Annotated in this window: 86 protein-coding genes and 7 pseudogenes; 38 read left to right on the top strand and 55 right to left on the bottom strand. The window is 70.7% G+C overall.

Going from position 1 to position 100,302, the window contains the following annotated elements; genetic code table 11:
* From IH09_RS21340 to IH09_RS21320, 5 genes are all read right to left on the bottom strand, one after another.
* Positions 1-450, bottom strand: a 450-nt coding sequence (locus tag IH09_RS21340; RefSeq protein ID WP_275126156.1) for a GTP-binding protein, incomplete at its 3' end; no start/stop codon positions are given.
* A 44-nt stretch (positions 451-494) separates the two neighbouring features.
* Positions 495-1,169, bottom strand: a complete 675-nt coding sequence (locus IH09_RS21335; protein ID WP_052858755.1) for an urease accessory protein UreF — start codon at positions 1,167-1,169, stop codon at positions 495-497.
* A 33-nt stretch (positions 1,170-1,202) separates the two neighbouring features.
* On the bottom strand, positions 1,203-2,924 hold the full coding sequence (locus IH09_RS21330) for an urease subunit alpha (protein ID WP_052858752.1): 1,722 nt from the start codon (positions 2,922-2,924) through the stop codon (positions 1,203-1,205).
* Entirely contained in the window at positions 2,917-3,228 is a 312-nt protein-coding gene (locus IH09_RS21325; RefSeq protein ID WP_052858749.1) for an urease subunit beta, read from the bottom strand. Before IH09_RS21325 ends, IH09_RS21330 begins: the two co-directional genes overlap by 8 nt.
* Before the next feature lie 17 nt (positions 3,229-3,245).
* Complete coding sequence (locus tag IH09_RS21320; protein WP_052858747.1) at positions 3,246-3,548, bottom strand: urease subunit gamma; 303 nt, start codon at positions 3,546-3,548, stop codon at positions 3,246-3,248.
* Positions 3,549-4,076: 528 nt separating this feature from the next.
* On the opposite strand from IH09_RS21320, the gene IH09_RS21315 reads away from it, so the two are divergent.
* On the top strand, positions 4,077-5,024 hold the full coding sequence (locus IH09_RS21315; RefSeq protein ID WP_052858745.1) for a M28 family metallopeptidase: 948 nt from the start codon (positions 4,077-4,079) through the stop codon (positions 5,022-5,024).
* A 21-nt stretch (positions 5,025-5,045) separates the two neighbouring features.
* Here the strand turns inward: IH09_RS21315 and IH09_RS21310 are convergent, their stop codons facing one another.
* Positions 5,046-5,360, bottom strand: coding sequence for a type II toxin-antitoxin system Phd/YefM family antitoxin (locus IH09_RS21310; RefSeq protein ID WP_052858740.1), 315 nt, complete (start codon positions 5,358-5,360; stop codon positions 5,046-5,048).
* A 56-nt stretch (positions 5,361-5,416) separates the two neighbouring features.
* Between IH09_RS21310 and IH09_RS21305 the strand changes: the two genes are divergently transcribed.
* From IH09_RS21305 to IH09_RS21270, 7 genes are all read left to right on the top strand, one after another.
* Entirely contained in the window at positions 5,417-6,052 is a 636-nt protein-coding gene (locus IH09_RS21305) for an ATP-dependent Clp protease proteolytic subunit (RefSeq protein ID WP_052858736.1), read from the top strand.
* A gap of 6 nt (positions 6,053-6,058) precedes the next feature.
* Positions 6,059-6,367, top strand: a complete 309-nt coding sequence (locus IH09_RS21300; protein WP_052858734.1) for a hypothetical protein — start codon at positions 6,059-6,061, stop codon at positions 6,365-6,367.
* An 848-nt stretch (positions 6,368-7,215) separates the two neighbouring features.
* On the top strand, positions 7,216-7,557 hold the full coding sequence (locus tag IH09_RS21290; protein WP_052858730.1) for an ArsR/SmtB family transcription factor: 342 nt from the start codon (positions 7,216-7,218) through the stop codon (positions 7,555-7,557).
* Positions 7,554-9,293 (top strand): SulP family inorganic anion transporter, encoded by a 1,740-nt coding sequence (locus IH09_RS21285; RefSeq protein ID WP_052858729.1) that lies wholly within the window; start codon positions 7,554-7,556, stop codon positions 9,291-9,293. Before IH09_RS21290 ends, IH09_RS21285 begins: the two co-directional genes overlap by 4 nt.
* On the top strand, positions 9,290-9,736 hold the full coding sequence (locus IH09_RS21280; protein WP_052858727.1) for a pyridoxamine 5'-phosphate oxidase family protein: 447 nt from the start codon (positions 9,290-9,292) through the stop codon (positions 9,734-9,736). Before IH09_RS21285 ends, IH09_RS21280 begins: the two co-directional genes overlap by 4 nt.
* Positions 9,737-9,744: 8 nt before the next feature.
* A complete protein-coding gene (locus tag IH09_RS21275; protein ID WP_404827269.1) occupies positions 9,745-10,149 on the top strand; it encodes an ATP-binding protein in 405 nt (134 codons plus the stop codon).
* A gap of 49 nt (positions 10,150-10,198) precedes the next feature.
* The gene (locus tag IH09_RS21270) at positions 10,199-10,600 is read left to right on the top strand and encodes an STAS domain-containing protein (RefSeq protein ID WP_052858723.1); all 402 of its coding nucleotides are present in this window, start codon (positions 10,199-10,201) and stop codon (positions 10,598-10,600) included.
* Positions 10,601-11,684: 1,084 nt separating this feature from the next.
* On the opposite strand, the gene IH09_RS21265 is transcribed toward IH09_RS21270, so the two are convergent.
* The 6 genes from IH09_RS21265 to IH09_RS37635 form a co-directional block, all read right to left on the bottom strand.
* Entirely contained in the window at positions 11,685-12,488 is an 804-nt protein-coding gene (locus IH09_RS21265; protein WP_052858720.1) for a DAPG hydrolase family protein, read from the bottom strand.
* A 2-nt stretch (positions 12,489-12,490) separates the two neighbouring features.
* Positions 12,491-12,754: a DUF1427 family protein gene (locus tag IH09_RS21260; protein ID WP_052858718.1), complete on the bottom strand. Its 264-nt coding sequence runs from the start codon at positions 12,752-12,754 to the stop codon at positions 12,491-12,493.
* Positions 12,751-12,903, bottom strand: a complete 153-nt coding sequence (locus tag IH09_RS37640) for a DUF1427 family protein (RefSeq protein WP_094790890.1) — start codon at positions 12,901-12,903, stop codon at positions 12,751-12,753. Before IH09_RS37640 ends, IH09_RS21260 begins: the two co-directional genes overlap by 4 nt.
* Before the next feature lie 517 nt (positions 12,904-13,420).
* A complete protein-coding gene (locus IH09_RS21255) occupies positions 13,421-14,104 on the bottom strand; it encodes a DAPG hydrolase family protein (protein WP_052858716.1) in 684 nt (227 codons plus the stop codon).
* Positions 14,105-14,112: 8 nt separating this feature from the next.
* Positions 14,113-14,403: a DUF1427 family protein gene (locus IH09_RS21250; protein ID WP_052858713.1), complete on the bottom strand. Its 291-nt coding sequence runs from the start codon at positions 14,401-14,403 to the stop codon at positions 14,113-14,115.
* Complete coding sequence (locus IH09_RS37635; protein WP_094790893.1) at positions 14,400-14,552, bottom strand: DUF1427 family protein; 153 nt, start codon at positions 14,550-14,552, stop codon at positions 14,400-14,402. The genes IH09_RS21250 and IH09_RS37635 overlap by 4 nt, the downstream gene beginning before the upstream one ends.
* A 106-nt stretch (positions 14,553-14,658) precedes the next feature.
* Between IH09_RS37635 and IH09_RS21245 the strand changes: the two genes are divergently transcribed.
* Positions 14,659-15,288 carry a TetR/AcrR family transcriptional regulator gene (locus IH09_RS21245; protein ID WP_190233362.1) on the top strand — a complete coding sequence of 210 codons (630 nt, stop codon included), beginning with the start codon at positions 14,659-14,661 and terminating at the stop codon, positions 15,286-15,288.
* 104 nt (positions 15,289-15,392) lie between these two features.
* Here IH09_RS21245 and IH09_RS40050 read toward each other — a convergent pair.
* A pseudogene (locus IH09_RS40050) lies at positions 15,393-15,535 on the bottom strand (ribosome small subunit-dependent GTPase A); the annotation flags it as partial.
* 226 nt (positions 15,536-15,761) lie between these two features.
* Between IH09_RS40050 and IH09_RS39215 the strand changes: the two are divergent.
* Together IH09_RS39215 and IH09_RS40045 are read left to right on the top strand one after the other, a co-directional pair.
* Positions 15,762-16,016: a hypothetical protein gene (locus IH09_RS39215; RefSeq protein ID WP_052858709.1), complete on the top strand. Its 255-nt coding sequence runs from the start codon at positions 15,762-15,764 to the stop codon at positions 16,014-16,016.
* A complete protein-coding gene (locus IH09_RS40045) occupies positions 16,013-16,189 on the top strand; it encodes a hypothetical protein (protein WP_240150499.1) in 177 nt (58 codons plus the stop codon). The genes IH09_RS39215 and IH09_RS40045 overlap by 4 nt, the downstream gene beginning before the upstream one ends.
* 121 nt (positions 16,190-16,310) lie before the next feature.
* Here the strand turns inward: IH09_RS40045 and IH09_RS21230 are convergent, their stop codons facing one another.
* Positions 16,311-16,652 (bottom strand): hypothetical protein, encoded by a 342-nt coding sequence (locus IH09_RS21230; RefSeq protein WP_052858707.1) that lies wholly within the window; start codon positions 16,650-16,652, stop codon positions 16,311-16,313.
* Between the two features lie 4 nt (positions 16,653-16,656).
* Here IH09_RS21230 and IH09_RS21225 point away from each other — a divergent pair, with 4 nt between their 5' ends.
* Positions 16,657-16,989, top strand: coding sequence for an NUDIX hydrolase (locus tag IH09_RS21225; protein ID WP_190233361.1), 333 nt, complete (start codon positions 16,657-16,659; stop codon positions 16,987-16,989).
* A 226-nt stretch (positions 16,990-17,215) separates the two neighbouring features.
* On the opposite strand, the gene IH09_RS21220 is transcribed toward IH09_RS21225, so the two are convergent.
* The 4 genes from IH09_RS21220 to IH09_RS21210 all read right to left on the bottom strand — a co-directional run bounded on the left by IH09_RS21220 (position 17,216) and on the right by IH09_RS21210 (position 18,723).
* Positions 17,216-17,431, bottom strand: coding sequence for an alkylphosphonate utilization protein (locus tag IH09_RS21220; protein ID WP_052858704.1), 216 nt, complete (start codon positions 17,429-17,431; stop codon positions 17,216-17,218).
* A gap of 160 nt (positions 17,432-17,591) precedes the next feature.
* On the bottom strand, positions 17,592-17,969 hold the full coding sequence (locus IH09_RS40040) for a 2-phosphosulfolactate phosphatase (protein WP_240150508.1): 378 nt from the start codon (positions 17,967-17,969) through the stop codon (positions 17,592-17,594).
* On the bottom strand, positions 17,894-18,355 hold the full coding sequence (locus IH09_RS40035; RefSeq protein ID WP_240150498.1) for a hypothetical protein: 462 nt from the start codon (positions 18,353-18,355) through the stop codon (positions 17,894-17,896). The genes IH09_RS40040 and IH09_RS40035 overlap by 76 nt, the downstream gene beginning before the upstream one ends.
* Entirely contained in the window at positions 18,346-18,723 is a 378-nt protein-coding gene (locus IH09_RS21210; RefSeq protein ID WP_052858703.1) for an STAS domain-containing protein, read from the bottom strand. Before IH09_RS21210 ends, IH09_RS40035 begins: the two co-directional genes overlap by 10 nt.
* A 271-nt stretch (positions 18,724-18,994) precedes the next feature.
* On the opposite strand from IH09_RS21210, the gene IH09_RS21205 reads away from it, so the two are divergent.
* Both IH09_RS21205 and IH09_RS37615 read left to right on the top strand, forming a co-directional pair.
* The gene (locus IH09_RS21205; RefSeq protein WP_052858775.1) at positions 18,995-19,357 is read left to right on the top strand and encodes an ArsR/SmtB family transcription factor; all 363 of its coding nucleotides are present in this window, start codon (positions 18,995-18,997) and stop codon (positions 19,355-19,357) included.
* Positions 19,358-20,312: 955 nt separating this feature from the next.
* Positions 20,313-20,807 (top strand): NUDIX hydrolase, encoded by a 495-nt coding sequence (locus IH09_RS37615; protein ID WP_110952473.1) that lies wholly within the window; start codon positions 20,313-20,315, stop codon positions 20,805-20,807.
* Between the two features lie 14 nt (positions 20,808-20,821).
* Here IH09_RS37615 and IH09_RS40860 read toward each other — a convergent pair.
* The 3 genes and pseudogenes from IH09_RS40860 to IH09_RS21185 form a co-directional block, all read right to left on the bottom strand.
* Positions 20,822-21,104, bottom strand: a pseudogene (locus tag IH09_RS40860) (ISL3 family transposase); the annotation flags it as partial.
* A gap of 369 nt (positions 21,105-21,473) precedes the next feature.
* Entirely contained in the window at positions 21,474-21,698 is a 225-nt protein-coding gene (locus tag IH09_RS21190) for a hypothetical protein (protein ID WP_052858698.1), read from the bottom strand.
* 16 nt (positions 21,699-21,714) lie between these two features.
* On the bottom strand, positions 21,715-22,002 hold the full coding sequence (locus tag IH09_RS21185) for a hypothetical protein (RefSeq protein ID WP_190233360.1): 288 nt from the start codon (positions 22,000-22,002) through the stop codon (positions 21,715-21,717).
* 839 nt (positions 22,003-22,841) lie between these two features.
* Between IH09_RS21185 and IH09_RS37600 the strand changes: the two are divergent.
* The 5 genes and pseudogenes from IH09_RS37600 to IH09_RS21160 all read left to right on the top strand — a co-directional run.
* A pseudogene (locus IH09_RS37600) lies at positions 22,842-23,344 on the top strand (Tn3 family transposase); the annotation flags it as partial.
* 378 nt (positions 23,345-23,722) lie between these two features.
* Positions 23,723-28,021 carry a DUF6603 domain-containing protein gene (locus IH09_RS21175; RefSeq protein WP_052858694.1) on the top strand — a complete coding sequence of 1,433 codons (4,299 nt, stop codon included), beginning with the start codon at positions 23,723-23,725 and terminating at the stop codon, positions 28,019-28,021.
* A gap of 4 nt (positions 28,022-28,025) precedes the next feature.
* Positions 28,026-30,302 carry a hypothetical protein gene (locus IH09_RS21170; protein WP_052858692.1) on the top strand — a complete coding sequence of 759 codons (2,277 nt, stop codon included), beginning with the start codon at positions 28,026-28,028 and terminating at the stop codon, positions 30,300-30,302.
* A gap of 1 nt (position 30,303) precedes the next feature.
* On the top strand, positions 30,304-34,140 hold the full coding sequence (locus IH09_RS21165; RefSeq protein ID WP_052858689.1) for a hypothetical protein: 3,837 nt from the start codon (positions 30,304-30,306) through the stop codon (positions 34,138-34,140).
* Between the two features lie 14 nt (positions 34,141-34,154).
* A complete protein-coding gene (locus tag IH09_RS21160) occupies positions 34,155-35,330 on the top strand; it encodes a hypothetical protein (RefSeq protein WP_190233359.1) in 1,176 nt (391 codons plus the stop codon).
* A 45-nt stretch (positions 35,331-35,375) separates the two neighbouring features.
* Here IH09_RS21160 and IH09_RS21155 read toward each other — a convergent pair.
* Positions 35,376-35,632 (bottom strand): annotated as a pseudogene (locus IH09_RS21155) (Tn3 family transposase); the annotation flags it as partial.
* Between the two features lie 734 nt (positions 35,633-36,366).
* Here IH09_RS21155 and IH09_RS39205 point away from each other — a divergent pair.
* Entirely contained in the window at positions 36,367-38,625 is a 2,259-nt protein-coding gene (locus tag IH09_RS39205; protein ID WP_190233358.1) for a virginiamycin B lyase family protein, read from the top strand.
* A 296-nt stretch (positions 38,626-38,921) separates the two neighbouring features.
* On the opposite strand, the gene IH09_RS39200 is transcribed toward IH09_RS39205, so the two are convergent.
* The 6 genes from IH09_RS39200 to IH09_RS21120 form a co-directional block, all read right to left on the bottom strand.
* Positions 38,922-39,092: a DUF6126 family protein gene (locus IH09_RS39200; RefSeq protein WP_190233363.1), complete on the bottom strand. Its 171-nt coding sequence runs from the start codon at positions 39,090-39,092 to the stop codon at positions 38,922-38,924.
* 200 nt (positions 39,093-39,292) lie between these two features.
* Positions 39,293-39,691 carry an ATP-binding protein gene (locus IH09_RS21140; RefSeq protein ID WP_240150505.1) on the bottom strand — a complete coding sequence of 133 codons (399 nt, stop codon included), beginning with the start codon at positions 39,689-39,691 and terminating at the stop codon, positions 39,293-39,295.
* Between the two features lie 83 nt (positions 39,692-39,774).
* Positions 39,775-40,140 carry an ArsR/SmtB family transcription factor gene (locus tag IH09_RS21135; protein ID WP_381529100.1) on the bottom strand — a complete coding sequence of 122 codons (366 nt, stop codon included), beginning with the start codon at positions 40,138-40,140 and terminating at the stop codon, positions 39,775-39,777.
* Complete coding sequence (locus IH09_RS39195) at positions 40,137-40,286, bottom strand: hypothetical protein (protein ID WP_205379262.1); 150 nt, start codon at positions 40,284-40,286, stop codon at positions 40,137-40,139. The genes IH09_RS21135 and IH09_RS39195 overlap by 4 nt, the downstream gene beginning before the upstream one ends.
* Before the next feature lie 788 nt (positions 40,287-41,074).
* Positions 41,075-41,422, bottom strand: coding sequence for a transposase (locus tag IH09_RS40020; RefSeq protein WP_318279510.1), 348 nt, complete (start codon positions 41,420-41,422; stop codon positions 41,075-41,077).
* Between the two features lie 141 nt (positions 41,423-41,563).
* A complete protein-coding gene (locus tag IH09_RS21120; protein WP_052858677.1) occupies positions 41,564-41,956 on the bottom strand; it encodes a winged helix-turn-helix transcriptional regulator in 393 nt (130 codons plus the stop codon).
* A gap of 158 nt (positions 41,957-42,114) precedes the next feature.
* On the opposite strand from IH09_RS21120, the gene IH09_RS21115 reads away from it, so the two are divergent.
* On the top strand, positions 42,115-42,834 hold the full coding sequence (locus IH09_RS21115) for an alpha/beta hydrolase family protein (protein WP_052858674.1): 720 nt from the start codon (positions 42,115-42,117) through the stop codon (positions 42,832-42,834).
* A 93-nt stretch (positions 42,835-42,927) separates the two neighbouring features.
* Here IH09_RS21115 and IH09_RS40680 read toward each other — a convergent pair.
* Positions 42,928-43,047: pseudogene (locus IH09_RS40680) on the bottom strand (hypothetical protein); the annotation flags it as partial.
* 286 nt (positions 43,048-43,333) lie between these two features.
* Between IH09_RS40680 and IH09_RS21110 the strand changes: the two are divergent.
* Entirely contained in the window at positions 43,334-44,404 is a 1,071-nt protein-coding gene (locus IH09_RS21110) for a tyrosine-type recombinase/integrase (protein ID WP_190233357.1), read from the top strand.
* Positions 44,405-44,409: 5 nt separating this feature from the next.
* The gene (locus tag IH09_RS21105) at positions 44,410-44,595 is read left to right on the top strand and encodes a hypothetical protein (protein WP_052858670.1); all 186 of its coding nucleotides are present in this window, start codon (positions 44,410-44,412) and stop codon (positions 44,593-44,595) included.
* A gap of 505 nt (positions 44,596-45,100) precedes the next feature.
* Here the strand turns inward: IH09_RS21105 and IH09_RS21100 are convergent.
* A complete protein-coding gene (locus IH09_RS21100) occupies positions 45,101-46,315 on the bottom strand; it encodes an amidohydrolase family protein (RefSeq protein ID WP_052858667.1) in 1,215 nt (404 codons plus the stop codon).
* Between the two features lie 100 nt (positions 46,316-46,415).
* Here IH09_RS21100 and IH09_RS21095 point away from each other — a divergent pair, with 100 nt between their 5' ends.
* Positions 46,416-46,883, top strand: a complete 468-nt coding sequence (locus tag IH09_RS21095; RefSeq protein ID WP_052858665.1) for a MarR family winged helix-turn-helix transcriptional regulator — start codon at positions 46,416-46,418, stop codon at positions 46,881-46,883.
* Between the two features lie 80 nt (positions 46,884-46,963).
* Here IH09_RS21095 and IH09_RS21090 read toward each other — a convergent pair whose 3' ends face one another.
* Positions 46,964-47,668, bottom strand: coding sequence for a TetR/AcrR family transcriptional regulator (locus tag IH09_RS21090; RefSeq protein WP_052858663.1), 705 nt, complete (start codon positions 47,666-47,668; stop codon positions 46,964-46,966).
* 280 nt (positions 47,669-47,948) lie between these two features.
* On the opposite strand from IH09_RS21090, the gene IH09_RS21085 reads away from it, so the two are divergent.
* A complete protein-coding gene (locus IH09_RS21085; protein ID WP_052858661.1) occupies positions 47,949-48,533 on the top strand; it encodes a flavodoxin family protein in 585 nt (194 codons plus the stop codon).
* A 70-nt stretch (positions 48,534-48,603) separates the two neighbouring features.
* Positions 48,604-50,085, top strand: a complete 1,482-nt coding sequence (locus IH09_RS21080; RefSeq protein WP_052858659.1) for an aldehyde dehydrogenase — start codon at positions 48,604-48,606, stop codon at positions 50,083-50,085.
* A gap of 501 nt (positions 50,086-50,586) precedes the next feature.
* Here the strand turns inward: IH09_RS21080 and IH09_RS21075 are convergent.
* From IH09_RS21075 to IH09_RS21045, 7 genes are read right to left on the bottom strand one after another with little or no spacing between them, the layout of a single operon-like run.
* Positions 50,587-51,687 carry a methyltransferase gene (locus IH09_RS21075; protein WP_052858657.1) on the bottom strand — a complete coding sequence of 367 codons (1,101 nt, stop codon included), beginning with the start codon at positions 51,685-51,687 and terminating at the stop codon, positions 50,587-50,589.
* A 58-nt stretch (positions 51,688-51,745) separates the two neighbouring features.
* Positions 51,746-53,368 carry a serine hydrolase gene (locus tag IH09_RS21070; RefSeq protein ID WP_052858654.1) on the bottom strand — a complete coding sequence of 541 codons (1,623 nt, stop codon included), beginning with the start codon at positions 53,366-53,368 and terminating at the stop codon, positions 51,746-51,748.
* Complete coding sequence (locus IH09_RS21065; RefSeq protein WP_052858652.1) at positions 53,365-54,225, bottom strand: class I SAM-dependent methyltransferase; 861 nt, start codon at positions 54,223-54,225, stop codon at positions 53,365-53,367. Before IH09_RS21065 ends, IH09_RS21070 begins: the two co-directional genes overlap by 4 nt.
* The gene (locus tag IH09_RS21060; RefSeq protein WP_052858650.1) at positions 54,222-55,334 is read right to left on the bottom strand and encodes a Gfo/Idh/MocA family protein; all 1,113 of its coding nucleotides are present in this window, start codon (positions 55,332-55,334) and stop codon (positions 54,222-54,224) included. Before IH09_RS21060 ends, IH09_RS21065 begins: the two co-directional genes overlap by 4 nt.
* Positions 55,335-55,343: 9 nt before the next feature.
* Positions 55,344-56,651, bottom strand: a complete 1,308-nt coding sequence (locus tag IH09_RS21055) for a B12-binding domain-containing radical SAM protein (protein WP_052858648.1) — start codon at positions 56,649-56,651, stop codon at positions 55,344-55,346.
* 13 nt (positions 56,652-56,664) lie between these two features.
* Positions 56,665-57,786 (bottom strand): ABC transporter ATP-binding protein, encoded by a 1,122-nt coding sequence (locus IH09_RS21050; protein WP_052858646.1) that lies wholly within the window; start codon positions 57,784-57,786, stop codon positions 56,665-56,667.
* Positions 57,776-59,404, bottom strand: a complete 1,629-nt coding sequence (locus tag IH09_RS21045) for a Rossmann-fold NAD(P)-binding domain-containing protein (RefSeq protein WP_318279509.1) — start codon at positions 59,402-59,404, stop codon at positions 57,776-57,778. The genes IH09_RS21050 and IH09_RS21045 overlap by 11 nt, the downstream gene beginning before the upstream one ends.
* 78 nt (positions 59,405-59,482) lie before the next feature.
* On the opposite strand from IH09_RS21045, the gene IH09_RS39190 reads away from it, so the two are divergent.
* Positions 59,483-59,650, top strand: coding sequence for a hypothetical protein (locus IH09_RS39190; protein WP_165484817.1), 168 nt, complete (start codon positions 59,483-59,485; stop codon positions 59,648-59,650).
* Here IH09_RS39190 and IH09_RS21040 read toward each other — a convergent pair.
* Together IH09_RS21040 and IH09_RS40015 are read right to left on the bottom strand one after the other, a co-directional pair.
* On the bottom strand, positions 59,634-62,396 hold the full coding sequence (locus IH09_RS21040) for a helix-turn-helix transcriptional regulator (RefSeq protein WP_052858642.1): 2,763 nt from the start codon (positions 62,394-62,396) through the stop codon (positions 59,634-59,636). The genes IH09_RS39190 and IH09_RS21040 overlap by 17 nt on opposite strands.
* 88 nt (positions 62,397-62,484) lie before the next feature.
* Positions 62,485-62,946: pseudogene (locus IH09_RS40015) on the bottom strand (hypothetical protein); the annotation flags it as partial.
* A 223-nt stretch (positions 62,947-63,169) separates the two neighbouring features.
* Between IH09_RS40015 and IH09_RS21030 the strand changes: the two are divergent.
* Complete coding sequence (locus tag IH09_RS21030; RefSeq protein ID WP_052858637.1) at positions 63,170-63,988, top strand: isocitrate lyase/PEP mutase family protein; 819 nt, start codon at positions 63,170-63,172, stop codon at positions 63,986-63,988.
* A 100-nt stretch (positions 63,989-64,088) separates the two neighbouring features.
* On the opposite strand, the gene IH09_RS21025 is transcribed toward IH09_RS21030, so the two are convergent.
* Positions 64,089-64,721 carry a UbiX family flavin prenyltransferase gene (locus tag IH09_RS21025; RefSeq protein WP_052858634.1) on the bottom strand — a complete coding sequence of 211 codons (633 nt, stop codon included), beginning with the start codon at positions 64,719-64,721 and terminating at the stop codon, positions 64,089-64,091.
* A gap of 74 nt (positions 64,722-64,795) precedes the next feature.
* The gene (locus IH09_RS21020) at positions 64,796-66,196 is read right to left on the bottom strand and encodes a UbiD family decarboxylase (RefSeq protein ID WP_205379247.1); all 1,401 of its coding nucleotides are present in this window, start codon (positions 66,194-66,196) and stop codon (positions 64,796-64,798) included.
* Positions 66,197-66,440: 244 nt separating this feature from the next.
* Here IH09_RS21020 and IH09_RS21015 point away from each other — a divergent pair, with 244 nt between their 5' ends.
* Positions 66,441-67,430, top strand: a complete 990-nt coding sequence (locus IH09_RS21015; RefSeq protein ID WP_318279508.1) for an Lrp/AsnC family transcriptional regulator — start codon at positions 66,441-66,443, stop codon at positions 67,428-67,430.
* A 78-nt stretch (positions 67,431-67,508) separates the two neighbouring features.
* Positions 67,509-67,715: a hypothetical protein gene (locus tag IH09_RS21010; RefSeq protein ID WP_131124113.1), complete on the top strand. Its 207-nt coding sequence runs from the start codon at positions 67,509-67,511 to the stop codon at positions 67,713-67,715.
* Between the two features lie 59 nt (positions 67,716-67,774).
* Here the strand turns inward: IH09_RS21010 and IH09_RS21005 are convergent, their stop codons facing one another.
* Positions 67,775-68,347: a VOC family protein gene (locus IH09_RS21005; RefSeq protein WP_052858627.1), complete on the bottom strand. Its 573-nt coding sequence runs from the start codon at positions 68,345-68,347 to the stop codon at positions 67,775-67,777.
* Between the two features lie 73 nt (positions 68,348-68,420).
* Between IH09_RS21005 and IH09_RS39185 the strand changes: the two genes are divergently transcribed.
* Both IH09_RS39185 and IH09_RS21000 read left to right on the top strand, forming a co-directional pair.
* On the top strand, positions 68,421-68,564 hold the full coding sequence (locus tag IH09_RS39185; RefSeq protein WP_165484816.1) for a hypothetical protein: 144 nt from the start codon (positions 68,421-68,423) through the stop codon (positions 68,562-68,564).
* A gap of 188 nt (positions 68,565-68,752) precedes the next feature.
* Positions 68,753-70,084: a lanthionine synthetase LanC family protein gene (locus tag IH09_RS21000; RefSeq protein WP_110952467.1), complete on the top strand. Its 1,332-nt coding sequence runs from the start codon at positions 68,753-68,755 to the stop codon at positions 70,082-70,084.
* Between the two features lie 454 nt (positions 70,085-70,538).
* On the opposite strand, the gene IH09_RS20995 is transcribed toward IH09_RS21000, so the two are convergent.
* The gene (locus IH09_RS20995; RefSeq protein ID WP_052858625.1) at positions 70,539-71,273 is read right to left on the bottom strand and encodes a dienelactone hydrolase family protein; all 735 of its coding nucleotides are present in this window, start codon (positions 71,271-71,273) and stop codon (positions 70,539-70,541) included.
* A 414-nt stretch (positions 71,274-71,687) separates the two neighbouring features.
* Here IH09_RS20995 and IH09_RS20990 point away from each other — a divergent pair.
* Both IH09_RS20990 and IH09_RS40675 read left to right on the top strand, forming a co-directional pair.
* Positions 71,688-72,650: pseudogene (locus IH09_RS20990) on the top strand (phosphotransferase family protein); the annotation flags it as partial.
* A gap of 227 nt (positions 72,651-72,877) precedes the next feature.
* Complete coding sequence (locus IH09_RS40675; RefSeq protein ID WP_381529117.1) at positions 72,878-73,093, top strand: hypothetical protein; 216 nt, start codon at positions 72,878-72,880, stop codon at positions 73,091-73,093.
* Between the two features lie 22 nt (positions 73,094-73,115).
* On the opposite strand, the gene IH09_RS20985 is transcribed toward IH09_RS40675, so the two are convergent.
* From IH09_RS20985 to IH09_RS20970, 4 genes are all read right to left on the bottom strand, one after another.
* On the bottom strand, positions 73,116-73,931 hold the full coding sequence (locus IH09_RS20985; protein WP_052858765.1) for an SDR family NAD(P)-dependent oxidoreductase: 816 nt from the start codon (positions 73,929-73,931) through the stop codon (positions 73,116-73,118).
* A 664-nt stretch (positions 73,932-74,595) separates the two neighbouring features.
* On the bottom strand, positions 74,596-75,000 hold the full coding sequence (locus IH09_RS20980) for a nuclear transport factor 2 family protein (RefSeq protein WP_052858623.1): 405 nt from the start codon (positions 74,998-75,000) through the stop codon (positions 74,596-74,598).
* Positions 75,001-75,053: 53 nt separating this feature from the next.
* On the bottom strand, positions 75,054-75,812 hold the full coding sequence (locus tag IH09_RS20975) for an SDR family oxidoreductase (RefSeq protein WP_110952464.1): 759 nt from the start codon (positions 75,810-75,812) through the stop codon (positions 75,054-75,056).
* Positions 75,809-76,504: a type 1 glutamine amidotransferase domain-containing protein gene (locus IH09_RS20970; RefSeq protein WP_052858620.1), complete on the bottom strand. Its 696-nt coding sequence runs from the start codon at positions 76,502-76,504 to the stop codon at positions 75,809-75,811. Before IH09_RS20970 ends, IH09_RS20975 begins: the two co-directional genes overlap by 4 nt.
* 1,143 nt (positions 76,505-77,647) lie before the next feature.
* Here IH09_RS20970 and IH09_RS20965 point away from each other — a divergent pair.
* The 4 genes from IH09_RS20965 to IH09_RS20950 all read left to right on the top strand — a co-directional run bounded on the left by IH09_RS20965 (position 77,648) and on the right by IH09_RS20950 (position 80,160).
* Complete coding sequence (locus tag IH09_RS20965; protein WP_052858617.1) at positions 77,648-77,893, top strand: hypothetical protein; 246 nt, start codon at positions 77,648-77,650, stop codon at positions 77,891-77,893.
* A 480-nt stretch (positions 77,894-78,373) separates the two neighbouring features.
* Positions 78,374-78,847, top strand: coding sequence for a C40 family peptidase (locus IH09_RS20960; RefSeq protein WP_052858615.1), 474 nt, complete (start codon positions 78,374-78,376; stop codon positions 78,845-78,847).
* Between the two features lie 342 nt (positions 78,848-79,189).
* On the top strand, positions 79,190-79,687 hold the full coding sequence (locus IH09_RS20955; RefSeq protein ID WP_240150497.1) for a GNAT family N-acetyltransferase: 498 nt from the start codon (positions 79,190-79,192) through the stop codon (positions 79,685-79,687).
* Between the two features lie 113 nt (positions 79,688-79,800).
* Complete coding sequence (locus tag IH09_RS20950) at positions 79,801-80,160, top strand: hypothetical protein (RefSeq protein ID WP_240150496.1); 360 nt, start codon at positions 79,801-79,803, stop codon at positions 80,158-80,160.
* Between the two features lie 170 nt (positions 80,161-80,330).
* On the opposite strand, the gene IH09_RS20945 is transcribed toward IH09_RS20950, so the two are convergent.
* The 7 genes from IH09_RS20945 to IH09_RS20915 form a co-directional block, all read right to left on the bottom strand.
* Positions 80,331-81,041, bottom strand: a complete 711-nt coding sequence (locus IH09_RS20945) for a 4'-phosphopantetheinyl transferase family protein (protein WP_052858612.1) — start codon at positions 81,039-81,041, stop codon at positions 80,331-80,333.
* 70 nt (positions 81,042-81,111) lie between these two features.
* A complete protein-coding gene (locus IH09_RS20940; protein WP_052858609.1) occupies positions 81,112-81,891 on the bottom strand; it encodes a thioesterase II family protein in 780 nt (259 codons plus the stop codon).
* Between the two features lie 100 nt (positions 81,892-81,991).
* On the bottom strand, positions 81,992-82,567 hold the full coding sequence (locus IH09_RS20935; protein ID WP_052858759.1) for a helix-turn-helix transcriptional regulator: 576 nt from the start codon (positions 82,565-82,567) through the stop codon (positions 81,992-81,994).
* A gap of 485 nt (positions 82,568-83,052) precedes the next feature.
* The gene (locus tag IH09_RS20930) at positions 83,053-85,881 is read right to left on the bottom strand and encodes an ATP-binding protein (RefSeq protein WP_318279507.1); all 2,829 of its coding nucleotides are present in this window, start codon (positions 85,879-85,881) and stop codon (positions 83,053-83,055) included.
* The gene (locus IH09_RS20925) at positions 85,871-88,630 is read right to left on the bottom strand and encodes a helix-turn-helix domain-containing protein (protein ID WP_052858604.1); all 2,760 of its coding nucleotides are present in this window, start codon (positions 88,628-88,630) and stop codon (positions 85,871-85,873) included. The genes IH09_RS20930 and IH09_RS20925 overlap by 11 nt, the downstream gene beginning before the upstream one ends.
* Positions 88,611-91,559 (bottom strand): helix-turn-helix transcriptional regulator, encoded by a 2,949-nt coding sequence (locus tag IH09_RS20920; RefSeq protein ID WP_110952463.1) that lies wholly within the window; start codon positions 91,557-91,559, stop codon positions 88,611-88,613. Before IH09_RS20920 ends, IH09_RS20925 begins: the two co-directional genes overlap by 20 nt.
* 363 nt (positions 91,560-91,922) lie before the next feature.
* Positions 91,923-100,302 (bottom strand): type I polyketide synthase (locus IH09_RS20915; protein ID WP_190233356.1); only part of this gene is annotated, 8,380 nt, incomplete at its 5' end.

Raw genomic sequence — 100,302 nt, 5'->3', positions numbered from 1 at the left:
GATCACGAAGATCTGCGCGTCGACCAGGCCCTTGGAGAAGGTGGCGGTGAGGTTGTCGCCGCCGGACTCGACGAGGATCAGGTCGAGCGGGCCGACCTCTTCCTCCAGGTCCTCGACGGCTTCGAGGTTGGCGGAGATGTCGTCGCGGATCGCGGTGTGCGGGCAGGCGCCGGTCTCCACCGCCTTGATCCGCTCGGCGGGCAGGACGGCCTCGCGGAGCAGGAACTCGGCGTCCTCGCGGGTGTAGATGTCGTTGGTGACGACGGCGAGGGACAGTTCGTCGCGCAGGGTGCGGCACAGGGCCGCGACGGTGGCGGTCTTGCCGGTGCCGACCGGGCCGCCCAGGCCGATCCGGAGGGCGCGGCGGGTGCCGTCGGGGCGGGTCGGCGTCGCGGCGCTGTAACTGTGGCGGTGCGGGAAGATCTTGTCGAGTTCGTGGTCGAGGTGCATGGTCACTCCGGTGGTTCGGGCGGCCGCGGGGTGCGCGGCGGGGGTCAGGAGGCGAAGAGCCGTACCGGCCAGGCGGCGTGCTGTTCGGCGGTGATGTCGAGCAGCGGCGCGGAGGCCGCGGGCAGCACATCGACTCCCTCGGTGGGGACGCGCAGGGCGGCCTCGGTGCCCTGGACGGCGACCTGGTCGAGGTCGGCGGCGAGGTGCGCGAGGACGGCGGTGGCGTCGAAGGGGTCCAGGCTCAGCAGCCGGACGGCCGCGGTGGCCGGGCCGCTGATGTTCTCGTAGGCCACGGCGTACGCGGCGTCGAGGGCGGTCAGGCCCGCGGACCGGGCGGCGAGGCCGAGGACGACGGGCTGGTGGGCGCCGCGCGGACGGGCCGCGGCGAGCGCGTCGAGCGCGTCGCTCGGCCAGGCGGCGCGGGCGGCCCGCATCATCTGCCGGCCGAGCCGTCTGGCCACCTGCCGCAGCGCCGGTACAGGGGTACGGGCGTCGGCGGCGTCGTCCAGGAGCAGCGGATCGCAGCCGGCGGCGGCCGCGGCGGCCAGTCCGGCGGCGACCAGGCCCGCGGTGTGCAGCCGTCCGCGGCAGAAGTTCTCCAGGGTGGCTGCGTCCTTGATGCGTCCCGCGGTGACGGCCGGTTCGGCACCGCCCGAGTGGGCGTGCCCACCGGCGGGGAACCGGCCGTCGGCGAGGACGAGCAACGCTGCGCGGCTCATCGGTGGTACTCCGGGTTGTTCATCGGCGGTGCATCAGAAGAGGAAGTACCGCTGGGCCATGGGCAGTTCGGCGGCGGGCGCGGGTTCGACCACGTCGCCGTCGATGGTCACCGTGAAGGTGTCGGGGTCGACGTGGACCCGCGGCAGCGCGTCGTTGTTGCGCATGTCCGCCTTGGTGACACCGCGGGTGCTGCGGATGGCCTCGAAGGACTTCGCCAGGGGCAGCCGCTCGGGGAGACCGTCCTCCAGGGCCTGCTGGGAGACGAAGTTGACGGAGTTGCTGCCCGGGGCCTTGCCGGTGGCGCCGAACATCGGGCGGGGCAGGATCGGCTGCGGGGTGGGGATGGACGCGTTGGCGTCGCCCACCTGCGCGTACGCGATCTGGCCGCCCTTGATGACGAGCAGCGGCTTGACGCCGAAGAACGCCGGGTCCCACAGGACGAGGTCGGCCAGCTTGCCGTCCTCGACCGAGCCGACGAGGTGGTCGATGCCCTGGGCGACGGCCGGGTTGATGGTGTACTTCGCGACGTACCTGCGGGCCCGGTTGTTGTCCGCGCCGCCGTCGCCGGGGAGGGTGCCGCGGCGGCGCTTCATCACGTGCGCGGTCTGCCACGTACGCATCACGACCTCGCCGATCCGGCCCATGGCCTGGGCGTCGGAGGACATGATCGAGATGGCGCCGAGGTCGTGCAGGATGTCCTCGGCGGCGATGGTGGAGGGCCGGATCCGGGACTCGGCGAAGGCGAGGTCCTCCGGGACGGCGGGGTTGAGGTGGTGGCAGACCATCAGCATGTCGAGGTGTTCCTCGACGGTGTTGACGGTGTGCGGCCGCGTGGGGTTGGTCGACGCGGGCAGCACGTTCGGCTCGGAGACCATCGCGATCATGTCGGGGGCGTGGCCGCCGCCGGCGCCCTCGACGTGGAACGCGTGGATGGAGCGGCCGGCGATGGCGGCGAGGGTGTCGCCGAGGAATCCGGCCTCGTTGAGGGTGTCGGTGTGGATCGCGAGCTGGGCGCCGCTCTCCTCGCAGATGCCCAGGCAGGCGTCGAGTACGGCAGGGGTCGCGCCCCAGTCCTCATGGATCTTGAAGCCGAGGATGCCGGCCCGCAGCTGGTCGCGCATCGACGCGGTCGACATGGTGTTGCCCTTGCCGAGCAGGCCGACGTTGACCGGCAGCGAGTCCATCGACTCGAAGAGCCGGGCGATGTGCCAGGCGCCGGGGGTGATGGTGGTGGCCTTGCTGCCCTCGGCCGGTCCGGTGCCGCCGCCGACGAGTGTGGTGACGCCCGAGGCGAGGGCCTCGTCCACCTGCTGGGGGCAGATGAAGTGGACGTGGGTGTCGATGGCGCCGGCGGTGAGGATCTTGCCGTTGCCGGCGATGACCTCGGTTTCGGGGCCGATGACGAGGTCGGGGTGGACACCGTCCATCGTCTCGGGGTTGCCGGCCTTGCCCAGGGCGGTGATCCGGCCGTCGCGGATCCCCACGTCGGCCTTGACGATGCCCCAGTGGTCGAGCACGACGGCACCGGTGATCACGGTGTCGGGGGCGCCCTCGGCGCGGGTGGTGCGCGACTGGCCCATCGATTCGCGGATCACCTTGCCGCCGCCGAAGACGGCTTCGTCGCCGGCCCGGCCGGGCCCGCCCGAGCGGTCCTCGGTGATCTCGATGACGACATCGGTGTCGGCGAGCCGGATGCGGTCACCGGCGGTCGGGCCGAAGAGGTCGGCGTACTCCTGGCGCGTCAGATCAGCCATCGAGGGGACCTCCGGTCTCGCCACGCAGCCCCGCGACGATGCGCTTGCCGCTGATGGGGACAAGTTCGACCTCGGTGGGGATGCCCGGCTCGAAGCGCACGGCGGAGCCGGCCGCGACGTTGAGCCGCTTGCCGTGCGCGGCCGCGCGGTCGAATTCGAGACCGGGATTGGCCTCGGCGAAGTGGTAGTGCGAGCCGACCTGGACGGGGCGGTCGGCGGCGTTGAGGACTGTCATGCGCGTGACCGGGCTGCCTTCGTTGAGGCGCACCGGCTCGTCGGCGTAGAGGATCTGTCCCGGGATCATCTTCTGCTCTCCCGTGGTCAGTTGATGGGTTCGTGAACGGTGACGAGCTTGGTGCCGTCGGGGAACGTGGCCTCGACCTGCACGTCGTGGATCATCTCGGGGACGCCTTCCATGACGTCGTCACGGCGGAGCACCGTGCGTCCGGAGGACATGAGCTCGGCGACCGTACGGCCGTCCCGTGCGCCTTCGAGGATGTGGGCCGTCAGCAGGGCGATGGATTCGGGATGGTTCAGCTTCAACCCGCGGGACCGACGCTTCTCGGCCACGTCTGCCGCCACATGAATCATCAGGCGTTCCTGTTCATGCGGGGTCAGTTGCATACGTTCCACCTCACAGTCTTCCCGCCTGGACTCATTCGCCCAGGTCACAGGCGTTGACACACCCGCATCGATAGATGTACCACACAGTATTTAAAGAGGGGGCAAACCGACCTCCAGCGCCTGACCGCCAACAGCCCCGCGACGGGAGGCCAGTTCGGCGGAATTTCGTCGGCGTTACCGCGAGGGAAATCCCGCGCCCCCCTTGTCACACCTGAAGCAACGAGACATCCCGCACCTCCCGCGACGGCCCGGCGGCCATCCGGCACCGCACGGGGTGGAGCGCGAATCCCCCGGCCGCACGCGGAGAGCAGTGGCGCATTCCACACGCGACGGATGACCGCACTCCAGCATCACGGCCTCCAACAAACCCGCAATAACGCCCCAAATGCGACAACGCCCGCTCCGCGAACACGCCTGTCCGGTATGCGCTCTTGACGTGACACGGAGCCCTCGCAATCCTCATGCTCGCGTCAAGACAGCACAAAGCCAGCTCCGCACCACCCCCCACACCAGTATCGGAGCCCTACCGTGACCCGCTCCCCCCGCACTCGCCGCGCCCTCCTGGCCGCCGGCGCCTGCACCGCCGTCGCCGCCCTGCTGAGCACCGCGACAGCCACCCAGGCGACGGCCCGCACGCCGCTCGCCGCCCCGGACATCCCGGTCTCGGCCGTCAAGGCGGACCTCGCCCAGCTCCAGTCGATAGCCGACGCCAACGGCGGCAACCGCGCCCACGGCAAGCCCGGCTACAAGGCGTCCGTCGACTACATCAAGGGCAAGCTGGACGCGGCCGGCTTCACCACCGAGCTCCAGGAGTTCAACTACGGCGGCGCCAAGGGCTACAACATCCTCGCCGACTGGCCCGGCGGCAACGAGGACCAGACGGTCATGGCCGGCGCCCACCTCGACTCGGTCGGCCGCGGCCCCGGCATCAACGACAACGGCTCCGGCTCCGCGGGCATCCTGGAGGTCGCGCTCGCCGTCTCCCGGGAGGGCCTCAAGCCCGCCAAGCACCTGCGGTTCGCCTGGTGGGGCGCCGAGGAGTACGGGATGGTCGGCTCCCAGCACTACCTCGACACCCTCGGCACCGGCACGTCGAAGCTCGACTCGTATCTGAACTTCGACATGATCGGTTCACCGAACCCCGGCTACTTCGTCTACGACGACGACACCCGCCTGGAGAAGGTCTTCAAGGACTGGTTCGCGACCAAGAACATCCCCACCGAGATCGAGACCGAGGGCGACGGCCGCTCCGACCACGCCCCCTTCAAGGACGCCGGCGTCCCGGTCGGCGGGCTCTTCTCCGGAGCCGACTACATCAAGACCCCCGATCAGGCGCAGAAGTGGGGCGGCACCGCGGGCCAGGCGTTCGACGCCTGCTACCACGCCGCCTGCGACACGTCCCGCAACATCGACGACACCGCACTGGACAACAACACCGACGCCATCGCCAACGCGCTCTGGCAGCTCACCTCCTGACCCTCCCGCACCACCGCACGGTCAGCTCTCGCGACCCGGCCGCCGATCCCCGGCGGCCGGGTCGCGGTGTTCTGCCGCGATACCGAACCGCTGCCGTTCGCCTTCAGCGGACGACAGCGGCCGCAGCGTGGAGACCGTACTGATCACCTGCGGCTCCTCCGCGGCCGCCGCCCGCTGCCCGAGTTCTTCGAGTCGCTGCAGGTCAGCGGCGGACACCAGCGCGGCCAGCGGCTTGCCGTGGCGCGTGACGACGACCCGTTCACCGCCGTAGACGACGCGGTTGATCAGATCCGCGAGCTCTGCCCGCGCTTGCGTCACCGGAATTTCGTAGGTCATGCTCCCATTCTAACGAGATGTACAACCTGTACATTTTCTGCGTAAGAGGAGCTGCCATGTCGCGACCCACGGCCCGCTATGTGCTTCCGTCGTTCACCGAGCGCACTTCCCACGGGACGCACACCATGGACCCGTATTCCAAGCTGCTCAGCGAGCGCATCATCTTCCTCGGCACCCCGATCGACGACACCTGCGCCAACGATGTGATGGCGCAGTTCATGTATCTCGAACACGCCGCCCCGGAGCAGGACATCTCGCTCTACATCAACTCCCCCGGCGGCTCCTTCACCGCGATGACCGCTCTGTACGACACGATGCGCTACGTGTCCTGCGACGTCGAGACGATCTGCCTGGGACAGGCCGCCTCCGCCGCCGCGGTACTGCTGGCCGCCGGCACCCCCGGCAAGCGCCTCGCCCTGCCCGGCGCCCGGGTCCTGATCCACCAGCCGTCACTGGACGCGCCGGTACACGGCCAGACCACCGACCTCCAGATCCACGCGGACGAACTGCTGCGCACCCGCGCCACGTTGGAGGAGATGCTGGCCCGGCACACCGGACAGCCCCGGGAACGGATCGCCGCCGACATCGAACGCGACAAGATCTTCGACGCCCGCGCCGCACAGGAGTACGGCCTGATCGACGGCCTCACCCGCAGCCGCAAGCGGCCCGCCGCCCCGCACGGCGCACGGTGAGCCGGGGTGCTCCCACCCGAGTTGCCACCGCTACCCGCGCTGACCCGGGCCGAAGGTGAACTCATCGACCGCTACCTGGAGGTACTGGACCTACTGGGCCGGATCAACCCCGCCCGCTGCGGCGACACCTACGGCGGCCTGCGCGCCGCCCAGGCACTGGTCGGCAAGGCCGCCGGACTGCGGGACGCACTGACGCTGATGCACGACCGGGGCGAGGGCGAACTGCACTCCGCGACCTTGACGCGAGCGCTACGCGTCCTGGACGGCGAACGCCGCGCCCGGCTCGTCACGGTGCCACCATCCGGCGAGGCGTGACACCGAGCCGACCCCGGACCGCCGACCAGCGATAACAAGACACCTGACCCATGGCTCGGCCGCGACACCACGTGGCCGGGCCCGGCTTCCCACCAGCGGCCCCACCACTACGTCCGCTGATCATCTGACTTGCAGTGAGTGCCGTCACAGCACCGGGAGAAACAGCGGAGGAGCGGAGCCGGTGGCATTCCTGACCGGCGAACAATGCCTTATCTGGATCTTTCGCGTTTGCAACGCTCGCTGAGCCGGCCGTTTGTGTGGATGACAGTGTCAGTGACATGGGTTGGGATGCCTCGGCGAAAGCCGAGGAGTCGTCCGGGCGCGACCGCGAGTTCATTGCGGAGCCGTTCGTTCCCCTCATGCAGTTTCCGGTTGGCGTCCCGCAGCACTCGCACCACCCGCGGGGATTCGCCGGTGGTCGGGCGGGGCCGGTCGCCCGGTGGCGGGCTGTTCGTTCGCGAGATCCCGCAGCCCGGCAGCAGCGGGACCTGGGCGTTGTCGTAGAGGAAGGCCCGGGAGACACCGGCCCGAGCTCCCACGCCGGCGTCGGTCACGGCTCCGCCGTCGCGCTCCAGGGAATCCGGCACGGCCGGGACGCGCTCGATGCGGTCCAGGCGGCGTTGCTGTGCGGCCTCAGCGCGGACCCCGATGGCTCCGACCGGACCCAGGCAAGGGGACATCTGCGCACCGCACGCCGCAATGGCGGGTTCGGCTCGACGCCCAGGTGAGTGAATTGCGAAATTATGCAATTGCCTACATGCTGTATTGGTCATGCCCGCAGTAGCCAGCGGGCATGACACCAAGCTGTGCGCGGCCAGGGGCCGGGCTGTTGAGCGATCGAGGGTTTCGTGGCGGTTCCGCTGTATCAGGCCAAGGCCGAGTTCTTCCGGATGCTGGGGCATCCCGTGCGTATCCGGGTGCTCGAGCTCTTGCAGAGCGGGCCGATGCCGGTGCGGGATCTGCTGGCGGCCATCGAGGTGGAGCCGTCGGCGTTGTCCCAGCAGCTGGCGGTGCTGCGCCGCTCAGGGATCGTGACCGCCGTCCGTGAGGGGGCGACGGTGGTCTACGCGCTGGCCGGCGGGGACGTGGCGGAGCTGATGCGGGCGGCGCGGCGGATTCTGACCGAGATGCTCGCCGGGCAGCACGAGCTCCTGACGGAGCTGCGGGAAGCCGAGGTCTCTGCCCAGTGAGCACCTTGCTTGCCGGGGCCTGGGGCCGGGTGCGTTCCCTGTTGCCCGCCCGCGCCGACTTCGCCGTCATGAGCCGCAATCCGCGCCGCGATCTGCTCGCCGGGCTCACCGTGGCGATCGTGGCACTGCCGCTCGCGCTCGGGTTCGGCGTCTCCTCCGGGCTCGGCGCCGAAGCCGGCCTCGCGACGGCCGTCGTGGCCGGCGCGCTCGCCGCGCTGTTCGGCGGTTCCAACCTCCAGGTCTCCGGGCCGACGGGGGCCATGACGGTGGTGCTGGTGCCGATCGTCGCCCGTTACGGGCCGGGCGGGGTGCTCACCGTCGGCCTGATCGCCGGGGTGATGCTGATTCTGCTCGCCGTGGCGCGCGCCGGCCGCTACATGCAGTACGTACCCGCGCCAGTGGTGGAGGGCTTCACCCTCGGCATCGCCTGTGTGATCGGGTTGCAGCAGATCCCGAACGCGCTGGGCGTGGCCAAGCCGGAGGGCGACAAGGTCCTGGTGGTCGCGTGGCGTGCCATCGAGGCGTTCGTGGGCCATCCGAACTGGACGGCCGTGGGGCTCGCCGTCGGTGTGGCCGTGGTGATGCTGGCCGGGGCGCGGTGGCGGCCCGGGATCCCGTTCTCGATCGTCGCGGTGATCGCCGCGACCGTCGTGGCACTGGTCTTCTCTTTGGACGCGGCCGCGCCGATCGGCGCGTTGCCCTCCGGGCTGCCCGCGCCCTCCCTCTCCTTCCTCGACCCGGCCGCGCTGGGCTCCCTGATCGCCCCTGCGGTGGCGGTGGCGGCACTCGCGGCGCTGGAGTCGCTGCTGTCCGCGTCGGTGGCGGACGGTATGACGGTGGGGCAGAAACACGATCCGGACAAGGAGCTGTTCGGGCAGGGCCTGGCCAATCTCGCGGCACCGCTGTTCGGCGGCGTCCCGGCGACCGGCGCCATCGCCCGTACGGCGGTCAACGTCCGCTCCGGCGCCGGCTCGCGGCTCGCCGCCCTCGTCCACGCCGCCGTACTCGCGGTGATCGTGTTCGCCGCCGCGCCACTGGTCTCCCGTATCCCGCTGGCCGCGCTGGCCGGGGTCCTGCTGGCCACCGCCATCCGCATGGTCGAGGTCGGATCGCTGCGGGCCATGGCCAGGGCGACGCGCTCCGACGCCGTGGTCCTGGTGCTGACCGCCGTGGCGACGCTGGCGCTGGATCTGGTGTACGCGGTGATCATCGGCCTGTTGGTGGCCGGAGCCCTCGCCCTGCGGGCGGTCGCCAAGCAGGCCCGGATGGACCAGGTGGACTTCCGCCCCGACCTGCCCGGCGAGCACAGCGACGAAGAACATGCGCTGCTGGCCGAGCACATCGTCGCCTACCGCCTGGACGGGCCGCTGTTCTTCGCCGGCGCCCACCGCTTCCTCCTCGAACTCTCCGAGGTCGCCGACGTACGTGTGGTGATCCTGCGCATGTCGCGGGTGACCACGATCGACGCCACCGGCGCCCTGGTCCTGAGGGACGCGGTGGAGAAGCTGAACCGGCGCGGCATCATCGTGCTGGCCTCCGGGATACGGCCCGGTCAGCGGCAAGTCCTGGAATCCGTAGGCGTGTTGGAGTTGTTGCAGCGGGAGGGGCGTGAGTACCCGACCACACCTGAGGCCATCCAGGGCGCCCGTGCGCATGTGCAGCGTGCCGGCCTCCTGCCCGCCCCTGCCCAGCGCCGCACCCTCAACACCGTGATCACCGAGGAGACCTCCCGATGACCACCCCCCGCCGCATGATCGATGTCTCCGGCGAGGAGGCCCTCTACCTTCTGGAAGGCGCCTCGCAGGGGCGGCTGGTGTACGAACAGCGTGACGCCACCGCACTGCGGCCCGCCTCCCACGTCCTGGAGTACGGGCGGCTCATCGTCCGCGCACCGGCCCCGGCCGCCGCCTTCTGCGGCCGGATCACCGTCACCTACCACGCGGACCGGATCCATCCGGTCGCCGGGACCGGCTGGGCGGTGACCGCCGCCGGTCCGGCCGAAGTCGTCACCGACGGGGACGAGGACGCCCACTACCGCCGCACCCTGCCCGGCTGGGTGCACGGCCCGCACGATGCGGTCCTGCGTATTCATCCGCAGACGGTGACCGGCTACCGCTTCGGGCACGGGAGCAGCGCTGCCGTACCGGCCCGCGGGGCAGGCCGGCGGCAGACACGGTGATCCAGCATGTGACGTTGCCCCACCGGCGTGTGCTGACCTGCCCGGCCATTCCCGCTTCGGTGCCGCTCGCGCGCCGGGAGGCGGAGATGACCTATGCGGCGTGGGGCATCAACCCCGGCCACCGGTCGGTGGGGCCGGCCCTGCTGGTGCTGAGCGAGCTGGTCACCAACAGCGTCCAGCACGCCGCTCCGGTCTCGCCCCAGCTCACGGCCATCTACGCCGCGGGCGGCGATACCCTTGCGTTCGCGGTCCACGACCGCCATCCCCGTCAGCTCGACCCGCTCTGCTTCCCGCAAAGCCCCGGCGGACTGGCCACCGTCGCCGAAGTCACCGCCAACTGGGGCGGCACCTGGACCGTGCGGCCCGACGCCGACGGCGGCGGCAAGAGCGTATGGATCACTCTGCCGCTGTGAGCCCCTCACGCGCTCTCCTTGCCCCTGCACCGAGGAAGGCCCCACCGCCATGACACTCCAGTGGCGCTACACCACCCGCGACGGCCTGAGCGTCCTGTCGCTGGCCGGATCGCTCGGCGAGCAGGCCCTGGCCCGCTTCGGCGGCGCTGTCGGCTGGGCACTGGCCCGCGGCACCGGCCCCGTGGTTCTCGACCTGACCGCGCTGAGCGGCTGGTCGGCGGACGGCCAGCGGGCCATCGCCGACGCCGCCCGCCAACTGGCCACCCACCACCGCACCTTGGAGCTCGCCGCGATCCCCGCCGACGGCTCACTCGTCCCCGACGGGAGGTGTCCCCTCGTGCCGGTGCACCCGGACCTCGATGCCGCACTGGCCGCACACGGGGCACAGACGGACGGGACAGAGGCGCGCCAGGAATGGCGGACCACCGCCTGGCCCGGCGGCGCGTCGTAGGCGGGTGGACGAGATACTCGTGGTCGGTCACTGCGGAGAGTTGCCTCCAGAATCTCCTCGGCCGCCTTGCCAGTGCACTCCTTCGCGCAGCCGACCACGGGCAGCGCATGCTGCTGGGCCTCGGGGTACTGGCCTCGGGTCATCAATCGCGGTGCATACAACTCTGCGGGGTGGCGTGGGCAATCAATCATTCACTGCGAACGTAAAGCGTTGCGTCCTCCAGCGGTGGCGACAGGGGGTGCCGTTGCTCTGGAGTCCGAGCGACGAGCGTCGCCTCCTGATGGTTGGTCGTGATGGCGAGCGATCGGCCGTCTTGCCAGGGGCGGCCAGTACGTTCCGTAGCTGTGACGGGTACGAGCGTGACTGCCCAGATCGGCGGCAAGATCCGCCGTGCCCGGTTGGTTCGAGGCAATCTCGGTTTGCGTAGCAGGTCGGACACACGATCGTGGGGCCTTGTGCGGAAGCCCGATGGAGGTCTGCGTCCTGGACCTAGGGCCGCCGGGTCTACTTGTCGTACGAGCGAGATCGCGCGATGCCCGAGCAGATCTGGCACCCCATCAGCAAGCTGGAGTTCTTCGTCGACTACACCCGGCGCTGGGCGATCGACGTACGGGAGCACCTGGAGACACTGGAGGAGGCCCGCACCGAGCCGCACGTCCTTGCCGACAGTGAGGTAGCGCGTCTACATCAAGCAGGCCGACGACCTGGCCCTGCCCAAGGGGCAGCGGTCAAGTGGGGTGAGCTCCCGAACCTCAGCCCGTCCCGTCGGGTGAAGCTCACGACTCTGCATGAGCAACTCGCCGGGCTGCGGGAGCTCGGCAAGAAGGTGCTCGCGCTTGCCGACGAACCGGCGAGGAACACCATCGACACGGTGATGGCCGCTTCGGGCGCGGAGTTCGGCCTGGCGGTGTTGCCCGGGCAGCGGCCCAGCACGCCGTCCGGTCTGCGCCGGACCGGAGACCCGGGCTGGTGGAAATCGGACATGACGTCGGACGTGACGGGACCTCCCCCCGGGGCCTCCGGCCGACGGGTGAGGACGGCGGCACCCTTCGTCCGGCGGGCCGCCCGGACTGTCCCGGGCGACTCATCCCTGGTTGCCGAATTCCTGGTGGATGGACGCCAGGAAGGTGGACAGGTGGGTGAATTCGGTCTGGTCGTGCAAGAGCATCTCGTAGGCGAAGCCGAGCGCCTCGGCACGTTCCTCGTCGGTGCTGTAGGTCTTGCCGCGGTCGAAGATGTATCGGCTGCGCAGTTCGAAACCGTCGGCCGTGGTACGGACGAGGTGGAGCATGACGCCGTTGTTCATGCTGAGCTCGCCGCACGCGTGGGCGCTGACGTCGGACCGGGCGAAGCGGCTGGTGTCGAAGCCCAGTTCGGAAGGGTGGCGGAACTGGATGGTGAGCTCCGAGCGCATGGGGCCGATGTACTCGATGATGTCGTGCGTGTTGCCGATGTAGCGATCGATGTCAGCGACACCGGGGCGGGTGAGGACGTCCTGGTCGCGAGGGATGGCCTGCTGGTGGTTGTAGGGATACCACAGTGAGTAGCGCTCGGGCTCGACGGAATGCCACCAGAACCACCAGGTGAACATCTCCGGTGTGCAGCCGGGGAAGCGGGTGAGGCTGGTGACGTACGGGTGGCCGTCATCGGTCACGCAGAAGCCGGTCTCGACCTGGTGGTAGCCGGTGTCCAGCAGGGTGTTGAGGTCCTCGGGCGAGCTGGTGAGGGCCGCGTCGGAGGGCATGGCGCGCTGGATGAAGGGCATCACGTCGTCGTGAAGCCACAGGTCGCCGTTGAAATACTTGGCGTACGGCTTGCCCTTGATCCGTTCACTGTTGTGCCGGAACAGTTCCTGGGTGGCGACCGGGTAGTAGGTCACGGGAAGCATGACTATGCCCTTCTGCTCTTTCGGTCGTTGACGTGGCGTGCGGACTCGTCGCTGTCCGGAGCAGGGGCGCCGGACGAAGTGGCGGAGCGGCGGCGCAGCCGGGTGAGAAGCAGACGTCCTCCGGATTCGCCGATGACGATGCCGAGCAGTCCGACCAGCGCGATCCACGGCGGGGCCGGGGTGGGCACGCCCATGAGCCAGCACAGGAATCCGGCGAGGATGCCGGCACCGAGGGAGAGCGCGTAGCGGACGACGGCGCGGCTCATGCGAATGCTTCGAGAACGCCGAAGCCGATCAGCATGCCGGCCAGTCCGGTCAGGGCGACCGGAGGGGGCGCCGGGGAGTCCACCCTGATCAGCGCGTACATGATTCCGAGGCCGATTCCGGCGCCCAGCGCCTGGGCGTACGAGAGCACCCTTCACCTCCTGCGATCACGACGCCGTGCACCACCGGCGATGTGGAGGGACCGACCAGCCACAAAGGACAATTTGCGCCTGTTTTCCTACTCTTTGCGCCGATAGTCTCTTCCATGCCCGGTCCAGGCGCATGCCGGCACGGGTGACGGAGTGAAGGGGAGGGCATCTCCTACGAGGCTGCGGCCCCGATCGGATGCCTACGTGCGGGCCGACTCGCCATGTGCGTGCGGGTGGACGCCTGGCGGCTGACGCAGCCTTGCAGATGCTGTGCAGCCCTTGCGGGCCGTCGCCGGCCGGCGCTCGATGGGGGACGTGACACCGGTCGGCGATTCGTAAGGCGCGACAGGCAACATCGTCATGCAGCACCCGGCGATCCGCGACCTGTGGCCGCCGGACCGGTCGGCGACGTGCGGACAAGACCGAGAGCAACGGCGAACCTCCCGGAGACAGCGCATGTCGGACTGTCTCCGGGAGAGATCACCAGGGCCCGGGGTGGGCACCAGGGTCCGGGTCAGGTCACCAGGGTTCGGGGACCGGGATGGTGTCGCGGTGCTCGCCCACGTAGAGGGAGGGCAGGAACCGCGACAGGAAGGTGAACTCGTTGTAGCAGTGCCGCAGCACTTCGCGACCGAACTCGTCCGTGAAGGTCTCGGCCATCTGCTGCGGCGTCAGCTTGCCGACGAGGTCCACGCCGAAGTAGAAGTTGCTGCGCAGAGCGCTGCCCCAAGGCGTGTCGCGGCACAGGTGCATGAGCCGGTTACCCAGGACCCGCCCGTCCTCGTCGCGTTCGGCATCGAAGCCGTTGCCGATGCGGCCGCAGACCGCGCCGGTGATCCGGCCCTCGCTGCGCGCCTGCCGGTAGGCAGCGGGGGTGAAGAACTCCTCCGGGTCACGGAACTGGACGGCGACCTGCTGTGCGGGCAGATTCCCGAAGCGCTCCTCGGCGAGGTGAATCGAGCCGGGCAGCTCTCCCTCGACTCCTTCAACCCAATTGCTGGCGACGTGGTCGATCGGGTGCCACCAGATGTACTGCTGGGTGAGGGGACGGGAGCGGAACCACCACTCGAACATCTCGCCGCTGACGCCGTGCAGGTCGGTACGGCAGGCGATATGGAGGACCCCGTCCGCATCACGTTCGAAACCGGTCTCCAGCGGTAGCGGGGTCGGGTCGAGCAGGGCGTCAAGGCCGGTGAAAGGCATTTCTGTTCTCACTTTCCGTGTGTCATCGCGGGGTCAGGTGCGGCGGCCGGTGCAGCCGGCGTCCCGCGGCCCGCGTGGTCAGGACCGGGGTGGAGCTCTGGCCGGGTGCGTGCAGAGCGCATCCGCGTCAGCAGACCGCGCACCCCGCTCTCGCCCGCCACGATGGCGAGCAGGCCGAGCAGCGCCGGCCACGGCGGGGCCGGTGAGCGCACGCCCATGAGCCAATACAGCAGTCCGGCGGCGATGCCCGCGCCCAGGGACAGGGCGTAGCGCCCGGCTGTCGCGCGGATGCCGGTCATGTCAGGGCTCCCGGGATTCCGTAGCCGATCAGCATTCCCGCCAGCCCGGTCAGAGCGATCAACGGTGGAGCGGGTGAGCGCACGCGCAGCAGCGCGTACATCGCGCCGACGACAAGACCGGCTCCGGCGATAGCGATGTAGGTGAGCACCGCGACCTCCTGGTTCGAGCAGGTGGCGCTGTCATGGCCACCGTCTGGTTCGACCGTAACATGAATATGAATGCATATTCACTTCTGCTTGTGTGAGGATGGCCTCATGACCACGCGCCCCGGCCCTCCCCGGCAAAAACGCAGCCAAGCGGCGATGGAACGGATCCTGGAAGCCGCTCAGCAGCTGATCGCGGAGGAAGGCATCGCCGGATTCACCCTCACCGCGGTGGCCGCGCGCGCCGGCGTGGCCGTGGGCACCGTCTACCAGCGCTTCGCCAACAAGGAGGACCTGCTCGTCTCGGCCCAGCAGCGCTGGCTCGACGAGGTCGTCCGGACCCAGCGGGAGCAGTTCCTGCCCGCCGCGGCGCAGCAGCCGGACTTTTTCCGGGCCGTCTCCCTGTATGCGGAACAACTGGCCGCCCTGTTCCGGGGCCACGCCTGCCTCGTCCGCGAGTTCGTCGTGTACGCGGCCGCCATCCCCGCACTGCGGGAAGCCGCTCAGCAGCGACTCGACCAGCTGGCGCAGGAGCGGTGTGATGTCTTCATGGCGCTTCCCGACCGGCCTCCGCACATCACACGCGGCCACATCCTGCTCGTCCTGCGCGCCGTGCAGTCCCTCCTGGAGTGGCGCGTCGCCACCTCGCCCGACGTGGCGGAGGCAATCGCCATGCCATGGGACACGTTGGCCGACGACATCCCGAAACTGGTCACCGCCTACCTCGGCCACGACACCTGATCACCGGCCGAGGCCCCGGCCGGTGGCCGGCGGACCGTGCCCGGGACGGCCGACCGATGCACGGTGACCGGGACGACCGGCGGCCGGCTGCCCGATGCGCGGGTCTACCGCAGGCACCCCCGCTTCGCCTCCATCGGGGCCTTGCCCTCCGCCCCCTGCGCTTCCACTCCCGCCAGATCTTGGACCGTAGCCGTGCGTCGGTCTCGGCGACGATGCGCTGGTTCTCCCGCATCAGCTTGCGGTAGTTGGGGGCCGGTAGAAACGGACAGAACGGCACGGGACCGTCCGAGTGTCGTCGCGTGGGCGCTGTGGTTCTCGGACCACACCAGGAACCCGATCGACTCCGGCAGGTCCTCCGCGTCGAAGGCGCACACCGGCAGCTCCTCGCCCGTCGTACGGGCCGGCCACGTCATCCGGTCGTCACGAAGAACTGCTCGGCGCCCCGCACGGCCGACTGCATCAGGAACGGATCGGTGAAACCCGCGGACCTGCACGGCTCCCGAGCCGCGCTGACCGCGGACCACGTTCTCGTCGGCCCACCGGAGCAGGTCATCGCCACAGTCCGGCGGGCCGCTGGACCGGTCATGGTCCGCGAGGTCGGCGAGGTGGCGGGGGTGGACATCAGCGCGCGGGCCAAGTTGGACCCGCTACACAGCAAGCTGGTCAGACTCGTCGATCGCCGCTGGGGTCCCGGTGGCGGATCCTGCCGCCGGGGAAGATCGCGGTGATCGTTCTGGCTGTGCTGCGTCACGATCAGCGTCTGGCCGATGTGGCCGGCGGCAACGCGGTGTCCGAGTCCACCGTCCGCCGCTGGCGCGACGAGCTGATCGGATTGCTCGTCGCCCAGGAACCGCGTGGACCGCCCGCGCCACCCAACTCCTGTGCGGCCTGCTCGTCCTGACGAACCTCGAAGTTCCGCTGACGGATGATCTCCTCCGTGGACTCCCGCCCACGACCAGCACGAGTATCCCGAGGATCGATCACACCAGCAGTCTGACCTGGGACTTCAAGGTGGCGAAGGCTCACTCACCCGTCTCCTCAACGAGGGCACCGGAGACGTTGCGCCCGCACTCTTGCCCCTGGTCACGGCCCTGCTGGAGATGGATCGGCCCAGAAGCCGACTTATCCGGCTCCGCAACCCCGACGTCGTCCGTCTCCTTCAGGGCCTGGCCAACGGCGACATCCCGCTCACCCACGAAAGGCTCCACCAGCGGACACCCTGGCGAACGGTCGCCCACCTGCGCGACCTGCTGATGGACAGTGGCGTCCTTCCGCGCGTCGACCGTCAACTCATGCTCTTCCAGCGCTGGTTCAGGGAACGACTCGCCACCATCGAAGACTCCGAGCGCCGTCGGCTTCTGCACCGCTTTGCCACAAGGACTGAAAGAAGCGGTCCTTCGAGAGGTCGCCGAGGAGACCGGTCTGCTGGCAGCCACCGTGGCCCGGAAAATCGCCCTGGAGGACAAGCCCCATCCCGACACGGGTCAGCCACAACGAACCAGCTTCTTCTTCCTCCAGGCATCAGCAGACACCTCCGATGCGTGGGACCACCAGGTCAACGGTGACGGAGACGACGCCGGCCTCACCTTCGCCGGCCGGCTCCTCCCCCTTCCCCTGGAGCAACCACTGGCCGACGATCAGGACGCATGGCTGGGCCACATCGATCCGCGCTGGACCACCGTGACCGTCTGCAGTCAGTAATCAGTAATCAGTAGCCGGACTCATCCGCTGCATACGCGACATCTCAACATACGCGCCTACCAGTCCCACCCCTCTTGTCGAGGCGCTGTGCACCTGGCGGTGGCGGGCGGCCCGCAGGCCGCCCGCCGCGGCGACGCGCGCCTTACGCCTCACCAGGACCCTTCACCGCGCGCCGATGTGGTGCACCGGCTGCCGTTCGTCCTCTGGCTGTTCGCGGCGGGGTCGGTCACGCCTTCTTCAGGAATGCGGTCTTCAGCACCAGGCCCTTGACCTTTTTCGTGTTGCATTCGATCTCGTCGGGCTTGCCGGTAAGGCGGATGTTCTTCACCAGGGTTCCGCGCTTCAGCGTCTCGGAGGTGCCCTTCACCTTCAGGTCCTTGATCAGCGTCACGGAATCTCCGTCCGCCAGCACGGTGCCGTTGCTGTCTTTGGTGTCGCTCATTCCACTTCCTTGATTCATTCGTGTTGGTTCATTCGTGCCGGTCGAATCCCGACGCGAAAGACTGTTCCCGTGCCTGCGCGGGCTCTTGCGTACGCAGGCACTCAGGTTTTCGGTGGCCGGGCCTGGGATGCCGACTGCCTGGCCCCGGCCGGGTGGGCGGTCAGCGTGTTGCGGTGAAGGCGCCGCCGCTGAGCAAGTGCACGACGCGGGAGGTGTCGCGCTCGGCGGCGATAGCGATGCCCTGCGCGAAGCCGGCGGCGGCCAGTCCCCTGCCGGATGAGGAATCCGTGACGGCCTGGGCGACGTCGCGGACTTCCTCGAAGCAGACGCGTGCGGCAGCGGCTTCGGCGGACAGCGGCCGGGCGTCGTGCCAGTGCAGTTCGGAGATGATGGCGTCGGCGCCGAGAAGATCCTCCACCGCCGGGCGCAGGGTGCCGCCGGGCCAGAATTCGCCCGTAGCGATCACGGCGATCGGGCGCTCTGGGGATCCGTAGCCATAGCGGGCGAGCCAGTAGGCGACGACGGTGGCGTTGCGCAGGCACCAGGCGATGACCGGCAGAGCGGCGCCGCCGCCGCGATGGCGGATCCGCCTGGTGAGGGCAGGACAAGGCGGGGTGCGGGCGGCGCTTCGCGCAAGGCTGCGGGGGAAAGCGACCAGGGAGTCTCCTGGGTCACCTCATGGCGCTCGATGGCCAGGCGCGCATCCTTCTGCTCGGTGAAGAGGGCCGCGCTGTCGCCGGGCCGGGGGTGGGGGGTGACGCGTGTGCCTTTCTCGACGGCAACGGTGACCGCTGCGGAGAACGAGAGCACGTCGACCACCACCAGGCAGGCGGCATCGGCGGCGAGGTGGGTGGCCCCTGCGGCGCCCCACTCGAAGCGCACCCCGCTGTCCGCCTGCGAGAAGGCATCACCCTTCACGAGCACCCGTCCGATGTCTTGGGCTGTTCGCCGGGCCGGGCCGCCAGAGCAGACATGGCCGCCTCACGGTCGGCATAGCAGGCCGGCGGGAGGGAGGTGGCGGTGATGAGGGAGGTGGGAAGCTCGCCGATGCCGCACAGTGCGAGGGGCTGCCGGGCGGGGCCCAGGCGCCGCACGGCGTCCATGACCGTGGCTTCACCCTCGGCGCTCCAGGAGAACAGCCTGGTCAGGTCCACCAAGATCGGTCCGGTGCCGTGCCCCAGCAGCCAGCTGACGGCGCCGGTGAAGCGGGCGAGGCTCTCGCCGCCGAGGTGCCCGGTCAGCGTCACGACGGTGACACCGCGTTCGGTGGCGTACTGCCAGTCCAGACTCATGCCGGTACCTGACCTTTGGTGGGTGGCGTGTCGGACCGGGAGCCGGAGCGCGGTCGCGGCGCGGCGGCGGAGCCGCGCAGGGGTGTGATCCGCACAAATCTCCCTCCTTCGGACGTGACGAGTTGCTAATGTTAGCAATTAGGAAGGTCATCACCTTGGATGTGCTGGGTGAGGATGGCCGCATGGCAGACAGAATGGGGCGGATGCGATGCGCGCGGAATCGGCGGACACGGCCGTCGGGGACCGGGCCCGGCAGAGGGAGGCCGGCGAGGTGAGCGCGCCGCTGTATCAGCTCAAGGCGGAGTTCTTCAAGACGCTCGGGCACCCGGTGCGGATCCGGGTGCTGGAACTGCTGAGCGAGCGGGAGCACGCGGTGGCGGAGATGCTGCCGCAGGTGGGCATCGAGCCGGCTCACCTGTCCCAGCAGCTCGCGGTGTTGCGGCGCGCGAATTTGGTCGTGACCCGCAAGGAGGGGTCGACCGTCTATTACTCGTTGACCAGCCCTGAGGTAGCCCAGCTGCTGAGCGTGGCGCGGGCGATTCTCTCCAAGGTGCTGGCCGAGCAGGCCGAGCTGCTGGCGGACCTGCGGGCCAGCACGCCGCAGGGGAAGCCGCCGGGCCGCGCACCGTCGTAGGGCCGCTGTACGGCGGCTGCCTTTCGCCGGGATCCTGCGCTCTGGTCAACGGCGGGAGGCGGCCGCATCCCGCATCGTGCGCTACCGAGTTCGCTGACGCGTAGGAGCCCGTGATGAGTCTGCTGCGCAAGATCCGTGAGACTGAAGAATCGCCGAGCCTCCTGCGCCGCGCCCGCAGGCCGATCCCCCTGCGGGCGCGGCCGAGTTGGGCGGCTCGGCACAGGTGCGGTGCGTGGATGCGGGGTCCTGCAACGGCTGCGAGATCGAGATCGCGGCGGCGTTCGGCCCGGTGTATGACGCGGAGCGTTACGGGGCCCGGATGGTGGCATCGGCGCGGCACGCGGATGTGGCTTTGGTGACCATCTCACCAACGGCCCGCACCCCGGCCTCCACACCACCTGGCCAACACTCCCCCAGCCGCGAACCCGCCCCCCGCCTCCGGCGTCGGCATCGTCGAAGGCTGGCGCGGCACCATCACCACCCGCCTCGAAACCGCCGCCGACCACACTCTGACCCGCGTGAAACCCGTCGCCCCCTCCTTCTTCAACTGACCCGCACTACCCCTCGCCTTCACCGACACCATCGTCCCCGAATTCCCCCTGACCAATGAAAACTTCAACCTCTCCTACGCCGGCAACGACCTCTAACCCAACTTCTCGGACCAGCCAGCAACCGGAGACGGCATCGGGGCCCATGCAGACAACCCGCTCCGGGCAGATGTCGACCCAAGGAACCAACAGGCTCTGGTATCCGTGCAATTGGCTTGTGGCTTTGCTCATGAGTTCGACAGCACTTGATCGCGGGTCTGGGAGGCAGCACCTACGCACTCGGGCGGATCAAAGGGTTCACGAGTTTCGGTTCTGGCTCAACTTCCATGGTCGGTGACGGTGAGCTACTGGGCGTGGGCTGACTCTTCGATCGCACCGGACTTGTCGCGGGCAGCTAGCGTGTCCGAATGCCGTCTGTGAACCTGCGTCATTCAGTCCGCGCGATCATCCTCGACGAAGACGAGCGCATTCTTCTCTGCCGGTTCGCTGTTCCAGAGCCCGCAGGAACGGTGGTGTGGGCAGCTCCCGGCGGAGGGATCGAGCCGGACGAGACACCGCTTGCCGCGCTGCGTCGCGAACTGCTGGAAGAGGTCGGTCTTGCCGTCATCACCGATCCGCCGCACGTCTGGCACCAGAAGGTCGTGGCCCCTGGACATGCCGCGGGCTACGACGGCGTCATCAACGACTACTTCCTCGTACGCACTGCCACATTCACACCGGGCAGGACGTTGTCCGACGACCAGCTTGCCGCAGAGAACATCAGCGGCCTGAAGTGGTGGCACCTGTGTGAGATCGCGTCCTACTCCGGTGCCGACCTGTTTTCACCGCGCGATCTCGCGACTCCTTTGAGGGCACTGCTCACCTCCGGTGTTCCATCCCAGCCGGTCCGGCTCGGCCTATGAAACAGATATTCCCGTCATGGTGCGAGTAGGACTCGTCTCCGCAGGAGGGCGGAGACTGCCCGGCCGAACATCTGGCGCTTTGAGCATCTTGATCCGGTTGACATGGCGTTCGACGGCTCCGGAGTTCCAGTGCAGGGTGAGTCCGGCGATGACGGCGTTGCGGTCTCGGCCGATGCCGGCGGCCAGAGTGTGGAAGCTGGGCAGGTCGTCCTGCCGGACGGCGTCGAGCCAGTCCGGCAGACGCTCACCTTCGCGGCCGGTGAGCACGGTCGCGAAGGACCGGACGTGGCGGGTGAGGAGCTGCGTACCCGCTACGAGATACGTGCATTCCTCCACCAGGGACTTCTCGAACTCGCCTGCTCCATCATCGGCTTGAGACGACTGCGCACCACATTCCGAATCGACCAGTAAGTCACGATTCAACCCCGGGATGGGGCCGCAATGAGTCCTCAGGCCGCGCTGTGAGCGCGTTGACCGGCCGTCGTCCGTGTCCCGCGCGTGTGGAGCAGCTGACAACCCAACTCGCGAAGACCAATCCCACAAGGCCATCCCTACACTTCGCGCATTGAAACACTGCGTCCCGCCACCTAAAGAGCGGCGGGACGCAAGATCAGCGCCCTTTCCCAACAGTGTTACCGGGTCGGGGGCTGTTCATCCTTTCACGCACTATGTGGCGATGAGCAGCACGCCCTCCGACCCCTCTGACACGCGGAGACTACTGAGCAGCTGGGACAGGGGAAGGTCGGTGAATTCCCCGGGCACGTCTGCCTCGGCCACGGTCTGGCCGTCTCCGGGGAGAGGCCGGCAGGCGACACCGCCGGTCGGATTCTCTTCGATTTCCGCGAGCGCGACGATACTGCCGTCCCGCTCGTAGGCTACGTGGACGCGCATCAGCGCCAGCCTTTCATTAGTCGACCTGGATTGAGTTGAAGATAAAGTCGGCCGCACCCGCCGTCACCTGCACCGTCACGTCCCACGAATGCGAAATCCCGTCGGACCGGTCGAGATTGAACGCAGACTTGTGCTCGGAGACTTCGATACGGGTGCCATTGTCACTGAAATTGACGAGGGCGACTTCGAACCGGTTGAAGGTGTTCGCCTGCACGACCGGCTGGTCGGGGTACCACAAGTTCCAGAAGGCGGGCTTACCCGCTTGCTGACTTGCTCTGGGCCCTGAGCGGTGTGTGACTGCCATGAAGAGGAGCATCCCATTTCCGCGGTGGCAGGGAAATCTCCTTCAGTCGAAACGGTGAAACCTATTCCGATCTGACAAATGGCGTCCGAAAGCGCCGCTCGGCATAACGTCCGAAGGCCCCGGCGGCGCCGCCGGGGCCTTCGCCGTATGCGCAGTGCGCCCGGTGGCGGGACTGCAAGCGGCAGCCCAGGGTGGAGAAAGTGACACGTGGAGGACCGCCACACGCCCGGCAGGTTCCGCTGCCCCCGGTACGGGACTAACTCCGTACCGGCACAACGTCCTCGAACCGCACCGCCATCGGGTCCGCCAAAGGGCGTCGCAACTCCGACCCGTCAAGGGCCACGTACACCACCTCGAACCCAGTCGTCGGCGGCTCAGAGGAACCGCCCGGCCTCCAACGCATGCACCGCGTCCGACCAACCCCACCACTCACCGTAAGTCAACTCTTCGATCCGCGAGATCCCCCACAAAGTGAAGCTTCAATCCGGAGCCTATGACATCACTGGGCACCCGATTTCCCGCCGAAGAACCCTCGGAAAACCGAACCCAAGGAAGACCTTCCTTTAAGGGAGTTGTCACCAGGGGCAAGAGAGTCAGCGCGACGTTCAGGCCGCCGGTCGGTGTTCGGCGTTCGGCGTTCGGCGTTCGGTGTTCGGTGTTCGATATTCGGAGGAGAAGATCTCCCGTACTTCGCGGATTGTGCAGCAGACCAGTGGGTAGCCGGCCCCCGGGTCGGCCCACCACCAGCCGAGGACAGTGTTGAGGAGGAGGCCGAGGAGGACGGCGGCGGCCAGCAGCCCGTCGATCAGCGTGACGCGGCCCTCCGTTGTGAGGACCGGGACCTGCTGCGGATGTTCGGCCGCGCGGGCAAGCCGGCCCCGTTGGGGCAGGCGTTCGCCGAATGCGGGCGCATCGCCAAGACCCTGCACCTGCTCCAGGTCGTCGACCCGGTCGATGACACCTACCGGCGGCAGATGGGCAAGCAGCTCAGCGTCCGGGAGCCCCGCCACACCCTTGCCCGGGACATCTGCCACGGCAAGCACGGCACGATCCACCTGGCATACCGGGATGGCATGGAAGATCAACTCGGGTCGTTCGGGCTGGTTTTGAACGCAGTTGCGCTCTGGACGACGAAGTACTCGACGCCGCGGTCGCCCAGCTGCGTGCCGAGGGCCACGAGATCAGCGATGAGGATGTCACCCGCCTCTCCCCGTTGAAGTTCAAGAGCCTCAACGTCCTGGGCCGCTACAGCTTCGCCCCCTCCACCTCGCGCCGGAACCTGCGCCCGCTGCGCGACCCGGCCACCGCCGAGCTCGATGACGATGACGACGGGGACGAGTGAAAGCCCCGGATGCCATATCGGCCCCGGCGCCGTCCCACAGGGAAAGGCAGCGCCAGGGCCGACAGTTCGATCACCGTAGCCGGATTTCCCACCGGTCCTGGGAGAGTTTGTACAGCTCAGCGAAGATAGGCCCCTGCCGGTCATGCGGGGAGAATCGCAGCTCTCATAGAGGGACCCGCTCGGCCGTCGACCCGGTGGACGCGCGTGATATCTCGCGCTACAGACCGCCAACGACGCTTTTGCGCCATGCTGGGAGATTGGCGCCCTCTCATCGAAAGAGCGGCGCTAGGTTCCAGGATCGCACGGTCATCTTTCGATCACACTCCATCACTCCACGGTGATCCCTGCTATCTGCCATGACAAGGGATTGATGCAGTCATGCCGCTTTCCGTCAGCGATCTTCGCAAGGCCCTGGAGATCGCCCAGGGCGAGGGCTCATTCCAGGTCGGGCCGGTCGACCTCGGCATCCCGGACGTCCTCGATCTCTTCCGGCGCTTCCTTCCGGACGGTGTGATCGACCTCGTCAGCGACGTCGCCGCGGACGTGGAACGGCTGTCCGTGGCCGGCACGATCCGGCTGGCCTCGCGGGTGACCTCCGCAGCCACCGTGTGCTTCCTGCCGGACGAAGCGTGGGCGTACGTTGCCGGAGTGCGGGTGGACGTTCGGCTACCCGAGGGCGAGGGGCTGCCGGACGAGGTGAAGGAGATCCCGGCCGCTCTGGAACGCGTCGGGCTCGGCGCACTGCATGTGGTGTTCGGGGCCGAGCCGAAAGCCGGCGGCGGGGCGCAGGGCCGGCTCGGGTTCGGGGTGGACCTGAACTTCCCGGACTCCGGGGCCGATCCGAAGCCCTACGTGTGGGGATACGTGCCGCTGGGCTCGGGCCGGCAGTGGTTCGTCACCGGCACGTTCCCTGACGTGCCGCTGGAGAGCCTGGACGACCTGCTGGACTTCGCGAACCTGCGGCCCGGTGACTTCCAGCTGCCGCCGGATGTGCCCGGTGCCGTCGCGCTCGCCTTGACCGGGCTGGCAATCGCGTTCGTACCGCGGCAGACCGCGCGGTACTCGCGTGGGCAAGCCGTGGAGTACGACTGGCTGGACGCGAGCATGACGGTCTCGCTCGGGACCGAGTGGGATGCGATCCCCGGCGTGCTGAGGATCGAGGACCTGGCTGCGCAGTTCCAGGTCGAGAATCCGCTGAGCGGGTCCCCGGTGCTGGTGGTCGGTGTCGGTGGGCGGGTGCGGCTGGGGGCCGACGTGCTCGTGGAGGTGCACGTCGGCTACCCGGGCAAGGCTCTGAGCGGGACGCTCACCGAGCCTTTCCCGCTGGCCGCGCTGACCGCCTCGCTGCCGCCGGGGATGGGTGTCCCCGCCGACGCGATGGTCAGCGCGCTGACAGTTGAAGGCGACCTGAACCCGTCGCCGGCCCGCGGCTACAGCTTTTCCGCCACGTTGCGGAACGCCTGGCGCGTCGGCGGTGACCGGATCGAGCTGACCGGTGTGACGCTGACCGTCTCGAACTTCGGCGGCGAGACCGCGGGCGAGGTGAGCGCGCAGTGGCGGATCGGCGATACGGGAACACTGGACGTCACCGGAGCCTGGACGGGCGTCGGCTGGTCGTTCCAGGCTCAGGGATCCGGCATCCGGCCCGCGGACGTGTTCGCCGCAGTGGGGATCGCCCCACCGGCGTTCGTCGCGGACCTGGCCATCGAAGAGCTGCTCGTCGAGTTCGATGACCAGGCGAACGTCACCGTGGTGCTGCACAGCACCGTCGTCCTGGGCGAGAAGAGTGCGGCACTGGAGCTGCGGATCGCCTTGAGCAGCGGCGAGACGGCCGTCTCCGGGACGCTGGAGCTGACGCTGCCGACCCGGACGATGAGCTTCACCGTGCAGGCTGCGCGGGACGAGGCCGGGAAGTGGCTGGCGGCGCGGTGGGACGCCGGCAACGAGCCGGTCGAGGGCCTGGACCTGCTGTCGGCACTGGGGCTCAGCGGCCCGGCCGGCACTCCGGCCGCGCTGCTGCCCCGGCTGGACTCCCTGACGCTGTGGTACGAGCCCGGTGCCCGGCGAGCGGCACTCGCGGCGGCGGCCGGATTCACGTCGTGGGCGTTCGCGTCGGTGGACCGTGCGTTCGGCGTGGCGGCCCGGTTGGGGCTCCGCGCCGCGGCCACGCAGCTGCCGATGGTCGGGGACCTGATCCCGGCGGACCGCGACGTGGCGATGGAAGGCGTCGGATTCGCACTCACCTCGGCGGGCTGGGACGGAGCAGTCGCCGTAGCGGCGAACCAACTGCTGGCGGAAGTGGGCGAGTTCAGCGCGGCGGCATACGGGCGGGTCGACACGGTGGCGTTCCCGACCGGCCTGGAAGCCCCGGTCCCGGTGGCCCCGGACGGCGTAGTTTCCGCCGTGATGCCCGCTTTCCCTGAGCAAGCCCCCATCGCAGGGCTCTGCTTGACCCTTGCCTATACCTTCGGCGGGGACGAGCAGCCGCCCCTGGTCCTGGAGATCTGGAACCGCCGGGGCGGCGGCAACCTCCCCGCCCGACGGACCCAGTCGTTCGACGCCGGCCGCGACCTCGATCTCGCCATCGGCCCACTGCGCCTGAAGCGGATCGCCGTCGGCTACACCGATCAGCGTGTTTTCCTCGCCTTCGACGCGACCCTCCGGGTCGGCCCGGTCGAGTTCGCCTTGCTGGGCCTGGGCATCGCCGTCGACGCCGACTTCGCCGCGCCCGAGGCCCGGCCGGTGCTGTCCGGAGCGGCCCTGCGCATGGACAAGCCACCGCTCAGCATCGCCGGCGCGTTCGAGAACCGGCCCGACCCCGGCTTTGCCGTGCTGCTCGGTGGCTCGGCCGCGGTCGAGGGGACGTTCTTCGCCATGGCTGCGCTGGGCACCTACGCCCGCAGCCGTGACGGCTGGTCCTCGGTCTTCCTGTTCGGCGAGGCCGGCGGTGTCGGCGACGTGGCCCTGTTCGGACCGCCGGCGTTCACCGTCACCGGGCTGTCCGGCGGCTTCGGTGTCAACAGTGACGTGCGGCTGCCGGCGGTCGACGAGGTCGGAGAGTTCCCGCTCGTCCGACGCCTGACCGGCTCCGGGTCGCCGTCGCCGCAGGAGATCCTGGAGCTGCTGATGGGCCCGGATGCGTGGGTGCGGCCGGTGTCCGGCAGCTACTGGGGCGCGGTCGGCGTCCAGTTCACCTCGTTCAAGTTCATCCAGTCCCGTGCCCTGGCCGTGGTCGCGTTCGGCAACGAGCTGGCCGTGATGCTGCTGGGCCGCACCACGGTGACGTTCCCCAAGAACGCCCGGCCAGGCCGCAAGGTCCAGGCCCGGCTCAACATCGACCTCCGGCTCGGCTACGAGGGCCGCGAGGGTCTGCTGTCGATGGATATCGCCGTCGCCGACGGCTCGTTCCTCTTCCACGAGTCCGCGCGTCTGACCGGCGGCATCGCCGTCTACGTCTGGACCGGCGGTCCGAGCCGGGGTGATTTCGCCATCACCGCCGGCGGGTACCACCCTTCCTACAAGGTCCCCGCGCACTATCCGCAGCCGGCCCGCATGGGCTTCATCTGGTCGCCGGACAACAACATCCGTGTCAGTTCTCAGGTGTACACCGCGCTCACCCCGAATGCGATCATGGCCGGTGGCCGCTTGGAGGCCCGCTATGAGAAGGGCTTGCTGTCCGCCTGGTTCACCGCGTATGTCGACGCCCTGATCCAGTGGAACCCCTTCTACCTGGAAGTGAACGTCGGCGTCCGCATCGGCGTCGCCTTCACGATCAAGGTCTGGTTCGTGAAGGTCCGGGTCTCCATCGAAGTGGGCGTGGGCATCGACCTGTGGACCCCGCCGCTGGGCGGCCGGGCCGGCGTCAAGGTCTGGTTCGTCAGCTTCAGCTTCGGGTTCGGAGCCTCCCGGCCCGCGCTGCCGCCGCAGGACTGGCGGGAGTTCCGCCAACAGCTGCCCGATCCGCTGGCCATCACCCCGCTCGCCGGGCTGCTGCCGGACCTCGACCCCGCCGAGCTCGCGGCCCGCACCACCGCGCACGCGCCGACCGCCATCACCGCCGCCGGGTTCATCGTGGAGACCACCTCGGCGCTGCCCGCGTCGCAGACCTACGTCAACAACGTCTCGTTCGGTGAAGACGGCGAAACCGTCGACATCCGCCCCATGGGAAAGCGGGACCTGACCTCCGAACACCGGGTCACCATCAAACGCAACGACAGCGAGTTCTCCTGGCAGCAGTACGGCTGGACGATCACCCAGATCAGGCGTGACGTGCCGAGTGCGCTGTGGGGCGCGCCGGGCGAGCCGGGCTTGGACGAGGGCCTGCTCCCCGGCCACCTCGTCGGCCTGCGCATCGAGGTCCCCGATCCCTCGGCCGGGGACGAGATCGGGCCGATCAGCACCGAGGCGCTCGGCGTGGAGGCGCTGCCGGAAGGCCGGATGCCGCTGCGCGAGGCGGCCCCCACCGGGCCGGTCCCCGCCGCCGACCCGGCCAGCCCGCGTCTGATCGCCGACACCCTGGCCACGAGCGGCGTGACGGCCAGACGGACAGCCGTCCACGACGCGTTGGGGCGCTGGGGTTACGCGCAGGCCGACGGCGCGCTCGACACGTACGCGGCCCGCGCGCAGACCACCCTGACCGACGCACCGCTGGTGCTCCCGACGACGATGGCGAGCTGACACCGTGGCCACCCGACCCTTCACCGCCGGCACCCGCGCCTCACAAGAGCTGCTGGACGTCACCTTCATCGACCACATGAGCCCGGCCGCGACCGCCGGGAAGTACACGATCGAGGTCGAACACACCCTCATGGAGGGCACGACCCCGGTCGACAGCAGCGATCCGCTGCCCCACGCCACCGAAGAGTTCGAGATCCGCGCGCCGCAGTTCATGCTCGATGGCGCGACCGTGCAGGCGGTCTATCCGGCGCGCGGTGCGGACGGCGACTTCGGGCTCGTGCTGCCGCACATCACCCTCACCCGCGCGTACCTGCCGTGGGAGCGGGAGCCGAAGTGGTCACGGGCGGAGCGGCGCGCGCCGTGGCTGGCGTTGATGCTGTTCAGGGCCGGGGAACTGCCCGACGACCCCGAGGGCTTGGCCCTGACGACGGAGCGGACGGTGGAGGAACTGCTCGCCGAGGACGATGAGACGGTGCTCGGTCCGGCGCTGACCGGTCTCGACGAGCCCGCGCCGGCGGGCAACTGCCGGACCATCGACGTCCCGGCGCCGGTGTTCACGGCCGTTGCGCCGCACAGGCAAGAGCTCTACTACCTGGCGCACGTCCGCGACGTCGACGAGCCGAAGCTGATGGCGGACGGCGAGATCCTGATCAAGGGAACATTCAGCGTGGTCACCGCCAACCGGTTCCCGCGCGGCGAAGGCGACTACGCGGTCCATCTGGTGTCGTTGGAGGGCTTCGACAAGCATCTGGACGGCGAGCTGCCGCCAAAGGTCGAACGTGTCCGGCTGGTGTCACTGTGGTCGTGGTCGTTCCGGAACGATCCGGCGGCGGCGTTCGACGCGCCCGGGATCCTGGCGAACCTCGTGGCGCCGGGCAACACCGATGCGGAGAACCTGGCACTGCGGATGCCGCGTCCGGCGAACGCCCCCGGCTCGCCGAGCGCGGCGGAGGCGTACGCGCTGGAGCGGCTGCACCTGGGGTACGTGCCGGTGCCGCACCGGCCGATCACCGGCGAGCACACCTACGCGTGGTATCGCGGGCCCTTCACGCCGTTGACGGCGCAGGAGATCCCGGCGTTGGACACCTCCAGCGCGCACACCACCGCCGACTTCGCTCTCGTCTACGACCGTACCTATGGCGTCTTCGACGTCTCCTATGCCGCCGCCTGGACGCTCGGCCGGACCGTGGCGCTGGCCGACCCGTCCTACGGGAAGGAGGTGACGCGGGCGCGGCGGGAGCTGGCGAACACGGCGGTGCGGATGATGGCCGTGGCGAACGACCCGGTGCGCTCCGCGGTCGACGTCTCGTCGGCCGACGGGACCCGGTTCGGTCTCAGTGCCCTGGCCCGCCTGGCCGCGAACCGCGGCGGCCGGACGCTGACCGACGCGCTCGGCGCGCCGCAGCTTCCACAGGAGGCGGTGCCCGGGCCCGTTCCGCTCGCCCGGCTGAGCCGGGCCGACGCCCGCGCCTCGCTCGACGACGACTCCCGGGCCGCGGCACTGCTGTCGGTCGCGAGCCACCGGGCCGGGGCACTGGCCGACCGGCTCACCGAACTCAGGACCCTGCGCTCGGTGCCGTTCTCCTCTCTGATGCCGGACTTCCGGATGCTGCCCGAGGAGTCGCTGCGCCTGTTCCGCGTCGACCCGGTGTGGCTCGACGCGCTGCTGGCCGGGGCTCGCGACGTGGCCGTGCACACCTCCCTCGACCAGCGCTGCGACCGGTCTCTGCGGACCGCGACGCGGTCCGGGGACCGCTCCGGCTACCCGGTGGCCGGGCTGCTGATGCGCTCGGACCTGGTGCCCGCGTGGCCGGACATGATCGTCGTCGCCAAGAAGGGGACGCGGGAGCTGACGGAGATCCGGCGTGAGCCGGTGGCCTCGGACATTCTGCTGTGCCTGTATGACGACGTCCCTGACCACGTGCTCATCCGCGAACCGAGTGAGGGCATCCACTTCGGCATCGACACCGACTCCGCCGGACGCGAGGTGATCGGACTCCGACAGCTCAGGGCCGGCCAAGACCCGCCGCTGGGCGCCACGTTGCCCGGCGAGTATCCCCCCACCGGCTCGGACACGGTGTTCTCCGAGTATCTCCGCCCGCCGCAGGAAGGCGGCATCGCTGACGTCCTCCGCCTCGAAGGAGACGATGGCTTGATCAAGCCGCTCGCGCAGGCGCACTCGCTGTCCGACCTGCATCCGGCACAGCTCGCCGTGCAACTCGTCAACGCGCCGCTGGAGCAGCTGCTGATGCCCGGCAGCACTCGTGAAGGAGGCCGCTGAGATGACCGAAGCCATCGAACCCGCCGCGGGCACGGAGTTGGGCGGCACGACCGACCTGATCGTCCCGATCCGGCTCCACGCCCTGGTCTCCAACGACATGGTGAACTCCGCCGGCGGGCCGTTCTCCCGCTGGCGCACGGACTACGAGCTGATGCTGGCGGAAGGCACCCCGCCGGAACCGCCGGCCGGGCAGGGCGCCGAGGAGCAGGTGCCGTTCGGGGTCCGTCTGCAGTGGCAGTTCCCCGAAGCACTCGCCACCGGGCACTACGACGAGAAGACCGAGGTGACATCGTTCCCGCTGGTGCCGAATCGGTGGCTGATCGTGCGGTACTTCGATCCCAGGGGACAGCGGACGCCGGCGGACCGGAACACGGTGCATGCCAAGGGCTGGCTCGTGCACAGCGACTACCTGGAGAGCGACTACCCCGACCGGGACGACTTGGCCGAGCTGAAGGTGCCGCGGTTCCGGGATCCGGAGTCGGCGCAGACCACCTTCCTCAGCCTGGTCACCGATGTCACGGACGAGCCGTGGACCGATCCGGGGCGGCGCGAGCCGTTCCTGACCGCGGTCGGGCCCGGACTGCCGGCCTTCGCCGCCTACGAGCCGTACCACGAGGGCGTCTTCTCCTTCCACGACGACCTCGAAGACCTCAAAGACGGCACGATCGACACCTACCCGCCGGACAACCGGCTGTCCTACCTGGCCGTCGGCTGGTACTCCGAGCAACCCGCCGACATCCTGGCGCGGGCGCTCACCATCCCCGGCCTGCTGCCGCCGGACCGCACCGATCCCGAGGCCGTGCTGGAAGCGCTCGGGTGGGCTCTGCCCGGCACTGTCCCAGATGCTCTCCGCAACACGCTGTATGCCGGCACCGCGCTGGGCGTCACCTGGAGGCAGCGGAACTACCAGCCGCCGTCGGACAAGCCCGACCCCGTCAACGACCCCCTCAAGGTCGCCGTCGGGCACAGCATCGGCGACGCCGCCGCCGCACTGACCACGCTCCAGACCCGCTCGGCCGAGGCCGGGGACCTGCTGTCGGCCCTCTATCACGGCACCATCGACTCCTTCGATTCCCCCGGCGGGGACCACGAGCTGGACGAGGCGCTGCGCAGCACCTGGTTCGCGGGGCACGAGGCCGGCTACGCGTGGCGGCTGGTGGAGCGGCGCGGGGACGGGTTCGGCGACGACGCCGAGGGCAGCGCCGCCGCACGCCGCGCCGCACGGGCGACCGATCCGCAGTGGCTGGTACGGCTCGGCACGCAGCAGGCCGCCTACGACACCGAGCTGCCGAAGCTCCGGAGCCTGCAATGGCGGACCTGGACGCTGTGGTTCCTCCGGAACCGGGCGACGCGCGAGGGTGCGCACGCGCCGGGTTTCGACGCGGCCGCCGACGCGCAGCTCGACCCGGCGGCGAGCCCGGACGGCAAGCCGTCCATCGCCAAGCTCACCAAGGCGCAGTACGAGAAGGTGGCGGCGCTCGCGCAGGGCCTGCCGCGCGGCGATACGCCCGAGGAACTGGAAGCGGCGATCGCGGAGTTCGTCGCCCGGCCGGACGTCGACGTTCCGGAGGGGATGGCGCTCCAGCGCGAGATGTCGGAGAACTACTACACACCGGCCGACCCGGTCGTCGTCATCGAGGGCGCCAACATCACCGAGCCGCTGGCGCGCGACGAGCCGCTGCCGGTGCGGCTCGCCGGAGACCTGCTGCGCTCGCTCAAGATCGGCAGCTCGTTCGAGGAGGTACCGACGAACCCCCCGGCGCCGCGGCTCGACGGGTTCCCGCCACTGATCGCCTCGCTGCTCGCGGAGTTCGCGCTGCTGGACAAGGCGGCGTGGACACCGGCCGCCGCCCCCGGCCCGACCGCCCTGCACAACGCGATCGCACACCCCGACCTCAACATCACCGGGAGCCTGGCGCAGTACACGGCGTTCTGGAAGCAGCCTTGGCTGCCGATGTATCTCCAGTGGGACGTGCGGTATGTCCCCACTCCGTTCCGGACCGAGGGCACCGAGCACTGGGAGTTCGACGGGAACGCGTACACGTGGAAGGGCACCGGATCGACCGCCCAGGACGCTTCGTCGTCACTGCGGCGGATCTTCAGGGGCCGGTCCTTTCTGGCACCGACCGTGCGCTACGCGGTGGAACGGCAGCTGGACCGGTACCTGCAGACGTATCCGGACGCCGAGGCGATGGGCGTGCGCCAACTCCGCGAAGACGCAGCCGACCTGGACATGCTGTCGCAGACCCTGGACGGATTCCACGACTGGCTGCTGACGCGGAGCGGCGTGGCCCGGCCGCTGCGGTCCCGGATCCCGGTCCCGTCCGCCCTGGAACCGCTGCTCGGCGACGCGGCCTCATGGCCCGCACCGAGCGGCCACAGCGGCACCGGTCCCGCCGACGACACCTTCCAGCCAGTCCGCGCCGGGCAGTTCTTCTTCTACGACCTGCGGATCATCGACCGCTTCGGGCGGGTCGTGGACCTCACCAACGGCGCACAGAACAATTACGAGCGCTTCTCACCCATCCGCGCTCTCAGCGTCCTGCCCGACGCGCGCAAACCGCTGTATCCGGACCCGATCGGCGCGCGGCGGTTCATCCAGCTGCCGCCACGCCTGCTGCAGCCGGCACGGGTACGGCTGGCCGCCGCGCCCGCCCTGGACGGCACCGTCTCTTCCTCTCCCGCCGCCCCGACGGCGCGGGACGCCGGAACGCCCGCCACGCCGGTCGCCGGGTGGCTACTGGCCAACCGGCTGGACGAGACGCTGATGGTCTACGCATCGGACGGCTCGCCGCTGGGCGAGATGCGGGGCCTCAACACCACCCGGGAAATCGCGTGGAACCCGCTCCCCCACTCGCCCTTCCCCGACCCGGCGTCGCCCGGGTTCACCGCCGCTTACCCGCGCCTGGCCGGCTTCATCGCGGGGCTGCGCGGCCAGACTTCGCCGCACCTGGCGTTCGCGGCGCTGCTGGAGACGATCGACGGGGCGCTGGACGGCATCGTGGACCCGTCGGCCCAGGACGACGCGGTCCCGTCCCGGCTCATCGGCAGTCCGGTGGCACTGGTCGCCGCCGACCTGGCGATCGACCTGCAGGGCCTGCCACTGACCGACCCGGGCTGGAGCACCGCACCGATCCCGCCCTCGGACGGCGTGGTCACCGGAACCGCCTCGGTGGACACCGCCTCCGGCCAGGACTACCCGGGCCGCGACGGCTACCGGTGGCCGGTCCGGCTGGGTTCGGCCGAGCGGCTGACCGACGGCCTGATCGGCTACTTCGCCTCAGCCTCCGGCCCGGACGGCGCGGTCAGCTATACGACCTTGTTCACCGAGCAGCCGACCGACGCGCACTCCTATCTGCAACCGGTCGGCACCGGCAGCGGCCTGGCACTGCCGGGCACGCTCCCCGGCGAGGCCGCCGTCACGCACCACCTCACCGTCCTGATGGACCCACACGCCGCCGTGCACGCCACGACCGACATCCTGCCGGTCGCCCGCCTCGCCCTGGACGCGGACTTCGTCCACGCCTCGCTGGCACGGATCCGGGCATCGTTCCGGCTCCACCCGCTGCTCGCGGTGGCCCGGCCGCCGACGTCGGAGGACGAGGCGGCGTTCGCGCGGGGGCCGGGACCGGGATCAGGGCTCGAAGAGGACTCGATCGTCATGCCGCACCCGGCGGCGTGGCATGGCGACTGGACCTGGGCCGAGCCCCGGGACCGGGGCGAGGACGTGCCGGAGTGGCTGGAGTTCCCGATCGCGATGGCGGACACGTACGCGTATCCGGGTGAGCCGGTCGCCGAGGCGCGCGCCGGATATCTGCAACTGAAGCCCCGAGACTGAAGGGACCCTCCTCCATGGGAATGACCGTACTGGCCGCCGACTCGCTGCTCGGCTACGCGATCGAGCCGGACCCCGAGCCTCTGACGGTGTCCACGGACAAGGACCCGGTCATGGGCCGGCTGGACATCACGCTCGGCCCCGGGAACTCAGGCTCGGCCTACTGCAAGAGTGTCACCGTCCGGATCCCGATCGGCGCGGGCGCCACGGCGCTCACCGAGAACGGCGCGCAGCTCACCTCGGCCGTCGTCGGCGCGAGCGACTGGACCGCACGCCCCGGGTTCGCCGACGACACCTGGCAGGTGTTCGAGTTCGTGCCGGAACGGCCGCCGGTGCAGATCATTGAGCGCGCTGTCACTCTGGTCATCTCACAGATCGAGGTGAATGAAACGGTCGGCGAGGCGGGCATCGAGATCATCGAAGAGACCTCCCTGACCAAAGAATCCTTCACCCCGAAAACGACCGTGGCTTCGGTGATGAAGTTCCCGGCGGAGTTCGTGTTCCGCAACTTCCGCCCGACCAAGGTCATGGTTGCCAACGGCGAGCACGCGGTCCTGAAATGGGACGGAAGCACGGACGCCGCCTACACGATGTTCTGGGCCCGCAACTCCTCCCAGGACGTTTCGAGCGTCCGGGAGTGGACCACCCCCGAACCACTGACCACCCCCACCGGCTTCATGCTGCAAGCGACGGTGACCGCCGGCGGTCAGACGCTGACACACACCCTGACCACCGCCGTGATGGTCGAACGGCCCGACCTGGAGATCGGCCACCTCGACATCGCCGGGCGCACCACCTTCCGTGGCCCGCTGGAAGGGCTCATCCAGGACGAGGTGCTGCTTCTCGAGTCGACGAGGAGTCCCGATGGTGAGGTGCGCGACTGGGAGGCCGAATTCCGGGTCCAGGGCCCGGGGTTCGTCGTCCTCAAAATGAGAGTTTTCGATCTCCCCGACGGACCAACCGCTTCGGCGTCGGTACGCCACTTGTACCGCGAAGTCCAGGCCGCCACCGTGTACCTGACCAGTAACGGTCGCGACTTCGATGCCGGATCGGCAACCCAGCCGTTCAAAACAGATGACACCATCCGATGCATGGCGGAATGGCCGAACAAGGACAGAGGGGGCAAATCCTATGGCGCGGCCCAGTGGTTCTGGTACCCGCTGGGCCCGCAGGAGCCTCCCGTCCGCGTCTGAAGGTTCCCCGTCATGTCAGTGCTGGGCAGGCTCTGCGGGGCGACGGCGCTGGTGCCCCTCGGTCATCAGGTTGGAGGACCAGGCGCCGAACTTGCGGCTGTCGGAGGCGCACGCGGCGCGGTGCCCCACCACATCTCATCCCGGACGGCGAAGGTGGCGTTCACCAGCTTCCGCACGGCCGCCCGCATGTTGGCGCGGTTGACGAGCAGGTGCCGCACCTTGCGCAGCGTCGCCTCGCTCTCGCCCTGCTTGCCGGTCACCGCGACGCGTTTGATCCCCATGTTCGTGCCCAGGCCGAACAGGTTGTGTCGGGGGTTTGCGTCTGTCCGTTGTCCACTCACGTAGGGCCACGACGGACGGGGAGCGTGTGACCCAGATGCGGGCCAAAGGGGCAATGAGTGGATGTGGAAGCCCTGACGGGTGATCGGGCTCTCTCGGCGCTGTCGGCGTCCTCGGTGAGGAAGCAATAGACGGCGGCGACCATGGGGTGTTCGCCCTTGTTCTTACCCAAGGCAGGGCGATCTGCGGGTCGGGGACGTTGTTGGCCGCAAAGGACCCGGCGTAGGCGGCCATGTCGTCGTCGACGGCCTTGCGGCGCCCACCGTGTCGGCCGCGCTCGCGAGCGGATGCCTGGCCTTCGCGGGGCTCGAACAAGGCAGCGCCATGACCGGACGGGTCGTAGACGCCATGGAGGGGGCCCGGAGAGGAATTCGAGCTGGATGTCGTGGTGGCGCAGGCCCTCGGCGATGATTGGCAGTTCGACGGCGCCGCGGCCAGGTCCGGCCTCAACGTCTGCAGGGCGGGGACCGCGCAAGTTGCGATCACCCACACGGGGTAACAGGCTGAAAGTGGAAGCAGTACGGGTGTCGAACCCCAGCCGTGCTCGCCGCACACGGTGCGTGCAAGGGATGCGGCCACGAACGGCTCATCCCAGGTCGGCGCCGCCGTTCAGCACCGAGCCGGGCTCGACCACCACTCCGCGGCGACGCCCCTGTAGTGGGGCTGTTGCCGCGTTGGAAGCGGATGAGGTTTTTCCATGCCCACACCCTTCACCCCGCATGGCCTTCGTCGAGGTCGTCTGCGGAATTCCCTCCAGGCAGGCGCGTCGGCCGCGGCCCTCCCCGGGATCGTCACCGAATACACCCTGTCCGCCCCGGGTAGCTCCCCCTACCCCTGGGACGTTGTGGCCGGGCCCGACGGCAATCTGTGGTTCACCGAGTACGACAGGGGGTTGGTCGGGCAGATCACCCCGGGTGGAGCCATCACCGAATATCCCCTGCCCACCCCGGACGGCGGGCCGACGGGGATCACGGCCGGCCCGGACGGGAACGTGTGGTTCACCGAATACGACAGCGGCATGATAGGGCGGATCACCCCGGACGGAACCATCACCGATTACCGCATCCCCAGCCCGAACAGCTTCCCGTGGGGCATCACGGCCGGGCCGGACGGCAATCTGTGGTTCACCGAGTACAACAACGGTGTGATCGGGCAGATCACCGCGGACGGGTCCATCACCGAACACCCGCTGACCGACGCGGGCAGCGGGCCGACGGGGATCACGGCCGGGCCGGACGGCAACCTGTGGTTCGTCGAGTCCAACGGTAACCAGATCGGACGGATCACCCCGGGCGGGAACATCACAGAACACCCCATCCCCAGCTCGAACAGCTCCCCGTGGGACATCGCGGCCGGGCCGGACGGCAACCTGTGGTTCGTCGAGGGCGCCGGCAACCAGATCGGACGGATCACCTTGGGCGGGGAGATCACCGAACACCCCGTGCTCACTGCGGGCAGCCAGCCCTCCGGGATCGTGGCGGGGCCGGACGGGAACCTGTGGTTCACCGAATACGACAACGGCGTGATCGGGCAGGTCACCCCGGGCGGGTCCATCGCCGAATACCCCTTGCCCGTACTGAACAGCCATCCGCTCGGGATCGCGGCCGGGCCGGACGGCAATGTGTGGTTCACCGAGTCCACCGGCAGCCGGATCGGGCAGATCACTTCGACGGGATCCGTCACCGAATTCCCCCTGCCCACCGCGGTCAGCCTCCCGTTCGGCATCACGGCCGGGCCCGACGGCAATCTGTGGTTCACCGAGTACTACGGCGGTGCAGTCGGGCGAATCACCCCGGCCGGGAACATCTCCGAATTCACCGTGCCCCATTCGAACGCCTTCCCATTCGGCATCGCGGCCGGGCCCGACGGCAATCTGTGGTTCACCGAGTACTGGGACGGCAAGGTCGGGCGCATCACCCCGGCCGGGACCATCACCGAATTCACCGTGCCCACCGGGGGCTGTCGCCCGCTGGGGATCGTGGCGGGGCCGGGCGGAAACCTGTGGTTCACCGAGTACTGGGGTGGCAAGATCGGGCAGATCACGCCAGCGGGGTCCGTCACCGAATTCCCCCTGCCGACCCCCGACAGCGGGCCGACCGGCATCGTGGCCGCCCCGGACGGGAACCTGTGGTTCACGGAGTCCAGGGGCAACCGGATCGGGCGGATCACTTCGACGGGATCCGTCACCGAATACCCACTGCCCAACCCGGGCAGTTCCCCGTACGCCATCGCGTCCGGGGCCGACGGAAACCTGTGGTTCACCGAATCCACCGGCAACCGGATCGGGCGGATCACTTCAACGGGATCCGTCACCGAATACCCACTGCCCACCGCGGACGGCCACCCGTTCGGTATCGCGTCCGGACCGGATGGGAACCTGTGGTTCACCGAGTATTTCAGCGGCAGGATCGGACAGATCACCTCGGGTGCCAGCCCCACGCCGGATCCGCTGGAGCAAGAGCTCTTCGATCTGGTCAACCGCGCACGGACACACCCGGAGTTGTATCCCCTTCTTGAGCCGGATCCGCTGGGAGAAGCGAAGTTGAGCGGCTGTCCCAACCCCTTCCAGTTCTCCCAGCAGCTCAGGAACATCGCGTACGACCACAGCAGTTACCTGTCCACCGTTCCCAGCGACCAAGTCCAGCAGGACTCGAACATGCATCGAGGGCCTGACGGGAAACTGGTATGGGAAAGTGGCGAACCCATGGACCTCGCGGGCTACCACACCCCTGGGGAAAACGTCTACTTCCAGTGGGGGCAGCCCGATCCTGCCCCCAGTCCTGCTCAGGCAGTGGAGTACTGGATGCAGAGGGACTCGACATGGCACTGGTTGCACCGCAACCTCATCCTCAATTGCGCGTCCCTGGAAGCCGGCGTGGGTTACTACCACCAGGTCCGACCGCCGGGCAGCACCGAAATCCAGCACTACTGGACGCTGGATGTGGGTACGCGCTGACAGCGTTTCGCCGGCGGCCACCCTGTCGCGCTCCGGGAGCAGCGCGCCCAGAGCCCGTGGCGAAGGCAGCACCACCACCAGAGGCACCCTGACCTTCGCAGCCGCGCGCGGCCGCCACCGCTACCCCGTAGCCGACGCGCAGCACGAGCGCCGTCCCCAGCGGTGCCGGACGCTCCAGGGCTCCGCGCAGCTCGTGCTCCAGCAGCTTCGGCGTCCGGACACTGAGATCCGCACGTCCCACCACGGTGATCACGCGCGGCCCCCTTCGCTCCCCACACAAGCATCGGACTCGTGCGCTAGTTGCCCGAGTGGCTGCCCAGGTAGAACAGCAGCGCCATGAAGCCCAGCAGCAGGTGGCTGCCGGCGATGTAGATGAACACCTGCCAGGACACCCCCCGCTCCTTGTGCTTCTCCTCCAGAGTGCTGGAGCCGGGCGCGGTCTTGTCGACGACATCGTCGTCACTCACCGGCTGCCCTCCCCACCCCTTCGGACACCTGCGTCAGCTGCGGAGCGGGGACGGATACGGACCGGCACGCCCGTCTGCCCAGCCCACTCGACGAGCATGTTGATCTCGCCGATCTCCGCTGTGTGTGCCGGATGGTCACTGCCGCCTTGCAGGTAAGTGATCTCAAAGCGCGCCGATGCGGGACCTGGCTCTGTCATGGCTCACCCGCCGTCGGAGTCGGGAAGCATGAAATGGACCAGGATCATTTTGCCGCGGCCGTCCCGCGCGCGCTCGACATGCACCTTGCCGTCATAGTGAGCGGCCAGCTCCGCCACGGTCCGCAGGCCATCGCCCATCGCGTTCCCCTCAAGAGCCGGGAGACGCGCGCTTTGGTCGGTCACATCGATCACCAGCTGTCCGTCCCCCACCGTCACACCGACCCCCGCCGTCGGCGAGGATTCCGCCGCATGCCGCACGACATTGGTGACCAGCTCGCTGGCCACCAACAGGGCCGCACCCGCAAGCGAAGAATCGGCCGCGATCCCGAACTTGGTCAGTGCGTCGCTCACCTCAAGCCGCGCTGTCCGTACCGCCCCGCTCTGAACGGGTACGGTGATCAACTGCCGTCGTACCTGAGGCGGCGTGTGCTCATGCTCGGCCGTCGGCAGTGGGCGCCGCCACGGAGGAAACCATCCCGCGTGGATCACGAAGACTCCTTCGAAGCACCCGAGACACCGGGCCCCCGCAACTGCGCCAGCAGATCCTCCTGACCAGCCAGCAGCTCGGCGAGAATCCGCCGCGCCGCACCCAGAAGGTCCGCCACGTCCCCGCCGGCCAGCGCGTACGTGACGGTGGAGCCCTCACGGGTGGAAGTCACGATGCCGGAGCGGCGCAGCACCGCCAACTGCTGCGAAAGACTCGACGGCTCGATCACGATCGCCTCCAGCAGGTCCTTCACCGCCATCGGCCCGTCCTGCAACAACTCCAGCACCCTGATACGTACCGGATGTCCCAGCATCCTGAAGAACTCGGCCTTCGCCTGATACAGCGGAACCTGCGCAGTAATCACGCCCGGCCCCTGCCTTCCGGCCCGGCATCCGGATCGACGCCGCTGTTGCGCGCCAGCCGCAGCGCATCATCCAGCTCGTCCTCCGCCACAGCCACGGAGAACGCATCCCCCGCCTCGCGCGCCGCCTCCACAGCGGCCCGCGCCACCCTCACACGCTCCCGCAACGCCTCAGCGAACCCACCCACCCGAACCTGCCCCCAATGACTTGACTGTCACAGCAAGTAGCGACTTGAAGAATTCTTCAAGTCGAAGTCTAGAGCAATGTACGGCACCAGATGGCGAAGCCGTGCTCCGTCACCCCTCGCGCACGCACTCCCTTGACGTACCGCCCCGAGCCGCGTGCACCCATACGCACGACGCCGGTCATGCAAGCACGACCACTGCAGGGGCGTCATGGAACGAATCGGGCCCGCTGGGAGTTTTCTGAAGATCTTGTGGGGCGGTGCGGGCCGAGGTTGGGCGGTCCTGCTGCCCATGCGGTGGCTGGATTGATCATCCAAGCGCCGTCGGTGACGTCGAGTCCGAGGTTGACCATTCGGCGGAGGTTGAGGGCGGCGGTCCGGGTGTGAAGCCAGGCGCCGTTCTTCAGGACGCCTCGGTAGCGGAGTCTGCAGCTGTGACGGGTGCGCCAGGCGATGCCGCGCTCGACCGGCGGGCGCCAGTGGCGGTATTCGTCCTGCCATCGGGCTGACGGCCCAGCAGCTGCACCGTGTCCGTAACCAGGGCATTCACCAGCCGCTCCCCGTGCCGCTTCGTCGCCCCAGGCGATCCTGGGCCTCCCCAGATCGCTGTAGTTGTGTCCGGTGCAGTGCGCGGCCGCAGTCTCTGCGGCGCCGGGGACCTCGCGGATCACCCGGCGGATCGCGGCGATCAGCTGGGCGACGGTGTCCTGGGTGACGACCGCGTCTTCGAAGACCGTCGAGTCCAGCGCCCATCAACGGCGGCCCTCGAGCAGACCGGTCTGCGTGATGATCTCCCGCACTCGTGTGAAGATCCGGTCCCGGTCTCCCGAGAGGGCCAGACTGCGCCGGAAGCAGATGAACAGCGACGGATCGAAGGCGGTGTCGTACAGGCCCCGCCCACACGCCGCCTTCCAGCACAGGTCACACCGCAGCGCGGCCACCGCGTCGTGATCAGTCCGCTTCTCCAGCACCTGCAACACCGTCGCACACGCCAGCACCCGCGGCGGCACTGACGGCCGCCCGTTCCGTGACGGATACAAATCCGCGAACAGCTCTTCCGGAAACAGCTCATCCCGGCGCTCGGCCAGGAACCCGAACACGCTCCCGGACATCAACTCCCGGCACGAGAGCCGCAGATCAGGCCCGACCGACTCCTTCGGCTGCCTCCCCAGCATGCCTACGACTCTGGCCTCGAACCACAAGATCCCGGGCCGGAACAGCACTACATCTTCAGAAAACTCCTATGCGGGCGACGTGTCGGGGCGGGCGTCGTACGTGGCGCGGGCCGCGTCGATGTGTGCCAGGTGAATGGTGCTCCACTCCAGCAGGGGCGCGGTGGCTTGGCGGAGGGTTTTGCCCATCGGCGTGAGTTCGTAGCTGACGTGCGGCGGCATGACGTTGCGGACAGTCCGCGTGAGGATTCCGTCGCGTTCCAGGCTGCGCAGGGTGACGGTGAGCATGCGCTGGCTGATGCCGTCGATGGCTCGCTTGAGTTCGGTGAAGCGGCGCGGTCCCTGGCTGAGGTTGCGTACGACCAGCAATGACCATTTGTCCCCGACGATGTCAAGCACTTCGCGGGTCCTGCACGGGTCCTCCTGCTGCGCCGACCGCGACTCGCTGCCAGCTGTGGTCATAGTTACCTCCAGGGAACCGGGGCACCGAAATGTGCCCTATTGCTCAAGGCGTGGCAGGTGCTCCACGATGACTTCAGTTCCCAAAGAGTACCGAGGCACGAATAGGAACCGCTATGTTCCCGCGCCTCCACTCCCCGAAGAGGAAGACCGTTCCCATCATGTCAATATTCCTGCTGGTCCACGGCGCTTGGCACAACGGCCGGTGCTGGGAGCGCGTGGTCCCGCTGCTGGAGTCCGCCGGACATCGCGTGTTCACACCGTCACTGACCGGCTACGGCGACAAGGCGCACCTGCTCAGTCCCGAGGTGGGGCTCGATACGCACGTCGAGGACGTCGTCAGGCTGATCCACGAGGAGGACCTGACCGAGGTGGTACTCGTGGGTCACAGCTACGCGGGACTGGTTATCTCGTCCGTGGCCAACGAGGTCCCGGAACGGATCGCACACCTGGTGTACCTGGATGCGATGGTCCCGGAGCACGGTGAGACCGCCGTCGACGTCCAGCCCATGACGCAGAACCTGATTGACCTGGCTGCGAAGTCCGACAGTGCCTGGCGCGTTCCGCCGCTGCCCGAGATGCCTCCGCCCTTCGGTCTGTTCGGGGTCACCGACCCGGCAGACGTCGCGTGGCTGCGCGCCATGGTCTCTGACCAGCCGGCGCTCTGCCTGCAGCAACCGGTCCGGCTGGACAACCCGGCCGTGAACGTGATTCCGCGTACGCACATCCACTGCGTCGGCGTGGAGCCGGAAGGCATCACGCGCCGGCCCGTCCCCGCGATACAGCCCAATGGTTCTCCGGCACGGGTGTGGGAACTGCCTACCGGGCACGACTGCATGATCACCATGCCAACAGAGCTGAGCGAACTGCTGCTCAAGTAGGTCCGGGGACTGGTGAGGTGGCCCCCGGAGCATGTGCACGGGGTTTCCTGCTCCGGGGGTGAGTCTGCGTTCGCTCTGGTGTTGCTGTTCGAACTCGGCGGACGAGAGGTGGTTGAGGGCGCTGCGGTGTCGGCGGGCGTTGTAGTACGTCAGCCACGGGAAGATCTCCAGCCTCACCTGGCACATCGTCGAGAACAGCCTCTGGCGCATCGTTTCTCTCTTGAGGTCCTGTCAGAAACTCTCGGCGAGGACGTTGTCATAGCTTGAGCCGACCCGGCCCATGCTCCTGCCAGTCTTGAAACCGTCGCAGACCTGCGCGAACACGGCGGGGGTGCTTTGTGCGCCGCGGTCCGCGTGGAAGATCACCCCCGTCCGTACCGCCGCCGCGGGTCGCCACCGCCATCTCCAGTGCGTCGATGACCAGTTCGGCCCACATGTGCGGGGCCATCGACCAGCCGAGCACCCGGCGCCGCACTCCGTAGACGCCCTTGTGATCGGTGTGGGTCTCACGGATCTCCGCAGCCAGGGCGTCATCGTCGGTCTGGCGCGCGACCCGTACGCCGGCACCGGCAAGCCACCGGTTGCCCGAGCGGGAGACCTCAAGGACTCGGCAACGAACTCGGCACGGTGGGTGGAGATGGAGCCCAGCGGCGGGTCTTCACTTCATCTCCTTCGCGAAGTCGCCGAACTGCGCTGCCGGCAGACGAAGATCGATCAGGCACCGGACACCATCCTCGTCGACGCCGAGGTCGTCGCCATCATCCCCGCCCAGCAGCAGTGGGCCGACACCCACCTCAGGCCCCGCTGGGCGGCGGGTGCGGGCCCCAAGTACCTCTTCCTGGCCCACAAGATGAACCGGAACGCCGACAAGCCGTATCCCGTTGAGCGCATCCGCCAGACTCTGTCCGAGTTCGCCCGCCGCCTTGATATCCGCGACGGCGCCGAGCAGCTGGTGGACTTCAACCGCACCCACCGGTTCCGGCACACCAAGGCCACCAGCCTGCTCAACGCTGGTGTCCCGCTGCACGTCGTCCAGCGCTGCTTCGGCCACCTCTCACCGGCCATGCTGATGCACTACGCGCAGACCCTCGCCGAGACCCACGAGCGGGAGTTCCTTCGCTACCGGAAGATCACCGCCGATGCCCGGGAGCCGGCCACCGATTCGCGCGACCTCTACGACATGCTGGAGCTGGACAAGTGCACCGACCGGATCCTGCCCAACGGACTGTGTCTGCGGCCGTCCCGCCAGGCATGCTCGACGGCAAATGCCTGCCTGACCTGCGAAAAGTTCGCCACAGATGCCACCTTCCTGCCTGAACTCACCGCCCAGCAACAACGCACCGCCCAGCTCATCGAGGAACGGCAGAACGCGTTCACGGCCCGGACCGGAGAGCCGATGGGTGAGGACAACGTCTGGCTCGCCGGACGCCGCGAGGAACAAGACGCCCTCGGACGCATCATTCTCAAGCTGGCGCAGACCCGCCTCGCTGACGGGCCACCCCAGGCCGTCCGCGGGGTCGGCGTCGACGCCCGCACCGACACGATCACCCGCAGCCAGGACGGAAGCTGACCAGCATGCGCGGCGCCGGCCGAGAGGTGGGCGCCGAGGTCCTGGCGCACATCTCCCCGGCCCGCGGCTCGGTGGTCAACCACTACGGCTCCATCACCGTCGGCCATGACCGTGAACTCGCCCGGCTCGACGAGCAGGGCCACCGTCCCCTGCGGACCTTGGCCGTGGACGAGTCCGGAGCCGGGCTGTAGCCGTGATCGGCCCGGCTCCGCCCCACGGGGAGGGGCGGCGCCGGGCCGACAGTTCGATCGCCGATGGCGTTTCGTCGCTCCCCGGCGGAGGGCGGCAGCGCCTGGGGTCATATCGGGCTACCGAGCCGCTCGGCGCCAGACTGCCGGGTGCCCTCGCTCACACCGCGCCGTCGAAGGCGGGTGCTACCGACACCACCCGCAGCGGCACACCTTGCTGTCCTCGTCGCCCTGCTTCTGTTGCTCCTTTTCTTGTTCCTTCCGCGTTGCCAAGGCGCCCTCCCCCACAAGCCGTAGGCGCCGCCCGTTGAGTCCCCGACGGGCGCTGCGTCCGGACGGAACCGTCGGCAGTAGAAGGGGAGTCTGCGGTCGGCGAGCGCATCGGTGCCGGCATGCGCGAACACCTGGCCCTGCGCGCCGGCCTGGCCCGCTACTGCCTGGAGCAGCATCGAACGCATAGCGGGTCACTCACGCCCCTCGCCCGCATCCACCGCCTGACGGACTGCTGTCATTCCGCCAGGCGGGTGCCGCGGCGCCAGATGGCGCGGGTGTTGAGGGTGTCGCTGATGTTTTCGGTCGGGTCGCCGTCGACCAGCAGGAGGTCGGCGCGGAGTCCCTCGGCGATGCGGCCCCGGTCGCTGAGGCGGAAGCGGCGGGCTGTGGTCGCTGTGGCTGCTCGCAGGGCTCGTGAGGGTGTGAGGCCGGCTGCCACGAGGTACTGCAGTTCGTGGTGCAGGCTCGCTCCGTGCGCCAGGCCCCCGAAGAACGTCTCGGGCATGGAGACGTCGGTGCCGGCCAGCACGTCGATGCCGGCAGTGTCCAGAGCGCGCACGGTGTCGTACACGTCGTCGAGTTTGCCCTGCGGGTAGCGGTTGTAGCTGGAGCGCAGGGTCCGGTCCCACTTGCTGTCGAGGCGTGCGGCGACCCGGGGGTCGTCGGCGAGTGCGCTGCCGGTGATCCCCATCATCGAGGCATTGAGGCTGATGCAGGGAATGACGAACGTGCCCGCGTCCTTGATGAGACCGATGATCTCGTCGGCATGTGGCTGGTCCATGAACACGTGGGCGACGCCGTCGATACCGGCTTCGGCGGCCATTCTGGTGGCCTCCACGGTCAGCGCGTGAGCCACGGTGAGGGCACCGTACTTCTTGGCTTCCGCCACACCGGCGTTCACGGTGGCCTGGTCGAGCGAGGGCAGCCCGGGGTGTCCCTCCACGCTGCCGTCGTCAATCATGAACTTGATGAAGTCGGAGCCCCGGGCGAGGAGTTGGGGGACGAAGGCGGCCGCTTCCTCGGGAGTCGTGGAGAACGGCATCAGGGGCATCACCGGGGGGAGGTCCCACTTCGGCCGGAAGCCTTCGGGCATCAGCTCGCTCGGGTGGCCACCGGGCGGGGTGATGGCGAAGCCGGCGGAACGCACATCGGCCACGGTGTCGTCGTCGGTGATGAGCCCCCGGTTCTCCCGGGTGTTCATCCCCTGCATCTCCAGTTCGGTCGTCACCCCGAACCGCAGGGCGAGCGCCAGGGAGCCCGGGGCGGAGTGAACATGGGCGTCAATCAGTCCCGGCAGCAAGGTGGCGCCGCCTCCGTCGACGATCTCGCTGTCCGGGGGAGCATCGCCACCGACGCGAGCGATCCTTGCGCCGTCGATGACCACGGTCCGCACGCCGAGGGTCTTCTCCCCGTCGAAGACCCGGGCGTTGGTGATCGCGGTGAGTGCCATAGCAGTCCGTCTCACTTCCTCGCTCGCCACATTTACATACCCGATGCTATGCACTTGCGAGAAGGTATGCAAATGTGCGGGCGCGCCTAGACTCACGTACATGAGTAGCGCGTCTTCCTCCGAGCGGACCCCCGACGACCTGGTGCTGGATCAGATCGGCCCGGCGTTGTCACGCCTGCGACGACGCGCACCGGCATCGAGCAAGGACCTCTCCCGCAATCTCGTACTCAATGTGATCGCCGATGCGCCGGGCGAGACGACCGTCGGTGGCCTCGCCGCCGCGATGGGCGTCGCCCAGCCGGTGGCCAGCCGGACCGTCGCCGCCTGCATCGAGGAGGGGCTGCTGCGCCGGGCGGCGTCCCAGTCCGACGGTCGCCGCACCGTGCTCGAACTCACCGAGCACGGCGAGGCCGAACGCAACCGCTTCGCCGCCGAGCAGCGCAAGGCGTTCCAGGAGATCACCGCCGCCTGGTCGCCGGAGGAGCAGATCCAGTTCGCGCGCCTCTTGGTCCGATACGGCGCCGACGCCGCCGCATGGTCCGGGAAGCAGGCCACCAGCCGCGACTGAACGAGCCGGCCCCGGCATCGGGCTCACGGCCGGGCGACGACCGGGGTCGGTCGCGGCGCCCGACGCCGCAGCGGTCTGCGCTACTCGGCGAGGCGGTGCAGCCAGTCGCGCAGCAGCGCCGTCTCGGCGTCACGCAATGGGGGCGCGGCGCCGTCCTCAAGGGTCAGCGCGGCGTCGAGTGCGAGCGCCCGGGATGCCAGGTCCGTGGCGGTGGCGACGGGCGGGTCGGTGGTGATGGACCCGATGACGATGTTCCGCAGCCGTGTCGAGGTCGACAGATTCCGGTGCGACGCTTCCTCGCCGATCAGCGCCAGGGTGGCTCCGGTTGTCGCGGCGTGGACCACGCGGCTCGCCTCCTCCACCGGCACCCGGAGGCGCGCGTCGGCGGCGGCCCGGTCCAGCAGGCCCACCAGCAGGGCGTGCGCCTCGTCGGCGGCCGGGGGCTTGCGGCCGGGGCGGGCCGTTCCGTACATGAGCAGGTAGAACGCGGGGTGCCGCAGGCCGAAGTCGACGTGCAGGTCCCAGCCCCGGTAGAGATCGGCCACCGGGTCCTCGGATCGGGACAACGCCTCGCGCTTCTCGGCCAGATACCTCTCGAATCCGTGGACGGCCAGCTCGGCGAGGAGTCCGTCCTTGTCCCCGAACATCCGGTACAGCGTCGGTGCCGTGATCCCTGCCGCGGCGGCGACGGCCCGCGTGGAAACCGCCTCACTGCCTCCCTCCTCCAGCAGTTCGGCTGCGACCTGCAGAACCTGGTACCTGGCGGCGCGCCTGTCCTCATCCATGGAACGATGATACGCCTTCTTGCGTATCGGCGACTTATCAGCGTTACGATAATCTCGGATCACCGATCAAGACGGCCGCCGATCAAGGGCTGCACCTGCACGGGCCCGCACCGGCACAGGGGTCCAGGGGGCTCTCGTTCCGGCCGCGTACCGAATCCGCCACGCGTGCCACCCGAGCCCGTCCCGCAGCCCTTCGCGGCCCGGGCGGACCGTCAGCCCACCTCGCCGGCATTCCAGGACGCCGCGTCAGCACTCGCCGGCGTCATGAGAGGAAGCAACCATGTCCGACACCACGATCGCCATCGCCTCGTACTCCGGCTACGGCCACACGGCGCAGATCGCCGCGGCCGTGGCCGACGGCGCGCACTCCGTTTCCGGGACGCAGGTCCACCGCGTGGACGTCGCCTCCCTCAGCGATGCGGACTGGGAGGTGCTGGATTGCGCCGACGCCATCATCTTCGGCTCCCCCACCTACATGGGCACCGCCTCCGGAGCCTTCCACGCCTTCGCCGAAGCCACCAGCAAGCGTTGGATGACCCGCGCCTGGAGCGACAAGCTCGCCGCCGGATTCACCAACTCCGGCTCCATGAGCGGCGACAAGATGCACACCTTGCAGTACTTCGCCGTCCTGGCCGCCCAGCACGGCATGCTCTGGGTGAGCCTGGGCCTGCTGCCGGGCTGGAACACCACCACCTCCGGCCCCGAGGACGACAACCGGCTCGGCTTCTACCTCGGCGCCGGTGCGCAGAGTTTCAACGACACCGCCGCCGTCCACGACGCCGACCTGAGCACCGCGCGCCACCTCGGCCGCCGCGTCGCCGAACAGACCCGCATCCACCGCGACGGCCTGGCCGCCCGGCGGTGACCCCGACGCCCGCACACCACCACCGCTCGCTCCGCCCTCTGAGGGCGGGGCGAGCGGGACGGGAGAGCACATGACCTCCACCACCGAGACCCCCATCCAGAGGCTGCTGATCGGCGGCGCCTGGCAGCAGGCAGCGGACAACCGGATCTACGCGGTGCACGACCCGTTCACCGGCCACGTGGCCTCCCGCGCCGCCGCCGCTCGCACGGCGGACGTCGTGCGCGCAGTCGAGGCAGCCGAGCAGGCATTCGGCGCCTGGGCGGGGCTGGCACCCGGCGAGCGCCGCCGCACCCTGTGGACAGCGGCCGAGAGGCTGGCAGCGCGGGCCGGGGAACTGACCGAGGCGATCACCGCCGAGATGGGCGGCCCCGCCGCCTGGGGCGCCTACAACGTCAAGGTCCTCACCGAGAAGATCCGCTACGCGGCGAGCGCCGCCCACGAGGGCCTGACCGGCCAGGTCATCCCCTCCGAAACCTCGGGGCGCACCTCGATCGCGATCCGCAAGCCGGTCGGCGTGGTCGCCGGCATCATTCCCTGGAACGCCCCGGCGCTGCTGGTGGGCGCCTCGCTCCCGGCGGCGCTGGTACTCGGCAACACCGTCGTGATGAAGGCGTCGGAGCAGACACCGCGCACCCATGGCCTGGTCGCCGAGTGCTTCACCGAGGCCGGACTGCCCGACGGGGTGCTCAACCTGGTCACCAACGCACCCGAGGACGCCCCCGACGTCGTCGACGCACTCATCGCCCACCCGGCCGTCCGGCGCGTCCACTTCACCGGCTCCACCCGGGTCGGCCGCATCATCGGCGAGAAGGCCGCCTCGCATCTGAAACCGGCGATCCTCGAACTCGGCGGCAAGGCACCGGTCATCGTCCTCGCCGACGCCGACCTCGACCACGCGGTCAGCGCAGTGGGCTTCGGCGCGTTCGCCAACTCGGGCCAGGGCTGCCTGTCAACCGAACGCGTCATCGTCGACCGCGCCGTCGCGGACGAGTTCACCGGGCGTCTCGCCGCCCTGGCCGCCACCATCACCTGCGGCGACCCGCGTGACCCGCAGACCGTGCTCGGTCCCGTCGTCGGCCGGAACGCCGTATCCCGCCTGACCGACCTGATCCAGGACGCGGTCGGAGCGGGCGCACGCCTACTGGCGGGCGGAACGGCCAACGGCCCGTGCTTCGCCCCGACCGTGCTGGCCGATGTCGCACCGGGCATGCGCGTCTACCGTGAGGAGTCCTTCGGCCCCATGGTCACCGTCGGCATCGTCGACGGCCACGAAGAGGCCCTGCGCGCAGCCAACGACAACGACTACGGCCTCACCTCGGCCATCTTCACCCGGGACATCCCCCTCGCCCTGAACCTGGCCAAGCGCATCAACACCGGCATGTGCCACATCAACGGCGCCACCCTCGACGACGAACCGCAGATCCCCTTCGGCGGGGTGAAGAACAGCGGCTACGGCAAGTCCGGCGGACGGGCCGGACTGGAGGAATTCACCGAACTCCAGTGGATCACCATCGAAGGACCGCAGGCCCCGCGCTACCTCATCACCGAATGAGCACTCGGTCCTGCCGGTGCGCGGAGTTGGATCGACAACCCCGGGCGACCAGCGATCTCGCCGCGGTGCTGTCCCGTCTCATTTGATCTTTGCCGGTGGCATGGTGCCTGAAATGGGGTGATGCAACGGGATGTGAGATCGGGTGGCCTGGCCGGCCTCACATCCCGTTGTCGCTCAGGTGGGTTCGCCGTCGGGTGTCTCAGGTTCGATTGCCGCTGACCCGGCTGGTGGCCTGATCGCCCTGAATTGCCTCGCGCTCGGCAGTGAAGTCGTCGAGGAGCTGGAACAAGACCCCGGATACAGCCACATCGCGGTCGCACTGCGCGCTACCGGGCAGGGGAGGACGCGAACCTCGCTGAGCAGGCCCGGGGAAACGGACCGAGAGCCGGATGAAGCCGTCGAGCCGGTCGCCCGGCTGCTGGACGCCGCGGGGGCGTGACGGGAGGTGTGCGGGGTGGGGTACGCGGCCGGTGCCACGGGGCACCGGCCGGGTACGCGGTGCTACTTGACGCCGACGACGAGGTACTCCGGGCCGTCCAAGTGGCTCACGGCGATGTCGCGGAAGCCCGCCGCGCGCATCCAGTCGCCGCACTCGGCACCGGTGTAGCCCAGTCCGCCGGCCGAGACCGTGGAGACGTTGAGGCTGATCAGCAGGCCCGTGGTGCGTTCGCGGCGGTCGTCGTCGATCAGCGACTCGTAGATCAGCAGCCGGCCGTCGTCCGGCAGCGCCTCGTACGCCTTGCCGATGAGGGTCTTCTTGGTGTCCAGGTCCCAGTCGTGCAGGACGTGTCCCATCACGATCGCGTCGGCGGTCGGCAGCGGGTCGGTGAAGAAGTCGCCGCCGGCGAAGCGCGCCCGGTCGGTGAGGCCGACCCGTTCGAGGTGGGCGTCGAAGCCGGGGCCGACCACGGGCAGGTCGAAGCCGATGCCCTGGAGGTGTGGGTTCCGGGACAGCACCTGGGCCAGCAGCGAGCCCTCGGCGCAGCCCACATCGGCGACCGTCCGCGCCCCCGACCAGTCGTACCGCTCCGCGATGGCCTGGTTGGCGCCCATGCTGTAGCCGGTCATCGCCCGCAGGAATCCGGTCACCTGGTCCGGGGCGGCGTACGCCTCGCCGAAGGTGTCGTCCGTGGCGTCGGCGCCCACCAGCTTCGGGTCGCCGGCCCCGCCCTGGTCCACGGACTGCGAGGCGGCCAGCGCCGCGGAGAAGTCCAGTCGGCCGCCGCTGCGCAGCGCGTCGGTCAGCCCCGCCCAGCAGCCGAAGCCCGCGTTGAGGAAGGAGAGGTAGCCGGAGATGTCGGTGGCGGGCTTGCGAGGGTCCAGGTGGCGGTCGGCGACCGGGGAGTTGCGGTAGACGCCGCCGTCGCGCTCCAGCAGTCCCAGGGACACCAGGGCGTCGAGGAAATCGGCGGCGCCGCGGCCGGCGATCCCCAGCCTCCCGGTGAGTTCGGCGCGGGTGGCGGGGCGTACGGCAAGCTCCTCGAACACGCCCAGTTCGACCGCGCTCAGCAGCGCCTTGGACTTCCAGAAGGCGACGGCGACGTCGATGATGGCGTGCGGTGAGTCGGCCGGGAAGGCGTCCTCGGGTTGCGGGGTGGTCATGCTCGGTTCTCCGTTCCTGTGGTGCGGGCGTGTGCGGGCGTTTCAAGGGGCCCGGGCATCAGGTCAGCCGGAGGTCCTGGTAGACGGCGTCACCGATGGTGATCATTCGTTCCTGGTGCTCTTCCTGCCAGGTCTTGCCGTTGAGGTGCAGCGCGACCACCAGGCCGGCGTCCGGGTCGGCGAAGGCCGCCGAGGTCCACAGCCCGTAGTGGCCGAAGGTGCGCGGCGAGGCGTGGCGGCTGAAGGCCGTGCACGCGTCGCCGAGGTGGCGGGACTCGACGCGGAAGCCCAGCCCCCAGTCGGCGTTGCCGAACGGGTCCACCAGGCCGACCCGGTGGTGCGCGGTGAGCGCCATGACGGTCTGCGGCAGCAGGATGCGCCCGTGGCGCCCCCGGCCGCCGTCCGCCAGCGCGGCGAAGAACAGCGCCAGGTCGGACATCGGCCCGCGGATGTTCAGGCCGGGGATGGGCCGGGTGCAGGATGCCGCGGTGGCGTACCAGTGGGTGGGCTGGGCCGGGAGACCGCCGCCGGTGATGTGGATGAGTGGCAGCCGGTCCGCCTCGGCGCGGTACTCCTGCGGGGTGAGCACCACGCGGGTGTCGGTCATCCCGCAGAGCGCCAGGATCTCCTCGGCGAGATAGCGCTCGTAGTCGCGTCCGTCCACGGCGCGGACGACCTCGGCGATCAGGAACCACGCCCACCACGGCCCGTAGTTGATCCGCGCGCCGGGGGGCGTCCCCGCCGGGACCGTCATGTTCCGCAGCAGCTCACGGCGGAGCGCGACCGGGGCGGCCATGGCCCCGTGCAGCGGGTCCAGGCCCATGGGGACGGCCGAGGTGTGGGTGAGCAGTTGGTAGAGGGTGATCCGTTCGCGGCCGTCGCCGTCGTACCAGGGGAGGTAGCGTGCGACCGGCGCCGCCGGGTCCAGCAGGCCCCGCTCCCACAACTGGCCGATCGCCACCGCGCCCAGCGTCTTGGAGCAGCAGTACCAGATGGGCAGGGAGGCGCGGGTGAAGGGCACTCCGGGGCGGCAGCTGCCCAGAGCGGCGGAGACGGTGGTGCCGCTCGGGACGTGGCTGACGTGGAGCTGGGCACCGGGGGTGGTCCGGCCGAGTTCGGCGCGCAGGGCGGCCACCGTACGGGGCAGCGCCTCGGTGGCGGCGCGGACCGCGTCGGCCTCGGCGTCCGGCGCGGTGACCGCCGCGGCGGCGCCCGGCCACGGGCCCGCCGCCTGCGGCGCGTCGGCGGTGAACCCGCGCAGCCGGGCCAGCGCCCCGGACGGGTCCTGTTGCAGCAGCCGGTCCAGGAAGAAGATGAAGAGGAACACCCCTTCCAGGACCAGCCGTCCGTGCTCGAAGAGCCGCACCCGCCGCTCGGCGTCCCCGAACAGCAGGACGGCGGCCTCCTCGTGCCGGAGGGTCAGGACGAGGGTGGGCCGTTCGTCCCATTCGCCGGCGCGGAACCACAGGGCGCCGGTGGCCAGATCCGTCAGGACGAGGATCTGCCCGGCCACCCCGGCAGGCGGATCGGTCAGGCGCAGGCCGAGCCGGAGGGCCTCGCCTTCCGCGGGCCGCTGCCCGGCCGTGGCCTCGGCGTGCCGCAGCCACTCCCGGGAGAACAGCGGGTGGGCGGCGGGTGCCGCCGTACGCGACTCGTGCGGCGCTGTGCAGGCGGCGCTCACCGAGCGGCCTCGGCGACGGTGAAGCGGACGGTGTTCCGGCTGGTCAGGCTCCCGTCGGGGGCGCGCAGTCCGGCCAGCTCGGCCTCGACCGCCTTGACCGCGTCGGCCATCGCGTCCTCGGGCACGCTCTCCCAGAACTGCCGGCCCGCGGTGGACCACACCCACTGCCACCACTGGTGGGGGCCGCGGAAGCGGGTGACACAGGTCCGCTCCACGGTGTCGACGGAGCTGAAGCCCTCCTCGGACAGCATGGCGTGCAGGTCCTCGACGGAGCGGAACGGGCTGTCCGGCGGGAGCCGGTGGGAGGAAGCGCCGCCGTAGGGGGCACTGGCGGCGAAGACCGGGTTCCAGCGTTCGTCCTGGCGGCCCCACCAAGAGATGGCGAACCGGCCGCCGTCGGCAAGGAGCCGGCGGTAGCGGGCGGCCGCGGCCCTGGGGTGGGGGAAGAAGAACATCGAGATCCCGGCGAGTACCGCGTCGAAGGTGCCGTCGACGGGCGGTCCGGGCTCCCAGTGGGCGGTCTCGGCGTCGGCGACGAGGGCGCGGGCGTTGCCCAGCCCTTCCTCCGCGATGGCCGCGCGGGACCGCTCCACCATGCCCGCGGACAAGTCGATGCCGGTCACCGAGCCGCTCGGCCCGACGGCCCGCGCCGCGGGAACGAGCACGGCGCCGGTGCCGCACCCCACGTCCAGGACCCGCTCGCCCTCCCGGACGCGGGCCTCCGCCACCAACTGGCGGCCGAGGGCGTCGAAGTGCGAGACACCGACCTTTTCGTACGTCGGGGCGCTGCGGTCGAAGAGCCGGGCCAGGGCCTCCTTGTGCTCGTCCGGCGCCGGGTGCCGAAGGGTCCCGCTCATGGGGTCCTCCCCTTGTCCTGTGTGAGGTTGCCGCTCTCGTCGAGCCGTACGGTGCGCCCGGTGCGGGCGGAGGTGTACACGGCGTGCACCACCGCCACCGCCCGCCGTCCCGCGGCGCCGTCGACCAGGGGTGGCCGGCCGGTGCGGACCGCGTCGCAGAAGTCGGCGAGCTGGTCGCGGTGGGGCTGGTGGAGCAGGCCGATGCGGTCGCGCGGCGGGGGCTCCGGCGGCGGCGGGCACCGGTCGGCGGCCTGGTTGCCGTCGCCGTACGCGCCGTAGGCGGCGGGCCGCTCGCCCTCGCGGGCGGCGTGGAAGTAGGCCAGTTCGTCGTTGTCGATGACGACCGATCCGCGCTCGCCGTTGACCGCGACCCGGGTGGTACGCCCCGGGTAGGCGGCGGTGGTGGCCAGCAGCGCGCCGAGCGCGCCGCCGGCGAACTTCAGGCTGGCGGTGGCCACGTCCTCGACCTCGATGCCGTCGTGGGCGAGCCGGCCGGTGTGGGCGGCGGCCTCCACCACGGGGCCGGCCAGCCACTGGGCGAGGTCGACGGCGTGCACGGCCTGGTTCATCAGGGCGCCGCCGCCGTCCAGGGCGCGGGTGCCGCGCCACTGCCCCGACGCGTAGTAGGACCGCGCCCGCCACAGGGGAACCTCGATGAGGACCGAGGTGATCCGGCCCAGGGTGCCGTCCTCGATGGCGGCCCTGGCCACTTCGGCGGCGGGGTCGAAGCGGTGCTGGGAGATGACGCCGAGGGTGCGGCCGGTGTGCCGGGCGGCGTCGATCAGCCGGTCGGCGGCCTCCAGGGTGACGTCGATGGGCTTTTCGACCAGGACGTGCTTGCCCGCGCGCAGGGCTGCGGTGCCCAGTTCGGCGTGGGTGCCGGAGGGAGTGCACACGGCGACGGCGTCGATGTCCGTGCGGGCCAGCAGCTCGGGGACGGCCAGTGCCTCGCAGCCCAGTTCGGTGGCGAGCCGGTGTGCCTGTACCGGGTCCCGTCCGGCGACCGCCACCAGAGTGGCCCGCTCACGCAGCGGGCCGTCAGGCCGGGCCAGCAAGCGGCCGAGGAAGCCACCGATCGAGCCGCAGCCGAGGATGCCGAAGCGCAGCACGGCGCCTCCTCAGCCCGTCACCGGGGCGATGGCGTTGCCCAGGTAGTTGGGGAGTTCGGTGAGCCGCCGCTGCTGGTGGTCCAGGTCGGTGGGGTAGGCGGCGCGGTAGCGGCGGGTGACCTCCTGGACCTCACGCCAGGTGGCGGGCTGCACCCCGCCGTTGTACTGGGGCGCGAGCTGGTCGTAGAGGGTGGTGCCGGGCCGCAGATAGAGCTGGTTGATGCCGAACCAGGCGGGCAGCTTCGCGGCCCAGTCGACCAGGCGGCCGGAGATGCACGCCTGGTCCTGCGGCAGCCCCAGCAGCACGAAGGCGAAGGGGGTGATGCCGGCGTCCCGCAGTTTGAGGACGGCCTCCTCGATCTGTGCCTCGCTGACCCGCTTGTGGACGCCGGTGTCGGCGATGGCGGGCGATTCGGCGCCCAGCCACATGCCCTGGCAGCCGGCCCGCGCCCAGGCGGTGACGTCGTTCTTGAGGACGACCTCGGCGCGGGTCTGGCCGACCCAGCCCACCCCGCGGCCCTCCAGCCGGGCGCACAGCTCGCCGTAGAAGGTGCGGTTGATGCCGAAGACGTAGTCGAGGAAGAACACGAACTCCAGGCCCGCGGCCTGCTGGGCCTCGATCTCGCGCACCACCCGGTCCAGCGGCTGGTTGCGCATCTTGGTGCCGAACGGCAGGTGACAGAAGGTGCAGCCGTAGGTGCAGCCGCGGGCGGCGAGCACCATGCCGCAGGGGCCGGGCAGCGGCAGCCCACCGGAGATGACCTCGGCCGTGTAGTCGGCGGTGGGCACCAGGTCGTAGGCGGGGAAGGCGAGTTCCTCCAGGGGGAGGTTGGGGAAGGGACGGGGGCGGGGCTCGGGTGAGTCCAGCAGGTTGTGCGGGGTGGCGGCGCCCGGGAGCACGGGTGCGTCGGCGCCGGCCAGCAGGGCGCGGACCGCGCCGACGGTGGCCGAATCGGTCTCGCCGCAGGCGATGTGGTCCACGCCCAGCTCGGCGCGGGTGGAGGCGGGCAGGTGGGTGCCGTGCGGGCCGACCGCGACGGTGCGGGCCGTGGGGTAGCGGGACGCGGCGCGCTCGACGGCGGCCCGTACGGAGTCCAGCTCCAGCGGGTAACACTGGGCGCGGTCGGCGATCGCGGAGAAGACGACCAGCAGGTCGCACTCCTCACCGTCGGGCGCCTCCTGGAGCCGCTGGTCCCACACGGTGACGGTGTGGCCCTCCGCCCTCAGTTGGCCGGCGGCGGTGACGGCGTCCAGGGGGAGCTGGATGAAGTACTGGTCGAACTTGTTGCTGGGGATGACGAGGCAGATCCGGCTCATGGGCAGTTCACTCTCACAGTCGGGTCGGCAGGGCGGCGGGGGTCGGGGGGCTGGAGGGTGCGGGGCGTTCGGTGCGGGCCAGTTCGGCCAGCCGGCCGATGCGGTCGAGGGACCGCAGGTCCAGCGCGGGGCGCGGGCCGGGGCCGAGCAGGGCCGCGATGCCGTGCCGCAGCGCGTTGTCCATCGGAGAGTCGGGGATCAGCCACTCTCGGTGACCGTGCGGCCCGTCCATGGTCAGCCGGTGGGTGTTGCGGGGCAGCCGGGTGCCGTTGGGCAGGAAGACCGGGTCGAGTTCCAGGGTGAGGAGGACCGGTCCGGCCTCGATCCGGGCCAGCCGCAGCCGGCTGTCGGCGGCGGGTGCGGTGCGCCGGGCCCAGGAGGGCGCGGGGGCCGCGTGCGGGGCGTCGGGGCCGACGATGGTGGAGTACAGCTCGACCTCGACCTCGCCCGCGAGGCCGGCACCCGCGCTCAGTGTCGTGGTGTCGTGGGCCGCGGTGCTGACCAGGTGGGGGTCACGGGCGATCCGTACGGCCTGTGGCTCGGGCCCGGCCAGCAGATAGTGGTCGAAGGCCCGGGCGGGCAGGAAGCCGCCGAGGACGGCGAGCATGTGCAGCCACTCGTAGCCGAAGACGCCGTAGTCGAGGTCGACGAAGCGGCCGGCCGCGATGTCCTCGCGGCGGTCCTTGCAGAAGGCGACGCGGATGGCCGCCACCGGGTGCCGGGGGGCGAATTCGGCGCGTACGGCCTCAAGTATGGCGGGGGCCTTGGCGTGCGCGTACTGGTTCATCACCACCAGCCGGGCCCGGTCGTACGCGCCGAGCAGCGCGGTGAGTTCGGGGCCCTCCCAGGACCGGCAGGCCGGCTTCTCCAGCAGGATGCGGGCCTCGGGGTCGCGGGCGAGGACGGCGGCCACGGTCTGTACATGGCCGGCGGTCGGGGTGCAGACCGACCAGACGTCCACCGGCCGGTCCGTGGACAGTTCCCCCACGGTGGCGGCGGTGGGTAAGGGGGTGCCGCGGCCGGGGGCGGTGGGGTCGACGACGGACACGGATATGCCCATGGCGTCGAGCAGTTGGCGGTGCAGCCGGCCGGCCACGCCGTGGCCGACGACGCACACATGCGGCCTACCGGGCATGGGCGTCCTCACCGGAGGTCTCAGCGGTGCCGGCGAACGCTCCGGTGCCCAGCGGGGCGGACCGCGCGCACAGGTACTGGGTGTAGTACGCGTCGAACAGCCCGGCGTCGTCGATGATCCGGTCCACCGGCTCCAGGTGGAGGCCGGGCGGGAACCGCTCCGGATCGCGGCAGAGGGCGAGCGCGGCGAGCAGGGTGCCGGCGCGGTAGGCGTCGTAGCCGCGGTTGGCGATGCCCTCGTACTCGAAGAGGTTCAGCGAGCGGCCGTCGCCCAGCACGGTGGCGGTGGTGGCGTGCGGCAGGTCGTAGCGCACGCCGACGTGCGGGATGCGCTGCGCGGTGGCACCGGGGTAGCCGTCGGTCAGCACGCTGAAGTCCTTGGTGGCGAAGCCGGCCAGCAGCACGCCGTCGGGCAGCAGCGGCACGTCCTCGGCGGTGACGGCGGTGCCGCCGCTGCTGCCGAGGATGAGGAACGGCCGCTGCCGGTCGAGGGCCTCGGCGATGCTGCGGTGGGTCTCGAAGCCGTCCTCGGCGGCGGTGATCAGCGCCAGGATGTCGGTGTCCACCACGGCGACCCGGCAGCCCAGCGCCCGCAGCGAGCGGGCCGCCCGTGCGCCCAGGGTGCCGTAGCCCAGCAGCAGGACGTGCCGGCCGATGAATTTCTGGCCGGGCACGATCGCCCGCAGCCGGCGCACGCAGGAGTCGGCGATCTCGTTGTAGCCCAGCCGTGACTTCAGCTGGGAGCGGGCCATGTTCAGTACGGGGACGGCCAGTTCGCCGGGGGCGGCCGTGATGCGCTTGAGCCCGCTGACCGTCAGTTCGATGGCGGCGTCCACCCGCGGTCCCGGTCCGTCGGCGCCGTAGCCCTGGGCGAGCAGGCCGCCGTCGTCGATGACCAGGACCTTGCGGCCGGCGGCGTGCGCCCGGCGGACGAAGTCGGCCACCTGGGCGTCCACCGCCCGTGCGCGGGCCGCTTCCGCCGCTCCGGCCGTGCCGTTGATGACGGAGTTGTCCAGGGTGTCGCTGGCGTAGCCGCGGCGCAGGAACCAGGAGTGCACCCGCTCGCGGTGCTGCGTCCGGTCGCCCTTGGACAGCGCGAAGATCCACTCGGGGTCGAGTCCGGCGCGCTCCATGGCCAGCAGGAAGCCGACGCTGTTCTCCACATAGTGGTCCCGGAAGATCAACGCCCATCCGGCGAGCGCCGGTTCGGGCCGGGCATAGCGGTCCGTCAGCGGCATGCCGGCCGCGATGGCGGCGGCCTCGGCCGCGGTGTAGCACCGGGCCCGCCGACCGATCGCCTCGGTCAGCGCGGTGAACAGGTCGCGGGCCCGCTCCGAGGGGGCGCCGGAGGCGGTGAGCACGATCCGGCGGGCCCCCGGCCCGTCGAGGACGGGGTCCAGGGTGCCGGGCGGCTGGTCGGACAGCGGCCGGCTGCGGATGTCCAGCCGGTCGCCGCCCACCCGCACCGTGTACTGGCCGGGCCCGTGCACGGTCAGCTCGGGTCGCGCCGGCGCCCCGCCGTGGCCGTCGAGGACCGCGCGCACGGCCGCCAGCAGGTCACCGGCGCCGAGCGGGCCCTCCAGCACTTCGCACGGGCCCGGCGGATGAGGATCCCCCACTCCCCCGCCGGGGACGGTGCGACGCGAAGTAACATCAGATACCGACATATATCCACCCACGCCAGGCGTGCATTCCTCGTGAGAACGGACTTGCTGCGGCTGGGCCGGAACCAGGAGGCGCTCCTGGTCCGGCTGGTGTTCTCAGGTCAGCCTGCCGTGCGGGGGATCTTGACGGCCATCGTGGAGATCCACGATCCCGGTGGTCGCCCGGCGCGGGCGACGGCCCTGGTCAGCCGGATGCGATGAGGCTCCGCGCGCCGGAGGAGGCCGCCGCGCCCGCCCCGGTCAGCCGGGAGGCGAGCTGGGTGCGGCGGGTCACGCCGAGTTTGCGGTAGGCGTGGGTGAGGTGGGTCTCCACGGTGCGGCGGGCCAGGTGGAGCACCTCGCCGATCTGGGCGTTCGTCTGGCCCTGGGCCGCCAGCTCGACGATGCGCCGCTCCGCCCGGGTGAGTGCGGCGCTGCCCGTGGTGTCCCGGCGGGTCCCGCGGGCGCCGCTGGCCCGCAGGGCGTTACCGGTGGCGCGGAGCAGGCGTCCGGTGGCGGGCGCGTCCGGGTGGCCGGCGGGGTCGGCGGGATCGGGGGCCAGCAGGCGCAGTGCCAGGGCGTGGGCCTCGTGCAGGTCCTCGCGGCCCTTGCGGCTGTTCCCGGCGTCGATCCGCGCGCGGCCCAGGTCGAGGAGGGTCTCGACGAGTTCGACGGGGGCCGGTGCGGTCCGCAGCACGGCCACGGCCTCGCTCAGCGATTCGAGCCCCCGGCGGCCGCCCACGGCCGCGGCACGGGCCCGCAGTGCCCGGCTGACCGTGCGGGGTGTCCCCCAGGTCCGCGCGTGGCGCAGTTCCTCCTCGGCGAGGTCCAGGGCTCTCGCCGGCTGTCCGAGTCCGACCAGGGCGAGGGCGGCGCCGGAGCGCCAGGGGGTGGCCACAGGGCTGACGAAATCGCGGGCACTCTGGCCGCGGCCGCAGGACAGGTAGTCGTCGAGGGCGGCCTGCCAGTTGCCCTCGGCCATGTGCAGAAAGGCTCTGGCGCAGTGCAGTTCGTTCCATTCCCAGGAGCTGCCGGCGCTCTCCTCGTCGAGGCCGGCCAGCAGCCGCCGGGCGTGGGCACGGTGGCCGAGTTCGCAGTGGGCGAGTGCCACCATGGACACCAGGTGGGGCATGCGGATCCCCTGCCCGGCGCACGCGGCGAGGAGCGGGGCGTTCTCGGCGATCACGCGCCGGAAGTCACCGGCCCACAGGGCCGCTTCGGCCCGTACGCTGATCAGGCACTGTCGGCCGATGTCCGTCAGATCCGGGAGCGCGGGCGAGGCGGGGAGGGCCTCTTCGGCGAGGGCGCGTGCCTCGTCCAGCCGGTCGGCCCACTGCAGCAAGGTGGCCGCGGTTCCCAGCCAGCCGTCGCGGAGCCGGGGGTCCACCGGTGCGGCCAGCCGTGGCAGCACACGGCCGAGGGCCTCGGCCGCCGACAGCCGGCCGGTCCCGACCTCGTACTCGGTGACCAGGCCGTAGGCGAGCGGCTCGACGGCGGCGGGGGCCGTCGCCGCCAGTTCCCGCATGCGGGCGACGGCGTTGCGCCACGCGACCGCGTCGTGCGAGGCCATGACGGCGGCGGTGGTCTGCAGCACGCGGTCGAGCTCGCCGTCGTCCACGGCGCTGCCCACTTGGCTCATGACGCGCATGGCGGTGTCCGTGCGGCCCCGGGCGACGAGCGCCGCGCCGAGGGCGGGTGCGACAGCGGCGCGTTCACGACGGTCGGCGTGCAGCTCCAGCGCCGCGCGCAGCCTGCGGATGCCGGCATCCGCGCTGTGGGGCAGCTCCAGGGCGCCGAGGCGCAGGGTGAGCCCGGCGCGGCGGGCGGGGGCGAGCTGAGCGGTGAGGGCGTGGCGGAGGAATGCGGTGGCCTCGTCGACCCGGCCGCCGCGTACGGCGTCCTCGGCCGCGTCCTCCAGGGACTGCGTCATCCACTCCTCGCCGGGCCGGTCGAGGTGGAGCAGTTGGGCGGCGACGTCCGCCGTGGGCGCGCCGCGCTCGTCGAGCAGGCGGGCGATACGGCCGCGCAGCGCGCCCAGTTCGGCCGGATCGGCCGCCGCCAGGGCGGCCTCGCGTGCCAGCGGGTGGGCGAAGAGGCGGCGGAGGGCGGACGCGCCCGCGGACGCGGCGCGGTGGTCCGGGCAGAGGCCGGCGGCCTCGTGGAGCAGGGCCCCGCCGAGCAGCGCGGCGCCGTTCCCGGCCACGGCGAGCGCCAGGGAGAGGCGGCGCGACCACGGGGTCGCCCGGGTCCGTATCCAATGGACGATCGCGTCGCGGTAGCGGCTTCCGCCCAGCTCGGACAGGCTGCGGGGCAGTGACCCCTCGCGGAGGTCGGCGAGGAGGGCGTGCACCAGCACCGGATTGCCGGCGCACGCCCGGATACACAACTCGGCCCGGTCGGCGCCGTGTCCGCGGGCGGACACCAGACGGGCCACGGCCTCCGGGCCCAGCGGGCGGAGCAGCACGGATGTGCCCGTCGCACCGGGCAGCGCGGCGGTGCCCTTCTCCCGGCACTCGGTCAGGACCAGCAGCACGGGCAGGTCCGCCAGCCGACGGGCCAGGTAGCCGAGCCAACGGCGTGACGCCATGTCGGCATCGTGCAGGTCGTCGACGGCCAGAAGTAAGGACCGGCGGTCGGCGGTCCGCGCCAAGCGGGTCACAAGGCGGTGGAAGACCATCTGCTCCTCGGCCGCCGGCAGGTCCGCGAAGGGCACCTCCCCGTCCTCGGGAAAAAGCTGGCGCACGAGAGCGAAGGGGAACCCCGACTCCTCCGGCGAACAGTCCGCGCGCAGCACACGCATCGCCCCGCCCGCCGCCTCCCGCTCCGTCACCTCCCGCAACAGGGCGGTACGGCCCGTCCCCGCCGCCGCACCGAACACCAGCCAACGGCCCGCACCGGACCGCGCGGACTCTCCGGCTCTCGCCGCGGCCGCCAGCGCTTCCTCGCGTTCGAGAAGCACACTGCCCATACCCACACTCCTCCATCTCGGTGCACACGACGCCCCTCGGTGCAAGGCGCCCGAGATGAATACTGCATGCCGAAAGTCGCGAAATCCCCTATTCCGGGCCAGCGTTCTCTCCGAGGGATATCCCGCATGGCCTGGCCGGACACGTGATGGTCTTGATGTGGGTGACGTGGCGTCGGGACCGGGCCGGGTGGTACATCGCGGCGACCGCACGGTGCCTATTGAGGCGGTTGACACCGCACTCGACGGAGCGTCTCTGCCTGCGGACCGTCTTGCCGCAGGCCGGCAGGCGGCCACCGGCGGAGCCGCGGTTCTTGCGGTTGCGGAGCTGGTCGGTCCGCTCCGGCTTCGGAGCCCGCTGCATCAGTGCCGCGGCGGCTTCGGCGAGCGTAGCTTTCTCGCGCAGCAGCGCGTACATCACTTCCGTGAGCGGCATGGTGATGTCGTAAGCGCGGGCGAGATCGAGGAGTGCTCCCGCAGTCTTGACGCCCCCGGTGGTCTGCCGGGTCGCGGCAGCGGCCTCGGCGACGCTCATGACCTGGCCAAGGTGAGTGCCGAAAAATGTTCCTCGCGCTCAGCATGTCTCATGGGACATCCGGCGCGAAGCGAGCAAGGTGTCTGGCCTGGAGCTTAGTGGTCGGCTCTGGAAGTCCTTCGGAGGCCGACTCCGGAGCCAGGGCCATGCGTGCCGGTGCGCCAGGCGCCCGCGGGTGGGGTCGACGTCCGAGTCGGATTCTTGCCAGAAGGCGGGCAGCAGCCGATGTTTGATTGTGCGCATGACCATCGCGCAGCCGGACAACGCCCGCCTTTTCCGCTCCCTGCACACCCCCACTGAACCTCTCGCGCTCCCCAACGCCTGGGACGTCGCGAGCGCCCGCGTCATCGAAGCCGCGGGCGCCGCTGCGATCGCCACGACCAGTGCCGGCGTCGCCTGGTCACTGGGTTCTCCAGACGGCGACATCCTTACCCGGGACCGGGCGCTGGAAGTGATCGGCCGAATCGTCGCTGCCGTCGCGGTTCCGGTCACCGCCGATATCGAGGGCGGGTACGGGACGGATGCCGCCGGCGTTGCCGAGACCGTGGCCGGGGTGCTCGCGGCGGGCGCCGTCGGCGTCAACATCGAGGACGGCACCCGACCCCCGACGGAGCTCGCGACACGGCTGGCTACGGCCCGGCAGACCGCCGACCGGGCAGGCGCGGACCTGTTCCTCAACGCCCGAATCGACACCTTCCTGTCCGGGCTCGGTGCCCCGGACGCCCGTCTCAAGGAAACCTTGTCCCGGGCGCGCATGTACGTCGATGCGGGCGCGGACGGCATCTTCGTCCCCGGCGTCACCGACACCGCCACCATCGACGCACTGGCCAGGGGCATCTCCGTACCGCTGAACGTCATGGCCGGCCCCGGCACCCCGACCGTTGCCGAGCTCGGTGTCCTCGGCGTGGCCCGCGTCAGTCTCGGATCGGGCGTGGCACAGGTCGCCTACGCTGCCGCCCGCCGCACCGCGCAGGATCTCTTCGGCACCGGCGGCTACGACTCCCTCACCCAAGGCATGGCCTTCCCGGAGCTCAACGCGCTGCTCTCCGACCCCCACTGACCCTGGTCGAGTCGGGCAGCGCGGCCAGGGCGGTCATCCTGCCCGCGCCATCGGTCAGGATGGCCGCCCTCGTCCGCCGTCTGCGCCATCGGCCGCTCCGCTACCGCCGGTCCACGTCCGACATGGGTCCGTGGCTGCGCGTTTCGGCCAGGCCCTGCCACCGCTCCGCGATGTCCGCGGTGCCCTCGGGGAGGTCGAACTGGTCGAGGATCCGCATGACGATGTGATCCACGAGGTCGCTGATGCCGTTCGGGATGTCGTAGAAGGCCGGCATCGGGGGGACGATGCGGGCTCCCATGCGGGAGAGGGCGAGCATGTTCTCCAGATGGATCTCGTTGAGCGGCGTCTCCCGTGGCACGAGGACCAGCGGGCGGCGTTCCTTGAGGGTGACGTCGGCCGCGCGGGCGATGAGGTTGTCGGCCAGGCCGTGCCGTACCGCCGCGAGCGTCTTCATGCTGCACGGGACGATGGCCATGCCCGCAACCGGGAAGGAGCCGGAGGAGATCGTGGCGCCCAGATCGCCGAACTTGTGCGTCACATCGGCGAGTTCGGCGCAGTGGCGGCTGCTGTAGGGCGTCTCCACCTCGATGGTGGAGCGGGCCCAGGTGCTCAGTACGAGATGGGTCTCCACGTGCGGCACCTCCCGCAGGATTTCCAGCAGGCGGACAGCGAGCGGGGCCCCGGTGGCACCGGTGACTCCGATGATGAGGCGGGTGGGGGAAGCGGTGGTCACGGCGGGCTCCTGATACGGCGGGGAGAGGACGGGCCGGTGGGAGGGGCGCACCGCCCCTCCCTCGCGGTGTCGGGCTACATCGTCAGGACGCCTGCCCAGCGCTTGCGCAGCTCGGTGCGGGTCGTCTCGTCGACGCGGTTGGCTGCCGGGTACTGGTCCTTCCAGGCGAACGGTTTGGTCGCGTCGATCAGCACGATGCCCATCGACAGGTCGCCGGCGGCGCGTTTGCCGGGCGACAGCCGTGGGTCGATGGCGGTGGTGGGTGTGCGCAGCACCTGGAGGGATTCGGACGGATCGACGCGGGTGAACATCGCCCACAGGACGTGGTGGATGTCGGTGATGTCGATGTCCTCGTCGACGACGACGAAGTACCGTTCCATGCCGCCGGTGCGTTTGCGGCCGGCGGCCGCGAGCAGGGCGTGCATGGCGTCGCCCGCGCCGGTCTGTTCGATGGAGATGACCATCATGAGCTGGCGGGCGTAGGCCCACACGCCTTTGATGTTCTGGACGCCGGATGCTTCCAGGTGGTCCCAGGTCACTGATGCCGAGTACAGCGGGACGGCTTGGTCGCCGGCCGGCACGGTCGGGAGCATTGGCGGGGCGCCGAGGATGATCGGGTTGTTTCGGTGCATGATCCGGTTGACCCGGACCACGGTTTCCTGGCCGGAGTGGGTGTAGTAGCCGGTCCATTCGCCGAAGGGCCCCTCCAGCACGGACTCTTCCTCGACCGGGGGCAGTTCGCCTTGGATCACGGTCTCCGCGTAGGCCGGTATCGGGAGGTCGCTGCCTGGTGCGTACAGGACCTCGACGCCCTGTCCGCGGAGTCCGCCGGCGAGGTCGTACTCCGACATGCCGGACGGTGCGGCGATCGCCGCGGCGGTCGACAGGATCGGGTCCTGGCCCACCACCACCGCGATCGGGCAGGTCAGGCCGCGCTTCCAGTACTTCTCGGCGATCGCCTTGGCGTGCCGGTTGCCGAGCATCCACAGCGAGAGCCGGTCGGGGCCCTGGACGCAGGCCCGGTAGGTGCCGACGTTGACCCAGCCGTTGTCGGGGTCGCGGGTGATGACCATGCAGGCGGTGCCGATGTAGCGGCCGCCGTCCCCGTCGTGCCACCGCGGCGTGGGGAAGACGCCGAGATCCACATCGTCGCCGACCAGGACGTTCTCCAGGACCGGGCCGGTGGGGACCTCCACCGGGGGGACGGGTTCGAGCTGCTTGCTCAGGTCCTTCCAGGCCCGCACGATGTCGAGTTTCGGGGTGTCGCGCGGCAGTCCGAGCGCGACCGCGGTACGGGCGGCGGTGCCCATGAAGTTGGTGAACACGCGGTGCCCCGCCGGGTAGCCGGGGATGTTGTCGAACATCAGGGCGGGGCCTTCCTTCTCCGCCATCAGTTCGGTGATGCCGCCGATGTCCAGGTCCCGGTCAGCGCCATCGATCCGCAGGACCTCGTCCTCCCCGAGCGTCTCGGTCATGTGGTCGATGTAGTGCCGAAGGTCACGGAATGCGTTCATATGTCGTCGGAGAGGCCGAACGGTACGTCCGTGCCTCCCCTCCTCCTCTTCTTCTCTTTGCTGACGGCGGCGGCTGCGCCTGGAGCGGATGCCCGCGGGGGCGGTCACCGGGCGGGCTTGCGTCGTCAGGATCCGGACCGGCCGGGAGGGGTGCAACGAGTCCGGACGCAGATGCCGGTTATTACGCGAGATAGGCTTGGGAGGCGTGGAATACCTCGATCTCCAGCTCATTCATGCACTACAGATCGATGGCCGTGCACCACTGCGCCGGATTGCCTCAGTGCTGGGCGTCTCCGACCAGATGGCAGCCCGCCGCTACGCCCGGCTGCGGGAGCAGGCCGGGCTCCGGGTCATCGGCCGGCTCAATCCCCGGCCCGTCGGGCAGACCGTGTGGGCACTGCGGCTTCAGTGCGTCCCCACCACCGCGCTCGGCCTGGCCCACGCACTGGCCGAGCGCGAGGACACCCGATGGGTCCAACTCGCCTCCGGCGGAACCGAGGTCATCTGCCACCTCGCAGTGCACAGCGACAGCGACCGGGACGCGCTGCTGATGGACAGGCTCCCGTCGAGCCGCCGGGTCACCTCGATCACCGCCCACCGCATGCTGCGGCTCTTCAAGGGCGGCCCGACCACCTGGGACGGTCCCACTTCCGCACTGAGCCGGGAGCAGATGGACGCCCTCGCGCCCTCGTACCCGCTCCCCCATGCCCAGGCGGCGCCGGTGGAACTCACGGAGCTCGACCACGTCCTGCTCACCGCGCTGAACCGCGACGGCCGCGCGTCCCACGCCGCACTGGCCGCCGAGGCCCGCTGTCACGAGTCGACGGTGCGCCGCCGCATCACGCACCTGCGCACGGCCGGAGCGCTCTTTTTCGTCCTGGACCTGGACGAGCGCCTGCTGGGTGACCCGGCCGGCACCGCCATCTGGATGTCGGTGCAGCCCTCGCAGCTTGCTGCCGCCGGCGCCGCGCTGGCAGGCCACCCTGAAGTGGCCTACGCCGCCGCCACTACGGGGCGGACCAACCTCCTGGCCAATGTCCTCTGCTCCGACGACGAGTCCCTCTACACGTACCTCTCCGACCGCATCGGTACTCTCCCGGGCGTCGACACGGTCGAGACCGCACCAATCATCCGCACCCTCAAGCGCGACGGCGCAGTCGCACGCAACGGCCCGAGACCCCGTAGTGCGCCGTGAGACGCTGGGCCCCGCGGTCACCGCCCTGTTCACGGAGTGGTCCGGCTGTCGTTCGGATCGACCTGTGGCGTCGTGCTCGTGGAGAGCGATGCGGAGGCGCTCACGGACGATGCCGTGTCCGGGGAGACCAGGGACCTTTTCGCGGAGCGGGCCGGGTGCGATCCCCGCGAACTGCCCATCCCGTACAAGCACTTCAGGGTCCGGCCACCGCGCGTGCAGACATGGCGGGAGGAGAACGAGCTGCCGGGGCGGGAGCTCATGCGTGACGGCGTGTGGGCGCACTGACGCGCCGAAGCCGTGCCTCCGTCCACCGCTGCGGTGGGCGGAGGCATGGCTTCGGTGCGTCAGGCGGAGGTGGCGACTCGGCGGTCGGCCGCGGTCTTCGGGGCGTCGGTGACGTTGTGCTCCTCGCCGAGCGGCTTGTCGACCCAGCAGGCGAACTCCAGGAGGATTCCGTCCGGGTCCTGGAAGTAGCAGGACCGGACGTAGACGCCCTTCTGCATCCGGGGAGCGACGGTCGAGGCACTGTTGTCGTGGTTCATGACGGGACTGACCTTCACGCCCTTGGCCGTGAGCCGGGCGTGGTACTCCTCGAACCGCTCCGCCGGCACATGGAAGGCGACGTGGTTCATCGAACCGACCGCGCTGACGAACTCCCCCGTGCCGGGCAGGCTCTTCGGAGCGGAGATTCCCGGCACACCGTCGGGCGCGTCCGCGAACCAGAAGAACGCCACGGCGTCACCGCCACCGCAGTCGAAGAAGAAGTGCTGCCCCACCCCGCCGGGAAGCTCGATCGTCTTGATGAGCGGCATGCCCAGCACGCCCGAGTAGAAGTCGACGGTTCGCTGCATGTCCGAGCAGACGAGCGCCAGATGGTTGATGCCCCCGAGCTCGAACTCACTGTTCTTGGACGTCATCTCTCCAGGACCTCCCGTTGATATCAGCCGCGAACGACCCGGACCGGAAGCCGAACGCAGCACGGCGAATACGGTGGCAAGTCTGACATCCGGACCGGCGGTCAGCCTGCCGGCCCTCGCGATGCGGGCAGTCCCTGCCGAAGTCGAGCAGCATCCGCTCACCGCACCGCACGTGACCGCACTGCCGACGCTCGGGCAGAAGGGCGACCTGTCATGAAGCCGAAAGCCGCCCCTGGGCGGTACGGGTTGGTCGCTTCTGGTGCAAGGCTGCTGGAAGCATCGGTTTTGCTGCGGTTCGCCGGTGGTGCGGCTGGCTGGCCTCAGCGTGGTGCGAAATACCGGCCGATGAGTACCTGGTGCGAAGCCACCTGGGCGAGTTCCGTACCGCATGCCACAGTGGGCGCCATGACGGCGACGGAAGCGACGAACGTAGCGGCAGACGAGGTCGAAGCGCTGACAGTGAACGCGCTGCACTGGCTGCTCAAGAGCGCGCGGAAAACCGGGAACAACGGCCTCGCCTGGACCATCAAGCCCTCCGACAACGAGCCCAACCCCACGCTCTACAGCGGCACGGCCGGTGTCATCCCCGTCCTCCTGGAGGCATGGCGGCACTTCGGCGACGACCGGTACGGCGACGCCGCCCTGCGCGCAGCCCGCAGCGTGTCCGCTGCCGTTGTCGGCGGTTGGAAAGACAACTCCCTGTACTTCGGCCTGACAGGCATGGCGCTCGCATTGAGGGCGGTCCACGACGAACTCGGCGCAGCGGATGCCGCTGCCGCCGCGGATCGGACCCTGGCCCTGGTACGCGCACGCTTCGACGGGACACGCTGGGGCAGCTGGTTCGATCTGATGGGTGGCAACGCCGGCATCGGCCTCGGTGCGCTGGCGGTGGGCGATACCGACCTGGCTGTCCTCGCGGTGGAGCCCTACCTGCGCTCGGCCGAGCAGACCCCGGTAGGCGTTCACGGGGAAGCGCAAACGGGCAGAGCTGCTCGGTTTCACCACATCTCACATGGCACGCTCGGCATCGTGTACGCGCTGGCCCGCGTAGGCCGGGCCACCGCCCGCGCCGACCTGATAGAGCTGGCGCGAGCCGGTGCAGCAGACGTCGTGGCACGAAACGAAGCCGGCCCGGCCGGATTCCTCGTCCCCCACTCCGACCCGCAGAACCACCCCGAGCTCACCGAACGCTACAGCTACGGCTGGTGCCACGGCCCGGCCGGCGACGCCCAAGTCTTCCGGCTGCTGCGAGACGCACTCGACGACCCTGCATGGCAAGCCCTCGCCAATCGCTGCTGGCACACCGTGACCCACTCCGGTCTGCCACGCCGGCTGCGGCCCGGCTTCTGGGACAACAACGGACGGTGCTGCGGCACGGCTGGTGTACTGGCACTGGCCTGTGACCGGATGGCCGAGCAGAACGACCACCCGAACTTCGCGCGGCTCCTCGTCGCGGACATCATCTCCCGCGCCATCCGGGACACCGACGGCGTGCGATGGTCGAACCTCGAACACCGGGCCACCCCGAGCACCCTCGAACCCCGCACCGGCTGGGCGATGGGCAACGCCGGCATCGTACGCGAGCTGCTGCGCTTCGTACGGATCAGCAGGGGAGATGACCCCGCGTACGTCCTCGCCTGGCCGGACCAGCCAGCGGTGAATCAGACCGCAGCCGCCGTGCGCGTCCCACTTTGCGCAGAAGTGTTCATCCAGTGCCGAGAGGGCGATTTTCGCTAGCAGCGGCGCCGCGATTCCGCCTTGGGGCGTGCCGGTGTTCATGTCCCTGGTCTCGCCGTCGGCGGACATGATGCCCGCCTTCAGAAACGCCTTGACCAGGGCGAGAACCCGCTTGGCGTGGACGGCTCGCATCCGTGGGGTCTCCGACCCAATCGGAGGGCCTACCCGCCCGCCGCCGTCCTCGCCCGTACCCTCGGCATCGACATCACCGTCGCCGTCACCGTCGCCGTCAAATGGCAGCGAGCCGACGCCGGAGACTGGGCCGCATACGCCGCCGATGCGAGTAGCCGGGCATCAGCACAGCACAACTGGGCATAAGCAGAGCCCTATTACGACTGGACACTTTCTAAAACACAACTGGTGAGGGCGGGCTGCGCCCGCCCTCACACCGGCTCCCAAACATCGCGAGGACTTCGGAGACGTGCGCTTTGGGCTTGGTTTCCGGGCCGGAGCCTCAGCTGTTGGCCAGGGTGCGGCCGAGAAGGGGCAGCAGGCGGTCCCAGTGGCGCTGCAGTGCGGCGGGGTTGAAGGCGTCGGTGTCGGACATGGTGAAGCCATGGATGGTGCCGGGGTAGATCTCGGAGGTGTAGCCGACACCTGCGGCATCCAGGGCCTGGTTGAGCTCGCCGAGGGCCTCAAGTGTCATGTCGCCTTCGGCGTGGCCGAGGTAGACCTCAGCGGTGAGCTTGGAGAAGAGATCGGGCCCGTCGGCGCCCACGGGGCCATGGAATGCGGCGACGGAGGCCACCTGGCCAGGTTGGGCCGCGGCGGTGCGCATCGCCAGGAGGCCGCCTATGCAGTAGCCGGTCACCGCGACCGGTCCGGCGCTGACCTCGGGCTGAGTGGTGAGGAACCCGAGGTAGGCGTCGGCGTCGCTCAGGACACATTCGGTGGTGTGCGCCTCGATCAGGGGCATCAGCTGGGCGAAGACCGCGGGCCGGGCCTCCTCCCCGATGTGCTCGGGAAGTTCGATCACCGGTGCCGGGCCGTGCCGGTAGAAGAGGTTGGGGACGAGCACGTAGTACCCGTGCCCGGCCAGCTCGCGGGCCATCTCCCGCAGCACGGGCCGGATGCCGAAGCCGTCCGCGTACATCAGCACCCCCGGGTGCAGCCCGCCACCATCGGGAAAGGTGGCGAACGCGTCGGCCTGGCCGTCCGCGGTGGGAATCTGCAGTGTCTTGCTGGGCATGAACTCTCCTGTCGTGGTTGATGTGTCGAGCCTGTGATCAACACGACGGAGGCGGAGCCCGCGCAGCAGCACCAGATCCTCGGTCCAACAACGGGCCGGCACCGGCCCGTACGGCGCTCAGAAGAGCACCGGGTCACCAATCCGTGTGTGGCGCAATGCCGTCCCGGTAGTCATGGCCGCACAACATAGCCCACCGGATGAAGCCGCTGCCAGCCCCCAACCCCCAGTGCTGGGCGCGAGAATGACCTCGGTCAACACCTCGGGACCCTGAACCCGGTCGACGCGCTGCCCGTGACAGGGATACCCATCTTGTCTTGTGGCTGCACGGTCCTCACCGCACTGCGAAACGCTCCCATGCCGAAGGCTCCAAACGTGACCGAACCGGAGCCACTATTCCGGTCCGGACGCCATTGCGCCGACGACCGGCGGGAGTTCGTGGAGGCGGTGCTGACCGGCCTCGACGACCATGGCTGGACGGCCACGCGTGCGTGGGTGGCCAAGCAGCTCGGCAACGGCCGGTCGGTCGTCGACGTGCGCCTTCTGCCCAGCGGCTGGAGCTCCCAGATGCGCCGGCTCACGCTCGACGACGGCACGGATCTGGTGCAACGGACCTTCGTGAAGCCGTTCTTCCGACACCACGGTCCCGGGCTGCTGGCCCGCGAGGCGTCCGTCCTTGCGCTGCTCGCCGGGCAGGAGGGCATCCCGGCCCCCGGGTTCGTCGCTGTGGATACCACGGCCGAACACTGCGACCACCCGACCCTGTTGATGTCCGCGCTGCCGGGCCGCGTCCGCGTCGACGAGGACGACCTCGACCGGCGCCTGGACCTGCTCGCGGCCCAGCTCGTCCGCATCCATGGCGTCGTACCGGCCGAAAGGCCGCGCACCTACCAGGCGTGGACATCCCAGGACCGCGTCCGCACCCCGAACGGCCCCCTGTGGGAGCGGGCCGTGGACGTGATCCGCCGCAACCCGCCGCCGTACGAAGGCTGCTTCCTCCATCGCGATTTCCACCCCGGGAACGTGCTCTTCACCGGAACCGGGCCGGGGCTGCGGATAACCGGTGTCGTGGACTGGGTCGAGACCTCGTGGGGACCTGCCGACCTGGACGTGGCACACTGCTCGACCGCGCTCGCGCTGCTGCACGGGCCGGCGTACGGGCTGGACTTCCGCGAACGGTATGAGGCACACGGCGGCCGCGACCTCGCCACCGCCCCCGACCACCTGTACTGGCGGCTGCTCGACGCCCTGCACTACTGCCCCGACGCGGCGAAACTGGCCGGCCCGTGGCGTGACCTGGGGCGGGACGATCTGACGTCCGGGGTGCTGGGAGCACGGCTGGAGGCATATGTGGACGGACTGCTGCAACGATACGGCTGACCTGCCCTGGATCACTCGCCTGACACCGACCCCAGAAGGCGTGCGCATTGGCCGCCGTGGTGCTCGTTCACGGCCTGTATCACCGTCCCGAACACTTCACCCTGGTGGCAGAGCGCTTGCGGACCGCAGGAACCGAGGTCGTCGTTCCCTAGCTCCACCGGGGCTCATTGGCCTCTGCCACAGCCACGGTCCAGGCTGCGATCGACTCGCTGCCGGAGCCTCCAACCGTGCTCGGTCACTCCTACGGCGGGTCAGTGATCACCCGGGGTGCGCGGGGCGAGACACCTGGTCTATCTGACGCCCTTCGTGCCGGATGTCGGCGAGAGCGCGGCCGCGCTGGGTGGCGCGTCGTTGCAGCTGCCGCTGCGGCGCCGTCCAGGCACAGCCTCTTTCTGGGGCACTGGCCCCGCCATGGGTTCCTGGCCCCGCCACAGGCCCTGTGAAACGGGCCTGTCGGGTAGTCCGCTACAGGCGCGGGGTGCGCGCCTCGATTTGGTAGTCGAAGGCGGCACCGCCGACGCCGACCGTGGCCACCCCGCCGTCGACTGTGAGGACGGCCCCGTTGACGTAGGACGCGGCGGGCGACAGCAGCCAGTCGATCGCCTCGGCGACCTCCTCCGGATCACCCGGCCGCCTGGCGGGAGTCAGCCGGTTCGCCTCCTCGTACGCCGCCTCGGCACCGCCCGCCAGCCCTGCCTCCGCCGCGAACCGCGCCATCCGCTGATCGGCCATCTCCGTACGCACCCAGCCCGGGCACACCGCGTTGGCCCGCAGCCCCTGCGGCCCGTAGTCGACGGCGAGGGAGCGGCAGAGGTGGAGCAAACCCGCCTTGGACGTCGCATAAGCGGCGTTGCCGGCGCTGTTGCGGAGCGCGGCTACCGAGGCGACCGCGACCACCGCGCCGCGGGCCGCCAGCAGATGTGGCAGCGCGGCACGCAGCAGCAGGAACGGGCCGGTGAGGTTGGTCCGTATCAGCTCTTCCCAGTCCTCGACCGCGGTGTCGCCGACCGCGCCGCCCCGCCCGATTCCGGCGTTGAGCACCACACCGTCGAGTCTCCCGTAGGCCGTCACCGCCGTCTCGACGAGCTCGCGCACGGCCTCGGGGTCGGCGGCGTCGGAAGGGTGGGCCAGCGCTCCGGTCTCCTCGGCCACCCTGCGCAGTGGCTCGGGCCGCCGCCCGGAGATCACGACCTGGTGCCCGGCGGTGCGCAGCAACCGGGCAGTGGCGGCCCCGATTCCCGTTCCCCCACCCGTCACCAGGACAACACGCTGTTCCGACATGGTCATTCGCCTCCGAAGGTGGTCGACTTCCGGTTCCCCGTACTACGAGCATACGAAGCGCCGGCACCGCCGGGCCGACCGGATTGACAGCGGCCAAGATCATTTCCCCGCGTACTTTTCTGAACAAACCACGAGCAGCGGATGCGCCCCTTAATCCCCCTCAACCAGGCCCTGGCCCTGGCCACCGAGAATCCCGGCGGACCCGCCTCCGAGGGATTCCTCACGCACGCCAAGAACGCGCTGCCACTGGACAGTTGAACCCAAGCGCATGCGAGTTGAGTTGCCCCGCTTGTCCACGACCGGTGATCTCGCTGAACCGGGGCAGGCTGACTTCGACCGGGTCATTCCCTGAACTTGTCGCCAGGGCCCGGCATGTTGGTGGAACTCCGGGACCACGTTCGCTCCCCCGGCCGGAACGCCTGTACCGCGCCGAGCGCGCCGCCTACGTTGACGACGAGGGCATCGGCCACGACGTCCTCGCCCTGTACGCCACCGGTCACACCACCACGGGCACGCCGATGGACGAGTGGGATCGGCCCCAAGGGCTCGGCCTGTGGGACTTGGTCGACGTCGACGAAGAGGGGCAGGTCCGCGTCGACCCGGCCTCGTTCGACGAGCAGTGGACGAGCGGGGCCAACTCAGTTCACGCCCTGCATCCGGTGCATCAGGCCCTGGCGATGCTCCTGCCCGGCATCGGCTCCGCGAGTGCTGTCCGCCAACCGGGGGCGCCGAAGGTGTCCGCGAAGTACTGCGTCTCGTGCACGACATGCCCGTGGGCGAATTCCATGATGCTCACGGAGCGGCTGGGCACTCCGTCGTAGCTGATTACGCACTCGCTGACCCACAGGTCCCCGCCGCCGACGATCCGGTGGACGGCGAAATGCCGGTCGGCGGGGTGCCCGCCGCGTTGCGCCGAGATCGTCGTGCGGCCCCGGAATCGTTCACCTGACTGTGGGTAGTCGAGGATCGCGTCCGCAGCGTAGATGGCATGCTCGGCTTCTGTGTCCCCCTGTTCCGATGCCCGCCAGTGTTCCTCGATCGCGGCCCTGGTCCGGGCGTCAGGATCCATCGCGTTGTCCCTTCCGCACGCGGGCGAAGCGGGCCGGGGCGTGCGTATACCCTTCAGCGGCCGGCGCTCTGGCCGCCGTCCACATGCAGGATCTCGCCGGTGACGAAGGACGCCTGTTCCAGGTACAGGATGGCCTGGACGGCGTCGTCGACCTCTTCGATCCGCCCGAGTGGATGGCGGGCGATGAGTTCGGGCGTCACCTTCGGGTTCATCGGCGTGTGGACGACGCCGAGCGAGACGGTATTCACGCGGATGCCGTGCCCCGCGAATTCGATCGCCAGCTCCTTGGTGACCGCGTTCAGCCCGCCCTTGGTCAGCGACGCGAGCGCGCAGGGCACCTGTGAATTCGGCTGGTCGACCAGGGAGGTCGAAATGTTCACGAGGTGACCGCCGCCCTCGTCACGGGAGAGCATCGCGCCGATGGCACTGCGCGACACGTTGAAGAATCCGCGCAGGTTCACTCCGACGATCAGGTCGAAGTCCTCGTCCGTGTAGTCGGTGAACGGCTTGCCGATGTAGACACCGGCGCTGTTGACCACGGTGTCGATCCGGCCGAACCGGTCCATCGCCGCCCCTGTGATCCGCTCGCCGACACCGGACTCCAGCAGATCGCCGCGGCAGGCGAGCACCTGCGGATCACCGGAATCCGGTATAGAGCGGCTGGTGGCCACGACCGCGTACCCGAGGTCGCGGTAGGCAGTGACGATGGCCGAGCCGATGCCCCCGTCGGCGCCGGTGATGACCGCGACCTTCCGGCCCGGCCTGTGCGTGCGGGCACGCGCCCGGGCCGGATCGCTCCGGGACGGTTTCACTTGAGGATTTCCAGCATTCGGTTGCCCAGGACCGCGGCCGAGGCCGGGTTCTGCCCGGTGACCAAGTTGCGGTCCTCGACCATGTACGGCTCCCAGATCGGACCGCGGCTGAAGTTGACCCCGACCTTCTCCCGCACATCGGTCTCCAGCAGCCACGGCGCCCTGGAGGCCAGCCCGACGCCCTCTTCCTCCTCATTGGTGAAGCAGGTGACGTTGAAGCCCTTGAACGGCGACTTGCCGTGGATCCTGGTGGCCAGCATCGAGGCGGGGGCGTGACAGACGATGAACAGCGGGCTGCCCGAGGTCAGCTGCCGCGTCAGCAGCCGTCCGGCATCGGCGTCCCAAGCCAGGTCCGACATCGGACCGTGGCCGCCTGGCAGGTACACCGCGTCGTAGTCCTCAAGGCGGACGTCCGACAGCCGCAGCGGCCGGCGCATCACCTCCGCGGACCGGATCACGGCCTCCAGTTCCAGGGCACTGTCGTTTCCGCCGACCATCTCAGGACGCAGGCTCATCATGTCGACGGTCGGGATCACGCCGTTCGGGGTCGCGACGACGACCTCGTGACCTGTGGCCGTCAAGATCTTGTACGGGTTCGCGAACTCCTCGGCCCAGTAGCCCGTCGCATGCCGTGTGCCGTCCTTCAGCACCCAGTAACTGGCACCGCTCACGATGAAAAGCACCTTGGCCATGGCAGAGATCTCCTCTCGCGCACGCATGCGTGTTCGGCGGGACGACCGGTGACACGACTCGCCGCCGACAGCCCTCCCCCACCTTCCACCGTAGGCACGTATGCGTTGATTCGCCGCTTCGGCGTATTTTCTGCGCGGACCGCCTGGCGGAGTACTTCCCGGCCCCGGACTCCTCTCTCTGAACCACGACACTAGGCCGGGGCAGTTCGTCGAGGACATCGTGGGTAACGGGCCGCTCGTCACGGCCTATGCGTTCCAGGAGGTCACGGGCCTTGGAGCGGGAGACTCAGGAGAAGGCGACGTCGGGGCGCTCGGCGTTCGTCAACGCGTCGTGGAACGAGGTGAGTTCGGGGCGGATTTGACTTACCGACCAAGCGGCCTCCTGGCGACCAAGATTTACCTACACCATGTGAGTACGGCAACTACGGAAGGTTACGCTTCGTACACCGGCGGAGCCCAAGCCGAGTTGTCGACCGAGGTCAACGACCACGAACGACAACGCGATCCGGAAATGGTCCGCGCCGAGTTTCACAACTCCGGCAAGGCGTCCTCCCGGCGGGTCCCGGCGCCCGCAGCCTCACCGAGTTCTTCGCCGGCATCGACGAGAAGCCGGAGTCCGCAGCAGCGGCGCCGAGGGGCAGCGCAGCGACCGCGACGTGCTCAACCTGCCGACCAGAGGCGCCACGGTCCTCCACCTCGGGCCCGCGAATCACTGCTGGTTCACCAACCCGTCCCGGGCCCTCCGCCTCAAGTCGGCCGGCACCCCGGCAGCGGACCGGCCCCTGATCGGGATGTGTGACTCAGCCCGCTGTCCGCAAGCCACCCGCCACTCCTGCCACCGTCCCGTCCGGGCCGAGCGCGCAGAACGCAGAACCTAGAACGCAGAACGCCGAACGCGCCGAGATCTTCCTCAGCCAACTCGGCACCACCCGCAAGGCCGAACGCACCCGGCTCCAAGCCGATCACGACCGGGCCCTCCGTGTCGTCGCCGAGAGCGACGCCGCCGGCACCATCACAGATCCGGCACCATCACGGATGAGGAATCCGCAGGAGAATCCCCGCAGCCCAACGCACCGAGAACCAGAACCGCATCCGGGCCGCCATCGACCGGCTCCTCCGCGGAGAGATCCAGCCCGGCGGAAAGTGCGACATCAAGACCCTCGCCAACGAGGCCGGAGCAATCCGGCCCGCTGCGCGGACACCTACGGCGGCCTCCGGGCCGCCCAGGCGCTGGCCGCCCAGGCCGCCGGGCCGCGGGACGCGCTGACGCTGATGCATGACCGGGGCGAGGGTGAACTTCACTCCGCGACGTTGACGCGGGCGCTGCGCGCCCTGGACGGCGAGCGCCGGGCCCGGCTCGTCACGGTGCCGCCGCCCGGCGAGGCGTGACACCAAACCGCCCTGACCGCCCCGTACGGCCTAGCGCCCGCGGCCGGGATAAGGAGGCAAAGAGTTGCGCACGGCGCACCCACCGCGGTCAGCACCCGACGTGACGTCCCTGGTCCCGGGCTTGCCGGGCGGTGCGTCGTCAACGCAAAACGACACAACTGACCATTCGGCCCAAATGTGACCAATGTCATACACCGTGGTTCGGCTCGGCATCCGGGCGGTGGGTGCGTGACTATCCCTTCGACGACAAGCCCCGCCACCGTGACGGGGCGGTCCGGGCGGGCGCCTCATCCTGCCGCCGCACCGGATATCCGGTCGACGCTGTGGATCGGCAGGAGCGGAGGACCCGGGCACGACGGGGCCCCGGCCGCACCACGGGCCGGCGGGCTCCTTGGGGTGAAGCCGTACGCAAGGCCGGGCATCTTCGCCTGCCCGAACCCGACAGGTCTTCCTTCGCCGGCGACTGACGAAGGGTCGCGCATGAACGTGCGCATGCATGTGCCGAACCTGCTGGCACGCGCCGGCACCGTTTCCGTCCTCGCGCTGGTCACCATCAGCGGCACCACCGTGGTCCCGGGGACGGCCCCGGACGCCGGAGCGGCCTCCGTCTCGGCGCGCGCGCTGCGGATCGCCGCCTCCAAGAAGGGCTCCCCCTACCAGTACGGCGCCCAGGGGCCGCACCGCTTCGACTGCTCGGGGCTGACGCTGTATTCGTTCAAGCATGCGGGCCGGATGCTGCCACGCTCCGCCGCGGCGCAGTACCACCGCACCCGGCGGGTACGGGCCTCCGCCCGCCGCTCCGGCGACCTGGTCTTCTTCCACTCCCGCAGGGGCGTCTACCACGTCGGCATCTACGCCGGGAGCGGCCGGATCTGGCATGCGCCGAAGACCGGGGCCGTGGTCCGCCTGGAACGGATCTGGAGCCATGCCGTCTCCTACGGACGGGTGCGTTGACCTGCGGCAATACGGTCTGCACGGCCCCCTGCCGGTGGTTCTCGGCACGAGTGGTCCCCGGCGACGCGGTCGGGTGACCGGGAAACCGGACGGTGACCGGGACGACGGACGGTGAAAAGACGAACGGTGAACCGAGCGAGGTGCCGGCGGGGGCGGACACCCCGCCGGACCGAACCGTGGTGCGGTTCCCCTCGTGGGAACCGGACGGAACACCGGCGGCGACATCAGCCTGCCCGTGCCCCCGCCGTGCCGGACGCACCGCACTCCGGCCTGCCCCGGCCGGAGCCCGCGCCGGGTGCCGTGCGCGCCCCGACTGTCAGACCCTGCCGCTACGGTCGGCCCATGACCGATCCGATGCCACCCGTACCGCTGCCTGCCGCCGCCCCGGATGAGGGGATGCCGGTGGCGCCCCGGCTGCCGCCTGCCATTGTCGTGACCGATCTGCCCGATGCGGACGATGTCGCGCTGATCTCGGACGGGCTCGGCGCGTTCAACGTACAAGAGACGGGGACCGACGATCGCCGCCCGCTCGCCGTACTCGTCAAGGACCCGGAGACGGGTCGGGTGCTCGGCGGGCTGACGGGCCGTACCTCGTTGGGCCTGCTGTTCGTGGACCTGTTCTATCTGCCGCCCGCTCTCCGCGGCTCCGGGATCGGCAGCGAGATACTGCGGCAGGCGGAGCGGGAGGGCCGCAACCGTGGTTGCCGCTCCGGGGTGCTCTACACCATCACCTTCCAGGCGCCGGACTTCTACCGGCGGCACGGCTGGCGCGCCTTCGGCGAGATCCCCTGCGATCCGCCCGGCACGAGCCGCGTCTTCATGACGAAGGACCTGGTGTAACGCACCCACGGGTGGTGTGGCCGCCGGGACGACCGACGGTGGAGTCACCGCCGGGCGCGGGAGATTCCGCCGATGCGCCGCCGGCGCCGTCCGTCCTCGCTACGGTGGCCGGCATGGACGAGAAGGACACGAACCCCGCGGACGAGTGGCCCTTGCCCCCGCCCTGGATGTGGAGTTGCGCGGAGTGCGTCAACCTGTACAAGACGATGAAGCGCGCTCCCGAGGCGGTGGAGGCCGTCCGGGAGGCGCTCGGGCCGGGGCTGGACCACGACTTCACGGACAGCGTGGTGACCACCCAGATCCGGCTCGCTCAGCACCTCGCCCTCCGCCACGCGCCGGCTCTCCCGGCCTTCGACGAGGAATGTGAGCGGTGCGTCTCCTACGCGACCGATCCGCGGATTCCCGCCGTGCTGGGCATGGAGCACCGCGCCCGCCACGTGTTCGTACCCGAGTGCATCGTCGGCCTGATGTGACGGCCGCAGAGGCGCCGGAGTACTCCTGGGCGTCTCAACGGCAGGTTGTTCTCACGTGGATTGGAGTGGTCGACGGCTGTGCGTCGTGTCGTGCCCGACGTCCGGTCGGGGACTCCGCAGGCCACCGCTGACACCGCGCCCGCCCCACCGGCCGGCCGCGTTCACCACCGTCAGGGCCGGAGCACCGGCCCGGGGTGTCCCGGTCCACGCCGGTTCAGCGTGATCGCGGTGACGACGAGACCGTCGCGGGCCAGCCAGCGGCCGGTGAAGACGTCGAGCGGCCAGCCGGCCACCACCGGGCCGGGCACCAGGAGCCGCGCCGTGAAGGTGCCCGCGGCCGGGTCGAGTGCGATGTCCGCTTCGTCGAAGTCCAGCTCCCGTCCGGTGAGCGGATACCAGGTCTTGAACACGCTCTCCTTGGCGCTGAACAGCAGCCGGTCCCAGTGGACTTCGGGATCGGTACCGCCCAGGGCTCGTACCTGTGCCCGTTCCCGGGGCAGGGCGACGGCGGCGAGTACGCCGTCCGGCAGCGGACCGTTGGGTTCCGCGTCGATGCCGATCGCGAGGGTGTGGGAGGCGGGTGCGACGGCCGCGGCGCGGTAACCGTCGCAGTGCGTCATGCTGCCGACCACGCCCTCGGGCCACCGTGGCGCACCCCACCGGCCGGGCAGCAGCGGTACCGGTGGCAGGCCGAGAGCGCCGAGGGCGCGCCGCGCACAGGCCCGTACGGTCGCGAATTCACGCTGTCTCCGGGGGACCGCCCGCGCCACGGCCGCGGTCTCTTCCGGGAAGGGGAGAGTGGCCGGCTCGGCCTGGTCCGGCGGCAGCTCGTCGAACGCCTCGGCCGGTACGACCCCACCGGGGAGGATCTCCTCGATCATGCCGGGTCTCCCTCGGGCCCTTTCCGCTCCGGTCGGTTCGCTGTCAGGCCGGCTCTCGATCAGATCTCTGTCAGGCCGGCTCTCGATCGGGCTGGTTCGCCGCCGACTTGAGCCGGGCGCGCAGCACCTCGATGACGTCGGCGGCCCGGTCGGTGAGATAGAAGTGGCCGCCGGGGAAGACCTGCATGTCGAAGGCGCCGGTGGTGTGCTCGCACCAGGCCCGGCCCTCGTCGAGCGTCGTCTTGGGGTCGTCGTCACCGACGAGCACGGTCACCGGGCAGCGCACCGAGGCGCCCGGCTCATGACGGTACGTCTCCACGGCCCGGTAGTCGCTGCGGAGGGCGGGCAGCACCAGGCGCAGCACCTCCTCGTCCTCCAGGACCCGGCTGTCGGTGCCGCTCATACTGCGCAACTCGGCGACGAGACCGTCGTCGTCACGCTGGTGGACGGTTTCGTGACGGTAGCGGGAGGGTGCGCGGCGGCCGGAGGCGAACAGGTGGACCGGTCCCCCGCCGTCGCGTTCCATCCGGCGGGCGACCTCGAAGGCGACGAGGGCGCCCATGCTGTGTCCGAAGAACACCACGGGGCGGTCCAGCCGGTCGCGCAACGCGTCGTGGACGTGGTCGGCGAGTGTCCCGATGTCGTCCACGCAGGGCTCGGTGTGCCGGTCCTGGCGGCCGGGGTACTGGATGGCGAGGACCTCGGCGTCCGGGGTGAGGGCGAGGGCGACGGGGTGGTAGTAGCTCGCCGCGCCTCCGGCGTGCGGGAAGCAGACCAGGCGGACGGGCGCGTCCGGTGCGGGGAGCGGGCTCCGGCACCACAGGGTGGCGTCCACGGTGTTCTCGGCCATGGTCAGTCCTTCGTTTCCGTCGCCGCCGGACGGCGGGCGGCCGGGCGCGGTGTGGTGTGCGGGCCGGTGGGGCGGCGGTTCAATTCTCCGCGCGGCGGCGTCATTTGATGTACTCCTGGACGACCTTCGGCGGCCAGATGCCCACAGTGAGCACGCCCATGGAGTACGCCCGGGAGACCAGGGCGGCCCGGTTGGGCACCTTGAGCTTCCGGAGCAGGCCCGTGACGTGGTACTCGACGCCCTGTCTGCTGAGGTAGAGCCGGGCGGCGAGGGGGACGGTGGAGAGGCCGGCGGCGATGCCTTCGAGGATGCGCGCGTCGATCTCGGTGAGGATCTTCTTGCGGTGGGCGACCACACCGCCGTCCTCGGATATCTGCGTCGGGGGCATCAGCACGAGGATCGAGCTGACGTCGGACGTCCCGCCGCGTACGGCGACGGCGGTGAGCGGACTGGCGAACGCGGAGTCCTGCTGCCGCACGGCGACCATATGCGTGACGAACCGGTGGCGTTTGCCCTCGACCAGGCGGGAGAACTGCCGCATCAGCGGCTGCCGGACGCTGGGGTGTACCAGGTCGCGGAAGCTGCGTCCGCAGACCTCCGCCGAGGTGGCGCCGAACTGCCGGAAGAACTCCTGGTTCGCCTGCTGGATGGTCAGCGCCGGGTCGAGACAGGCCATGCACAGGTCGGGCTGGTCCAGCGGTGGTGGGGCGCCGCCCTGGTCACCCAGGAGCCCTTGCGACGGGGCCTGTGTCGAATCGGCGAGTGTGGTCGTCGCCACGAGACTGCCATCCCTTCGGATTCCGGAAGTTCATTCGGAATCACACGCTAGAATTGCGTCAAAATTCAAGGAAAAGAATTCATTTGGGCTCCGTCCCGGAATGCCCTGGCCAGCTGATCATTCGCTGATACCGGAAAGAACATTAGATAGTCCGAGTACGGACGTCAACGCCGCCCTGTGGCCGCACTGCCAAACCTGCGGTTGCCTTTTCGGATGGTTCGGTCTGCGCGCACACCTTCGGTGGTCGTGGTACGGACTGGCGCCCGGCTGTACGCGCACGCGCCCTCAACAGCATGTTTAACCGGCCTGTCATACGGGTTGACGCGATCGTCACCGTACCTCGGCGACGGCCGCGGACTGCGGGCGTCGGATTTCGGAAACCGCTAGCGCATTTCGGCCGATCCCTGGTCGGCCAGCGCTTCCACGAGCTCCCGTCGTCCCGAGACACCAAGTTTTCGATAAGAATTCGTCAGATGCTTCTCAACCGCACGGGAGCTCACTCCGAGTTCATCGGCTATCTCCTGGTTGGTGAGGCCGCGGCTGACAAATGCCGTTACCCGGAGTTCGCTGCGCGTCAGCTTGGCCGCCTGCTGCGCGGGAGCCGTACTCCGGCCGTCCCGGGATTTCTCGGAGAGCCACGGCGCTCCGCAGCCCAGGGCGAGCGCATCGGCCTCGCGCAGCAGCTCCCCGGCCTCCGGAACGCCGCCCAGGCGGTTCCCCAACTGCGTAAGCGCACGGGCGAGTTCGAGTTCGTCGGCCGAGCCGCGCAGCACGCCGACCGCCTGGCGCAGCAGGATGACGCCCTCGCTGCCGCTGTGCAGTGCGGCCTTGAGACGCAGTGCCCGGCCCAGGGTCGCGGGTGCTCCCCATTCCTCGGCACGGGCGTGCTCCTCCTCCGCCAGCGCGAGGGCCGCGCGGGCGTCACCGAGCCGGTGGTGGAGGCTGATCGCCCAGGGCCGCCAGGCGAAGAGCGCGGGGTTGCGCCAGCCGACCGCCTCCAGCCGCCGCCCGGAGGCGAGGAAACCTTCCAACGCACCGGCCAGCCGGCCGCTCTGGGCGTCCACTGCTGCGGTGAGGGTCTGCATCATCGCGGCCACGGCCAGGCTTTCCCGGCGGTGTCCGCGGATGTCGAGCAGGATCTGTTCGCTGAGCGCCGGATCGCGGAGCTCCAGTGCGACGGCGACGCGGACGACGGTGGCGATGGTGCCTATCTCGTGCCAGTCGGCGGCGGCCAGTTGCGCCGCGCGCTCGGCGCGCTCGCGGGCCTCGGCGGGCCGCCCGCGCGCGAGGAGCACCATGGCCTGCTCGACGTGGATGAGCGCGTCGGCGACGGTGACGCTCTGCCGACGAGTCCGCTGTTCCAGGCAGAGCCAGGAGTCGATGCCCTGGACGGAATCCGCGGCGGACAGGGCGAGGACGACCAGCGGCAGTACGGAGTGCACCCGCGCCGAGGTGGCGGGTTCGCGTTCGAGGATGCGGTTGGCGAGGCGGGCGGCCGAGGCCGCGGAGAGCCGGTTGGTGAGAATCGCCGCGTTGAGCAGGACGGCCGCCAGCTCGCGCTCGGCGCCCGAGTCCAGCGGCGGCTCGTCCCCCATGGCCCGCAGCCGCCCGACCGCCGCGTTCAGTTCGGCCGGGTCCTCGTGGCCGCAGTGCCGCAGCCGGGCCTCCAGCCGCAGGGCCATCTCACGGGCCGTACCGCCGAGGGCGTCCGGTGCGCCGAGGTCATCGGCGACCTGCCGCAGCAACTCGACGACCGGCGACGGCGCGAGGCCCAGGAGGGTGGGTGAGATGCGCAGCACCGCCGCGGCCTTCTCCCAGGCGGTGGTCAGCAGCGGGACCGCCTGGGAGATGTGCCGTTCGCAGGCCGCGCGGTCGAAGGCGCGCTCCGCGGTAGCGAGATCGATGAGCAGCCGGGCCCGCTCCTCGCTCTGGGCGGCACTGTCGAGGAGGGCGCGCCGCAGATAGCGGGCGGCGCTGTCGGGTGCGCCGCGGCGCAGGGCGGTGTCGGCGGCGGTCCGCAGCACGGCCATCGACCAGGGGTGGCGGGAGACGGTGAGAGACATCAGCTGGGCGGCGACCTCTTCGGCCGGGCGGCCGCGCCCGTAGAGCAGGGCGGCCGCCGTGTCGTGCAGGGTCTCGCGCTCGGCCATCGTCAGGAACGATTCGACGGCATCGCATACGACGCGGTGGACGAAACGCGGTTCCCGCCGGGCGGCAAGGAGCCCCAGTGCGCGCAGGGAACGCAGGGCGGCCGCATAGCCGATGCTGTCCAGCCCGGCAAGCCGGGCGATGAGTTCGGGGTCGTCCTGCTCCTCGAAGACGGCGATCGCGGCGGCCAGGTTCCGTACCGGCAGCGGCTGGGTGCGCAGGCAACTGGCCAGCCGGTCGCGGAGTTTGGCGGGCCGCAGGGCACGCACCGCACCGGCCTGGTCGGCGGTCGGCCGGCTGCCGGTGACGGCCATGGCCGGCAGTACGGATCCGAGGAGGACGGGGTTGCCGGCGGAGATCTCGTGGCAGGCGCGGACGAACTCCCCGTCGCCCGGCTCGCCGAACTGGTCGCAGACCACTTCTCCGACGGCGTCGAGGGAGAGCGGACCGGGGCGCAGCACCTGCCCGGCCGCCTCGGCGATCTCGCGTACGAGGGGGTGCTCGGCGCGTGCGTCGCCGTCGCGCACGGTGCAGACCACGACCGCGCGCAGGCCGTGGAGGCGCTTGGCGAGGTAGCCGAGCCAGCGCAGCGAGGGGGTGTCGGCCCATTGCAGGTCGTCGACGAGGACGAGCAGCCGGCTGTCCGCGCTGACATTGGCCAGCAGTGTGCGCAGTCCGTGCAGGACCGCTTCCGAGGGGTCGGCGAGCCGGCCGTCGGCGGCGGGCGCGGTCTCGTCGGCGAACACCAGGCGGGCGAAGCAGGACCGGTCCCGCAGCCAGCGTTCACGGGCCGCTTCCGGGGCGCCGGCGAGCAGGCTGTCGAAGAGCTGACGCACCACGCCGAACGCGAAGTCCGCCTCCATGGGCGCCGCGTTCGCGCGCAGCACGCGGACGTCCTCGCCGGCGACCAGCTCGGGCAGGTGCTGGAGCAGAGCGGTGCGGCCGATGCCCAGCGGGCCGGTCAGCAGCAGCAGCGCCGGTCTGCCCTCGTCGGCACCCCGCAGCGCGGTGCGTACCAGCGCCACCTCGGTCTCCCGCTCCCACAGCATCGCGTCAGCACCCATCCATGGCTCGCACGAGCGCGCTCAGTTCCCCGCGGCCACTGATGCGCAGTTTCTTGTAGGCACCGCTCAGCCGCAGTTCGACGGTGCGCCGGGACACCGACAGCAGGTCCGCGATGTCCCGGTTGCCGTGCCCGCAGCCCGCGAGGAGCGCGGTGCGCCGTTCGGCCTCGGTGAGCGTGTCCCAGCCGTGGTGTTCGGGGGCCTCGGGCACGGCGGGTGCGGCGGGGCTGCGGAGGTCGGTGGCGAGCAGGCGCACGCGCCCGGCGAGCCGGGGCACCGGGCATGCCGCGGTGAGCAGTGCCGCCTCGGCCGCCAGCTCCGCGGCCCTCTCCCGGTCGCCGCCCTCTCTTTCCGCGGTGGCGAGTTCGGCCAGTGCCCCCGCGTAGGCGACGCGGGCGGGTGAGTCGCGGAGCACCGCGACCGCCGTGCGCAGCCGGTCGGTGCGGGCCGGGCCGGCGGCCGGTGCGGCGCCGAGTTCGGCGCGGCCGAGGGCGCTCGCGGTTCCCCAGCGGCGGGCCAGCCGCAGCTCTTCGCGGCTCAGCCGCAGGGCCTCGTCGCGGTGGCCGAGCGTGTGGGCGAGCCGGGCGGCCGTGGAACGCCAGGGCAGCAGGGCCGGGTTGATCCACTGCCGGCGCAGCAGTCGCCGTCCGCATTCACGTAACAGCTCCAGGGCCACGGCCGGTTCACCGTCGGCCCAGGCGACCAGGGCCCGGCCGAAGAGGAGGAACGACCACAGGACGCTGTCCTCCGCCCCGGCCGGGGTCGGTGCGCAGGCGAGGGCGCGAGCCTGGTCGCGGCGGCCGTTCTCCAGGTCGATGGTGAGGCGCAGGCCCAGCAGCTGGGGCACGGCGTACGGGTGCCAGCTGGTGAAGGGCAGGGCGCGTTCGGCGGCGGTGATGTCGCGTTCGGCGGCGCCGATACGGCCGCAGCGCAGATGCAGTTCGGCGCGGATGCCCAGGACGCGGCCGACGACCGTGGGGGTGCGGTGGCGGCGGGCCCCGTCGAGGAGGGCGTCCAGATGGCGTTCGGCCTCTTCGGTGTCATCGGTCAGAAACAGGGCGCGGCAGGCCACCAGGCGGGGCAGGAAGAGGGAGTCGGCGTCCGCCGGGCCGGCGAGGGCGCTGCGGGCCAGGGCCCTGGTCGCGTCGGGGTCGTCGCCGCGCAGGGCCAGCTGCCAGGCGCGGACGCCGGCCCGGGGGGCGTCCGCGGGCCGGTCGGGCAGTGCGGGGACCTCGGGCATGACCAGCTCGGTGTCGTCCTGCCGGGTCTGTTCGGCGATCCAGTACAGGGCGATGAGGCCGTCCCGTTCGGCGCCGTGCGCGGCCGGGATCGCTTCGGCCGCCGTTCGGCGTCCCCAGTCGGAGTTGCCGCGGGCGAGTCCGAGGTCGGTGGCGCGGGCGCGCAGCCGGCCGGCGCCGTGCTCGGCGCGGGTGATCCCGGCGAGCCTGCGGTCACCGGCCTCGGGCGCGGTCATCGCCTCGGCGGCGGCCAGATCGAATTGCAGCCGGGCGCGTTCTTCGGGTTCCAGGGGTTCGTCGAGGGCGCGGGAGAGGCGGGCGACGGCCACGGCGTGCTCTCCGCGGTGCTGTGCGGCGGCGGAGCCGCGGCGCAGGGTGGGGACGGCCCAGGGCGTGCCGAGGGGGCGGGCGTGGAGCAGGAGTTCCGCGATGTCCTCGTCGGCGGCGGCCGCCCGGTGGGCGCATTCCGCGACGCGGGCGTGCAGGTCGGCGCGTTCGTCGGCGGGCATCTCCTCCAGGATGCGGGCGCGTACGAGCGGGTCGTGCACGCGCGGCGCCGCGTGACCGGCCGTGGTGAACCCGCTCGCCTCCAGGACCGCCCGCAGCTTCGTTTCGGAGAGGTGCCGCTGTCCGGCGAGCAGGCAGACGAGGGGCAGGTCCAGGAGGCCGCCGCAGACGGCGAGGGCACGCAGGACGGCGACGGCCGCGTCGGGCAGTCCGTGCAGCACCCGTGTCGTGTGGTCACCGGCGGCGGCCGTGACGAGGTCGCGCAGCTCCGGCAGGTATCCGGCGACGGGTGCGTATCCGTACCCGGTGAAGCGGCGCAGCGCGGTGTGCAGGACGGCGGGGTGGCCGGCGGTGAGGTGGGCGGCGGCCTCGGTGAACCGCTGGTCGCCGGCGATGCCGCAGATCAGTTCCACGGCGGTGGCGACGCCGTGCGCGCTCAGCGGGGACAGGACGAGCTCGGCCGTCCGCACGGCCGGCGCCGTCGGCCAGTCGGCGACGCACGGCAGGGGGGTGTCGTGGACCGGGATGCCGCTGCTGCCGGCGAGGAGTGCGACGGGGGTGCCGGGCAGCCGGCGCACCAGGGCCTGGAACCACTGGAGCGAGGCGGGATCGAGCCACTGGGTGTCCTCGACGACCAGCAGGGTGGGGCGGCTCCGGGCGGCGCACAGCAGCTCGGTCATGCCGGCCAACCGGTCGGGCCGGCACGGGAGTTCGTGGGGCGGCCCCTGCGGCGGTCCGGTGAGCTGGACGACGGCGCCGTGGCGCAGTTCGCGTTCGGCTCCCGTGGCCCTGGCGTGCCGTACGCGCAGTCCGCGGTCCTCGGCGAGCCGGGCCGCCCACCGCAGCAGGGCGTGCTGGCCGAGGCCCGGCCGTCCGGTGACGGCGACGACGGCCGGGCGGCCCGTGCCCAGTTCGGTGATCACCGAGTCCAGAACCGCGCGCTCGCGCTCGCGCTCGATCAGGAGCAGTTCGGTGGCGGCGCGCTCAGCGGGCTCGTTCGCCATGGACACCGTCCTGCTCCGTTCGTCCCGGTGTCGCGCGTGCGACCCGTGGTTCGGCCGCCTCGGCGGGGTGCTCGGTGCGGATTCCGGCGGCGTGCAGGATCGCGGCGAGGTCGGTGCGCTGGCTGACGCCCAGTTTCCGGTAGACGCCGGTCAGGTGCATCTCGACGGTGCGCACGGTGATGAACAGCGACTCCGCGATCGTCCGGTTGCTCACCCCCGCCGCGGCGAGGGCGGCGATCTTGCGTTCCCGGCCGGTGAGCAGGTCGACGGGCGAGCCGGTGATCTCCCGCATGCGGCCACCGGCGGTCAGCAGCGCCCGGCGGGCGGCTCTGCCCAGCGGGAGGGCGCCGCAGCGCTGGGCGAGGCCGGCGGCGGTGCGCAGGCGTACCCGGGCGCCGAGCTGCTCGCCGGCCGCCAGCAGCGCCCGGCCCAGCAGATACTCGGCCCGCGCCTGTTCGCCGCGGGCGGGCGAGTCGGCCAGCGTCTCGGCCGCCTCGGTCAGCGGGCCGAGACCGGCCCGGCCGATGGTGCTCACACCTCGGGCCACGGCTGCCAGCCCCAGGGCGCGCGGGGTCCCCCAGCGCCGGGCGAGGGCGGTGCCGTGCGCGGCGCACTCCCGGGCCTCGTCGTGGCGGTTCAGCTCGGCCAGCAGGCAGGCCGCCTCCGCCCACCAGGGGACGAAAGCGGCGTTGGTGATGCCCGCGTCGTCGAGTGACCGGCCGCAGTCGCGCAGCAGGCCGAGCGCCGCCGCGCTGTCGCCGAGCGCCCGCCGGGCGCGGGCGCGGGCCATCAGGTACCAGGGATAGTCGATGGCGAAGCCGTCCAGGTTGCGCCCTTCCAGGTCGCCGAGCAGCCGTTCGGCCCGCTCCGGTTCACCGCGGTCGGTCAGCACGGTGGCCAGGGCGATCTGCGGGACCACTTGGTACCCGCGCCATTTCCCCTGGTCGATGGCGTCGACCGCGCTCCGGGCGGCGGACAGCGCGTCGGGGAGCGCGCCGAGGCCGTGCAGCACCAGGGCGCGGTGGGACAGGGCGAGCACATGCGTCCGGTCCGCGGCGTTCTCCCGGCCGTACCGGAGCAGGCGGTCGAGCGCGGCCAGGGCCTCCTCGGGTTCGTCGGCCAGGTTGAGGGCGAAGGCCGAGCCCAGCTGCGACCAGCCGCCCGGCGCGACGCCCGGGAAGCGCAGGGCGCGCCGGGCCAGGTCGACGGTGCGCTGCACCGAGTGGCCCTCGATCGCGGTCAGCACGGTCATCATGGCGAGCAGCTGGCACTGTGCGGGGGTGTCGCCGGGCGGTACGGGCAGTTGAGCCGCGCGGTCGCGGGCGGCGGCGATCGTCTCCTTCCGCGCGGATCCGGCGATCAGCAGCGCGGACTCGACGAGCGTGCGCAGTTCGCGGTCGCCGGTGCCGGGCTCCTCCTTCGCCGCCAGCTCGTCCACGATGGCGGTGAGGATCCGTACGGCGGAGGGTGCTTCCGGCCCGGTGAGGCAGACCATCGCGTACTGCACGGCGACCACCGCCCGGGTGCGCAGACCGGCAGACGGCACCAGTGCCTGCCGCAGCAGCGCGAGGGTTTCCACGGGGTCGGTCTCCGCCAGCGACCGGGCCAGTTGGATGCGCACCGGAAGGCTGTCCGGCTCGCTCCGGAGCAGCCGGCGCAGATAGCGGACGGCCGCGTCGGGCGCGCCCCGGGCCTGGGCGCGCGCCGCCGCGTCGCGGAGCACCGCGGTCATCCAGGGCTGGCCGAGGTCGGGGACGAGCAGCAGCTGGTCGGCGACCTCTTCGGCGGGCCGGCCGAGGTCGCTGAGGAGCAGGGCGGCCCGTACCCGCAGGTCGGCGCCCGCCCGGTCGCCGAGCGAGCCGAGTACCGCCGTGCGCACGGCGTCGTGCGCGAGGTCCAGCCGGTCGGGGGCCACGACGTCGGCGCGCCGCAGGACGGTGACGGCCTCGGCCACGCGCTGGGCGGGTACCGCGGTGAGCGCCGCGATGCGGTCCGGGGACGTCTCGCCGAGTACGGCGATCGCGCCCGCCACGTCGCCGACCCAGCCGGGCTGGCGGGCCAGCAGACCGCGCAGCGACCCGGCGATCACCTGTCCGCCGACGTCGGCGACTCGGCTCGCGCCGCGCTCGTCCGGTGGCACGCCCTCGGCCCGCAGTGCGTGCAGCAGCCGGGCGAGGAGGCGCGGGTTGCCGCCGGTCACCGCCGTGGCGCGGGCGGTGAAGGAGGCGTGGGCGGGCGCGGGGAAGACCTCCCGCACGATCTGTCCGACGTCCGTCGGGGTCAGCGGTGTCAGGTGGAGGAGGGCCGGGCGGCACTGTGCGGTGATGTCCTCCAGCGCGGCGAGCGCCACCGGCCGGGTCTCGGTGCGGTGCGCGAGCACGACGAGCAGCGGCAGGTCGTCGGCCCGTCGCAGCAGGAAGTCGAGCCAGCGCAGGGAGCGTTCGTCGCACCAGTGGGCGTCGTCCAGGACGAGGGCGAGGGGGCCGTCCGTCATGAGGTTCGCCGCGAGCCAGTACAGCCCGTGCAGGACCGCGTAGACGGCCGCGGCGTCGGACGGGTGCGCGGCGGCTGGGCCGGCGGTGAGCGCCGGGAGCGCCCGGCGCGCGGTGCCCCGCAGCAGCGGGGAGTCCCGGGCGTCCTCGGCGCACAGGCCCAGCGGTCCGAACAGGGCCCGTACGCCGCCGTAGCCCGCACCGGTCGCGGTCTCGGCGCAGGTCCCGTGCAGGACGGTCATGCTCCGGCCGGGGCCGCCGTCGAGGAAGGCGCGCAGCAGGCTGGTCTTGCCGATACCCGCGGGGCCGGACAGGATCACCAGGCCGGAGCGTCCGGCGCAGGCGGCCTCCGCGTAGGCGTTCAGCGTCATCAGCTCGTCGGCACGGCCGACCACGGCGCTGGATAATCCGGAGGCGTCCGTCCGGTCCAGCACCATAGGCCCTCACTCTCCGCGGACGCCGCCTCTCACCGACGGCACCCAGTCCCCATATCTTGCGAAAAATCACTCAAGATTATGATGATCAATGCACGTCAGGCTACCTGGTCAGGAATCGTGTCGCCCCCTCGGCTCCCGTTCAATCCGGTGGCGCATGCCACGCCCTTATGATGTGCTGATCCGTTGACCGTCAGCCTAATGACGCCTGGTTAACGCCTGGTTAACGGTTTTCCGTTGTATCTTCCGGACGGTCCCGACCGCCCCGGGAGGCGTCCCCGCACTCACCCTTTCGGGTCGTCTGCGGCCGCCTCCCGAGTCCGTCTGCGACTTTCGTTCGAGTACGACCTCCTACCCCAAACCCCCTCAGTTGAGGCCGAGTTCATCGTCCAGCAGCGCGAACATGTCGCTGTCGGAAGCGGACGCGAAGTCGAAATCGCGGTTTCCGTCGGCGGTCTCGCCCCCGTCCCGCAGGGCGGCCCACTTGCTCCTGAGCACCTCCAGCCGCCCGGCCACCTGCTGGTGTGCCGGTGCGTCGAGGGCGCTTTCGGCCATCGCCTTCTCCAGCCGGTCGAGGACGCCGAGGACCGAGTCCGCTCCCGTGCCCGACTCCTCCGTCGCGAGCCGGGCGAGGAGGTGGTCCACGAGTTCGGCGGGGGTCGGGTAGTCGAAGAGCAGGGTGGCCGGCAGGCGCAGGCCGGTGGCCGTGTTGAGGCGGTTGCGGAATTCCACCGATGTCAGGGAGTCGAAGCCCAGCTCCTGGAACTGGCTGGTCCGGCCGATCGCCGTCCCGTCGGTGTGCCCCAGGACGGCGGATGCCTGGTCGCGGACCAGCTCCAGGAGGACGTCGCGGCGTTCGTCGTCGCCCAGCGCGGCCAGGCGCCGGGTGAACGCGTCGGCCGGCTCCGGACCGGACGCGGTGGCGCGGCGCGGGGCCGTACGGACCAACCCGCGGAGCAGGGCGGGCGGTTCACCCTGGGCGCGGAGGGCCGGGAGGTCCAGCCGGACCGGCAGCAGCACCGGTTCGGCGGTGGCGAGCGCCGTATCGAAGAGCGCCACCCCCTGCGCGACCGAGAGCGCCGGCATACCGGACTCCGCCAGCCGGCGCAGATCCCCCTCACTCAGCCCACCGGTCATCCCCACACCCCGCGCCCACGGCCCCCACGCCAGCGACACACCCGGCAGGCCCTCGGTACGGCGCCGCTGGACCAAGGCGTCGAGGAAGGCATTACCCGCCGCGTAGTTCGCCTGACCCGCACCGCCGAACGTCCCCGCCACCGACGAGAACACCACGAAAGCGGACAGATCCAGATCACGCGTCAGATCGTGCAGATGCCAGGCCGCGTCCACCTTCGGCCGCAACACCCTGGCCAGCCGCTCCGGCGTCAGCGAACCCACCACACCGTCGTCCAGCACCCCCGCCGTATGCACCACCGCCCGCACCGGATGTCCATCCGGCACCGACGCCAACACCCCGGCCAGCGCGCCCCGGTCCGCCACGTCACACGCCGCCACCGACACCCGCGCGCCGAGACCGTCCAGCTCCGTCACGAGCTCCGCGGCGCCCTCCGCATCCGCACCACGGCGGCTCAGCAACAACAGATGACGCACCCCGTGTCCCACCACCAGATGCCGGGCCACCACCGCACCCAGACCACCCGTACCACCCGTGACCACGACGGTGCCCGCCGGATCCCACGCCACCGCGGTATCCGCTTCCGCGACCCGGCCCAGCCGCGCTGCGAGCACCACACCACCCCGCACCGCGACCTGCGGCTCGTCCGACCCCAGCGCCCGGACCAGGGCGGCCGCCGACGAGGCGTTCCCGTCCAGATCGACCAGACCGAACGAGCCCGGATTCTCCGTCTGCGCGGACCGCACCAGGCCCCACACCGACGCCGCCGCCAGATCCTCGCCCGCCACCGCACCCCGTGTCACGAACACCAGCCGCGACGCCGCGAACCGCTCCTCCGCCAGCCACTGCTGCACCAGCGACAGCACCTCGGCGGTCGTGGCGTGCGCCGCTTCGGGCGCTCCGGCGCCGGGCTCACCCGTCACGCCCACCAGCACCGTTGCGGGCACCGCGCCATCGGCCGCCGCCAGCGACGGCAGATCGGCGTGTACGCCGACGGGCACCCCCAGTGCCTCGGCGAGCCCCAGGGTGTCGGGGCCCACCAGCGCCGGCGGTTCGGCGACCGTGCCCCCGGGCCCGGCCGGCACCCACTCCACACCGAACAGCGCGTCCCGGCCGGCCTGCGCCGGGTCGCTCAGCTGCTCCCGCGACACGGCCCGTACGACCAGCGAGTCCACCGAGGCCACCGGCCGGCCGGCCGCGTCGGCGACGGCGATCGACAGGGCGTCCGGGCCCGCCGGGGCCAGGCGCACCCGCAGCGCCGCGGCACCGGTCGCGTGCAGCGACACGCCCTCCCAGGAGAACGGCAGTCCGCCGCCGTGGTCCGCGCCGGTGACCAGCGAGGCGTGCAGCGCGGCGTCGAGCAGCGCGGGGTGCAGTCCGAACTCGCCCGCGGCGGCCCGTGCCTCCTCCGGCAGACTCACCTCCGCGAAGATCTCGCCGTCGCGCACCCAGGCCGTCCGCAGTCCGCGGAACACCGGGCCGTACGCGAAGCCGAGCCCGGCGAACCGCTCGTAGCAGCCGTCCAGGTCCAGCGGTTCGGCGCCGGCCGGGGGCCAGGCGGTCGCGTCGAACGCGGTTCCGGGCGTCGGGGTGCCGGTGGTGAGCGTGCCCAGGGCGTGCTGGGTCCAGGGCGTGTCCGCGTTCCCGGCGTCCGCCGGCCGCGAGTGGACGCCGACCGCGCGGCGACCCGCGTCATCGGGGCCGTCCACCGAGATCTGCAGCTGTACGGCGCCGTGTTCCGGCAGCACCAGCGGGGCGGCCAGGGTCAGGTCCTCGATCCGGTCGCAGCCGACCTCGTCGCCGGCCCGCAGCGCCAGTTCCACGAAGGCCGTGCCCGGCAGCAGGACGTGGCCCAGTACCGCGTGGTCGGCCAGCCACGGATGCGACGGCACCGACAGCCGTCCGGTGAACACCACGCCCTCGCCCCCGGCCAGCGGAACCGCCGCGCCCAGCAGCGGGTGCCCGGCCGCGCCCAGCCCCGCCGCGCGGACGTCACCGGTGCCGCCGAGGGGTCCGGCCGGCCAGAACCACTGGCGTTGGAACGCGTAGGTCGGCACATCCACCCGGGAGGCTCCCGTACCGGCGAAGAGACCGGCCCAGTCGACCGTGGCCGCGCCGTTCACATGGAGTTGCGCGAGCGCGCCGACGGCCGCCAGTTCCTCGGGCCGGTCCTTGCGGAGGGCGGGTACGACGACGGCCTCGTCCGGCAGCGATTCGCGTGCCATGGCGGCGAGCACACCGTCCGGGCCCAGTTCCAGGAACGCGCCGACGCCCTGCTCGGCGAGGGTCCGCACCCCGTCGGCGAACCGGACGGCCTCCCGTACGTGCCGCACCCAGTAGTCGGGCGAGCGGAGTTCGTCCGCCGCGGCCAGACCGCCGGTGAGATGGGAGACGACCGCGATGACCGGCTCATGGAAGGTGAGCCCTTCGACGACGGTGCGGAAGTCGTCCAGCATCGGGTCCATCAGCGGCGAGTGGAAGGCGTGCGAGACCCGCAGCCGGGTCGTCTTCCGGCCGTCCGCCGCGAGCCGCGCGGCGGCCTCCGACACGGCGGTCTCCGCTCCGGAGATCACCACGGCGGCGGGACCGTTGACCGCGGCCACCGAGACGAGGGGGCCGGTGAGCAGCGGCAGGACGGCCGACTCGGCGGCCTGCACGGCCACCATCGCCCCGCCCGGCGGCAGCGCCTGCATCAGGTGGGCGCGCGCCGTCACGAGCCGGCAGGCGTCCGCCAGGGAGAACACCCCCGCCACATGTGCGGCGGCCACCTCGCCGATGGAATGGCCGCCCACGAACTCCGGCCGGACGCCGAGGGACTCGACCAGCCGGTACAGGGCGACCTCCACCGCGAACAGCGCGGGCTGCGCGAAGCCCGTGCGGTTGAGCAGTTCCGCGTCGTCGCCCCACATCACCTCGCGCAGCGGGCGGCCGTCCGGCTCCGCGGTGAGCTCTGCCAGTACGGCGTCCAGGGCGTCCGCGAAGACCGGGAAGCGCCCGTACAACTCCCGTCCCATGCCGAGCCGTTGCGATCCCTGACCCGAGAAGAGCACCGCCAGCGGACCGGCGTCCGCCGCCATCCCACGGGCCAGTTCGGAGACGCCCCGCTCCGACGGCAGCAGGACGGCGCGGTGCGGAAACACCGACCGGCCGGCCGCCAGGGAGAATCCGAGGTCGGCGGGTGCCGCCTCGGGGTGGTCCGCCGCGAAGGAGACCAGCCGGTCCGTCTGCGCGGCGAGCGCGGCGTCGGTCTTCGCCGACACCACCCACGGCACGACGTCCGGTACGGCGTGCGGCCGCCCGGCAGGTGTCCCGGACCCCGTCGCGGCAGGCGTTTCGGCCGGCTTCTCGGCAGGCGGGGCCTGCTCCAATACCACGTGCGCGTTCGTCCCGCTGATCCCGAAGGACGACACACCGGCCCGTCGCGGATGCCCGGCTTCCGGCCACGGGGTGTTCGCCGCCAGCAGTTCCACCGCGCCCGCCGCCCAGTCCACGTGGGACGAGGGCACCTGCGCGTGCAGGGTGCGCGGCAGCGTGCCCCGCTCCATGGCCAGCACCATCTTGATGATCCCGGCGACGCCGGCGGCGGCCTGGGTGTGGCCGATGTTGGACTTCACCGAACCCAGCAGCAGCGGCCGGTCCGCGTCCCGGTCACGTCCGTACGTCGCCAGCAGCGCCTGGGCCTCGATCGGATCGCCGAGGGTGGTTCCCGTACCGTGCGCCTCGACCGCGTCCACGTCCTCCGGGGAGAGACCGGCGCTGTCGAGAGCCTGACGGATCACCCGCTGCTGGGACGGGCCGTTCGGCGCCGTCAGACCGTTCGACGCACCATCCTGGTTCACCGCGCTGCCGCGCACGACCGCCAGCACCCGGTGACCGTTGCGCCGGGCGTCGGAGAGCCGTTCCAGGACTAGGATGCCGACGCCCTCGGCCCAGCCGACACCGTCGGCCGCGTCGGAGAACGCCTTGCACCGACCGTCCGGGGACAGGCCGCGCTGCCGGGAGAACTCCACGAACGCGGTCGGGGTGGACATGACCGTCACACCACCGGCGAGGGCCAGCGAGCACTCGCCCGCGCGCAGCGCCTGAGCGGCGAGGTGCAGCGAGACGAGGGACGACGAGCAGGCCGTGTCGACCGTGACGGCCGGGCCTTCCAAGCCGAAGGTGTAGGACACCCGGCCGGAGGCCACACTCCCGGCGCTGCCCTGGCCCTGGTGCCCCTCGAACTCCTTGCGGGCCAGCGCCGTGCCGTAGTCGTTGTACATGACGCCGGCGAAGACACCGGTCCGGCTGCCGCGCAGCGAGACCGGGTCGATACCGGCCCGCTCGATCGCCTCCCACGACGTCTCCAGCAGCAACCGCTGCTGCGCATCCGTGGCCAGCGCCTCCCGCGGACTCATCCCGAAGAAGCCCGGATCGAACTCACCCGCGTCGTGCAGGAACCCGCCCCGCCGTGTGGTGGACGTACCCGAGTGGTCCGGGTCGGGGTCGAAGAGCGCGTCCACGTCCCAGCCACGGTTGACCGGGAACTCGGAGATCGCGTCCGTACCGTCGGTGACCAGCCGCCACAGGTCTTCCGGTGTCCGGACCCCGCCGGGGTACCGGCAACTCATCCCCACGATCACGATGGGGTCGTCGGCCAGGGGCGGCACCGTCCGTGCCGGTGTCCGGGCCTCGGGCTCGGTGCCGAAGAGTTCCTCCTCGACGTGTGCCACCAGCGCGGTCACGGTCGGATAGTCGAAGACCAGTGTGGCGGACAGCCGCAGACCGGTCGTCTTCGTCAGCCGGTTCCGCAGTTCGACCGCGGTGAGGGAGTCGAAGCCCAGGTCCTGGAACTGCCGGTGGACGTCGACGCCGTCGGCGCCGTCGTGCCCGAGCACCTGCGCGACCTGGCCGCGGACCAGGTCCAGCAGCGTCGTCCGCCGTTCCGACGGGTCCATGCGGCCCAGCCGCTCCGCGAATCCGGCTGCCGCGGCCGATCCGGTGGCCACGGCCCGGCGCGCACGGGTCCGGACCAGACCACGCAGCAACGCGGGGAGCGCGGTCCCCGCCTGCGTGCGGAGGGCCGGGAGGTCGAGCCGTACGGGCAGTACGAGCGGTTCCGCGGTGGCGAGCGCCGCGTCGAAGAGGAGTGTGCCCTGGGCGACGGAGAGAGCGGGCATACCGGACTTGGCCATCCGGGCGAGATCGGCCTCGGAGAGACCGCTGGTCATTCCGGTGTCCTGCGCCCAGGGGCCCCACGCCAGCGACACACCCGGCAGACCCTCGGCACGACGCCGCTGGACCAAAGCGTCCAGGAACGCGTTACCTGCCGCGTAGTTGGCCTGGCCGGCGCCGCCGAACGTCCCCGCCACGGACGAGAACACCACGAAGGAGGAGAGGTCCACGGCATCGCGATCCGCGACATCACAGGCCACCGCCTGAGCCTCGGCACCACATGCCACCAGCTCCGCCACCAGGCCGGCCGCAGCCGGACTCTCACCGCCCCGTCGGCTGACGAGCAGCAGACGCCGCACACCATGCTCGGTGACCAAGTGACGGGCGATCACCGCACCCAGACCGCCTGTGCCGCCGGTGATCAGCACCGCACCATCGCCGTTATTCCAGACGGGCGCTACGGCCTGCTCGGCGGCAGCCGCACGCACCAGACGCGGCGCCCGCAGCTCACCGTCCCGCACGGCGAGCTGCGGCTCGTCCGCCGTCAACGCCTGTAGCAGTGTGGCGGCCGACAACTCGACGGACTCCCCCGGCGCGGAGGGCTCCAGGTCCAGCAGGCCGAAGGTGCCGGGGTGTTCGGTCTGCGCGGAGCGCACCAGGCCCCACACCGACGCCGCCGCCAGATCCTCACCACCCGCAACACCACGGGTGACGAAGACCAGGCGGGAGTCGGCGCACCGCTCGTCCACCAGCCACTCCTGCACCCGGCCCAGCGCCTGCGAGACAAGCTCGTGCACCGAGCCAACGGCCTCCGCACCCGGCGCGGTCTGCACGGATACGAGAACGGTGTCCGGCACCGGAGCGTCCAGCGAGGCCGCATCCGCCGCCGTGACGACCTCGGCCCCCGCGCCCCGCAAGGCATCGATCAGGCCGAACACGTCCGGTCCCAGTACCGCTACCGGATCCGTCATCGCGTCGGCGGCGGGCACCGGTGCCCAGTCCACGCCGAACAGCGCATCTCGCACCACACCATCGGCAGCATCCACGCCGCTCAGCTTTTCCGCCGAGACCTCACGCGCCACCAGCGAATCCACCGTGGCAACCAGCTCACCAGCCGCATCAGCCACGGCGACCGACACAGCCCCCTCACCCGACGGCGCCAGCCTCACCCGCAGCGATGTCGCGCCGGTGGCACGCAGCCGGACGCCCTCCCACGAGAACGGCAACCCACCCCCGTCACCGACAAGCAGCGCCGCATGCAACGCAGAATCCAGCAAAGCCGGATGCAGCCCGAACCCGGCCACCTCCGCACCCTCCGGCAGACTCACCTCCGCGAACACTTCATCACCACGGCGCCACGCTGCCCGCAGTCCTTGGAACACGGGCCCATAACCGAAGCCCAGCTCCGCAAACCGCTCGTAGCAACCCTCAACGTCCACCGCTTCGGCACCCGCCGGCGGCCACACCCCAGCCTCGAAACCAACCTCAGCCGCCTGCTCGGGGGCCACGGTCAGAACACCGGAAGCGTGCTGGGTCCACGACCGCTCATCGGCGTCGGCGAGCCGGGAGTGAACCGCGACCGTACGACGGCTGGCATCATCCGCATCACCCACACGCACCTGAACCTGCACCGCACCACGCTCCGGCAACACCAACGGCGCCGCCAGCGTCAACTCCTCCACCCGGTCACAACCGACCTCGTCACCGGCCCGCAGCGCCAACTCCACAAACGCCGTCCCCGGCAACAACACCCGCCCCAACACCGCATGATCCACCAACCACGGATGCGACTGCACCGACAACCGCCCCGTGAACAACACCCCGTCAGTTCCGGCGAGTTCGACGGAACCGTTGAGCAGCGGGTGTTCGACGGTGGTGAGCCCGACGGCGGCGGCATCGGCGACGGAGAGCGGGCCCGCCGGCCAGAACCACTGGTGCTGGAAGGCGTACGTCGGCAGTGCCACGCGCCGCGCGCCCGTTTCGGCGAAGAAGCCGGACCAGTCGACGGGGACACCGCGCACATGCAGCTGCGCGAGTGCCGTAACGGCCGAGGGCTCTTCGGGTCGGTTCTTGCGCAGGACGGGCACGGTGACGGCCGTCTCCGGCAACGACTCCTGAGCCATCGCCGACAGCACACCATCCGGACCCAGCTCCAAGAACGTCCCCACACCCTGCTCAGCCAGCGTCCGCACACCGTCCGCGAACCGCACGGCCTCCCGGACATGCCGCACCCAGTACTCCGGCGAGCACAACTCCCCGGCATCGGCGAGACCACCGGTCAGATTCGACACCACCGGAATCAGCGGATCGGCGAACGACAGGCCCTCCACCACGGCACGGAAGTCGTCCAGCATCGGGTCCATCAATGGTGAATGGAACGCATGACTCACCGACAACCGCGTCGCCTTACGCCCCTCCCCCACCAACCGCTCCACCACAACACCAACCGCACCCTCA

Origin of the sequence: Streptomyces celluloflavus (assembly GCA_000720995.1) — a bacterium.
In the GTDB taxonomy this organism is placed as follows: Bacteria; Actinomycetota; Actinomycetes; order Streptomycetales; family Streptomycetaceae; genus Streptomyces; species Streptomyces celluloflavus.
The sequence above is the reverse complement of the archived record's forward strand: the minus strand, read 5'-3'. Positions and strand labels throughout refer to the sequence as shown.

Bases quoted from the DNA above. Each gene is read 5' to 3' on its own strand.
- IH09_RS21250 (WP_052858713.1), bottom strand. From the start codon at position 14,403: ATGACCGGCATCCGCGCGACAGCCGGGCGCTACGCCCTGTCCCTGGGC.
- IH09_RS21190 (WP_052858698.1), bottom strand. From the start codon at position 21,698: ATGCGCGTCCACGTAGCCTACGAGCGGGACGGCAGTATCGTCGCGCTC.
- IH09_RS21330 (WP_052858752.1), bottom strand. From the start codon at position 2,924: ATGGCTGATCTGACGCGCCAGGAGTACGCCGACCTCTTCGGCCCGACC.
- IH09_RS21265 (WP_052858720.1), bottom strand. From the start codon at position 12,488: ATGCTTCCCGTGACCTACTACCCGGTCGCCACCCAGGAACTGTTCCGG.
- IH09_RS21325 (WP_052858749.1), bottom strand. From the start codon at position 3,228: ATGATCCCGGGACAGATCCTCTACGCCGACGAGCCGGTGCGCCTCAAC.
- IH09_RS20985 (WP_052858765.1), bottom strand. From the start codon at position 73,931: ATGTCGGAACAGCGTGTTGTCCTGGTGACGGGTGGGGGAACGGGAATC.
- IH09_RS21020 (WP_205379247.1), bottom strand. From the start codon at position 66,196: ATGACCGAGACGCTCGGGGAGGACGAGGTCCTGCGGATCGATGGCGCT.
- IH09_RS21245 (WP_190233362.1), top strand. From the start codon at position 14,659: ATGACCACGCGCCCCGGCCCTCCCCGGCAAAAACGCAGCCAAGCGGCG.
- IH09_RS21100 (WP_052858667.1), bottom strand. From the start codon at position 46,315: ATGGCACTCACCGCGATCACCAACGCCCGGGTCTTCGACGGGGAGAAG.
- IH09_RS21005 (WP_052858627.1), bottom strand. From the start codon at position 68,347: ATGACGTCCAAGAACAGTGAGTTCGAGCTCGGGGGCATCAACCATCTG.
- IH09_RS21095 (WP_052858665.1), top strand. From the start codon at position 46,416: ATGAGTAGCGCGTCTTCCTCCGAGCGGACCCCCGACGACCTGGTGCTG.
- IH09_RS21280 (WP_052858727.1), top strand. From the start codon at position 9,290: ATGACCACCCCCCGCCGCATGATCGATGTCTCCGGCGAGGAGGCCCTC.
- IH09_RS21115 (WP_052858674.1), top strand. From the start codon at position 42,115: ATGTCAATATTCCTGCTGGTCCACGGCGCTTGGCACAACGGCCGGTGC.
- IH09_RS21050 (WP_052858646.1), bottom strand. From the start codon at position 57,786: ATGCCCGGTAGGCCGCATGTGTGCGTCGTCGGCCACGGCGTGGCCGGC.
- IH09_RS20995 (WP_052858625.1), bottom strand. From the start codon at position 71,273: ATGCCCAGCAAGACACTGCAGATTCCCACCGCGGACGGCCAGGCCGAC.
- IH09_RS21105 (WP_052858670.1), top strand. From the start codon at position 44,410: ATGCGCGGCGCCGGCCGAGAGGTGGGCGCCGAGGTCCTGGCGCACATC.
- IH09_RS20945 (WP_052858612.1), bottom strand. From the start codon at position 81,041: ATGATCGAGGAGATCCTCCCCGGTGGGGTCGTACCGGCCGAGGCGTTC.
- IH09_RS20960 (WP_052858615.1), top strand. From the start codon at position 78,374: ATGAACGTGCGCATGCATGTGCCGAACCTGCTGGCACGCGCCGGCACC.
- IH09_RS21075 (WP_052858657.1), bottom strand. From the start codon at position 51,687: ATGACCACCCCGCAACCCGAGGACGCCTTCCCGGCCGACTCACCGCAC.
- IH09_RS21210 (WP_052858703.1), bottom strand. From the start codon at position 18,723: ATGAGTCTGGACTGGCAGTACGCCACCGAACGCGGTGTCACCGTCGTG.
- IH09_RS20940 (WP_052858609.1), bottom strand. From the start codon at position 81,891: ATGGCCGAGAACACCGTGGACGCCACCCTGTGGTGCCGGAGCCCGCTC.
- IH09_RS21220 (WP_052858704.1), bottom strand. From the start codon at position 17,431: ATGAGCGACACCAAAGACAGCAACGGCACCGTGCTGGCGGACGGAGAT.
- IH09_RS20955 (WP_240150497.1), top strand. From the start codon at position 79,190: ATGACCGATCCGATGCCACCCGTACCGCTGCCTGCCGCCGCCCCGGAT.
- IH09_RS21065 (WP_052858652.1), bottom strand. From the start codon at position 54,225: ATGAGCGGGACCCTTCGGCACCCGGCGCCGGACGAGCACAAGGAGGCC.
- IH09_RS21040 (WP_052858642.1), bottom strand. From the start codon at position 62,396: ATGGGCAGTGTGCTTCTCGAACGCGAGGAAGCGCTGGCGGCCGCGGCG.
- IH09_RS21120 (WP_052858677.1), bottom strand. From the start codon at position 41,956: ATGACCACAGCTGGCAGCGAGTCGCGGTCGGCGCAGCAGGAGGACCCG.
- IH09_RS20950 (WP_240150496.1), top strand. From the start codon at position 79,801: ATGGACGAGAAGGACACGAACCCCGCGGACGAGTGGCCCTTGCCCCCG.
- IH09_RS21055 (WP_052858648.1), bottom strand. From the start codon at position 56,651: ATGAGCCGGATCTGCCTCGTCATCCCCAGCAACAAGTTCGACCAGTAC.
- IH09_RS21310 (WP_052858740.1), bottom strand. From the start codon at position 5,360: ATGACCTACGAAATTCCGGTGACGCAAGCGCGGGCAGAGCTCGCGGAT.
- IH09_RS20930 (WP_318279507.1), bottom strand. From the start codon at position 85,881: ATGGGTGCTGACGCGATGCTGTGGGAGCGGGAGACCGAGGTGGCGCTG.
- IH09_RS20920 (WP_110952463.1), bottom strand. From the start codon at position 91,559: ATGGTGCTGGACCGGACGGACGCCTCCGGATTATCCAGCGCCGTGGTC.
- IH09_RS21175 (WP_052858694.1), top strand. From the start codon at position 23,723: ATGCCGCTTTCCGTCAGCGATCTTCGCAAGGCCCTGGAGATCGCCCAG.
- IH09_RS21335 (WP_052858755.1), bottom strand. From the start codon at position 1,169: ATGAGCCGCGCAGCGTTGCTCGTCCTCGCCGACGGCCGGTTCCCCGCC.
- IH09_RS21030 (WP_052858637.1), top strand. From the start codon at position 63,170: ATGACCATCGCGCAGCCGGACAACGCCCGCCTTTTCCGCTCCCTGCAC.
- IH09_RS21080 (WP_052858659.1), top strand. From the start codon at position 48,604: ATGACCTCCACCACCGAGACCCCCATCCAGAGGCTGCTGATCGGCGGC.
- IH09_RS21185 (WP_190233360.1), bottom strand. From the start codon at position 22,002: ATGGCAGTCACACACCGCTCAGGGCCCAGAGCAAGTCAGCAAGCGGGT.
- IH09_RS20925 (WP_052858604.1), bottom strand. From the start codon at position 88,630: ATGGCGAACGAGCCCGCTGAGCGCGCCGCCACCGAACTGCTCCTGATC.
- IH09_RS39205 (WP_190233358.1), top strand. From the start codon at position 36,367: ATGCCCACACCCTTCACCCCGCATGGCCTTCGTCGAGGTCGTCTGCGG.
- IH09_RS21000 (WP_110952467.1), top strand. From the start codon at position 68,753: ATGACGGCGACGGAAGCGACGAACGTAGCGGCAGACGAGGTCGAAGCG.
- IH09_RS21270 (WP_052858723.1), top strand. From the start codon at position 10,199: ATGACACTCCAGTGGCGCTACACCACCCGCGACGGCCTGAGCGTCCTG.
- IH09_RS21160 (WP_190233359.1), top strand. From the start codon at position 34,155: ATGGGAATGACCGTACTGGCCGCCGACTCGCTGCTCGGCTACGCGATC.
- IH09_RS21260 (WP_052858718.1), bottom strand. From the start codon at position 12,754: ATGAGCCGCGCCGTCGTCCGCTACGCGCTCTCCCTCGGTGCCGGCATC.
- IH09_RS20935 (WP_052858759.1), bottom strand. From the start codon at position 82,567: ATGGCCTGTCTCGACCCGGCGCTGACCATCCAGCAGGCGAACCAGGAG.
- IH09_RS21165 (WP_052858689.1), top strand. From the start codon at position 30,304: ATGACCGAAGCCATCGAACCCGCCGCGGGCACGGAGTTGGGCGGCACG.
- IH09_RS21090 (WP_052858663.1), bottom strand. From the start codon at position 47,668: ATGGATGAGGACAGGCGCGCCGCCAGGTACCAGGTTCTGCAGGTCGCA.
- IH09_RS21305 (WP_052858736.1), top strand. From the start codon at position 5,417: ATGTCGCGACCCACGGCCCGCTATGTGCTTCCGTCGTTCACCGAGCGC.
- IH09_RS20980 (WP_052858623.1), bottom strand. From the start codon at position 75,000: ATGGATCCTGACGCCCGGACCAGGGCCGCGATCGAGGAACACTGGCGG.
- IH09_RS21085 (WP_052858661.1), top strand. From the start codon at position 47,949: ATGTCCGACACCACGATCGCCATCGCCTCGTACTCCGGCTACGGCCAC.
- IH09_RS21320 (WP_052858747.1), bottom strand. From the start codon at position 3,548: ATGCAACTGACCCCGCATGAACAGGAACGCCTGATGATTCATGTGGCG.
- IH09_RS21255 (WP_052858716.1), bottom strand. From the start codon at position 14,104: ATGCCTTTCACCGGCCTTGACGCCCTGCTCGACCCGACCCCGCTACCG.
- IH09_RS37615 (WP_110952473.1), top strand. From the start codon at position 20,313: ATGCCGTCTGTGAACCTGCGTCATTCAGTCCGCGCGATCATCCTCGAC.
- IH09_RS20970 (WP_052858620.1), bottom strand. From the start codon at position 76,504: ATGGCCAAGGTGCTTTTCATCGTGAGCGGTGCCAGTTACTGGGTGCTG.